The sequence below is a fragment of the Actinomadura meyerae genome (assembly GCF_900188445.1).
GTDB classification, from domain to species: domain Bacteria; phylum Actinomycetota; class Actinomycetes; order Streptosporangiales; family Streptosporangiaceae; genus Spirillospora; species Spirillospora meyerae.
Genome location: NZ_FZOR01000001.1, coordinates 508843 through 609824, shown reverse-complemented (window position 1 = coordinate 609824; position 100982 = coordinate 508843). Strand labels below are relative to the sequence as shown.

Below are 100982 nucleotides of genomic sequence, written 5' to 3'. Positions count from 1 at the left end.
TGCCTCAAAACCCACACCACCTACGACCAGACCACCGCATGGTCACACCACCACCACGACCTCGCCGCTTGACATTCAACCTCCAGGGATGTCTGACGCCAAGGGCAAAACAATCAATGCGCAGCGTCCTGCCAGGTGGGGCCGGTGCCCATGGAGATGCTGAGGGGGGCGCGGAGTTCGTAGGCTCCGGCCATCTCGGTGCTGACGAGGGTCTTGAGGGTGTCGAGCTCTCCGGGGGCGACTTCGAAGACGAGTTCGTCGTGGACCTGGAGGAGCATGCGGGAGGTCAGGCCGGCGTCGCGGAGGGCGCGGTCGACGTTGAGGCCGGCGACCTTGATGATGTCGGCTGCGGAGCCCTGGATGGGGGCGTTGAGGGCCATGCGCTCGGCCATCTCGCGGCGCTGGCGGTTGTCGGAGTTGAGGTCGGGCAGGTAGCGGCGGCGGCCGAGGATGGTCTCGGTGTAGCCGTCCTGGCGGGCCTTGGCGACGATGTCGCGGAGGTAGTCGCGGACGCCGCCGAACTGCTCGAAGTACTCCTCCATGAGGCCGCGGGCCTCGTCGGGGGAGATCCGCAGCTGCTGGGACAGGCCGTAGGCGGACAGGCCGTAGGCGAGGCCGTAGTTCATGGCCTTGATGCGGGCGCGCAGCTCGGAGTCGATCTGCTCGGGCGGGAGGCCGAAGACGCGGGACGCGGTGATGGTGTGGAAGTCGGCGCCGGAGCCGAACGCCTCCAGCAGGGCCTCGTCCTCGGAGAGGTGCGCCATGATCCGCAGTTCGATCTGGGAGTAGTCGGCGGTGAGGAGGGACTCGTAGCCCTCGCCGACGACGAACGCCTCGCGGATCTGGCGGCCTTCGGCGGTGCGGATCGGGATGTTCTGCAGGTTCGGGTCGGTGGACGACAGCCGGCCCGTCGCGGCGATCATCTGGTTGTAGGTGGTGTGGATGCGCCCGGCGTCGTCGAGCATCGGGATCAGCGAGTCGACGATGCTCTTGAGCTTGGCGACCTCGCGCCAGCGCAGGATGTGCTCCAGGACGGGGTGGCCGTCCTTCTCCAGGAGGGTCGTGAGGGCCTCGGAGTCGGTGGTGTAGCCGGTCTTGGTGCGCTTGGTCTTCGGCAGCTTCAGCTCGTCGAACAGCACCTGCTGGACCTGCTTGGGCGAGCCGAGGTTGAAGTCGCGGCCGACGGCGTCGTGGGCGAGCTGCTCCTGCTCCTTCACCTGCCCGCCGAGGGACGCCGACAGGTGCGCGAGGCGGTCGGCGTCGACGGCGATGCCCGCGCGCTCCATGTCGGCCAGGACGCGCACGAGGGGCAGCTCCACCTCGTGGAGGAGGCGGGTGGCGCCGCGCTTCTCCAGGTCCTTGTCGAGGATGTCGGCCAGCTCGGTGACGGCGCGCGCGCGGACCGCGAGGGCCTCGGCGGCCTCCTCCTCGCCGGAGCCGTCCAGGGTGAGCTGCCCCGAGTCCTCGGTCTCGCTGCGCAGCTCGCGGTGCAGGTAGCGCAGGACGAGGTCGGCGAGGTCGAACGTCCGCTGGCCGGGCAGCGCGAGGTAGGCGGCGAGCGCGGTGTCGCTGGTGACGCCGGCCAGCGACATGCCGCGCGCGGCGAGCGCCAGCATCGGGCCCTTGGCCTCGTGGACGGCCTTGGGCCGCGCCGGGTCGGCGAGGTAGGCGGCCAGGGCGCGCTCGTCGTCCTCGATCAGCTCGGCCGGGTCGAGGTGGACGGCCGGCCCCTTCTTGGACGCCAGCGCCAGCGCGGTGATCTCGCCGGTGCCGCGGCCCCAGGTGCCGGTGACGGCGACGCCGAGCCGCTCGCCGGCGTTGGCGTCCAGCCAGGCGCCGAGCGCGCCGGGCTCCAGCGCGTCCAGCTCGACCTCGAAGCCCTCGTCGGCCTCGGGCTCGGCGGCCGACAGCGACGCGTACAGGCGCTCGCGCAGGACGCGGAACTGCAGCGAGTCGAACAGGGTGTGGATCTCCTCGCGGTCCCACTGGCCCATGGACAGCTGCGGCGGCGTCAGCTCCAGGCCGACCTCGGTGTCGAGCTTGTTGATCTGCTGGTTGCGCAGCACCCCGGCGAGGTGCTCGCGCAGGTTGTCGCCCGCCTTGCCCTTGATCTCGTCGACGCGGGCGACGAGGGTGTCGAGGTCGCCGTACTTGGTCAGCCACTTCGCGGCGGTCTTCGGGCCGACGCCGGGGACGCCGGGCAGGTTGTCGCTGCTCTCCCCGACCAGCGCGGCCAGCTCCCGGTAGCGCTCGGGCGGCACGCCGTACTTGGCCTCGACGGCGGCCGGGTCCATCCGGGCGAGCTCGGACACGCCGCGGACCGGGTAGAGGATCGTGACGTGCTCGTCGACGAGCTGGAACGCGTCCCGGTCGCCGGTGACGATCAGGGTCTCCATGCCCGCCTCGGTCGCCTGGACCGACAGCGTGGCGATGATGTCGTCGGCCTCGTAGCCGGCGACCGACAGCCGCGGGATGCGCAGCGCGTCCAGCACCTCGAAGATCAGGCTGACCTGGCTGCGGAACTCGTCGGGGGTCTTCTGCCGCCCCGCCTTGTACTCCACGTACTGCTCGTGCCGGAACGTCGGCTCCGACCGGTCGAACGCCACCGCGATGTGGCTCGGCTGCTCGTCCCGCAGGACGTTGATGAGCATCGAGGTGAAGCCGTACACGGCGTTGGTCGGCTGCCCGTCGGTGGTGGAGAAGTTCTCCACGGGCAACGCGAAGAACGCCCGGTAGGCCAGGGAGTGCCCGTCGAGCAGGAGAAGCCGGTCACGCTTGTCAGGGGTCGCTGGTGTCGTCGCCACACCAGGACTCTAGTCTGCGCGTACGACAGTTTTGTGGAGGCGTAAGTGACTGACACCGGCGGGACGTCCCCGGAGCGGGCGGCCGCGGAGATCAACACCGGCGGGGGCTTCGACGGGTACGGCGACCTGGCCAAGGCCATGGGCGTCGAGTACCTGGAGGTCTCGGCGGAGCGCGTCGTGGGCCGGATGCCGGTCAAGGGCAACACCCAGCCGTACGGGCTGCTGCACGGCGGGGCCTCCTGCGTCCTCGCCGAGACGCTCGGCTCCGCCGGGTCGGCGCTGCACGCCGGACCCGGACGCGTCGCCGTCGGCATCGAGATCAACGCCACCCACCACCGGTCCGCGACCGAGGGGTACGTCACCGGCGTCGCGACCCGCGCGCACGGCGGCCGCACCCTCGCCACCTACGACATCGTGATCACCGACGACCGGGACCGGCGGGTCTGCACGGCGCGGCTCACCTGCATGCTGCGCGACGCGCCGCCGGGGGCCTGATCCGCCGCGCGATCCGCGCTTTCTTTGCGGGCCCCGCCCCGGGGTCGGTAGCGTGATCGGAACGGCCCGGGGTCACCGAGTAGACAACGTACGCGCCCGGGGAAGGTTCGTACGGCCCCAAAGGTGACCCCGGGTCAACGCATGTCCGGACCCGTCCCGGCGGTGCTCCGCGCGGCCGCCTCCCGGCGACACCGGCGTGGGTTCGTGACCGGTTGCGGTTGGGTTGCGAAACGGGATCACCGGTTCATTCCCGTCCCCGCCCCGCCGTACGTTCCGGACCATGCGCCACCACCGAACGCGCACCCGCCCGGCCGCCGCCCTCACCGGGGCGCTCGCGCTCACCGCCGCCCTCACCCTCGCCGGCTGCTCCGGCTCCGGGGACGGCGACGCCCTCCCCACCTACAGGATCCCCGCCGAGACCGCCCGGGAGGGCGAGTCCGCACCCGCCGGCAAGACCGCCCGCAGCGCCGACATGAGCTTCACCGTGATCGGCTACAGCACCGCCATGACCGACGTCATGGGCACCCACGCCGCCATGGACGCCAAGGGCGCCTTCACCCGCGTCCGCGTCCTCGCCGTCAACACCGGCCGCGACATCCAGGTCTTCGACACCTGGAAGCAGCGGCTCGTCACCGCCGACGGCACGGCCCACTCCCCCGACGTCAACGCCACCATGATCAAACGGCAGCCGGAGCGGCTGTCGGTCGGCGCGTCCATGCGCGTCGAGTTCGACCTGTGGTTCGACATCCCGCGCGGCGCCAAAGCCACGGCGATCCGCCTCTACGGCTCGCCCCCGGTCGGTGCCGTCAGCGACCCGCCCCCGGCCGAGATACCGCTCCCCTGAACGCGGCGGCGCCCGCCGGCCCCGGACGAACCGGGACCGGCGGGCGCGCGACGCGAGCGGACGCCCGCTAGCCGGACTCCTCACCGTTCTCGGCGGACGCGGCCTTCGCCGAACCCGGCCCTGCCGCATCCGACCCTGCCGCATCCGACGCGGCGGAACCCGACGCGGCAGGCCCCGACGCGGGCGCGTCCGGCGCGGACGCGTCCGACGCCGTGACCGACTCCCCGGCGCCCAGATAGGCGGCCCGGACCTGCGGATCGTCCAGCAGCTCGGCCGCCGGCGCCGACTTCACCACCCGGCCCGTCTCCAGGACGTACGCGCGGCTCGCGATCTGCAGCGCCTGCTGCGCGTTCTGCTCCACCAGCAGCACCGTCGTGCCGCGCCGGTTGATCTCCTCGATGATCGAGAAGATCTGCTGCACCAGCATCGGCGCCAGACCCATCGACGGCTCGTCCAGCAGCAGCACCTTCGGCTTGGCCATCAGCGCCCGCCCGATCGCGAGCATCTGCTGCTCGCCGCCGGACATCGTGCCGCCCGGCTGCGACTTGCGCTCGGCCAGCCGCGGGAACAGCTCGTACGCCTCGGCCAGCTCCTTGGCGGCGCTGTCCTTGCGGGCGTACGCCCCCATCAGGAGGTTCTCCTCCACGGTCATCCCGGGGAAGATCCCGCGCCCCTCCGGCGCCTGCCCGATCCCGGCCGACACCCGCTTGTGCCCGGCCAGCCGGCTGATGTCCTGACCGTCGAAGCGGATCGCCCCCGACGTCAGGCTCCGCAGCCCGGAGATCGTCTTCAGCGTGGTCGTCTTCCCGGCGCCGTTCGCGCCGATCAGCGTCACGATCTCGCCCTCGTCCACGGACACCGAGATGCCCTTGAGCGCGGCGATCTTTCCGTAGTGGACGTGGATGTCCTCGATCTCAAGAAGCATCGGCCGGAGCCCCCAGATACGCCTCGATCACCCGCGGGTCGTTCTGCACCTCGGCCGGCAGGCCGTCGGCGATCTTCTGCCCGAAGTCCAGCACCGCCACCCGGTCGCTGATCCCCATCACCAGGCTCATGTCGTGCTCGATGAGCATGACCGTCACCCCGGTGTCGCGGATCCGCCGGATCAGATCCTGCAGCGCGATCTTCTCCGCCGGGTTCATGCCCGCCGCCGGCTCGTCCAGCAGCAGCAGCTTCGGATTCGTGCCCAGCGCCCGCGCGATCTCCAGCCGGCGCTGGTCGCCGTACGGCAGGTTCTTCGCCGCCTCCTCGGCCCGGTGCGGGATCCCCACCAGCTCCAGGAGCTCGCGGGCGCGCTCGCGGCCCTGCCGCTCCTCCCGGTGGAACCACGGCAGCCCCAGCGCCGCGCCGGCGAGCCCCGTCCGGTGGTGGGCGTCCGTGCCCACCAGGACGTTCTCCAGCGCCGTCATGTTGTGGAACAGCCGCACGTTCTGGAACGTCCGCGCCACACCGAGCTTCGTCACGACATAGCGCTTCTTGCCGTCGATGCGCTTGCCGTCGAACACCACCGCGCCCTCGGTGGGCCGGTACACGCCGGTGGTCACGTTGAACACCGTCGTCTTCCCCGCCCCGTTCGGGCCGATCAGCGCGAAGATCTCGCCCTCGCGGATGGTGATCGCCACCTTGTTCAGCGCCACGACGCCGCCGAACCGCATCACGACATCGCGCAGCTCCAGAACCGGCCTGCGCTCGTCCGTCCCGCTCACTTGCCCACCTCCGCGGCCTCGGACTGACCCGGACCGGCGACCTCGGCGCCCATGCTGCCCATGCCGCCCGTCCCCTCCGCCAGCTCGGCCTTGCGCCGCCGCGACGGCCACAGACCCTCCGGACGGAAGATCATCATCAGCACCAGCGCGCCACCGAAGATCAGCATGCGGTACTCGTCCAGGAACCGGAACCGCTCGGGCAGCCACGCCACCACGAACGCCCCCAGGATCGCACCCGGGATGTTCCCCGAGCCGCCCAGCACCACCGCCGCCAGGATCAGCGCCGACACGATGAACTCGAAGTTCGCCGGCAGGATCGACGTCTGCTTCGCGGCGAACACCACGCCGCCGCTGCCGCCGATCGCCGCGCCGATCGCGAACGCCGCCAGCTTGAACTTGAACGTCGGCACGCCCATCAGCTCCGCCGCGTCCTCGTCCTCGCGGATCGACGCCCACGCCCGGCCGACGCGCGAGGCGTCCAGCCGCCGGACGAAGATGATCGCGATCACGATGAACGCCAGCAGCAGGTAGTAGTACGGCCGCGTGTCCAGCAGCCCGTACTTCAGCGGCTGCACCCCGAGGATCTCGAACTCCGACAGCGACGGCGGGTGTGGGATCCCCTGCACACCGCGCGGGCCGTTCACGAACGAGCTGTTGTTCGCCGTCCGCTTGACGATCTCACCGAAGCCGAGCGTCACGATCGCCAGGTAGTCGCCCCGCAGCCGCAGCGTCGGAGCCCCCAGGATCACCCCCGCCAGCGCCGAGAACAGGATCGCCAGGACCAGCGTCTCCCAGAAGCTCCAGTGGTACCGCACCGCGAAGATCGCGATGGTGTACCCGCCCACCGCGTAGAACGCGACGTAACCGAGGTCCAGGAGGCCCGCCATGCCGACCACGACGTTCAGGCCCAGCGCCAGCAGCACGTAGATCGCGATCTGGTCGCTCAGCATCGACGGCCAGCTCGCGCCGCTCGGCGCCATGAAGCTGCCGATCGCCTCGCTCGGCAGGAACACCGCACCGACGATCAGCAGGATGTAGACCGCCCAGCGCTGCCAGCCGGGGGCGCCCGCCCACCAGTCCCGCAGCGGATCGAGGGAGAGACCGGAACCGCGCCGGCCCGCCTTGCCGTTCTTCGTCTTCGAAAGGTTCATGCGCGCGCCTGCTGGAGAGACTCACCGAGGATGCCGGTGGGACGGAACATCAGGACCAGGATCAGCACGGTGAACGCGACCACGTCCCGCCACTGCGAACCGAACAGGCTCGACCCGTACATCTCGAGCAGCCCGAGGACGAACCCGCCCGCGAGCGCCCCGCGGATGTTGCCGATCCCGCCGAGCACCGCCGCCGTGAACGCCTTGATGCCGAGCAGGAACCCGACGAAGTAGTTCGTCTGCTCGAAACGCAGGAAGTACAGCGCCGCCGCGACACCCGCCATGACACCGCCGACCATGAACGTCACCGACACCACCCGGTCGATGTTGACGCCCATCAGCACCGCCGTCTCCGGGTCCTGCGCCGTCGAGCGGATGCCCCGGCCCAGCTTCGTCCGGTTCACGAACTGGTCGAGCGCGACCATCATCAGCACCGCGCCGAAAAAGATGATCAGCTTGTCGTTGCTGATCTGGATGGGGCCGAAGTCCACCACGTTCGACAGCTGCTTGAAGTGCTCGTCGACGGGTAGCCGGCCGCCCTCCTTCGAGGTCCCGAACACCCGGTGCACGACGACCGTCGCGAACAGCTGCTGGATGAAGATCGACGCCCCGATGGCCGAGATCAGCGCGGCCAGCCGGGACGCGCCCCTTTTTCGGAGCGGCCGGTACGCCGTCACCTCCAGCAGCATCGCGCTGCCGGCCGTGACCGCCCCGGCCACCACCGCGGTCAGCGCCACGACGCCGATGAGCGCGAAACCGCCCACCGTGCCGACACCGAGCGTGCGCACCGTCCACAGGGCGGCGAACGTGCCGACCATGAAGATGTCGGCATGCGCGAAGTTGATCAGCCTCAGCACGCCGTAGACCATCGTGTAGCCCAGCGCCAGCAGCGCGTAGATCGCGCCTAGCGACAGACCGTCGATGGTCGACGGCCAGAATTGATTGATGAAGTCGTCGAGCACCTTGGGGTCGCCTTAATCAGAGAAGGAGCGGGAGCGCTGTAGCGCTCCCGCTCCCGCGCCATCAGGGGATCTCGTCAGGGGCGCTGTGGCGCCTAGGAGACCTTCGCTTCGTTGCTCTTGCCGAGCAGCGGCAGCTGGTTGTCCTTCACCTCGTAGACGTAGATGTCCTCGGTCGCGAGCTCACCGTTCTCGGCGAACTTGATCTGCTTGCCGACGCCCTGGACGTCCACGGTCTTGAGGAACTCGTTGATCTCCTCCGGCTCGGTCTTGCCGGCCTTGACCGCCTCGATGAACGCCGTCGCGGCGTCGAAGCCCTCGGTCGAGTAGATCGCCACGTCCGAGCCGAACTTCGCCTTGTAGTCGTCGGCGAACTTCTTGGCCTTCGGGTTGGTCTTGCCCGTCGGGTCGATGAGGCAGCCGCAGCTGATCAGCGTGCCCTGGGCGTTCTTCTGCCCGGTGCCCTCGATCAGGCCGGTGGCGAGCGAGCCGTCGCCCGACATCATCTTGCCGGTGTAGCCGCCCTCGCGCAGCTGCTTGAACAGCCGGCCCGCGACCGCGTAGTAGCCGCCGAAGTACACGAAGTCGGGCTTGAACTCGTTGATCTTGTTGACCGTCGAGGAGTAGTCGGTGCCCTTGTCGTCGACCGCGTCGTTCTGGGTCTGGGCGCCCTTGGCCTTCACGGCCTTCTCGATCGCGTCCGCGAGGCCCTTGCCGTAGTCCTGGTTGTCCGACACCAGGAAGACCTTCTTGGCGCCGGAGTTCATCACGAAGTCGGCGACGCCGCTGCTCTGCGCCGCGTCGTCGGCCACCACGCGGTGCCAGTACTTCCAGCTCTTCTCCGCCAGCGTGATGTTCGTCGCCGACGGCGACACGCTCGGGATCTTGGCCTCTTCGAGGATCGGGCCGACGCTCTGCGACTCACCCGAGAACGCCGGGCCGACCAGGCCGGCGATCTTGTCGTTCTTGACCGCCGCCAGCGCCAGCGAGGTCGCCTGCTCCGGCTTGCCCTGGCTGTCGTAGGTCTTGAGCTTGATCTTGACCTTCGGGTTCGTGGCGTTGTACTGCTCGATCGCCAGCTGCGCGCCCTGCTTGGGCGGGATCACCAGGCCCGAGTTCTCACCGGTCAGGTCACCCATGAAGCCGATCGTGACCTCATCGCCACTGCCACCGGAGTCGCCGTCGTCACCACAGGCCACGGCGCTGAGCGCGAGCGCCGCGCTCACCGCCACCGCGCCGGTGATCCTCATCTTGTTGCGCCGCAAGGTGCCCAACCTTTCCATCCGGATCCGGGAGGGGATCGGGTACGAGTCATCGCCCCGACGCCGGACCTTGGAACCAGGAAAACGGTCAGTCGGGGACCAGCTATGTCGTACACCGTCGACCCACCCCGAAACAGGACCCCCGGATCGAAGGGTTACTCGTTCGTTACGCCCCTGTGCCCATCCGATACCGGCACTTGCCTGGGACGATTACGGGGAGTAGCGATACTGGGCCAGTCCAGAGCCCGCGGTTGGACCTTGACAACGCGCCGGGTCACCGGTCACTCCGGGTCACTCGGCGGCGGACTCGTCCTTCTGGCCGGACGCGCCCGCCACGACCGCCTCGGCGACCGCCCGCATCGTGAGGCGGCGGTCCATCGAGGTCTTCTGGATCCAGCGGAACGCCTCCGGCTCGGACCACCCGTGCGCCTGCTGCAGCAGGCCCTTCGCGCGGTCGACCACCTTGCGCGTCTCCAGCCGCTCCTGCAGCCCCGCGACCTCGGCCTCCAGCGCCCGCAGCTCGGTGTACCGGCTCACCGCCATCTCGATCGCCGGCGCGAGATCGGTCTTGGAGAACGGCTTGACGAGGTAGGCCATCGCCCCCGCCTCGGTCGCCCGCTGGACGAGCTCGCGCTGGGAGAACGCGGTGAGGATCACCACCGGCGCGATCCGGTCCGCGGAGATCCGCTCGGCCGCCGAGATCCCGTCCAGCACCGGCATCTTCACGTCCAGGATCACCAGGTCCGGCTTGAGCTCGCCGGCCAGCCGCACGGCGGCCTCGCCGTCCCCCGCCTCCCCGACGACCTCGTAGCCGTCCTCCTGAAGCATCTCCTTCAGGTCCAGCCGGATCAGGGCCTCATCTTCCGCGATCACAACTCGCCGAGCGCTCTCCACGCGCACGAGCCTACCGAAACCCGCTACCCTGGTCCCCGTCGCCCCTCAGAGGTGACGAACAAGCCAATAATGGACATGTCCCGGTAAATGCCCCGATAGCCCAATAGGTAGAGGCAATGTGCTCAAACCACATCAAGTGTGGGTTCGAATCCCACTCGGGGCACTTCCCACTAAACCATCGCTTCTCCGGCGACCGTTGACCACTCCGCCGGCCGAGCGACGGACACCCCCGGCGGCCCGCACCTTCTGAGCGATACGGCCCCACCCGGCGCACCGGCCTATCTCGTCGAATCATCTGCCAGTGCGCCCCCTCGGACAGCGCAGGATTGTCGGTGGCGTTCGCAACCCTGTGCGCATGTACGACGTCACCATGCGTGAACGAGCGCTGGCCCTCCTCGATGAGGGTCTGACCATCAGCGAGACGAGCCGCCGGACGGGCATCGCCCGCTCCTCGATTCGTGAATGGCGCTTACGGACGAGCCAGGGAAGGGATCTGTACGTCAGGCCGCGTGCCCGGTGCCCCCGCTGCACCGAGACTCCCACGCTGCCGGAGCCGATGGACTCTTATGCCTACCTTCTCGGCCTCTACCTCGGTGACGGCTACATCAGCCCGGTCGGCGACCGCGACAAGAAGGTGTGGGCCATCCGGATCGCCTGCGCCGACGCCTGGCCGGGGCTCATCCGGCAGTGCGCCGCGGCGGTCAGCGCCGTCCGGCCGGAGAATAAAGTTCGCATCATCCCGCGGGTCGGCTGTGTCGAGGTCAACAGTCATTCCAAGCACTGGCCCTGCCTCTTCCCGCAGCACGGCCCGGGCAAGAAGCACGAACGCAAGATCGAGTTGGCGGCATGGCAGCGGGAGATCGTGGAGGAGTTCGCCGAGGAACTCGTCCGCGGACTGCTCCACTCCGACGGCTGCAGATTCGTCAACCGGGTGCGGAGACCGCTGAAGGGCGGCGAGCGCTGGTACGAGTACCCCCGGTACAACTTCACCAGCGTGTCGCTGGACATCCAGAAGGTGTTCACCGACGTCCTCGACCGGCTCGGGATCGCCTGGAAGCAGATGAACGCGCACACCGTGTCGGTCGCGAGACGGGAGGCGGTGGCGCGGCTGGACGAGTTCGTCGGGCCGAAGTTCTGAGCGCCGCCCTCACCCGCGTGGCGGGCGTGCGGGCCGTCCGCGTGCACGGGCGGGCGGTTGGCCGGAGCGACGTGGAAATGAGATCGGGTGGTGATACGTGCCCAGTGGGCACGTTTTGCGGGCGCCGGGGAGGCCGGGCACCGCGCGGGGTGCGGGTCGCGCGGTGCCCGGCGGGGCGGATGGCTCGGTGCGGGCGGCCTCGGCTCAGTGCTGGACGGCTATGGCGTCGCCCAGGGTGTGGACGCGGAGGGCGTTGGTGGAGCCGGGGGTGCCGGGCGGCGAGCCGGCGACGACGACGACCTTGTCGCCCTTCTGGCAGCGGCCGAGTTCGAGGAGTGCCTGCTCGACCTGGCCGAACATGGCGTCGGTGTGGTCGACCTGGGGGACGATGAAGGTCTCGACGCCCCAGACGTGCGCGAGGCGGCCGCGGACGGCGGGGACCGAGGTGAAGGCCAGCAGCGGGATCGGGGAGCGGTAGCGGGACAGGCGGCGGGCGGTCTCGCCGGACATGGTGAACGCGGCGAGGGCCTCGGCGCCGACGATGGCGCCGACCTCGGCGGCGGCGCGGGCGATGGCGCCGCCGACGGTCTCGGGCATGCGCTCCAGGGTGTGGGTGGCGTGCAGGGCGGCCTGCTCGGCGGTCTGCACGATGCGGCTCATGGTGAGGACGGACTCGATGGGGTACTGGCCGACGCTGGTCTCGCCGGACAGCATGACGGCGTCGGCGCCCTCGAAGACGGCGTTGGCGACGTCGGAGGTCTCGGCGCGGGTGGGGCGGGGCGCGGAGATCATGGATTCGAGCATCTGGGTGGCGACGATGACCGGGCGGGCCTTCTCGCGGCAGAGTTCGATGGCGCGCTTCTGCACGATGGGGACCTGCTCGAGGGGGAGTTCGACGCCGAGGTCGCCGCGGGCGACCATGATGCCGTCGAAGGCGGCGACGATCTCGGGGAGGCGCTCGACGGCCTGCGGCTTCTCGATCTTGCCGATGAGGGGGACGCGGATGCCCTCCTCTTCCATGATCTGGTAGCAGATGTCGGCGTCGGCGGGGGTCCGGACGAAGGACAGGGCGACGAGGTCGACGCCGAGGCGCAGGGCCCAGCGGAGGTCGCGCTCGTCCTTCTCGGTGAGGGCGGGGACGCTGACGGGGACGCCGGGGAGGTTGAGGCCCTTGTTGTCGGAGACCATGCCGCCGACGGTGACGGTGGTGCTGACGCGGGCGCCGTCGACGCCGACGACCTTGAGGGCAACGCGGCCGTCGTCGATGAGGACGGTGTCGCCGGGGCTGACGTCGCCGGGGAGGCCCTGGTAGGTGGTGGAGACCTCGCGGCGGGTGCCGGGGACGTCGTCGGTGGTGATGGTGAACTCGTCGCCGAGGGTGAGGCGTACCGGCCCGTCGGGGAAGCGCCCGATGCGGATCTTGGGGCCCTGCAGGTCGGCGAGGATGCCGACGCCGCGGCCGGTGGCGTCGGCGGCCGCCCGGATCCGGTGGTAGACCTCCTCGTGGACGGCGTGGTCGCCGTGGCTCATGTTGAGGCGGGCGACGTCGATACCGGCCTCGACGAGGGCGTTGATCTGCTCGGTGCTGGAGCAGGCGGGACCGATGGTGCTGACAATCTTCGCTCGACGGGTCACGTGCACAACCGTACTTAGTTACTTGTCGGTACGGATATTCACGCAGGATATGGTCGCCCGCGGTTCGCCGATTGGTCTAGGTCAGAGGTCTAGACCACATGTGGCCGGTCAGCGCTTGAACGCCTCGACGGCGGCCTGGCAGAAGGCCTTGAGGTCGTCGGGCTTGCGGCTGCTGACGAGCACGTTGGGCCCGCTCTCGTCCACCTGCACCTCCTCGTCGACCCACGTGGCCCCGGCGTTGCGCAGGTCCGTCTGCAGGCTCGGCCAGGACGTCATGGTGCGGCCGCGGACGACGTCCGCCTCCACGAGGGTCCACGGCCCGTGGCAGATGACGGCGACGGGCTTGCCGGCGTCGAAGAAGGACTTGACGAAGGCGACGGCCTTGGGGTCGGTGCGCAGGAAGTCGGGGTTGGCGACGCCGCCCGGGAGGACCAGTCCGTCGAACTCGGTGTGGTCGGAGACGTCGACGGTGGTGTCGACGGGGAAGGTGTCGGCCTTGTCCAGGTGGTCGAACGCCTGGAGGCGGCCGGACTGGGTGGAGACGAGGCGGGGGGTGCCGCCGGCCTGCTCGACGGCGGCCCAGGGCTCGGTCAGCTCGACCTGCTCGGTGCCCTCGGGGGCGCAGAGGAAGGCGATGGTCTTGGCCTGGAGATCGTTCGGCATGAGTTCTCCTTGTTAGTCGCTTTGATTGGCCCTTGCCCGGATTGTCGGGTGGTATGCAGGAGGGATGAGCCCGACCGGCTATCGCGAGTACCAGGCGCCGGGGCTGGCCTGCGCGTGGACGGCGGCGCTGCCGAGCGGCGCCGAGCCGTTCGTGCAGCGCGTGGTGCCGGACGCCTGCGTCGACCTGATCTGGTCGGAGGCCGGGATCCTGGTGGCGGGGCCGGACACCGGCCCGGCTCCCGCGACGATGCGGCCGGGCGACGCGGTGGTGGCGGTGCGGTTCCGGCCGGGGACGGCGCCGCCGGTGCTGGGCGTGCCCGCGGACGCGCTGCGGGACGGGCGCGTCCCCTTGCGCGACCTGTGGGGCGCGGAGGCGGACCGGCTGGCCGACGGGGTCGCGGCGGCGGGCGACCGGCGCGCGGCGCTGGTCGCGGCGGTGCGGGCGCGGATGGGGCCGCCGGATCCGCTGGTGGGTGCGGTGGTGGCGGGGGTGTCCCGCGGGCCGGTGCGGGCCCTGCCGGACGAGCTGGGCCTGGGTGAGCGGCAGTTGCGCCGACGGTCGCTGGCGGCGTTCGGGTACGGGCCGAAGACGCTGCAGCGGGTGCTGCGGTTCCAGCGGGCGCTCTCGCTGGTGCGGGCGGGCGAGTCGCGGGCGGGGGCGGCGTACGCGGCGGGTTACGCCGACCAGGCCCATTTCGCGCACGAGGTGCGGGACCTGGCGGGCGAGCCCGTCGGGAACCTCCTGTGAGTCAGGGTTTGAGCCTGCCGTAGGCGCGGAGCGTCAGGAGGCGTTCGACGGTGGTGTGGCCGCGCCATTCGGGCCGCGTGAGCGGGGTCCAGCCGGCGAAGGCGACGTCCCAGCCGCCGTCGTCGGCCTGGGCGGCGATGAGGGCGTCGAGCCGCCCCTCGATGGCGTCGTGGTCGAAGAGGCGGTGCCCGTATCCGCCAGGGGCGGGGGCGAAGTCGAGGATTCCCTGGTGGTCGCTGTGCGCGGCGGCCGCGAGGGTGTCGCGGTGGCGGGAGAAGGCGGCCTCGGCGCGGTCGCGGTCGGGGACGTGGTCGAGGAAGGTCAGGACGGCGAGGACGTCGTAGGGGCCGAGGTTGAGGCCGGGGCGGTCCAGGTGGCGCCAGCAGAAGTCGGTGGCGGGGCCGAGCCAGGGGTGGGCGGAGCCGGCGCGGTGGAGCATTCCGGCGAGGGTGCCGGTGGGGTTGAGGGCGCCGGGCGGGTCGTCGGGGGTCTGCCACCAGGGGGCGTGCGGGGTGTCGCGGACGGTGGGGAGCACGAAGGGCACTCCCCCGTCGGCGCGGGTGATGCCGGCGAGGTAGCCGGCGACGCGGTCGACGGCGGGGTCGGTGTCCGCGCCCGCTTCGTGGAGGTACTGGAGGGCGTGCTGGGCGGGGACGGGCTGGCTGCCCGGTCCGCGCAGGTCGGGTTCGAGGGCGTGACCGTAGCCGCCGTCGGGGTTCTCGTAGGGCCGGAGCGCGGCGACGACGGGGGCTCCGGGTGCTCCGCGGAAGTGGAGCGCGAACCGGTGCCGGTCGATGAGGCGGGCGTTGAGCAGCATGAACTGTTCGGCGCGGGTCAGGGCGTCGGGGTGCGGGACGGTCATGGCGCCACCGTAGGGCGGCCGCTTCCGGCCCGTCTTGCAGGAAACGGTCATGGCCGCGGGACGCGGTGGGCGCGGTCCGCCGCGGGACGCGGTGGGCCCGGCCACCCCAGCGGTGGGTGGCCGGGCCCCTGATGTCCCGCGTTGCGGGGTGCGGGAGCGGGTGGTCCACGGCGGCGTGCCGGGGAGTGTGCCGTCCGGCGCCGGGCGTGAACCCTGGCGGGACCGTAGCCGACCGGTTCCAAGACCACAAGGGGGTGTCGAGGTCAAGGCCGCTTTCACCGGAGTGTCCGCTGTGGTCTGCTATGCGTCATGAGTGATCCCCTAGACGAACGTGACAGGGCCGGTGAGCCTCTCGCGGTGGTGGCGCGGGAGGCGGGGCCGTATCTGGACAGCCTGCGGGAGCGTCCGGTGCACGACGGGGCGATGGACGCGCTGCTCGACGAGCTGGACGGCCCGCTGCCGGCCGCGGGGGACGGCGCGGTGGCCGCGGTGGAGCGGCTGGTGCGGGTCGGGACGGCGGCGGCGACGCACTCGTCCGGGCCGCGGTTCTTCCACTTCGTGGTGGGCGGGTCGACGCCGGCGGCGATGGCGGGCGACTGGACGGCGTCGCTGCTGGACCAGGCGGCGGGGCTGTGGCTGACGTCGCCGCTGGCGGCGCGGGCGGAGACGGTGGTGCTGCGGTGGCTGAAGGAGCTGTTCGGGCTGCCTACGGCGTTCGGGGGCGTGCTGACGCCGAGCGCGACGCTCGCGCATGTGGCGGGCCTGGCGTGCGCGCGGTCGTGGTGGGCGGACGGGTACGGCGTGGACGTCACCTCGCGGGGCCTGGCGGGGCTGCCGGCGATGCCGGTGTTCAGCAGCGGGCTGGTGCACGTCAGCACGCGGAAGGCGCTGCAGATCCTCGGGTGCGGGCGGGACACGCTGCGCACGTTCGCCCGCGACGACGCGGGGCGGGTCGATCTCGCCGCGATGGACGAGGCACTGGCCCGGGTGGGCGGGCGCGCGGTGGTGGTGGCGAATCTCGGCGAGGTCAACACCGGTGACAGCGATCCGGTCGCCGACCTGGCGGACCTGGCGGAGCGGCACGGCGCGTGGCTGCATGTGGACGGGGCGTTCGGGCTGTTCGCCGCGCTGAGCCCGCGCACCGCGCATCTGGCGCGCGGGGTGGAGCGGGCGGACTCGGTGACGGCGGACGGCCACAAGTGGCTGAACGTCCCGTACGAGAGCGGGTTCTCGTTCGTGCGGGACGCGGGCTGGCTGAGCCGCGCGTTCGGGGCGTGGGGTGCGGCGTACCTGCCGGACGAGGGCGATGACCGGGTCAACTACAACATGCTGGGCCCGGAGTCGTCGCGGCGGGCGCGGGCGCTGCCGATCTGGGCGACGCTGCGCGCGTACGGACGGGACGGCTACCGGGAGATGGTGGAGCGGCACCTGGACGTGGCCGCCCATCTCGGCGCGCTCGTGGAGGCGGCTCCGGATCTGGAGTTGCTGGCGCCCGTCCAGCTGTGCATCGCGTGTTTCCGGTACCGGCCGGAGGGCGTCCCCGAGGAGCGGCTCGACGAGCTGAACGCGCGCCTGGGTGAGGCGCTCCTCAGGGACGGCCGGGTGTACGCGGGCACGAGCACCTACCGGGGGATGACGGTGTTCCGCCCGGCGCCGCTGAACTGGCGGACGACGAAGGCCGACGTGGAGCGCCTGGTGGACGTCCTCCGCGAACTCGGCCCCACCATCACGGTCTGAGCCGCGTCGCGGGGCGGCTCGGGCGGCCGCCCCGCGACGGCATCTCCAAAGGTCACCGCGCCGGTCCCCCGTCATCCCACACCGACAAATTTTTTTGTCTTGACAATTCAGTTTGTCCTAGCGCAGGATGTGAGGCGTCCCCCCGGGGCACCCGCCCCGCGAACCGAAGGAGCACGTGATGGCCACGACGACGATGCAGAGCACCGCTTCCGCCACGGCCGGCCGGAGCGTCCGGCGGGTGCGCGCGACGGCGGTCGGCGCCGCGGTCGCCGCCAACGTCGCCCTCTACCTGGCGGCCTCCGCGGCCGGCACCGACTTCCTCCTCACCGACCCCGGCAAGGACCAGTCGCACCACCTGATCGTCCCGGAGATCGCCGCGTTCACCCTGCTGTTCGCCCTGCTCGGCTGGGGGACGATGGCGCTGCTGGAGCGGTTCACCCGGCACGCGCGCACCGTGTGGAGCGTCCTCGCCGCCGCCGTGCTGGCCCTGTCGTTCGTGCCGCTCGGGCTGGAGCAGGCCTCGCCCGCCACCCGCGCCGCGCTGGCGGTGATCCACATCGTGGTCGCGGTGGCGCTGCTGCCCCTGGTCCGCCGCCCCGCCGGCCGATGACCCGCCGGCCGAAGACCCGGCCGCGAAACCGCGAAGGCCCTGGAGGGACGTCCCTCCAGGGCCTTCTCGATGACTCGGGCCGCCGCCCCTCAGGTCGCGCAGTCGTTCCAGGGGACGGTCTCGTCGAGTGCCTCGAAGGGCTGGGTGAGGCTGTACCAGCATCCGGAGTCGTCGCGGAAGACGGCTTCGATGCCGTACGGGCGCTTCTCCGGCTTGTGGACGAAGTCGACGCCGAGGGCGGACAGGCGCTCGTACTCGGCCTGGCAGTCGTCGGTGTTGAACGCGCCGGCGCCGAGGACGCCCTTGGCGATGAGCGCCCTCATCTGCGCGGCGGACTCGGGGTCCATGGTGGGCGGCCCGGGGACCATCAGGGCGAGGCTGAGGTCGGGCTGGTCCTTGGCGCCGACGGTCACCCAGCGCATCCCGCCCTCGCCGAGGGTCAGGTCGTCGCGGACCTCCAGGCCGAGCTTCCCGGTGAAGAACGCGATGGCGGAGTCCTGGTCGAGGACCCAGACGGTGGCCAGCCCCAGCTTAGTGATCATGGTGCCTCCCTGGTGGGCGGTGGTTCGGGGTGTTCACGCTAGGCGGCCGGGAGGCGGGCGGCCTTCTCGAAAGTTGCTCAGCGCCCGCGGAAGCCGCCCGCCCACAGCAGCACGTGGCAGCCGGGGATGGCGGCGGCCCCGCCGGCGCGGGCGCGGCGGCGGAACTCGGTCGGCGTCATGCCGGTCTGCCGCTTGAAGCGGGTGCAGAACGTGCCGAGGCTCGTGAAGCCGACCAGCATGCAGATCTCGGTGACGGTGAGGTTGGCGGTGCGCAGCAGGTCCTGGGCGCGTTCGATGCGGCGGCGGGCGAGGTAGGCGCCGGGGGTCTCGCCGTAGACCTCGCTGAACAGCCGGACGAAGTGGTAGCGGGAGTACCCGGCCCGGGCGGCGACGGCGGCGACGTCGAGGGGTTCGGCCCACTCGCGGTCCATGGCGTCGCGGGCGACCCGCATCCGCCGCAGCACGGCGGTGTCCGGCGCGGATGCCGTGTTCTGCATGGTCCCCATGCTCGCACGAAGGCCCCGGAGGGACGTCCCTCCGGGGCCTTCACGGCGTGCGGTCGAGAGGGTCAGGCGATCGGCCGCGCCGTCGGCGGGATCGGGTACGGCAGGTCGGTGCGGCCGGTGAGGTAGGCGTCGACGCCGTGCGCGGCGGCGCGTCCCTCGGCGATCGCCCAGACGATCAGCGACTGGCCGCGGCCCATGTCGCCGGCGGCGTACACGCCGTCCACCGACGTCCGGTAGTCGCCGTCGCGGACGACGTTGCCGCGCTGGTCGAGGTCGACGCCGAGCTGCTCCAGCAGGCCCTCGCGCTGCGGGCCGAGGAAGCCCATGGCGAGCGTGACCAGCTCGGCGGGGATCTCCCGCTCGGTGCCCTCGACCGGCGCGAACCGGGTCTCCGGGCCGCCGACCTCCACCAGCCGCAGCGCGCGGACGTTGCCGTCCCCGTCGCCGACGAACTCGGTGGTGGAGACGGCGTAGACGCGGTCGCCGCCCATGTCGGCGAGCTCCTCGTGGGCGCTCTCGACCTTGAACAGCATGGGGTACGTCGGCCACGGCTGGGCGTCCGGGCGGGTCTCCGGCGGCCGCGGCATGATCTCCAGCTGGGTGACGGACGCGGCGCCCTGCCGGATCGCGGTGCCGATGCAGTCGGCGCCGGTGTCGCCGCCGCCGATGACGACGACGTGCTTGCCCTTCGCGGAGATCGGCGACTCGTCGTAGTCGCCCTCCTGCGCCCGGTTGGACGGCGGCAGGTACTCCATCGCCTGGTAGACGCCCTTGAGCTCGCGCCCGGGGACGGGCAGGTCGCGCCAGGCGGTGGCGCCGCCCGCCAGGACGACGGCGTCGTAGCGCTCGCGCAGCTCGTCGGCGGTGACGTCGACGCCGACGTTCACCGAGGTCTTGAAGGCGGTGCCCTCGGCGCGCATCTGGGCGAGGCGCCGGTCGAGGTGCCGCTTCTCCATCTTGAACTCGGGGATGCCGTAGCGCAGCAGGCCGCCGATCCGGTCGGCGCGCTCGTACACCGTGACGTCGTGGCCGGCGCGGGTGAGCTGCTGCGCGGCGGCGAGGCCCGCGGGGCCCGAGCCGACGACCGCCACCGTCCGGCCGGTCTTCACCGCGGGCGGCTGCGGGCGCACCCAGCCCTCGGCGAACGCCCGGTCGATGATCTCGACCTCGACCCGCTTGATCGTCACCGGGTCCTGGTTGATGCCGAGGACGCAGGCGCTCTCGCACGGGGCGGGGCACAGCCGCCCGGTGAACTCGGGGAAGTTGTTGGTGGCGTGCAGCCGCTCGATCGCCTCCCGCCAGTCCTTGCGGTAGACGAGGTCGTTCCACTCGGGGATCAGGTTGCCGAGGGGGCAGCCCTGGTGGCAGAACGGGATGCCGCAGTCCATGCAGCGGCTCGCCTGCTTCTCGAGCCGGTCGGTGCCGAAGTCCTCGTAGACCTCCGACCAGCTCTTGATGCGCACGTCGACCGGGCGGCGCTTCGGGAGCTCCCGCCCGACGGTCAGGAAACCCTTCGGGTCGGCCATGTGGATTCCCCCCTCTCTCAGCTCTGCGCCGCGGCCATGACGGCCTCGTCGACGTCGCGGCCCTCGGCCTCCGCCTTGGCCATGGCGTCCAGGACGCGCCGGTAGTCGCGCGGCATGATCTTGGTGAAGCGGGCGGCGGCGGCGTCCCAGTCGTCCAGCAGCCGCCGGGCGACGGCGGAGCCGGTCTCGGCGAGGTGCCGCTCGACCAGCCCCCGGACGAACCCGGTGTCGCCGGCGTCCAGCGGTTCCAGGTCGACCATCTCGCCGTTGACCCGCTCGGGCACCAGGTCCAGGACGTAGGCGATGCCGCCGGACATGCCGGCCGCGAGGTTGCGGCCGGTCCGGCCGAGGATCACCGCGCGGCCGCCGGTCATGTACTCGCAGGCGTGGTCGCCGACGCCCTCGACGACGGCGGTGGCGCCGGAGTTGCGGACGCAGAACCGCTCCCCGACGACGCCGCGGGCGAACAGCTCGCCGGAGGTCGCGCCGTACAGGATGACGTTGCCGCCGATGATCTGCTCCTCGGCCGCGAACGCCGCGTCCGCCGGCGGCGCCAGCGTGAGCCGCCCGCCGGACAGGCCCTTGCCGACGTAGTCGTTGGCGTCGCCGACGAGCCGCAGCGTGATGCCGCGGGGCACGAACGCGCCGAACGAGTTGCCCGCCGACCCGGTGAAGGTCACGTCGATCGTGCCGTCGGGCAGGCCCGCGCCGCCCCACTTCTTCGTCAGCTCGTGGCCGAGCATGGTGCCGACCGTCCGGTTGACGTTGCGGATCGGCAGCTCCAGCTTCACCTGGTCGCCGTAGGCGAGCGCGCCCTCGGCGAGCTGGATCAGCGTGTTGTCGAGCGCCTTCTCCAGCCCGTGGTCCTGCTCGGCGGTGCGGCGCAGCGACGCGCCGTCCGCGACCTCGGGAGTGTGCAGGACGGGGGTCAGGTCCAGGCCGGACGCCTTCCAGTGCTCCACGGCCTGCCGGGCGTCGATCATCTCGACGTGCCCGATGGCCTCGTCCAGCGACCGGAACCCGAGGGCCGCCAGGTACTCGCGGACCTCCTCGGCGACGAACTCGAAGAAGTTCACCACGAACTCGGGCTTGCCGGAGAACCGCTGCCGCAGCACCGGGTTCTGGGTGGCGACGCCGACGGGGCAGGTGTCCAGGTGGCAGACCCGCATCATCACGCAGCCCGACACCACCAGCGGCGCGGTCGCGAAGCCGTACTCCTCGGCGCCGAGGAGCGCGGCGATGACGACGTCGCGGCCGGTCTTCATCTGCCCGTCGGTCTGCACGACGATGCGGTCGCGCAGGCCGTTCAGCAGCAGCGTCTGCTGCGTCTCGGCGAGGCCGAGCTCCCAGGGGGCGCCGGCGTGCTTCAGCGACGTCAGCGGGGACGCGCCGGTGCCGCCGTCGTGCCCGGAGATCAGCACCACGTCGGCGTGGGCCTTGGACACCCCGGCCGCGACCGTGCCGACCCCGACCTCGGCGACGAGCTTGACGTGCACGCGCGCCGCGGGGTTGGCGTTCTTCAGGTCGTGGATGAGCTGCGCGAGGTCCTCGATCGAGTAGATGTCGTGGTGCGGCGGCGGCGAGATGAGGCCGACGCCCGGGGTGGAGTGCCGCGTCTTGGCGATCCACGGGTAGACCTTGTGGCCGGGCAGCTGGCCGCCCTCGCCGGGCTTGGCGCCCTGCGCCATCTTGATCTGGATGTCGTCGGAGTTGGTGAGGTACTCCGAGGTCACGCCGAACCGGCCGGACGCGACCTGCTTGATGGCGCTGCGCCGCAGGTCGCCGTTCTCGTCCGGGGTGAACCGCGCCGGGTCCTCGCCGCCCTCGCCGGTGTTGGACTTGCCGCCGAGCCGGTTCATCGCGATCGCGAGGGTCTCGTGCGCCTCCGCGGAGATCGACCCGTAGGACATCGCGCCGGTGGAGAACCGCTTGACGATCTCCGAGACCGGCTCGACCTCCTCGATCGGCACCGGCTCCCGCTCGCCCTCCCGGAGCTTGAACAGCCCGCGCAGGGTCATGAGCTTCTCGGCCTGCGAGTCGACCTTGGCGGTGTACTCCTTGAAGATCTCGTAGCGGCGGGTGCGGGTGGCGTGCTGGAGCTTGAACACCGTGTCCGGGTTGAACAGGTGCGGCTCGCCCTCGCGGCGCCACTGGTACTCGCCGCCGACCTCCAGGGTGCGGTGCGGGAGGTCGTTGCCGCCCGGCGGGTAGGCGCGGGCGTGCCGCTCCGCGACCTCGCGGGCCAGCACGTCGAACCCGACGCCGCCGAGCCTGGAGGTGGTGCCGGTGAAGCAGCGCGACACCACGTCCTCGCCGAGGCCGATCGCCTCGAAGATCTGCGCGCCGGTGTAGGACGCGACCGTGGACACGCCCATCTTCGACATGACCTTCAGGACGCCCTTGCCGTACGCCTTCACGAGGTTCCGGACGGCCTTCGCCGGCTCCACGCCGTCGATCGTCCCGGCGCGGACGAGGTCCTCGACGGTCTCGATCGCCAGGTACGGGTTGATCGCGGACGCGCCGTACCCGATGAGCAGCGCCATGTGGTGGCACTCGCGGGCCTCGCCCGTCTCGATCACCAGGCCGGTCCGGGTGCGGGTCTTCTCCCGGATCAGGTGGTGGTGGACCGAGCCGGTGAGCAGCAGCGACGGGATCGCGGCGCGGGCGGAGTCGGCGCCGCGGTCCGACAGCACGATGATGCGGGCGCCGGCCGCGATGGCCCGGCTCACCTCGGAGTTGATCTCCTCCAGGCGGGCCTCCAGGGCCTCTCCCCCGCCGGCGACCTCGTACAGGCCCTGCACGACGTGGGCCTGCAGGTGCGGCAGGGACCCCTCGTCGTCGATATGGATGATCTTGGACAGTTCGTCGTTGTCCAGGATCGGGGTCGGCAGGACGAGCCGGCGGCACGAGTCCGGGCCGGGCTCCAGCAGGTTGCCCTCCGGGCCGAGCGTGGACTGCAGCGAGGTGACGAGCTCCTCGCGGATCGCGTCCAGCGGCGGGTTCGTGACCTGCGCGAACAGCTGCTTGAAGTAGTCGAACAGCAGCCGCGGCCGCTCCGAGAGCACCGCGATCGGGGTGTCGGTGCCCATCGACCCGATCGGCTCCGCGCCCGTCTTGGCCATCGGCGTCAGGATGATCCGCTGCTCTTCGAGGGTGTAGCCGAACGTCTGCTGGCGCCGGACGAGCGTCTCGTGCGTCGGGATCTCCCGCTCGCGCTGCGGCAGCTCCTCGAACCGGACGAGGCCCTCGTGCAGCCACTCGCCGTACGGGTGCTCGGCGGCCAGCTCGGCCTTGACCTCGTCGTCCTCGACGATCCGCCCGGCGGCGGTGTCCACGAGGAAGATCTTGCCGGGCTGGAGGCGGCCCTTGCGGACGACCTTGCTCGCCGGGATGTCGAGCACGCCGGCCTCGCTGGCCAGCACGACCAGGCCGTCGTCGGTGACCCAGTACCGGCCGGGGCGCAGCCCGTTGCGGTCCAGGACGGCGCCGACCACGGTCCCGTCGGTGAAGCTGACGCTGGCGGGGCCGTCCCACGCCTCCATCAGCGTGGAGTGGAACTCGTAGAAGGCCCGGCGCGCCGGGTCCATCTCGGTGTGGTTCTCCCACGCCTCCGGGATCATCATCAGGACCGCGTGCGGCAGCGACCGGCCGCCGAGGTGCAGCAGCTCCAGGCACTCGTCGAACGAGGCGGTGTCGGACGCCTCGATGTCGATCACCGGGAAGATCCGGGACAGGTCGCCGGGGAGCAGGTCGGACTTCAGCAGCGCCTCGCGGGCCCGCATCCAGTTCCGGTTGCCCTTCACCGTGTTGATCTCGCCGTTGTGGGCGATGAACCGGTACGGGTGGGCCAGCTCCCACGCGGGGAAGGTGTTGGTCGAGAACCGCGAGTGGACCAGGGCGATCGCGCTGCTGAAGCGGCGGTCCGACAGGTCGGGGAAGAACGGCTCCAGTTGCGGGGTCGTCAGCATCCCCTTGTAGACGATCGTGCGGCTGGACAGGCTCGGGAAGTACACCCGGACGTCCTGCTCGGCGCGCTCGCGCATGCAGAACACCACGCGGTCCAGCTCCAGGCCGGTCCGGTCCGCGTGCGGGCCGCCGGCGGCGGGGGCGATGAACAGCTGCGCGAAGTGCGGCATGACGCGCCGCGCCGCGGGGCCGGTGAAGTCGGGGTCGTGCGGGAGCTCGCGCCAGCCGAGGACGGTGAGGCCCTCCTCCACGCACAGCTTCTCGATGTGCGCGACCGCCGCCACGCGCTCGCCCGCCTCGACCGGCAGGAAGGCGATGCCGGCCGCGTACGCGCCGGCCTCGGGCAGCGGGAAGTCGCAGACCTCGCGGAAGAACGCGTCGGGGATCTGGACGAGGATGCCGACGCCGTCGCCGTCGTCCGGCTCCGCGCCCACCGCACCGCGGTGGTCGAGGTTCTTCAGTACGGTCAGGGCGTTCTGGACGATCTCGTGGCTCTTGCGGCCGTGCATGTCGGCGACCATGCCGACGCCGCAGGCGTCGTGCTCGTTGGCCGGGTCGTACAGCCCCTCGGCATCGGGGCGGCCCTGTGCGCGGGCAGCAGGTGTGAAGGCAGCTGCGGCCATCAACCCTCCCGTCGTCGTCTCGTGTCACTGCTTCGTTGTCAGTGCAGTCGTGGGACGACGTTGGCCCTGCTGCGGTGAGATGACATTACATCACTGTCGGGAACATGCCCGACTGCACCGGATCGCGAAACTTCCCCGCGACGATCCGGCGGCATGCCATCTCGGAGTGGTTTAGACCAAGGCTAGTGCCGGGCTTCGACCCGGCATGGCGCTGACCTGGGTGAGCATCATCACCGTATACGGGACGTTTAACCCGCAACACCGGTGATCTACCGAAAGATTCCCTCGCTGGACGCTCCGGACGGGCGCTCCCGGACGGGCGCTCCCCGGCCGGACGCTACTGGGACGTGCGGGCGGCGCGGCCGAGCACCGCCGGGGACTTGCCGCCCTCGATCAGCAGCGACAGCAGCGTCTCGTCGGTCTCGGAGCCCTTGCCGTCCAGCCGCTCCGCCCACGAGACCACGGCGAAGTGGCCCATGGCGAGGCCCCGCGCCATGCCGAAGCCGCGGCCGAAGTCGTCCAGCGGCGCGGGCGCCTCCAGCGGCCGGACGAAACCGGCGCCGATCGTCTGCTCCAGCCGGGCGACGAACCGGTCCGCGTCCGCCGAGCTGTTCAGGTTGAACACCGCGACGGCCAGCCCGTACCCGCGCCTGGTGTCGGAGTAGATGCCGCGCGCCGCCTGCGTGCAGCCGCCCTTGCCGAGCTCGGCGGCCACGCTGCCGCCCCACACGGCGGCGGCGCAGTCGGCGTCCAGCCGCTTGGCGCGCAGCTTCACCTTGACCTCGCCGTCCGGGACGGCGAGCGTCGTCTCGTCCGGCGGGAACGCCTCCGCGGCCGTCAGCGGCGCGGGATCGGACCCGCGCGCGGCGATCCCGCCGTACGCCGACGTCGACGGCGAACTGGAGTAGGAGGTCGGGGACGGCCCGTTGCCCGCCGGCCGCCCGATCTTCGCGTTCGCCGCGCCGTCCGCCGCGGGACCGTTCCCGTCGCGGAACGCGACGACGGCGGCGAGCCCGAGCAGCACGAACACCCCGAGCACGGCGGCCGCGCCGAAGTACAGCTTCGGGCCGAGCCCCGCGAGCCCGCCCGGGGCCGCCGGCTCGCCCGGCCGGGCCGGCTTCTTCGGCCGCTTCGGCGGTTTGCCCTGCTTGAACTGCTTGGGGCGGCCGGGCCGGTCCTGCCGTTTCGCCTTGCCGGGCCGCTTCGCCGGACGCCCGCCGGGGCGCGCGGGCGGGGCGGCCTCGTACGGCTCGTCGTACGGCTCGCCGTACCCCTCGCCGTACGGCTCCCCGTAGGGGGCCTCGGCGTAGGGGACCTCCCCGTGGGCGGGGTCCGCGTACGGGGACGCCTCGTACGGAGCCTCCCCGTAGGCCGGCATGCCGTCGTAGGGCGGCGGCGCGCCGTCGCGAGGCGGTGCGGGAGGCGGGGCGGGACGCTCCCGGCGCGGGGCCGGGCGGGACGACGGTCCGCCGCGGCGCGGGCCGCCCATCCGGGCGGGCGCCGTCCTGCGCGGGCCGGGACGGCCGCCGCGGCCCTGCTGCCGGCTCACCGGCGCTCGGCCGCGTCCGCCGCGGCGGGGGTCATCGGGGTCCACGAGCGCGCAGACTACTGCCCGCCGGCCGGTGACACGCCCGCGCGCGGGCCGGTCACTGCCCCGGCCTTCCGCCGGCGGCCAGGTCGAGGCGCCCGTAGAGGAAGTCGGCGGCGTTCTCGATGACCAGGCTCACATCGATCATCTCGTTGAGCGAGGCGGGCTGCGCGCCGCCGGCCCGCTGCACCCACGTGAGCACGGCGTAGTGGCCGTAGGTCTTGGCGTAGGCGGCGCTGAACCCGGACCCGAACGCGGGGACGCCCTCGGCCTTCAGCGGCGCCACCCAGCCCGCGCCCGTCGCCGGGTCGAGGTCGCGCAGGATCTGCTTGACGCCGTTCTCGTCCGCCATGTTCAGCACGATGAACTGGCCGACGTGCTTCTTGTCGGCGCTCACGTAGGCGGCGCGGACGAGCTGGCTGCAGCCGAACTTGGCGAGGTCGGCCTGCAGGCGGCCGCCCCAGGTGCCGTCCTTGCAGTCGCCGGACAGCTTGGACGAGGCCAGCGCGAACGAGTACGCGCCGCTCTTGAGCGACTTGGCGCCGAACGCCTCGCCCTCGGTGACCGCCCGCTTGTCGGCGTCGCGGGACGCGATCTGGCTGAAGCCCTCACCCGCGTAGTCCGGCGTGTAGGCGGTCGGCACCGCCGTCTTCGGCGCGGCGTCCCCGCCGCCTCCTCCGCCGGTCAGCAGGACCACCGCCACCACGGCGACGATCACCACGACGAGCGCCGCGGCGCCGCCGAAGAACAGCTTCGGACTGGGGAGCCTGCGGCCGGGCTTGTCCTCCGGCCAGAAGTCCCGCCCCCCGCCCTCCCGGGCGGCCGCGGCGGAACCCGTGTCACGAGCCTCGATCACGCCCCGGAGCTTAGCGGTCCGGGCGCCCCTCGCGGGGCCAAAAGGGCTTTTCGTCCAGATTCTCGCCGGCTACAGGCCGTTGGCTCCGATCAGCGCGCCGACGACGTAGGTGATGCCCGCGGCGGCGGAGCCGAACAGCAGCTGCCGCGTCCCGCCGAACCACCACGGCCGGGCGGTGATCCGCGACACCAGCGCCCCGGCCGTGAACAGGCCGAGGGCCGAGACGATCGCCGCGGGCCACAGCGAGGTGGCGCCCAGCAGGTACGGCAGCACCGGCAGGATCGCGCCGATCGCGAACGACAGGAACGACGAGCCCGCCGCCAGCACCGGCGACGGCAGGTCGCCGGGGGTCACCCCGAGCTCCTCCCGGGTGTGCACCTCCAGCGCCTCCTCGGGGTCCCTGGACAGCTGCCGGGCGACCTCCGCGGCGGTCTCGGGGTCGACGCCGCGCGCCTCGAACACCTCGGCCAGCTCGCGCTCCTCGGCGGCCGGATGCCGGGCGAGCTCCAGCCGCTCGACCTCGATCTCCGCCTCCGCCAGCTCCGACTGGGAGGCGACCGAGATGTACTCGCCCGCCGCCATGGAGAACGCGCCCGCCGCCAGCCCCGCGAGGCCGGCCAGCAGCACCACCGTCCGGTCGACCCGGCCGCCCGCGACGCCCGCGATCAGCGCGAAGTTCGACACCAGGCCGTCCATCGCACCGAACACCGCCGGCCGCAGCCAGCCTCCGGTCACGTCGCGGTGCTGGTGGTGCCGCTCGGGCATCACCCCGCCCCTGCCGCCGGCCGGGTCCCCCGCGTCCGCCATCGCCTCCTACTTCCCGTCCCGGACGGGCTCTCCCTTCTCCGCCCCGGCGGGGCCGGCGGCGCCGTCGCCCTCATTGTCCGTGATCTCCGCCGCGGGCGCGGCCCCGGGGTCGGGCTCCGGCCCGGCGCCGGCGGCGCCCTCGGGCTCCTCAGGGGCCTCCTCGGGGGCGCCGGCGGGGACGTCGCCCTCGGAGTGCGCCTCCGGTTGGTCCGTGGCCTCAGCGTCCTTCTCAGCACCCCCGCCCGCGCCGCCGGCGGCGTTCCCGGCCGGGTCGTCGCCGGCGTCCTCGCCGGAGTCCTTCGCGGGCGCCGCCTCGGGATCGGCCTTCGTCTCCGCGGCGGGCTCCGGACCGTCCGCGGGCTCCGGCTTGCCGGCGGGTTCCGGCTCGTCCGAGGGCGCGGCGGGCCCGCCCGCCGCGGGCTCCGGCTCGCCTCCGGCGGTGGCGGGGACCGCGCCGACGTTCTCCGGACCGGTCCGGCCGCGGTTCAGGTACAGGTAGGCGACCGCGCCGAGGAACAGGGCGATCGACGTCCAGTCGTTGAGCCGCAGGCCGAGGACGTGGTGGGCGTCGTCGATGCGCAGCGCCTCGATCCAGCCGCGGCCGACCGTGTAGGCGGCGACGTACAGGGCGAACGCGCGGCCGTGGGTGAGCTTGTAGCGGCGGTCGGCCCAGATGACCAGGACCGCGACGCCGACGCACCACAGCGACTCGTACAGGAACGTCGGGTGGTAGGTCGCGACGTCGGCGTACTTGGGATCGAGGGCGGGGCCCCCGTCCAGCATCGGCCGGTGGTTCTCGTCGATCTCCAGCGCCCAGAAGGCGTCCAGCGGGCGGCCGTACAGCTCCTGGTTCCAGTAGTTGCCCCAGCGGCCGATCGCCTGCGCGAGCGCGATGCCGGGCGCCACGGCGTCGGCGAGCGCCAGCACCGAGATCCCGCGCCGCCGGCAGCCGATGACCGCGCCGACCGCGCCGAGCGCGATGGCGCCCCAGATGCCGAGGCCGCCCTTCCAGATCTCCAGCGCCCGGACGGGGTCGCCGTCCTCCCCGAAGTACCGCTGGTAGTCGGTGATCACGTGGTAGAGCCGCCCGCCGACCAGGCCGAACGGCACCGCCCACACGGCGACGTCGATGATCACGCCGGAGGTGCCGCCCTTGGCGGCCCAGCGCCGCTCGCCCAGCCATACCGCGGCGATGATGCCGAGGATGATCATGAGGGCATAGGCGCGGAGCGGGACTGGCCCGAGCTCCCAGACGCCCTGCGACGGGCTCGGGATGGAGGCGAGCTGCTGCATGACCGTTGAACCTACCGCCTTCCGGGCGCGGTGCGCGCCCCCTCCGCCGACCGGGCCGCCGACCGGGCCGCCGGCCGGGCCCCCGGCCTGCCCTACGGCCGCCCCGCCGGCCGGGCCGTCACCGCCGTGCCGCCGCCGTCACGAGGCGGCCGTCCCGCGCGAGGGGGCGCTCGCCGGGGCGGGCCCGCCTGCGGCGCGCGCGATCGCCTTGCGCAGCTCGTCGGCCGAGCCGAGGACCTCGTCGCCGACCTTCCGGCCGTTCAGCGCCAGGTACGGGGTGGCGTCGACGCCGGCCTTCCCGGCGGCGGCGCTGGCCTGGTTCACGGTCCTCATCCGCTGCTCCCCGTCGACGCAGGCGGTGAAGGCCGCGTCGCGCACCCCGAGGTCGACCGCCCAGGCGATGAGCTCCTTCGGCAGGAACCCCTTCGTCCCCTCCTCGGGCTGCTCGGCGAAGAGCCGGTCGTGGTACTTCACCCAGTGGGAGGCGGGCATGCAGGCGGCGGCGTTCGCGGCCCGCCGGGAGTTGCCCATCAGCGGCTCCTGCTGGAACAGCTGGAACGGCCGGTACACCACCTTCAGCCGGCCCTCCGCGGCGAGCTGCTTCATCGTCGCGCCGAGCCGCGCCTCCATCGCCTTGCAGGCGGGGCACTGGAAGTCCTCCCAGACGTCGAGGACGGGCGCGGTCACGCCGGGCTTCGCCATCGCGACCGAGCCGTCCTGCTGCCGGGTCGCGGGGGCGAGCGCGCCCTTGTAGTCGTCGACCGAGGGCCCGCCCCCGTCCCGGGACGTCACCACGACCACCGCCACGACGGCGACCGCCGCCAGCGCGACGGCCCCGAGGACGACCACCAGCGCGCGCCGGCGCCGCCCCCGGGCCGCCTCCCGTGCCCGCTCCCGCGCGAGGCGCCGCCGCGCGGACCCCCCGCTGCCCTGCTCGCTCATCGATCCCCCGATCGCCACTCTGCGTGCTCCTGGCTGTGACGAGCGTAGCGGCGGGGGCGGCGATCGTCCTCAGGAAGCGCCGTGCGGGCCGGGAGAGGTCACTTCCCGGCGGCGCCGGCGGCGTCGACCATGGCGCGCAGCCCCGCGGGGTTCATGACCTGGGCGGTGTCGAGCTTCTGGCCGTTGAGGAAGACCGTCGGCGTGCCGTCGACGCCGCGGTCCTGCAGCGCGTACTTGGTCATCGCGTCGACCGTGCTCTTCTTCTGCTCGTCCCGGACGCACTTCTCGAAGTTCGGGTCGGTGACGCCGACGTCCTTGCCCCACTTCACGAGGTCGTCGGGCGAGAAGCCCTTGGAGCCCTCGGCGGGCTGGAACTTGAAGAGCGCGTCATGGTAGCTGACCCACTTGTCGGCCGGGACGCACAGCGCCGCCTCGGCCGAGCGCAGCGAGTTGATCCGGATGGGGTCCTTCTGCTGCCCGAACAGGTGGAACGGCCGGTAGACGACCTTGACCTTGCCCTCCAGCGCGAGCTGCTTGACGGTCTTGCCGGTCGCCTCCTCGAACTCCTTGCAGATCGGGCACTGGAAGTCCTCGAAGATCTCCAGCTCGGGCTTGGCGACCCCGGCCTTGGCCATCACGATGGAGCCGTCGTCCTGGCGGCTGACGGGCGCGAGGGGCCCGGTGTGGGCCTCGGCGCGGCCGTTCTTGCTCCGCTGGTCGAGGACCAGGACGGTGGCGACGACGACCAGCGCCACCGCCACCACCGATCCGAGGACGATGGCGAGCAGCCGCCGCTGCTTCTCCCGCGCCGCCTGCCGCTTGCGCTCGGCGGCCAGGCGCTCCCTCGCGGACCGCTCTCGTGCGGCCTTGCTCATTGGTTCTCCTATGCGTGCGGACCCGGCGCCGCGGACGGTGCGGCGCGGTAACGGCGAGATTAGTCGACTTGACCGATCCGTCGGAATTCGTCGGCCAGGACGAGGAGGAACAGCAGGACGGTGACGACGTGGACCCCGGTGCACCACAGGCAGATCTTGTGCAGGATCGCCAGCTCCACGGTCACCAGGTAGACGACCATGAGCACGCCCACGGAGACGCCGGCCACCCGGCCCCACCGCAGCGGCGCCCACGTCGAGCGCAGCGCCCAGGGCGTCAGCAGCGCGCCGAACCCGACGAAGAAGGCGAGGCCCAGCAGCGGCATCGGGATGCCGAGCAGCGTGGAGTAGTCGCTCGTGGTGACCGCGTGGCAGTCGATCGTCGAGGTCGCGGAGCAGACCAGCGCGCCCTCGTCGTAGTGGGTGATCGTCAGGTAGACGGAGATCCCGAGGCCCGCGAGCGTCAGCAGCCAGGCCGCAGCCTGGAACCACGCGGGGGGCAGCGGCGGCCGTGCCGCCTCGGCCCGGCCCTTCGCCGTCATCTCTTGCGTCATCGTGATCCTTCCGGGACCGCCTCTCCGGCGATCACACCCTACGGGAGCGCCGCGCCGCCACAAGCATGAACTCGGCGGCGGCCGCGCCGAGTTCCCGGTGACCGGCGGGGCCCGCGCGGATACGGCTTTTCCGCCGTCCGCACGGGCCCCGCCGGCATGTCCGGAACGCGGTCAGCGGGCGCCGCGGACCCCCGCCGCGAGCTCCTCGGTCAGCGACCGGACCGCGGACAGGCCGGAGGCGAGGTCGGGGGCGTCCAGGACGCGGCGGCTGAACGCCGACCCGACGATCACCCCGTCGGCGAACCCGGCGACCTCGGCGGCCTGCGCGCCGGTGCCGACGCCGAGCCCGAGCCCGACCGGCAGCCCGGTCCCGCTCTTGTCGATGGCCGCCCGGGTGCGCTCCACCAGCCGCGGGGCGCCGGTGTCGACGGCCGAGCGGGCGCCGGTGACGCCCATCAGCGACGCCGCGTACACGAAGCCGCGGGACACCCCGGTGACCGTCTCGATCCGCTCGTCGGTGGAGCTGAGCGCGACGAGGAACACCCGGTCGAGGTCGTGCGCGTCCGACGCCTCCAGCCACTCGCCGCCCTCCTCGGGCGTGAGGTCCGGGGTGATCAGCCCGGCCCCGCCGGCCGAGGCGAGGTCGCGCGCGAACCGGTCGACGCCGTAGCGGTCGACGGGGTTCCAGTACGTCATGACGAGGACGGGGACGCCGGTCGCGGCGACGGCCTCGACCGTCGCGAGCACGTCGGCGATGCGGACGCCGCCGACCAGGGCCCGGTGGACGGCGTCCTGGATGGTGGGGCCGTCCATCACCGGGTCGCTGTAGGGCAGCCCGATCTCGATGGCGTCGCAGCCCGCGTCGACCATGGTCTTCATGACCTCGATCGCGCCGTCGCGGGTGGGGAACCCGGCGGGCAGGTAGCCGACGAGCGCGGCGCGCTCCTCGGCCCGGGCCTTCTCGTAGGCGGTCCGGACGGTCACTGGCCCTCCTCCTCGGGCATCAGGCCGAAGAAGGAGGCGGCCGTGTGCATGTCCTTGTCGCCGCGGCCCGACAGGCAGACCACGATCACGGCGTCCGGGCCGAGCTCCCGGCCGACCTTGAGGGCGCCGGCGAGCGCGTGCGCCGACTCGATGGCCGGGATGATGCCCTCGGTGCGGCACAGCAGCGCGAACGCGTCCATCGCCTCCGCGTCGGTGATCTCGCGGTACTCGGCGCGTCCGGTGTCGCGCAGCCACGAGTGCTCGGGGCCGACGCCGGGGTAGTCGAGGCCGGCGGAGATCGAGTGGGTCTCCATGGTCTGGCCGTCCTCGTCCTGCAGCAGGTAGGTCCGCATGCCGTGGATGACGCCGAGGGACCCGCCGACGAGGGTCGCGGCGTGCTTGCCGGACGCGACGCCGTCGCCGCCCGCCTCGAACCCGAACAGCCGGACCGACTCGTCCGGGACGAAGGCGTGGAAGGTGCCGATCGCGTTGGAGCCGCCGCCGACGCAGGCGACGACCGCGTCCGGCAGGGCGCCGGTCAGGTCGATGCACTGCCGCCGCGCCTCGACGCCGATGACCCGCTGGAAGTCGCGGACCATCATCGGGAACGGGTGCGGGCCCATCACCGAGCCGATGCAGTAGTGGGTGTCCTCGACGGTGGCGACCCAGTCGCGGAACGCCTCGTTGCAGGCGTCCTTGAGGGTGCGGCTGCCGGTGCGCACCGGGACGACCTCGGCGCCGAGCATCCGCATCCGCGCGACGTTGAGGGCCTGCCGCTCGGTGTCGACCTCGCCCATGTAGACGGTGCAGCTCAGGCCGAGGAGCGCGGCGGCGGTGGCGGTCGCGACGCCGTGCTGCCCGGCGCCGGTCTCGGCGATCACCCGCGACTTGCCCATCCGGCGGGTGAGCAGCGCCTGGCCGAGCACATTGTTGATCTTGTGCGAGCCGGTGTGGTTGAGGTCCTCGCGCTTGAGCAGCACGCGGGCGCCGCCCGCCTCCGCCGAGAAGCGCTCGGCCTCGGTCAGCAGGCTGGGGCGGCCCGCGTAGTTCGCGAGGAGGTCGTCGAGCTCGGCGGTGAAGGCCGGGTCGCGCTTGGCGTTCTCGAACTCGCGGGTCAGCTCGTCCAGCGCCGCCATCAGCGCCTCGGGGGCGAACCGGCCGCCGAAGCGGCCGAAGTGGCCCGTGGCGTCGGGTACGGCTTCAGCACCGCGCGCGGCGGTGTCCATGGTCATGGGTAAACGGGTCCTGTCGTGGAGAAGTGGCCGATGGGGTCAGCGGTTGCTCGGCTGGCCCCGCCATCGCTCCCGGAGCGGTTCGACCTGCATGCCCTCACCCTATCCAGTCGGCCCGCCGGCGTGCGCCGCCGGCGGCTCGGCCACTCGGACTCCTGCCACCCGGACGCCCTGCCGCTCGGACGCCCGGCCACCTGGCCACTCGGCCGCTCAGCCGCTCTGCCGCAGCGCCGGGTGGGCGCCGGCGGCGACCAGGTCGGCGACGGCGGCGCGCGGGTCGCGGCCGATGACCAGGCTCTCCCCCACCAGCACGGCGTCGGCGCCGCTGGAGGCGTAGGCGAGCAGGTCGTGCGGGCCGCGCACCCCGGACTCGGCGATCTTCACCACGTCCTTGGGCAGGGTGGGCGCGACGCGGGCGAACACGCCGCGGTCGACCTTGAGGGTGCGCAGGTCGCGGGCGTTGACGCCGACGACCTTGGCGCCGGCCTCCACGGCGCGGGCGGCCTCCTCCTCGGTGTGCGCCTCGACGAGCGGGAGCAGCCCGATGGACTCGGCCCGCTCGATCAGCGAGACCAGGGCGTCCTGCGGCAGCGCGGCGACGATCAGCAGCGCCATGTCGGCGCCCGCGGCGCGCGCCTCCCACAGCTGGTAGGAGGTGACGATGAAGTCCTTGCGCAGGACGGCGACGTCGACGTTGGCGCGGACGTCGGCGAGGTCGGCGAGGCTGCCGCCGAACCGGCGCCGCTCGGTCAGCACGCTGATCACCTTGGCGCCGCCGGCCTCGTAGTCGCGGGCGAGCGCGGCGGGGTCGGCGATCGCGGCGAGCGCGCCCTTGGACGGGCTGCTGCGCTTGACCTCGGCGATGACCTGGACCCCCGGGCCGCGCAGCGCGGCGAGCGCGTCGCGCGGGGGCGGGGCGGCGGCCGCCTTCTCCTTGACGGCGTCGAGCGGGACCTCGCGCTGCCTGTCGGCGAGATCGGCCCGGACGCCTTCGATGATCTCGTCCAAAACGCTCAAGGTCGCAGGCCCCCTATTTCAGGTCGTTCCGTGCACCGATCGTAGCCGCCCCCACCGGGGCGGCCCCCACCCGGGCGGGCCGCGTCCGCCTCCGGCCGCCCTCCGGCGGACCGGGCGGCGCCCGCCCCGCGCAGGTCAGGGCGCCAGCGCCGCCGCGAACGGCAGGTTCCGGACCACCCAATAGGCGATCAGGAGCCCGACGAACGCGTACACCACAGGCGGCTTGAACAGGGCGGTCCGCATCGGCAGCCCCCGCGCCGTCCGGACCGTCCAGCGCGCGTAGAGGTAGCCGAAGACCGGCAGCAGCGCGAACAGCAGCGGGTTGAGGCCGAAGGCGGCGCCCACGTCCCCGTGGGTGAGGGCGTAGACGAGCCGTGTGGCCCCGCAGCCCGGGCAGTAGTACCCGGTCATCGCCAGGAACGGGCAGCCCGGGTAGTGCCCGGCCTCGTTGGGGTCGCCGCGCAGCGCCACGACCAGGGCTCCGGCGGTGACACCGGCGAGGACCGCCGCCTGCGGCAGGAGCGCCCTGAGCCGCCCCGGGCCCGGCGCGTGCGGTGCGGGCCCGTGCGGATGCGCGTGCTCCTGCGAAGGGACGGGTGCGCGAGTCACAGGGCCCACGATAGGCGACGCCCGGGGGGCGCCCGCGCGGCCACCGGGAGGACGGACGGCCCGCCGCCGTCCGCCGTCAGCCGCCGCCGTCAGCCGTCCAGGACGTAGCCGACGCCGCGGACGGTCCGGATGGGGCTGTCCTCGCCGAGCTTGGCGCGGAGCTGGGCGACGTGGACGTCCACGGTGCGGCTCCCGGCGCCGGCGCCGGGCCCCCACGCGGCGTCGAGGAGCTGCTCGCGGGTGAAGACGCGGCCGGGGTTGGCCATCAGGAACTCGAGGAGGTCGAACTCGGTGACGGTGAGGGCGACGCGGCGGCCGCCGGCGACGGCGGCCCGGCCGGGCCGGTCGAGGGCGACCGCGCCGGCCCGCAGCGGACCGGGCTCGCCGGCGGGGGCGGGGGCGCCCCGGCGCAGCGCCTCGGCGACGGCGCCGACGAGCACGCGGGGGCCGAACGGCCGGTCGACGCGGTGCTCGCCGAGCGAGCGGGCGATGGCGGGGTCGAGGGGGCCGGTGACGGCGACGACGGGGGCGGGGCATGCGGCGTCGGCGACGCGGCGGTACAGGTCGGCGGGCAGCGCGGCGGTGGACAGGTCGAGGACGACGACGTCGGGGCGGCTGCGCTCGGCGGCGGCGGCCGCCCGCCCGGGATCGGCCTCGATCTCGACGGCGAAGCCCTCCCGGGCGAGGTAGCGGCGCTGCAGCTCGGCGACGGCGGGATCGTGCTCGACGACGAGCACGAGCCCGCCCCCGTCGGCGGTCACGACCGGCCGTCGCGGCGGGCGGTCGGGTCCTCGCCGCGGTCGAGGGAGCGCCACATCGCGGAGGGGTCGCCGGCCGGAGCGGCGCCCCCGGCGGCGGGGCCGCGCGTCCCGGCGCGCTCGTACCGGGACGACAGCCCGGGCCAGCGCGCGCCGCGCACGGCCGTGACCAGGCCGGCGACGGCGAGCAGCACGCCCCCGGTGACCGAGGCCATCCACCACAGGTTCACGTCCAGGGCGGGGTCGGCGCCGAGCTTCAGCAGGGCGCTCTTGTCGCCCGCGGCGGACAGCACGTTCGACCGCTGGACGGCGGCGGCCGACGCGTAGGCGATCCCCGCGCCGAACAGGGCGATGAGGACGCCGACGCCCGCGCGCACACGGCCGCGGGTGGCGAACAGGGCGGCGAGCCCGGCCAGGCCGGCCCAGCCCAGCGCGCCCGCCGCGCCGCCCAGGTCGCCTCCGGTGAGCGTCTGGGTGAAGGGGGTGATGGCGTGCTCGGCCTTGACGGTGGCCCAGGTGCGCCCGGCGGCGAGCAGGGCGAGACCCGCGCCGGCGGCGCACAGCAGCGCCGTCAGCCCGCGTTCACGCCCGGGCGTCATGACGCCCCGTCAGGGCGCTCCCCGACGACCGCGGGAAGGACGTCGGCGTCCCAGCAGGTGCGGTCGCCGGTGTGGCAGGCGGCGCCGACCTGGTCGACCTTCACCAGGACGGCGTCGGCGTCGCAGTCCAGCGCGACCGACTTGACCCACTGCTGGTGCCCGGAGGTCTCGCCCTTCACCCAGTACTCCCCCCGGCTGCGCGACCAGTAGGTGCAGCGGCCGGTGGTGAGGGTGCGGTGCAGGGCCTCGTCGTCCATCCAGCCGAGCATGAGCACCTCGCCGGTGTCGTACTGCTGGGCGATGGCGGGCACGAGGCCGTTCGGGTCGCGCTTCAGTCGCGCGGCGATCTTCGGGTCCAGGTCGCTGGACGCTCGTGGGGACATGGCCGAGAGTTTATTGCAGCGCTACCGGCCGCCGACCTCGCCCGACGAGCCGGCCCGCCCGGAACGGGCCCGCCCGGAACGAGCCCGGTGAAGACGAAGGGGCCCGCTCCCCTGGCGGAGGGAGCGGGCCCCGACGTACGACTGCGGGTGTTACAGGGGGACGACCTGGTCGGCCTGCGGACCCCGGTTACCCTGCGTCACCTCGAACTGGACGCGCTGGTTCTCGTCCAGCGTGCGGTATCCGGAGGTCTGGATAGCCGAGTAGTGCACGAAGACGTCCGGCCCGCCGCCGTCGACGGCGATGAACCCGAAGCCCTTCTCGGCGTTGAACCACTTCACGGTGCCCTGCTGGGGCATGTCTTTCTCCTTGCGGCAAAACCTGGGCCCACACCTCGCGGGCCCGTGCGGTCGCTGCGGAACGCTCTCGCCCCCCGTACGGTCCCGGAAAAGCCAAAACGCCCGCTGCCATCAGTCCGCGGGCGTCTGCACGATCGAGAACCACGACTGCAACCGACCGCCCCACAGTATCACCGGTTCCGCGTAAAGCGGAGGAGCCGCAAGGGACGCGATTCTCCTCTCGGCGAACCCTGCCGTTACCTGCCCGTTAAAGACTCCAACCGGTCTCGGTCAGGCTCTTGACAGCCTCCGTGGCCCCGGTGAGGCGGACGTCCGCGACGTCCCGGCGGCCCAGTGCCCAGAGGACGAGTTCACCGACCGGGCCGTGCACGCGCACGGCTCCGCGGGCGTCACGGCCCCGGCCGGGCACCCGCAGGCTGCGCCCGTCGGGTTGCACCAGCGTTACCTCGACCTGAACTTTTCTTAGGACAAAGCGGGCAATTTTTATCCGTCGCCAGAGCACTTCCTCGAGTTCCGGCGAGATCTCCCGGGGCTCCCAGTCGGGGCGCGCACGCAGGACGTCCTCATGGTGAACAAAGAACTCGACACCGTTCGCGTTTTTGTCGACTCCCGGAAGCGCGTACGGGGAGAACTTCGCCGGTCCGTCCCGAAAGCGTTCGACCAGCCGGTCGAACGGGACGGCGCGCGCGGTGCGGCGCCGGACGCGCTCGGTGTAGAAGGCCAGCGGGGGCAGCAGGATCCCGGGCGCGGCGTCCGGCCGGTCCTCGCGGACGACCAGGTGCGCGGCCAGGTCGCGGGCGGTCCAGCCGCCGCACCTGGTGGGGGCGTCGGGCCCCGCGTCGGCCAGCGCGCCGGCCAGCAGCAGGCGCTCGCGCCGGACGGGCCCGGGGGCGTCCGCGCCGGGCTCGGCCGGGCCCGCGGCCGGGCGGCCCTCGGATGCGCTCATCCCTTGATCGTAGGCGGTGCGGGCCCGGCCGGGAATAAGCACCGCGGCCGGATGGTAGGCATGTGCAGGCCCGGAGATCCCCCGCGCCCCGGTCGCCGGGGCGGAGTCCCGGGCGCCCGCCGTGATCGAGGAGTCGCCGTGCCCCCTGCGTCCAGACGCGTCAGCCCACACGTGCTCAGGGAGGGCATGGGCGTGCTGTGGGTCGCGGTCAAGGCCGAGCCCCGGGTCTTCGCGGCGTCGGTGGCCGCGAGCGCCCTGTACGCGGCGATGACCGTGGCGACGGCGAAGGTGCTGGGCTGGGCGACCGAGCACGTCGTCCTGCCCGCCTTCGAGTCCGGGGACACGACCGCCGGGGCGCTGGCGGGCGCCGCCGCGCTGATCATGGGTGTGGCGCTGCTGAAGGCGCTCGGCGTCGCCGGCCGGCGCTTCTACGCGGGCCTCATGCAGTACCGGATGCAGGCGTCCTACCGCCGCGCGGTGACCCGGCAGTACCTGCGGCTGCCGCTGGCCTGGCACCACCGGCACCCGACCGGGCAGCTGCTGTCGAACGCCAACGCCGACGTCGAGGCGGTGTGGGCGCCGATCGCGCCGCTGCCGATGGCGGTGGGCGTGGTGTTCATGCTGCTGATCGCCGCGGTGTCGATCCTGGTGACGGACGTGGTGGTGGCGGCGGTCGGCTTCCTGGTCTTCCCCGCCGTCGCGCTGATCAACGTGGTGTACCAGCGGCGGCTGTCGCCGGTCGCGACCCGCGCGCAGCAGCTGCGCGCGGAGGTCAGCGAGGTGGCGCACGAGAGCTTCGAGGGCGGCCTGGTCGTCAAGACGCTCGGCCGGGAGGCGGCCGAGACGGCGCGGTTCCGGGAGCGGGCGGAGGAGCTGCGGGACGCCAACATCGCGGTGGGCCGCATCCGCGGGCTGTTCGACCCGGTGCTGGAGGCGCTGCCGAACCTCGGCGTCCTCGCCGTCCTGCTGATCGGGTCGCTGCGGCTGGAGGCCGGCGCGATGTCGCCGGGCGACCTGGTGAACGCGGCCTACCTGTTCACGCTGCTGTCGTGGCCGGTCCGGGCGCTCGGCTGGGTGCTCGGCGAGGTGCCGCGCAGCGTCGTCGGCTGGAAGCGGGTCCGCCACGTGCTGGACGCGACCGGCTCCCTGCCGTTCGGGGAGGACGCGCTGGACGGGAACGGCGGCAAGGCGACCGATCTGGAGGTCCGCGAGGTCCGCTTCGCCTACGAGGAGGACGGCGAGGAGGACGGCGCGGCGGACGGCGAGGAGGGCGGCGAGGAGGGCGGCGGGGGTTCCGGGCGGCACATCCTGCACGACGTGTCGTTCGCCGCGTCCCCGGGGCGGACGATCGCGGTGGTCGGCCCGACGGGCTCCGGCAAGTCCACGCTGACCTCGCTGCTGGTGCGGCTGGTCGACCCGGCCGACGGCTCGGTCCTGCTGGACGGCGTCGACCTGCGCGACGTGCGGCGCGGCGGGGTCGCGGAGACGGCGGCGCTCGTCCCGCAGCAGACGTTCCTGTTCGACGACACCGTGCGCGGCAACGTGACGCTCGGCCTCGACGTCCCCGACGAGCGGGTCTGGGAGGCGCTGCGCCTCGCCCAGGCCGAGGGGTTCGTCGCGGCCCTCGCCGACGGGCTCGACACGAAGGTGGGCGAGCGGGGGGCGACGCTGTCGGGCGGGCAGCGGCAGCGGCTCGCGCTGGCGCGCGCGCTGGTGCGGCGGCCCCGGCTGCTCGTCCTGGACGACGCGACCTCCAGCGTCGACCCGCAGGTGGAGGCGCGCATCCTGCAGAGCCTGCGGGAGGCGCAGTCGGGCGAGGCGGGCGGCGCGACCGTCGTGGTCGTCGCCTACCGCAAGGCGACGATCGCGCTGGCCGACGAGGTCGTCTACATGGAGCACGGCCGCGTCGTCGCGCGCGGCGCCCACGCCGAGCTGCTGGAGCGCTCGGCGGGCTACGCCGACCTCGTGAACGCCTACGAGCGGGCCGAGGCCGAACAGGAGGCCGAGCAGGCCGAGCAGGAGGCCGTCGAGGGCGGCGAGGAGGCACTGGCATGACGGTCCTTGACGGCGCGGCGACCACCGAGGGCGCGATCAGCACGCTGAGGCGGGGGCTGCGGCTGAGCCCGGAGTTCCGGGCGGGCCTGGCGGGCACGCTGCTGCTCGCGCTGGTGTCGACGGCGGGGCGGGTGGTGGTGCCCATCGCCGTGCAGCAGACGATCGACAAGGGCATCGGGCGCCCCGGCGGCCCCGACATCGCCTTCATCCGGACGGCCGTGCTGCTGTGCGCGGCGGCCGTCCTGGTGACCGCGGTGTGCGCGTACCTGATGAACGTGCGGCTCTACAAGACGTCCGAGGGCGGCCTGGCGGGGCTGCGGGTGAAGGCGTTCCGGCACGTCCACGACCTGTCGATGCTCACCCAGAGCGGGGAGCGGCGGGGCGCACTCGTGTCGCGGGTGACGAGCGACGTCGACCAGATCAGCCAGTTCATGCAGTCCGGCGGGCTGATGTTCATCGTCTCGATCGGGCAGCTGCTCGTGGCGAGCGTGCTGATGCTGGTCTACTCCTGGCAGCTGGCGCTGCTGGTGTGGGTGGCGTTCCTGCCGCTGGCGTTCGCCCTGCGGCGCTTCCAGAAGATCCTCTCGGCGGCCTACTTCCGGGTGCGGGAGCGGATGGGCGACCTGCTGGCCGCGGTCGGCGAGTCGGTCGTCGGCGCCCCGGTGATCCGCGCGTACGCGGCGGAGGAGCGCACCGGCCGCCGGGTGGACGAGACCGTCGAGTCCTACCGGTCGGCGCAGACCCGCGCGCAGGCGATGGTCGCGCTGACCTTCCCCGTCAGCGAGCTGGTCGCGGCGCTGGCGACCGCGGCCGTCGTCATCGCCGGGACGCTGCTCGGCGTCGCCGGGGAGGTGTCGGCGGGCGAGCTGGTCGCGTTCCTGTTCCTGGTGACGCTGTTCGTCAGCCCGATGCAGACGGCCACCGAGGTGCTGAACGAGGCGCAGAACGCGATCGCGGGCTGGCGGCGGGTCCTCGGCGTGCTGGACACCGAGCCGGACGTCGCCGACCCCGGCGAGGCGGGCGAGACGCTGCCGCGCGGGCCGATCGAGGTGCGGTTCGAGTCGGTCGGGTTCGCCTATCCGGGCGGCCCGCCCGTGCTGCACGGGGTGGACGCCGAGATCGCGCCGCGCAGCCGGATCGCGGTCGTCGGGCAGACCGGCTCCGGCAAGACCACGTTCGCCAAGCTCCTCACCCGGCTCATGGACCCGGTCTCGGGCCGGATCCTGGTGGACGGCGTGCCGCTGGACCGGGTCCGGTTCTCCTCGCTGCGCGAGCGGATCGTCATGGTGCCGCAGGACGGGTTCCTGTTCGACGCGTCCCTCGCCGACAACATCAGGTACGGGCGGCCGGACGCCTCCGACGAGGACCTCGCCCGCGCGCTCACCGAGCTGGGCCTCGCCGACTGGCTGGACGGCCTGCCGCGCGGGCTCGCCACCCCGGTGGGGCAGCGCGGCGAGTCGCTGTCGGCCGGGGAGCGGCAGCTCGTCGCGCTGGCCCGCGCCTACATCGCCGACCCGGACCTGCTCGTGCTGGACGAGGCGACCTCGGCGGTGGACCCGGCGACGGAGGTCCGCATCCAGCGGGCCCTGGACGGCGTCACCCGCGGCCGGACGGCGATCGCCATCGCGCACCGGCTGTCGACCGCCGAGGCGGCCGACGAGGTGATCGTCTTCGAGGCCGGGCGGATCGTCCAGCGCGGCCCGCACGCCGAGCTGGTGGCGCGTCCGGGGGTCTACGCCGACCTGCACGCGTCCTGGATCGCGCAGCGGTCGCTGTGAGAAGCGCCATGAGGACCGGACCGACCTGGGGTAAAGCACTTGCCCGATATCTGGTCCAGTGCGCATTCTGACGGGGTGAGCAACGAGGTCGTGTTGGAATCGGCGGGCACGCTGCGCGGTCAGCTGCAGCGGGGGCTCGGGAGGGCCGCGCGGCGCGCGGCGGACAGGCCCGGCGCGGGCGAGTACGTCTACGACTGCGTCCGGTCGGATCCGCGCTGGGACCGCCAGTGCGAGTCGCGGCGGCTGTACTACGCCCGGTTGATGGTGGATCTGGAGTTGCCGGCGGGGCCGGTGGCCGAGCATCTGTTCGACCCCGCGGACCATACCGACCCCGACGAATGGCGGGTGGACCTCGCGCTCGGCGTCCTCGCGGACCTGGTGCGGCTGAGCCGGCGCGAGGCGGCGGCGCCGCTGCGGCGGTACGCCGAGGAGGGCGCGCAGTGGTTCGACGCGGTGACGGAGCTGATCGACCTCGAGGACCCATCGCTGACGGACGGCCTGGACGAGCTGGTGGCGGCGCGCTGCGACGACGCCGACCTGGAGATGCTGGTGCCCGCCGGGCGCAACCCGGTGATCGAGGCGTGGGCGGCGCGGCAGCCGCGGGTGGCCGCGGCGCTGGAGCGGCAGCGGGCGGCGGGCCGGGCGGCGCGCCGCGCGATGGCCGCGGGCCCCGGCCGGGACGCGCAGAGCGACGCCGAGCTGCTGGCGCTCGCCCGGCGGCGCGGCGAGGGCGCCATCGCGGCGATCTTCGAGCTGGGGCGGCGGCGGACGCCGGCGCTGCTCGACCTCGCCGAGGAGCTGCTGCCGCAGCGGCCGAGCCGGTTCGGCGGCGCGGTGTGCCGGGCGCTGCGCGACTACGGCCCGGAGACGCTGCCGCGGGCGCGGGCGTGGGCGGCCGAGCGCGGCGGCTGCGCCGACATCGGGCTGCGCATCCTCGCCCGGTACGGCACCCGGCAGGACATCCCGCTGCTGATGGAGGAGCTGCAAGGGGCCGTCGCCCGGCGGGAGTGGGGCGGCGCCGCGGGTCCCATCGAGGGGCTGGGGCGGCTGCGCGCCGGTGAGGCCGTCCCCTTGCTGAAGACCGCTTGGACCGAGTCGACCTACGCCTATCTGAGACCCCGCATCCTGACCGCGTTGACGAGAACGGCCCCGCACACCGCCGAGTCCTACACCGTCGAGGGGCTGTGGGACTGCGAGGACGGCGTCCGCGCCGAGGCCGCCCGGTCCGCGCCGCTCACCCGCGATACGGGGCTGCGGCTGCGCCGGCTGCACCAGGACGGCGCCGAGGACCCCGGCGTCCGCGCCGCGGCGGGCGCCCGCCTGATGACCTGAACCCGAGGACCCGAGCCCGCCGGCCAGGGCCGGACGGCGCGGGCCGGACGCCGGACGGCCTCGGGGACTTCGCGGGGCCGCCGGTGAACCCCGCCGGGGCGCGATGCGTATTGCTCCGTCGAATCGCGCATCTCACCCGGAGAGGAATGGCGATGGGTCCCCGACACCACCCCCGCCCGATCACACCGCGCCGCAGGACGCCGCGGGGAAGGGCGGCGCTGCTGTGCGCCGCCGCGCTGGCGCTGCCGCTCGCGGCGGGCTGCTCGGCGAAATCGGACGCCTCCGGCGAGAAGACCGCCAAGCCCGCCAGCCTGCAGGAACTCGCGCAGCAGACGGACTGCCAGGTGACCGGGCAGCGCAAGGTCAAGGACCTGGAGCAGGGGAACTGCAAGACCTCGCTGGGACGCTTCGTCCTGGTCAGCTTCACCACCGACGCGGGCATGCACTCCTGGCTGGAGGAGGCCAAGCCGTGGGGCGGCTGGTACCTGGTCGGGGCGCGCTGGGTGGCGGTCAGCCAGAAGCCGACGCTGGAGTCGCTCCGCAAGGACCTCGGCGGCAAGATCGTCCAGGGCGACCACCACGGCTCCGGGCAGGAGGGCGGGCACGAGGGCGGGCACGGCTGACCGTTCGCCGCCGCCTCGGCCGGGCCCACGCCCGGCCGCTCACGGCCCGGCGGCGTCCTCGCCGCGGACCAGGAGGACGCTCCAGCGCTCCAGCGCGGGCCCGGTGCGGGCCAGGACGCGCCGCGCGGCCAGCCCGCGGCCGATCGTGCCGGGATGCCACAGGGGGTGGCGGGGGCCGTCCACGATGACGCGCAGCGCGGCGACCGGCAGCCCGCCGGCCCGCGCCGCGACGATGGCCGACTCCATGTCGACGGCGCGCGCGCCCTGCGCGGCGAGCACGGCCCGCTGCCGGCCGTGGACGACGCGGTCGGTCGTGACCAGCGGCCCGACCTGGGCGCTCAGCCCGTCCCGGATCAGCTCCCCGGCGAGCAGCCGGGGCGCGCTGCACCGCACCGCGGAGCCGCCGGGCCCGCGGATCTCGTCGGCGACGAGGACGTCGCCCGGCCGCAGCCGCTCGTCGAGCGCGCCGCCGAAGCCGACGGTGACCAGGGCGGCGCAGGCGCCGGGCAGGCGGGCGGCGCGGCGGGCCCGGTAGCCGACGACCACGACCGGGGTCCGGGTGAGGCCGCGCCGCACCGCGCGGGCCTCGATCCGCAGCGCGGCGCACACGACCGGGCCGACGACCGGGACATCCCCGGCCACGGCGCCGTCGGCCACGCCCCCGTCGGCCGCGGCGCCGGGGGCACCGGTGCCGGCGCGCGGGTCACTGTCCGTGCTCACGCGTCCAGCGAAGCACGGGGTGGCCGGGAAGATCCAGCCGCGTCACCGTGCGGTACCACATTCGGCCCTCGCGGATCCGCCTGCGGGAGGGCGGCGGCGGGCCGGGCCGCGCCTAGACTCCCCGGCATGACCTCCTTTCCCCTCCGGCGGAAGCTGGCCGTACTCCCGTTCGCGCTCCTGCCGCTCGGCGCCCTCGCCGCGTGCGGCGGCGAGAACAGCAAGACCTCCTGTGACGTCAACTCCTGCACGGTGACCTTCGACCGCGGCGTGGAGGCGAGCGCGTCCATCCTCGGCGTGAAGGCCGAACTCGTGAAGGTGCAGGGTGAGATGGTCACCCTGAAGGTGGCGGGCCAGACGGTCACCGTGCCGGTCGGCGACGGCGAGCAGGCCGAGGGCTTCAACGTCTCGGTCCAGTCGGTCACCGCGGACCAGGTGGTGGTGAAGATCTCCAACAGCGGCTGAACCCGGCTATCCTTCGTACATGCGTTCGATGACGACGGCGGAGCGGCGGGCCCGGCTCGCGCTCCGCCACCGGCTGGCCCCGGAGGCCCGCACCGACGACGTCCCCGGGATCGCGCGGTCCCTGGTGGTGCTGCACGCCACCGACCCGGCCACGGTGTACCTGTCGGTCGCGGCCCGCAGCGTCCAGGCCGCCCCCGGCGCGGTGGAGCGGGCCCTGTACGACGACCGCACGCTGCTGCGGATGCTCGCCATGCGCCGGACGATGTTCGTCGCCCCCACCGAGCTGGTGCCGGTGCTGCAGGCGTCCACGGCGAACGCGCTGGCGGCCAAGCAGCGCGCCACCTACACCCGGATCATCGAGCGCGGCAGCGACATCGAGGACGTCCCGTCCTTCTTCGCCGAGGCCGCCGAGGCCGCGCACAGGGCGCTGCTGGCGCGCGGCGAGGCCACCGGAGCCCAGCTCAGCGCCGAGGTCCCCGCGCTGCGCACGCAGGTCGACCCGGCGCCCGGCAAGTCCTACTCCCGGCCGACGGGCATCACCACGTGGGTCCTCGTCACGCTCGGCTGCGAGGGCCGCGTCGTGCGCGGGCGGCCGAACGGGTCGTGGATCAGCAGCCAGTACCGGTGGGCGCCCGTCGAGGAGTGGCTGCCCGGCGGCATCGCGGAGGTCCCCGCCGCGCAGGCCCGCGCGGAGCTCGTCCGCCGCTGGCTGCGCGCGTTCGGCCCGGCCCCGGCCGCCGACCTGAAGTGGTGGACGGGCTGGAACGCCGGCGACGTCAAGAAGGCCCTCGCGGCGCTGGACGTCACCGAGGTCGCGCTCGACGGAGGCGGCACCGGCCTCGTCCTGTCCGACGACCTGGAGCCGGCGCCGGAGCCCGAGCCGTGGGCGGCGCTGCTGCCCGCGCTCGACCCGACGCCGATGGGCTGGCGGGAGCGCGGCTGGTTCCTCGGCGCCCACGGCCCCGCGCTGTTCGACCGCAGCGGCAACATCGGCCCGTCCGTCTGGTGGGACGGCCGCGTCGTGGGCGGCTGGGCGCAGCGCCCGGACGGCGAGATCGCGGTCCGCGTCCTGGAGGACGCGGGCGCCGACGCGGAGGCGGCGATCGAGCGGGAGGCGGCGCGCCTCGCGGACTGGTACGGCGAGGTGCGCGCCGTCCCCCGCTTCCGCACCCCGCTGGAGCGCGAGCTCACGTCCTGAACGGCGGGCCGCGCCCGGTCACCGGCGGGCGGCGCTCCGCCGGAAGGCGATCACGACGAAGCCGAGGACGGCGAGCCCGCCCACCGCCAGCGCCGCGAACACCGCGAACCCGATGTAGGCGTCGGCGGTGTCGTCCGGCACCACCAGGACCAGGCCGTCGGTGCCCCGGCAGGTCAGCAGCGCGGCCCCGGTCACCGGCGCCTCGAAGGTGGCCGTGTACCGGTAGCCGGCGCGGTCGGAGGCGCTCCAGGAGTTCTTGCGGGTGAGCCTGATGGGCCCGGACCGCTCGCCGGCCCGCACGGCGCACGCGTAGGGCGTGGAGCTGCCCGTGCGGACGTAGAGGAAGTAGCCGTGCCCCTCGGAGAGCCGGACCGCCACTCCCCTGGCCGGGTCGCCGGCGGCCTTCGGGCCCCCGGCGACCTTGGAGTCGTCCCACAGGAGCGCGAGCACGGTGAAGAAGCCCACGACGGCCGCGAGGAGCAGGGCGACCGGCAGCGCGTACCAGCCCCCGCGAGGCCCCGCGCGGCGCTGCGGGGTCCACGGGGGCGGCACCTGTCCCCGCCCTGCGGGCGGCGGTCCCATCGGCAGGTTCGACCCCGGCCACATGTCGTGTGCTCCCCCTGGATACGGGCGTTGAGAACGCAACCATTGCAGACAACGCCCATCCGGTCGAGAAGGATCCCAGGTAAGGACCCGCTGACGCCCGTCGGGGGGCGCGCCGGTAACGTCGCCCCGAGACCGAGGAGGCGCAGTGGCCAGACCGTCCGACCTGGAGCCCGGAACGTTCCCGCCGCAGGCCGCCGCGTTGCGCCGGCAGGTGCGGGACTTTCTCGCGGAGACGCCGTTCACGGCCCGCTGCGACAGCTGGCTGACGGGCGCCGACCCCGCGTTCAGCAGGGCCCTCGGCGAGCGCGGCTGGCTCGGGATGACGCTGCCGGAGCGCTACGGCGGGCACGGCCGCTCCCCGCTGGAGCGGTTCGTGGTGATCGAGGAGCTGCTCGCCGCCGGGGCGCCGGTCGGCGCGCACTGGATCGCCGACCGGCAGACCGGGCCGAGCATCCTCGCGCACGGGACCGAGGAGCAGAAGAAGCGGTTCCTGCCGGCGATCGCGCGCGGCGAGTGCTTCTTCGCGATCGGGATGAGCGAGCCCGACTCCGGGTCGGACCTCGCGTCCGTCCGGACCCGCGCCGAGCGGGACGGGGACGGGTGGCGGCTGCACGGCACCAAGGTGTGGACGAGCGGCGCCCACCTCGCGCACGCGATCCTCGTCCTGGCCCGCAGCGCGCCGGGGGGCGACGACCGGCACGCCGGGCTGACCCAGTTCATCGTCCCGCTGCCGGACGAGCGGGTCGCGGTCCGGCCGATCCGGGGCCTGTCCGGCGCGCACCACTTCAACGAGGTGGTGCTCGACGGCGTGTTCGTCCCGGACGCGATGGTGCTCGGCCGCGTCGGGGACGGCTGGCGGCAGGTCACCGCCGAGCTGGCCTACGAGCGCAGCGGCCCGGAGCGGCTGCTCAGCACGTTCCTGCTGATCCGGCTCCTGCACGGCCGCGCGGACGGGCCGGCGGCGCGGCGCACCCTCGGCCGGCTGACCGCGCGGCTGTGGGCGCTGCGGCAGGCGTCCCTGGGCGTCGCGGGCGCGCTGGACGCCGGGCTGTCCCCGGACGTCCCCGCCGCCCTGGTCAAGGACCTCGGGACGCGGTTCGAGCGCGAGGTGATCGAGGCCGTGCGCGAGCACGCGGGCGTGGAGCCCGACCCCGCCTCCCCCGACCCGCTGGCGCGCGCGCTCGCGGAGTCGGTCGTCCAGGCGCCCGGGTTCACGCTGCGGGGCGGCACCAACGAGATCCTGCGCGGCATCGTCGCGCGCGGCCTGGGAGTGCGCTGATGGAGCTGCTGGAGGAGACCGCGAACGAGATCCTCGCCGGGGACCGGCCGTGGCCGGCGCTGGCGGCGTCCGGGCTGGCGCTGGTCGGGGTGCCGGAGGAGGCGGGCGGCAGCGGCGGGGACCTCGCCGGCGCCGCCGCCGTGCTCCGCGCGGCCGGGTACCACGCCGCCGCCGTCCCGCTCGCCGAGACGGGGTGGCTCGCCGGGCGGCTCCTCGCCGAGGCGGGCCTGCCGGTCCCCGCGGGGGTGCTGACGGCGGGGGTGCTGACGGCGGCCTCCGGCGCGGTCTCCACCGGGGGCGGCGGGACGCTGAGCGGGACGCTGCGGCGCGTCCCCTGGGCGCGCGGCGCCGACCGCCTCGTCGTCCTGGCCGGCGGGGCCGTCGCGGTCGTCGACCCCGCCCGCGCGGAGATCACCGAGGGCGCGAACGTCGCGGGCGAGCCCCGCGACGACGTCGTCCTGTCCGGGGTGCGGCCGGAGGCCGCGGCGCCGTGCCCGGTGGACGCGGCCGAGCTGCGGCGGCGCGGGGCGCTGGCGCGGGCGGTGCAGCTCACCGGGGCGATGGCGCGGGCGCTCGACCTGTCGGTCCGGTACGCGCGCGAGCGGGAGCAGTTCGGGCGGCCGCTCGGGCGGTTCCAGGCCGTCCAGCAGATGCTCGCCGAGCTCGCCGGGGAGGCCGCGGTCGCCGACGTCGCGGTGCGCGCCGCCGTCCGGGCCCCGGGCGACCCCGTCGCGGTGGCCTCCGCGAAGGCGGACGCCTCCCGCGCGGCGGGCGCGGTCGCGGCGATCGCGCACCAGGTCCACGGCGCGCTGGGCGTCACCGAGGAGCACGTGCTGCACAAGGTCACGCTGCGGCTCGGAGCGTGGCGGGACGAGTACGGCAACGAGACCGACTGGGCTGACGACCTGGGCGCCGCGGCCGCCGCCGCGCCCGACCCGTGGGCGTTCATCACCGGACCATGACGGTTGCGGGCGCCGTCCGCGGTTACCTTACTTGGGAGTAGCCGACCGCGGACGGAGTCAGCATGGCGCCCTGGGACCGACTGACCGCCCCTTCGATCAGGCTGCCCCACCCGCGGGGACTGCTGCGGTACACCGTGGAGCGGGACCTGCCGGTGACCATGCCGGACGGCGTGACGCTGCTCGCCGACCGGTACGTCCCCACGGGCGTGGAGCGCCCGCCCACGATCCTGGTGCGGACGCCCTACGGCCGGCGCGGGCCCGCGGCGCTCGCCAACGGGCTGCCGTTCGTCCCGTTCGGCTTCCAGCTCGTCGTGCAGAGCGCGCGGGGGACGTCCGGGTCCGGCGGCGAGTTCGACCCCCTCGGCAGCGAGCGCGACGACGGCCTCGCCACCGTCGAGTGGCTGAAGCGGCAGCCCTGGTTCCACGGCTCGTTCGCCACCTACGGCGCCAGCTACCTCGGCTACTCGGCCTGGGCGATCGCCGCCGAGGCGGGCCCGGCGCTGAAGGCGATGTCGCTGCAGATCACGGCGTCGTCGTTCCGGGACGCCGCCTATGTCGGCGGGTCGTTCGCGCTGGAGTCCACGCTCACCTGGACCGACCTCACCCACCGGCAGCAGCAGCGGCTCGGCATGCTCACCGCGCCGCTGACGGCCCGGCGCCGCGCCCTGCGCGCCGCCCGCTCCGGCCGCCCCCTCGCCGAGCTGGACGTCCTCGCGGGCGGCCGGCCCATGCGCTTCTACCAGGACCTCCTCGCCAACCACGGCGCCCCCGGCCGCTACTGGGACCGGCGCGACTTCAGCGGCACCGTCGGGCGGGTCGAGGCGCCCGTCACCCTGCTCGGCGGCTGGTACGACGTGTTCCTGCCCTGGCAGATCAAGGACTACCTCGCGCTGCGCGGCGCCGGGCACACCCCGTACCTGACCATCGGGCCCTGGTGGCACACCGACGCCCGGCACGGCCTGCCCGGCATCCGCGAGTCGCTCGCCTGGTTCCGCGCCCACCTGCAGGGCGACCCGTCCGGGCTGCGCGCCGACCCCGTCCGGCTCTACATCACCGGCGCCCGCGAATGGCGGCACTACCGCGACTGGCCCCCGCCCGGCACCCGGCAGGTCCGCTGGCACCTGCACGGCGGCCCGCCGGGCGCGCGCGGCCTCGGCGAGGACGGCCCCCAGGACCGCCCGCCGAGCACCTACACCTTCGACCCGTCCGACCCCACGCCCGCGCTCGGCGGGCCCACCCTGCTCGGCAGCTCCCGCCCCGTCGACAACCGCCCGCTGGAGCGGCGCCCCGACGTCCTGGCGTTCACCTCCCCCGCCCTCACCACCGACCTCGACGTGATCGGCCCGGTCGGCGCCGACCTGTTCGTCCGCTCCGACCGCGAGCACACCGACTTCGTCGTCCGGCTCTGCGACGTCGCGCCGGACGGGACGTCCCGCAACGTCTGCGAGGGCGGCCTGCGGCTCCCCGCGGCCGCGGAGAAACCCGTCGGCACCCGCGGCGTCCGCCGCATCGCCGTCGACCTGTGGCCCACCGGGCACCGCTTCCAGCGCGGCCACCGCGTCCGCGTGCACGTCACCAGCGGCGCCCACCCCAAGGTGGCCGCCAACCCCGGCACCGGCGCTCCCCTGGCGACCGCGACGACCCGCATGCTCGAGGCCCACCAGGAGCTCTTCCACGACCCCGACCACCCCTCCGCGATCATCCTGCCGATCGCGGAGCACTCCCCCGAAGCCGCCACCCCCGCCCCCGCAGAGGACGCGCGTTAGCCCGACGGGCCACTACAACCTGGCGGCGATCGCTTTCGCGAAGCGGTCGGCAGCGTTGGGGGCGAGTTGCAGGTAGAGGTTCGGTTCGGTCAGCTCGAGCTCGACGATGAGCGGCTCGCCGTCGGGGCCGGGGATGAGGTCGACTCGGGCGTACAGGAGGTCTTCACCGCCGGGGACGGCGGCCAGGGCTCGGCGGGCGACGTCCAGTTCCGCCCGCGTGGCGGTCGCGGCGGTGACCTGCCCGCGCGTGGTGTCACCGCGTACCGGGCCCTGGATGCCCGCTCCGGCGGTGAGGATCTGCGCCTTGCGTCCGGCGTGGCTGAACTCGCCGTCGCAGTAGACCAGTGCCGTCTCGCCGACGCCGTCGACGGCGGACAGGTACGGCTGGACCATCGCCGTCCGGCCCGCGTCGCGGAGCGAGCGCAGGTGGGCGCGGGCCTGCTCGCGCTCGCCGGGGCCCCAGCGGGCCGTGTCGCCGGACCCGATGGAGACCGCCGGCTTGACCACGTACTCCGGCCAGTCGGCGGGGACGTCGTCGGGGTCCCAGCGGGTCGGGACGACCGGCAGCCCGGCGGCGGCGAGGTCGCGCAGGTAGCGCTTGTCGGTGTTCCACCGGATGACCCCGGCCGGGTTGAGGACGCGGGGCAGGCCGTCCGCCCACGCCGTGAACGCGTCGCGGCGCTCGGGGTAGTCCCAGGTGGAGCGGATGACGACGAGGTCGTAGCGGGACCAGTCGACGCCGGCGTCCCAGATCACGGTTTCGGCCTCGACGCCCAGCGGGGCGAGCGCGCCGGTCAGGGCCCGCACGTCGTCGCTGCCGTCGGGCAGCAGGGAACAGGTCGCGAACGCGATGGTCATACGGGGGTCCTTGCTCGGGGGGTTCCTTGCTCGGGGGATCGCTTCAGCGGACGGGGTTGCCCGCCTCGCGCAGCGCCGACTTGACCTCGGAGATCGTGAGCTCGCCGAAGTGGAAGACGCTCGCGGCGAGGACGGCGTCCGCGCCCGCCGCCACGGCCGGCGCGAAGTGGCCGGCGGCGCCGGCGCCGCCGCTGGCGATCACCGGCACGGAGACCGCGGCGCGGACGCGGCGGAGCATCTCCAGGTCGAAGCCGGCCTTGGTGCCGTCGGCGTCCATGGAGTTGAGGAGGATCTCCCCGACCCCGAGCTCCTCGCCGCGGCGGGCCCACTCGATCGCGTCGATGCCGGTGCCCTTGCGGCCGCCGTGCGTGGTGACCTCGAAACCCGACCCGGTGCCCGCGGCGCGCCGGGCGTCCACCGACAGCACCACGCACTGGGACCCGAAGCGGTGCGCGGCCTCGCGCAGGAACTCCGGCCGCGCGATCGCGGCCGTGTTGATCGAGACCTTGTCGGCGCCCGCGCGCAGCAGCCGGTCGACGTCCTCGACCGTCCGGACGCCGCCGCCGACCGTCAGCGGGATGAACACCTGCTCGGCGGTGCGGCGCACCACCTCGTAGGTCGTGGACCGGTCGGCGCTGGAGGCGGTGATGTCGAGGAACGTCAGCTCGTCGGCGCCCTCGGCGTCGTAGCGGCGCGCCAGCTCCACCGGGTCGCCGGCGTCCCGCAGGTTCTGGAAGTTGACGCCCTTGACCACGCGCCCGGCGTCGACGTCCAGGCACGGGATCACCCGCACGGCCACGGTCACTTCACGGCCTCCAGGGCCTCTTCGAGCGTGAACGCCTGCGCGTACAGCGCCTTGCCGACGATCGCGCCCTCGACTCCGTCGGGGACGAGCCCGGCCAGCGCCCGCAGGTCGTCGAGCGACGACACGCCGCCGGAGGCGACGACGGGCTTGTCGGTCCGCGCGCACACCTCGCGGAGCAGCTCGGTGTTGGGGCCGCGGAGCGTCCCGTCCTTGGTGACGTCGGTGACGACGTAGCGGGGGCAGCCGTCGTCCTCCAGCCGGGCGAGGACCTCCCACAGGTCGCCGCCCTCCCGCGTCCAGCCGCGCGCGGCGAGCGTCGTGCCCCGCACGTCCAGCCCCACCGCGATCTTGTCGCCGTGCGAGGCGATGATCTTGCGGCACCACTCCGGGTCCTCCAGCGCGGCGGTGCCGATGTTGACGCGGGCGCAGCCGGTGGACAGGGCCGCCTCCAGCGACGCGTCGTCGCGGATGCCGCCGGACAGCTCCACCTTCACGTCCAGCCGCCCGGTCACCTCGGCGAGCAGCTCCCGGTTGGAGCCGCGCCCGAACGCCGCGTCCAGGTCGACCAGATGGATCCACTCCGCCCCGGCCCGCTGCCAGGCGAGCGCCGCCTCCAGCGGGGCGCCGTAGGAGGTCTCGGTGCCGGCCTCGCCCTGGACCAGGCGGACCGCCTGGCCGTCGGCGACGTCGACCGCGGGAAGGAGCGTCAAAGTCATGCGGAAACCCTATCGAGGCTGGTGGACGGGGTGATCGTGCGCTCAGCGCAGCGTGCCGAGCCAGTTGCGCAGCAGCTGGGCGCCGGCGTCGCCGGACTTCTCCGGATGGAACTGGGTCGCGCACAGCGGGCCGTTCTCCACCGCCGCGACGAAGCGGTCGCCGTGCTCGGCCCAGGTGACCAGCGGCGGCTCGATGCGGCCGGCGGGGTCGGGCTCCAGGTCCCAGCTGCGGGCGGCATAGGAGTGCACGAAGTAGAACCGCGCGTCCGCCAGCCCGTTGAACAGGACCGAGCCCTCCGGGGGCTCGACGGTGTTCCAGCCCATGTGCGGGACGACCGGCGCGTTCAGCCGGTCGACGGTGCCGGGCCACTCGCCGCAGCCCTCGGTGGTGACGCCGTGCTCGATGCCCTTGGTGAACAGGATCTGCATGCCGACGCAGATGCCGAGGACGGGGCGCCCGCCCGCGAGGCGGCGGCCGATGATCTGCTCGCCGCGGACCGCGCGCAGCCCCGCCATGCAGGCGGCGAACGCGCCGACGCCCGGCACCACCAGGCCGTCGGCGTCCAGCGCGGCGTCCCAGTCGGCGGTGACGGTCACCTCCGCCCCGGCGCGGGCGACGGCGCGCTCGGCCGAGCGCAGGTTGCCCGAGCCGTAGTCGAGGATCACGATCCGGGTCACAGCCACATCACCCCGCCCGCGAACGCCAGCCCGGCCAGCACCAGCAGGATCATGGCGCCGATCTTGATGCCCTGCTTGATGAAGCTGTACACCCCGGCCAGCAGGAACACCGCGACCGCGAAGATCGCCATGGTGCCGTAGGTGAAGTGCAGGTCGCCGATCTCCACGGCTACAGGGCCCCCTTGGTGGACGGGACGCCGTGCACCTTCGGGTCGAACGCCACGGCGTCGCGCAGCGCGCGGGCGAGGGCCTTGAACTGCGCCTCGACGATGTGGTGGGCGTTGCGCCCGTACGGCACGTGGACGTGCAGCGCGACCCGGGCGTTGGAGACGAACGACTCGAAGATGTGCCGGGTCATCGTGGTGTCGTACTCGGGGCCGATCATCGGGGCCATGCCGTCCGGCTCGACGTGCACCAGGTAGGGGCGGCCGGAGACGTCCACGGTGACCTGCGCGAGCGCCTCGTCGAGGGGAATCGACGCGTCGGCGAAGCGGCGGATGCCGGCCTTGTCGCCGAGCGCCTCCCGGAACGCCTGGCCGAGCGCGATCGCGGTGTCCTCGATCGTGTGGTGGCTGTCGATGTGCAGGTCGCCGGCGGTCTTGACGGTGAGGTCGAACGACCCGTGCTTGCCGAGCTGGGCCAGCATGTGGTCGAAGAACCCCACGCCGGTCGCGACGTCGACCCGCCCGGTGCCGTCGAGGTCGATCTCGACGAGGACCTCGGTCTCCTTGGTCCCGCGCTCGACCCGTCCCTTGCGCGTCACAGACTCTCCTCGTTGTCTCCGGCACTGTTCCCGGCCGTTCCGGCCCCGGGGGCCGCCGCTTCGCACGCCTCGCGGAGCGCGGTGCGGAACGCGGCCATCTCCTCGGGCGCCCCGACGCTGACCCGCAGCCACTCGGGCGGCCCGACCTCGCGGATCAGCACGCCGCGCTCCAGCAGCCCCTCCCAGACCCTACGCCGGTTCTCGAACGTTCCGAACAGGACGAAGTTGGCGTCGGAGTCGGCCACCCGGTACCCCTCGCCGCGCAACCAGGCCACGAGGTCGTCGCGCTCGCGGCGCAGCGCGGCGACGCCGCCGAGCAGCTCCTCGCCGTGCGCGAGTGCGGTCCGGGCGACGGCCTGGGTGACCGACGACAGGTGGTAGGGCATCCGGACGAGCAGCAGCGCCTCGATCACCGCGGGGTCGGCGGCCAGGTAGCCGAGCCGGGTCCCGGCCATCGCGAACGCCTTCGACATCGTCCGGGTGACGATCAGCCGCGGGTTGCCGGCCAGCAGCGTCAGCGCCGAGGGAGTGCCCTCCCGGCGGAACTCGGCGTACGCCTCGTCGACGACGACCATGCCCGGCGCGGCCTCCAGCACCGCCTCGATCGCGGCGAGCGGCAGCGCGGTGCCGGTCGGGTTGTTCGGCGAGGTGAGGAACACCACGTCGGGGCGGTACTCGGCGACGGCGGCGACCGCGCGCTCGGGTTCGAGGCCGAAGTCCTCGTCGCGGAACGCGTTCACCCAGCGGGTCCCGGACACGGCGGTGATGATCGGGTGCATCGAGTAGGACGGCTCGAAGCCGAGCGCGGTGCGGCCCGGCCCGCCGAACGCCTGCAGGATCTGCTGGATGATCTCGTTGGAGCCGTTGGCCGCCCACACCCGCTCCCAGGTGAGGCCGGCGCCGGGCGTGTCGGTGTCCAGGTACGCCGCGAGGTCGGTGCGCAGCGCGACCGCGTCGCGGTCGGGGTAACGGTTCAGCCCGGCGGCGACGTCCATGACCGCCTCGCCGAGGGCCTTCACCAGGTGCTCGGACGGCGGGTACGGGTTCTCGTTGGTGTTCAGCGCGTACGGGACGTCCAGCTGCGGCGCGCCGTAGGGCTCCCGGCCGCGCAGGTCGTCCCGCAGCGGCAGGTCGTTGAGCGAGGTCACGAGGGGATCTCCCAGTCGAAGCGGGCCTTCAGGGCGGCGCCGTGGGCGGGCAGGTCCTCGGCCTCGGCGAGCGCGACCACGCGCGCGGTGGCCTCGGCGAGGGCGTCCCGGTCGTACTCGACGACGTGGACGCCGCGCAGGAACGACTGGACCGACAGCCCGGAGGAGTGGCAGGCGCACCCGCCGGTCGGCAGGACGTGGTTGGACCCGGCGAGGTAGTCGCCGAGCGACACGGGGGCGTGCCGCCCCACGAACACCGCGCCGGCGTTGCGGACGCGGGCGGCGACCGCGGCGGCGTCGGCGGTCTGGATCTCCAGGTGCTCGGCGGCGTAGGCGTCCACGACCTTCAGGCCGTCCTCGACGCCGTCCACCAGCACGATGCCGGACTGCCGCCCGGCGAGCGCCTCGGTGATCCGCTCGGTGTGCCTGGTCCGGGCGACCTGCGCCTTCAGCTCGGTCTCGACCTCGTCGGCGAGCCGCACCGAGTCGGTGACCAGGACGGCGGCGGCGAGCGTGTCGTGCTCGGCCTGGCTGATCAGGTCGGCGGCGACGTCCACCGGGCTCGCGGTGCCGTCGGCGAGGATCGCGATCTCGGTCGGCCCGGCCTCGGCGTCGATGCCGATCACGCCCTTGAGCAGCCGCTTGGCGGCGGCGACGTAGACGTTGCCGGGGCCGGTGACGAGGTCGGCGCGGGGGCACTCGTCGGTGCCGTAGGCGAACATCGCGATGGCCTGCGCGCCGCCCGCCGCGTACACCTCGTCGACCCCGAGGAGCGCGCAGGCCGCCAGGATGGTCGGGTGCGGCAGGCCGCCGGAGTCCTTCTGCGCGGGCGAGGTCACCGCGAGGGAGCCGACGCCGGCCTCCTGTGCGGGGACGACGTTCATGACCACGCTGGACGGGTACACGGCCCGCCCGCCCGGCACGTACAGGCCGACCCGGCCCACCGGGATCCACCGCTCGGTGACCGTGCCGCCCGGGACGACCCGCGTCGTCACATCGGCGCGGCGCTGGTCGCGGTGCACGGCGCGGGCGCGGCGGATGCTCTCCTCCAGCGCGTCGCGGACGGCGGGGTCGAGGGCGGCGAGGGCCTGGTGGACGGCCGCGACCGGCACCCGCGTGCTCTCCAGCTCGACGCCGTCGAACTCCCTGGTGTACTCCCGCACCGCGTCCGAGCCGCGATGGCGCACGTCCTCGCAGATGGGCCGCACCTTGTCCAGGGCGGCCTCGACGTCGAGCTCGGCGCGGGGCAGCACGGAGCGCAGGTCGCCGGGAAGCGAGCCGCGCAGGTCGATACGGGAAATCACCCGTCCAGTCTACGGAGTGGGCCCCGTCCCCCGCGCATCGTCTCAGCTCCCGAGACGCGGCGCGCCGTCAGGCCCGGAGGGTACCGTCGAGCACCGTGACGGCCCGCCCCGACAGGGTCACGCGGTCGCCGCGCACCGCGACGCCGACGTACCCGCCGCGCGCCGACGCCTGGTAGCCCGTCAGCGTGTCGCGGCCGAACCGCGCGGCCCAGTACGGCGCGAGGGCGCAGTGGGCGGAGCCGGTGACCGGGTCCTCGGCGTCGCCGGGCAGGACGCGCGGCGCGAAGAACCGGGACACGAAGTCGTAGCCGCGGCCCGGGTCGGCGGCCGCGGTGACGATCACGCCGCGCGCGTCGATCGCGGCGAGCGCGGGGATGTCGGGTGCGGCCCCGCGCACGGCCGTCTCGTCGGCGACCTCGGCGAGGACGTCGTTCTGCCCGTTGCGGCCGGCGCGCAGCACCGGCAGCCCCAGCGCCTCGGCGAGCCCGTCCGGGACGCCGATCGGCTCGGCCGGCGCGGCGGGGAAGTCCATCGCCAGCTCGCCGCCGGCCTCGCGGGTGACGGCGAGGACGCCGCTGTGCAGCGTCCGGAAGCGGACCGGGCGGTCCGGCGCGACCGATCCGGTCTCGTAGAGGGCGTGCGCGGCGCCCATCGTGGCGTGCCCGCAGAGGGCGACCTCCGTGAGCGGCGTGAACCACCGGAGCTCGAAGTCGGCGCCGGGCTCGTCCAGCGGGCGGACGAACGCGGTCTCCGAGTGCCTCATCTCCGCGGCGACGCGCTGCATCCACTCCGGGTCGGCCGGGCCCTCCAGCAGGCACACCCCCGCGGGGTTCCCGGTGAACGGGCGGCCGGTCAGCGCATCGACGACGAGCATCCTCATGGCGCCGACGCTACCGGCCGCCCGGCGCGCGGCGGCAGGGCCAATCCGCGGCAGTGGCCCGGCCGTGATGACACCGGCTTCACACTGTGAAAAAAGACCCCTTACAAAGATCATCAATGGCCGCGTACCCTGGCGGCGAGGGCGTCTTCCCGGCGGCGCCAGGACGCGGGAGTGAGAGTGTGACCGAGCGGATCGCCCTGTTCCCCCTGGGCACCGTGCTGTTCCCGGGGCTGGTGCTGCCCCTGCACCTGTTCGAGGACCGGTACCGCCGGCTGGTCGCCGACCTGCTGGAGCGGCCCGAGCCGCGCGGGTTCGGCGTCGTCGGCATCCAGCTCGGGCACGAGGTCGGCGAGGGCGCCGCGCACCGGCTCGCCGACGTCGGCTGCGTCGCCGAGCTGCGCGAGGTGTCCCCGCACCCCGACGGCCGCTACGACATCGTGGCGGTCGGCGCGCGGCGGTTCCGGGTCAAGGAGCTGGTCAGGTCCCGCCCCTACCTGCAGGGCGAGGTCGAGTTCCTGCCCGAGGAGGCGGGCGCCGACCCCGGGCCGGTCGCGGCGCGGGTGCGGCGGCTGTTCCGGCTCTACCGGCACCGGCTCGGCGCGGCGGGCGCCGGCCCGCCCGAGGCGCCCGAGCCGCCGCGGGACCCGATCGAGCTGTCGTACGCGATCGCGGCGGCGCTCGTCCTGGACGGGCACGAGAAGCAGCGCCTGCTGGAGTGCGAGGACGCGGCGCTCCGGCTCGCCGCCGAGCGCGACCTGCTGTCCCGCGAGAACCGCATCCTCGACATCCTGCCGATGATCCCCGCCGGGCAGTTCCTGGACGGGGCGTTCACCCCGAACTGATCTTCCGCGCGGCCGGCCCCGCGGCCCCGGAGCGGCCGGGCTTTCCGGACCGGTTCCCGCCGAAGCGGCCGGGCACGGCAGACTCTCCCCCATGAGCACCAAGGCCAAGGGCGGCAAGGGGACCCCGGCGACCGTCGCCGCGACCAAGGCGAAGATCGAGTACACGCTGCACGCCTACGAGGTGGACCCCGCCGCCGACAACTACGGGGAGGCCGCCGCCGACGCCCTCGGCGTCCCGTACGGGCGGCTGTTCAAGACGCTGCTGGCGGAGGTGGACGGGCGGCTCACCGTCGGGATCGTGCCCGTGTCGTCCACCCTGGACCTGAAGGCCCTCGCGGCGGCGGCCGGGGGGAAGAAGGCCCGGATGGCCGACCCGAAGGACGCCGAGCGCGCCACCGGCTACGTCGTCGGCGGGATCAGCCCGCTCGGGCAGCGCCGCCGGCTCCCCGCGGTGGTCGACGCGTCGGTGTCAGCGCTCGCGACCGTCTACGTCTCCGCCGGCCGGCGCGGACTCCAGATCGAGCTCGCCCCCGCCGACCTGATCCGGCTCACCGGCGCCCGGGTCGGCGACATCGCCCGCGGGTAGCCGCCGGACGGCCAGCTCCAGCAGCCCGTAGGCGCCCACGGCCGCCACCGGCCAGAACACCAGCACACCCCTGGCGCGCAGGTCGGCGACGCCGGTGGCGGTCGTGCCGTCGCGCGCGTGCCGGACGGCGTCCTGGAAGTCGCCGAGGCCGATCAGGTGGCCGGTCCGCCAGGCCAGCACGGCCGCGGCGCACCCGCCGGCGGCCAGGCCGAGCAGCAGCGCGACGTCGTTGCCCCGGCCGCCCGCCGCGTACGCGGCGGCGCCGCACAGGACCCCGGCGACGAGGGCGATCAGGGCGAACCGCGCGTCGGTGCCGATCGGGCCCTGGCCTTCCGGATCGGCCAGCAGTGCCTCACCCTGGACGATCACGAATGTCACCTTCGGCGCGGCGGCGGCCCACAGCAGGCCCGCGAGCGGGCCCAGCAGCGCCATGATCGCGGTGGTGGCGGCCCAGGTCGCCCACGGCCTCGTCGCGAAGAGCCTCCCGGCGGGTCGCCGCACCTCGTACGCTCCTAGCTGTAAGTCCCGTGACAGCGAAAGCCTAGCCTGCCCGGTTCGGCCGATCGACTCTCGAAGGGTGTCCGATTCCCGCCCACGACAGCCCCGATTACTGGGATAATGTGCCCGACATGTCCGGATTCAGTCCTGCGTTCGAACGCCTCGGCGCCGCGCGCGCGGCCGTCGTCCTGCAGCAGCAGGAGACGCTCGCCGAGTTCCTGCCGCGCGAGGACTGGAGCGCCGACCTGACCGCCCGCACCTACGCCAGCGGCGGCGTCACGGTCCGCGTCTCGCTGCTCGGCAGCTACGCGGCCCGCGAGCGCACCTGGCTGTGGGGCTGGGCGAACCCGCAGTTCGGCGACGCCCACCCGGCGGTCGCCCCGACGCTGGCCATCCGGGCGATCGGCGAGCGCCTCGGCATCCCCGAGTTCACCACCCCCGAGGTCGACCTGTCCTGGTACGAGGGCCCGGCCGGGCACGGCGGCGAGCTGATCGCGATGGCCGCCGGCGGCGTCCTCGGCGGGGCCGGCTACATCGGCGCCGGCTACGACGGCGGCTCCGCCTACCTGCACGTCGACGACCCGCAGGTCCCGGCCGCCCGCTGGGACCCGGTCACGCTGCCCCGCCTGCTGGCGAACGCGGCGAGCCTGTTCCCGCACGAGCCGCGGCTGACGCTCGCCGGGCTGCTCTCCCACCACCGCGTCCCCTACCGGCAGACCGACACGCTGACCGAGGCCGCGCTGCCGGGCGGCGGCACCGCCCGCGCCTCCTTCGACGGCCTCGGCCGCTTCGTGAACTGGCAGGCGGAGCTCACCCCGGCCGTCCTCGGCGGCTGACCCCCGCGCCGCGGGAGGTGGAGCCCCGCGGTGCGGGCGGGGCGGGCGTCAGCCGAGGCAGGACGGGCCGAGGAGCTGCTTCAGGTCGCCCATCAGCGCCGGGGACGGGGCCACCCGGAGCCGGTCGTCCAGCCGGACCACCGTGGTGCGCGGGCCGTTCTGGATGTGCAGGTGGACCTCGGCGGTGCCGGGGTGGGTGACCAGCACCTCCTTCAGCCGCGACACCGTCGGCGGCGTGCACCGGCCGAGCGGCATCGTGACCGACAGCGGGCCCGTCGCGTCGGTGACCGTCAGGTCGGGCTGGGTCACCTCCATCGCGATGATCTTCGCGACGTCCTCGCGGCGGTCCAGCCGGCCCTTGACGATCAGGATCGCGTCCTCGGCGAGCAGCGTCGAGCACAGCTGGTACGACGACGGGAAGCACAGCACCTCGATCGAGCCGGCGAGGTCCTCCAGCTGGAACATCGCCCACGAGTTGCCCTGCTTGGTGACCTTGCGCTGCAGCCCGGACAGCAGGCCCGCGACGACCACGACCTGGCCGTCCGGCCGCTCGCCCTCGTTCAGCGCGGCGATCGTGCAGTCGGCCTCGCGCTCGAGGATGTGCTCGACGCCGAGCAGCGGGTGGTCGGAGACGTACAGGCCGAGCATCTCCCGCTCGAAGGCGAGCAGGGTCGTCTTGTCCCACTCCTCGCCCTCGGGGATCGCGACGGCGAACGCGTCCTCGCCGCCGTCGTCCTCCAGCGCGCCGAACAGGGAGTCCTGCCCGACGGCCTCCTTGCGCTTGATGTCGATGACCGAGTCGATGGCCTGCTCGTGCACCATCAGCAGCGCCTTGCGCTGGTGGCCCAGCTCGTCGAACGCCCCCGCCTTGATCAGCGACTCCACGACCCGCTTGTTGCAGACCTGCGGCGGGACCTTGTTCAGGAAGTCGTTGAAGTCGGTGTAGGCGCCCTTCTCCTTGCGTGCGGCGACGATGCCGTCCACCACGTTGTGGCCGACGTTGCGGACCGCCGACAGGCCGAACCGGATCTCGGTGTCGCCGAGCGGGGTGAAGTCGGCCTCGGAGGTGTTCACGTCCGGCGGCAGGACCTTCAGCCCCATCCGGCGGCACTCCGACAGGTACAGGGCGCTCTTGTCCTTGTCGTCGCCGACGGAGGTGAGCAGGCCCGCCATGTACTCGGCCGGGTAGTTCGCCTTGAGGTAGGCCGTCCAGTACGACACCAGGCCGTACGCGGCCGAGTGCGCCTTGTTGAACGCGTAGTCGGAGAACGGGACGAGGATGTCCCACAGCGTCTTCACGGCCTCCTTGGAGAAGCCGTTGTCGAGCATGCCCTGCTCGAAGCCGACGTACTGCGCGTCCAGCTCGGCCTTCTTCTTCTTGCCCATGACGCGGCGGAGCAGGTCCGCCTTGCCGAGCGTGTACCCCGCCACCTTCTGCGCGATCGCCATGACCTGCTCCTGGTAGACGATCAGGCCGTAGGTGGTGTCGAGGATCTCCTTGAGCGGCTCCTCCAGCTCCGGGTGGATCGGGGTGATCTCCTGCTGGCCGTTCTTGCGGAGCGCGTAGTTGGTGTGGGAGTTCGCGCCCATCGGGCCCGGCCGGTACAGGGCGCCGACGGCGGAGATGTCCTCGAAGTTGTCGGGCTTCATCAGCCGCAGCAGCGACCGCATCGGGCCGCCGTCGAACTGGAACACCCCGAGGGTGTCGCCGCGGGCGAGCAGGTCGTAGGTGGCCTGGTCGTCCAGCGGCAGCGCGAGCAGGTCGACGTCGACGCCCTTGTTCTTCTTGATGCCCTTGAGCGCGTCGTCGATGATCGTCAGGTTGCGCAGGCCGAGGAAGTCCATCTTCAGCAGGCCGAGCGTCTCGCAGGTCGGGTAGTCGAACTGCGTGATGATGGCGCCGTCGGAGTCCCGGCGCATGATCGGGACGTGGTCGGTGATCGTCTCGCCGGACATGATGATCCCGGCGGCGTGCACCCCGGTCTGGCGGATCAGGCCCTCCAGGCCCTGCGCCAGGTCCATGATCTGCTTGACGTCGGCCTCTTCCTCGTACAGCTTGCGCAGCTCGCCGGCCTCGCCGTGGCGCGGGTGCTTGTCGTCGAAGATGCCCGACAGCGGGATGTCCTTGCCCATCACGGCGGGCGGGAACGCCTTGGAGATCCGGTCGCCGAGCGCGTACGGGAAGCCGAGGACGCGGCCCGCGTCCTTGATGGCGGCCTTCGCCTTGATGGTGCCGAAGGTGGCGATGAAGGAGACCTTGTCGGCGCCCCACTTCTCCGTCGTGTACTTGATGACCTCGGCGCGCCGGTCTTCAGGGAAGTCGATGTCGATGTCGGGCATGGACGCGCGCTCGGGGTTCAGGAACCGCTCGAAGATCAGCCCGTGCGGGATCGGGTCGAGGTCGGTGATCCCCATCGCGTACGCGATCAGCGAGCCCGCGGCGGACCCGCGGCCGGGGCCGACCAGGATCCCGTTCTGCTTGGCCCACATGATGAAGTCGGCGACGACGAGGAAGTAGGACGGGTACCCCTTGCCGAGGATGACGTCCATCTCGTACTCGGCCTGCTCCTTGTAGCCCTCGGGCAGGCCGTCGGGGAAGCGGCGCTCCAGGCCCCGCCAGACCTCCTTGCGGAACCAGCTCTCCTCGGTCTCGCCCTCGGGGACGGGGAAGCGGGGGCTGAGGTCGCGGTACTCGAACATCCCCGCGGGGTCGACCTTCTCCGCGACGAGCAGCGTGTTGCGGCAGCCTTCGAGCCAGATGTCGGAGGAGTCGATGCCGCGCATCTCCTCGGCGGTCTTCAGGTAGTAGCCGCTGCCGTCGAACCGGAACCGGTCGGGGTCGGCGAGCTGCTTGCCCACCTGGACGCACAGGAGCGCGTCGTGCGCGGTGGCCTCGGACTCGTGGGTGTAGTGCGAGTCGTTGGTGACGACCGGCGGGATGTTCAGCTTCCTGCTGATCTCGATCAGGCCGTCGCGGACGCGGCGCTCGATCTCCAGCCCGTGGTCCATCAGCTCCAGGAAGTAGTTCTCCTTGCCGAGGATGTCCTGGAAGGTGGCGGCGGCCTTCAGCGCCTCGTCGAACTGGCCGAGCCGCAGCCGGGTCTGGATCTTGCCGGACGGGCAGCCGGTGGTGCCCATCACGCCGTCGGCGTGCTCGGCGAGCAGCTCCTCGTCCATCCGGGCGTACTTGAAGACGAAGCCCTCGGTGTAGGCGCGGCTCGACAGCTTGAACATGTTGTGCAGGCCGGTCTTGTCGCGCGCCCACAGCGTCATGTGGTTGATCAGGCCGCCGCCGGAGACGTCGTCGCGCTTCTGGCTCGGCTCGCCCCACTGGACCTTCTTCTTGTGGTAGCGGGACTCGGGCGCCATGTACGCCTCGATGCCGATGATCGGGGTGACCCCGGCGGCCGTCGCCTGCTTGTGGAAGTCGTAGGCGCCGTGCATGTTGCCGTGGTCGGTCATCGCGATCGCCGGCATCTTCTGCCGGCCGACCTCTTCGAACATCTGCTTCAGCCGGGCCGCTCCGTCGAGCATGGAGTACTCCGTATGAACGTGCAGGTGAACGAAAGAGTCGGCCATGCGTGCTGCGCCTCCTGCTCGTCGCATGCGACCGCCCGCGCGCGGACGGCGCGCGGTGGCGGTATCGGTCCCGGGGGAAGATCGCCGGCCCGGCGGAGCGGCCGGGACGACGCGGTCCTGAGAGCCTAACCCGCCCCCGGGGCCCCACGCGCCCCGACGCGCCCAATCCGGGCGGCCCCGCCGGGACGTCTCAGTGCATGGGACGCGCCGTCCGGGATTTGGCACGCGGAACGGCACCGCCTACCATCGGGGCCATGACGCGTCGTCCTCCCAGGTTTACGCGGCCGGCTCCGGGCGAGCCGGTCGCCGCGGCGACCTGAGCGACGACCCCGGAGCCGGCCGAGGCGGAGCCCCCGAGGGGCTTCGCCTTTCTTGATCCGCATCTGCCTTCGATCCGCATCGACCAGGCGCGGCCCGGCACCGGCTCTCCCCCCGTGCGGCCACGCCGCAGCATGAGAGGGAACCCATGCCCGACCAGGTGATCGACCCCGCCGAGCTGCGGGTCGCGCTGCCGTCCGCCGACGCCCTCGCCACCCTCGGCGAGGCCCGCGCCGCGATCGACGGCATCGACGCGGCCCTCGCGACCCTGCTGGAGCACCGCGCCGCGGTCGCCGCCGCCGTGCAGCGGCTCAAGCCGGTCGGCGGCTTCGCCGGGCGCGACCCGCGCCGCGAGCGGGAGATCGTCGAGGCGATGGCCGCGCGCGCCCCGTCCCTCGGCGCCGCCCGGCTCGCGCCCATCGTCAACGCGATCATCGAGGCCGGCCTGGACGCGGCCGAAGCCCGCCGATGAGCACTGGACCGATCAGCACGATGGACACCGCGCACGGCGCGGCACCGGACGGGGACGCACGGGCGAGCGCCGTCCGGAACGGGCTGAGCGTGGGCGTCGCCGTGGGCGTGTCCGGGCTCGCGTTCGGCGCGGCGGCCGTCACCGCCGGCCTCACCGTCGCGCAGGCGTGCGTGCTGAGCCTGCTGGCGTTCACGGGCGCGTCCCAGTTCGCGCTGGCGGGCGTGGTCGGCGGGGGCGGCGGCCTGGTGGCCGGCACGCTCGGCGCGGTGCTGCTCGGCGGGCGCAACGCCCTGTACGGGCTGCGGCTCGCCGGCACGCTCGGCGTGCGCGGGTGGCGGCGGCTGCTCACCGCGCACGTCGTCATCGACGAGACCGCCGCCGTCGCGACCGCGCAGCGCGACCGGGCCGCGGCCCGCGCCGGCTTCTACACCACCGCCGTCACGCTCTACCTGGCCTGGAACCTCACCACGCTGCTCGGCGCGGCGGGGGCGGCCCGGCTCGGCGACCCGGACGCCATCGGCCTGGACGTCCTCGGCCCGGCCGCGTTCCTGGCGCTGCTCTGGCCGCGCCTGACCGGCGGCGGCGGCGCGGTGCGGGTGGCCGTGGGCGCGGCGGTGATCGCGGTCGCGGCCACGCCGCTGCTGCCGCCGGGGGTGCCGGTCATGCTGGCGGCCGCCGCCGCGCTGCCCGCCCTGATCGGGCGGAGGGCGGCGCCGTGAGCGTGTGGATCGCCGTGGCCGCGACGGCGCTCGGCTGCTACGCGCTGAAGCTCGCGGGGCTCGTCGCGCCGCAGCGGGTGCTGGACGATCCGCGGGTGCGCCGGTTCACCGGCCTCGTGCCGGTGGCGCTGCTCACCGCGCTGATCGCCGTGCAGGCGCTCGCCGACGGCCGCTCGCTGGAGTTCGACCCCGCCCGCCTCGCGGGGCTGGGCGCGGCCGTGGCGGCGCTGCTGCTGCGGGCGCCGTTCCTGGTGGTGCTGGCCGCCGCGGCCGGGGTCGCCGCCGGCCTGCGCCTGCTCGGCCTGTAGCGGTCAGGACTCGGCTTCGACGATCTCCAGCGCGCGGGCCAGATCGTCCGGGTAGGGGCTCTCGAACTGCACCCACTCCCCCTTGGTCGGATGCTCGAAGCCCAGCCGGACGGCGTGCAGCCACTGCCGCTTGAGGCCGAGCCGCGCGGCGAGCGTCGGGTCGGCGCCGTAGGCCATGTCGCCCGCGCACGGGTGCCGGATCGCGGACATGTGCACCCGGATCTGGTGGGTGCGGCCGGTCTCCAGGTCGATGTCGAGCAGCGTCGCCGCCCGGAACGCCTCGACGGTGTCGTAGTGGGTGACCGACGGCTTGCCGCCCGCCACCACCGCGAACCGGCCGTCGCCGGACGGGTGCCGGTCGATCGGCGCGTCGACGGTGCCCCGGAACGGGTCGGGGTGGCCCTGCACCAGCGCCTGGTAGCGCTTGTCGATGCGGCGCTCCTTGAAGGCCCGCTTGAGCCGGGAGTACGCGATCTCGCTCTTCGCGACGACCATCGCGCCGGTGGTGTTGGCGTCGAGCCGGTGGACGATGCCCTGCCGCTCCGCCGCGCCGCTGGTCGCGATCGTGTGCCCGGCGCCGAGCAGCCCGCCGAGGACGGTCGGGCCCGTCCAGCCGGTGGTGGGGTGGGCCGCGACGCCGACGGGCTTGTCCACCACGACGATGTCGTCGTCCTCGAACAGGACGCCCATCCCGGGGACGGGCTCGGCGACCGGCGCGGGCGGCGCGGGCGGCGGCGGCAGCGTGACCTCCAGCCAGGCGCCCGCGTGCAGCCGCTCGGACTTGGTGGCCACCTCGGCGCCGTCCAGCAGGACGTCGCCCGCGGCGATGATTTCGGCCGCGCCGCTGCGCGACAGGCCGAACAGCCGCGCCAGGGCGGCGTCGATCCGCTCGCCCTCCAGGCCGTCCGGCACGTGGAGGCTGCGCACCTCCCCCATCAGGCCTTCTCCTCCGGGGCCCGCTCCTGCTCCGGCCCGGCGTCCGCCGCCTCGCCCCCGGACGGGGCCTCGGCTCCGGTCCCGGCGCCGGTCCCGGCGCCGGCCTCGGCCCCGGTCCCGCCATCGGTCTTGGGGGCGGGGGGTTCGTCGTCCTCCTCGGTGACGCGGGTGCCGTCGACCTGGAGCCCGCGCGCGGCGAGCAGCACCGCGAGGACGCCGCCGCACACGATCGCCGAGTCGGCCAGGTTGAACACCGGCCAGTGCGGCAGCTGGATCCAGTCGACGACGTGGCCCTTCAGCGGCGCCGGCTCGCGCAGCAGCCGGTCGGCGAGGTTGCCGATCGCGCCGCCGAGCAGCAGGCCGAGGCAGATCGCCCACGGCGCGCTCCGCAGGTTGCGGGCCGTCCGCAGGATGGCCACCACCACGCCGCAGGCGATCAGGGTGAACACGATCGTGTAGCCGGTGCCGATGGAGAACGCGGCGCCGCTGTTGCGGGTCTCGCGCAGCGTCAGCAGCCCGCCGAGCAGCCGGACCGGCTCGCGGTCCTGGAGCGTCGCCACCACGATGATCTTGGACACGGCGTCGGTGGCCAGCGCGGCCAGGGCCACGGCGACGAGCACGCCGACGCGGCGCGGCCGGGATGGTCCCGTGGACCCCCCGGCCTCGCCCTCTGGGTTCGTTGAGTCGCTCAGCGACGTTCCTCGCGTTGTTTGCATGTCACACATAGGGTCGCACGCGGGAAGACCTGAAGTCGCGCCTTGCCGATCGGCTTGGCGCAGGACTCGCAGGTCCCGTACGTGCCGGCGTCCATCCGCTGGACGGCCCGCTCGATCTGGGCGAGCAGGTCCTGTGAATTGTAGGCCAGCGCCAGCTCGTGCTCGCGCTCGTAGGTCTTGGCGCCCGCGTCGGCCTGGTCGTCGCCCGCCCCGTCGCTGCCGTCGCCCTCGGCGATCTGGCTCGCGGACGCGGCGATCTCGGCGCGCAGCCCCTCGATCTGCTCCTGCAGCCCGGCCCGCACCCGGGCGAGCTCCTCGGAGGTCCACCGGTCCTCGCCCTCGCGCACCGGCAGCTCGGCCGCCGCCGCGGGAGCGGCCCCGTCCTGCGGCGCCGCCGCCCTGCCTCCGCGCCCGGCCGAGCCCTTGCGCGCGGGGGACCTGCGCCCGCTCCCGGCGGCGCGCGCCTCGGCGGAGTCCGCCTCCGCGGGCTGCTTGTCGGCGGACCGCCCTGCAGCGGGCCGCCTTCCGGTGGGCGGGGCGCCCTTCGTCGCGCCGGCCATGTCGGCCTCCCTCGCGCTGATCGCCTCGACGGGCACTGCGGGCAGCATAGGTCCCCTTTCTCGGACGCGGTAAACAACCCTGGGCCGTGGTACCGACCGCTTATGCCCGGTCGCCGATCGGCTGGAAACCCCTGGTCGGCGCACGAGATCGCAAAGGAACGCCACCCCGCCCACCGGGCGGGGCCCGCACCGCCGTCCCGGGCCGGGGAAAGGGGAAGAGCGGAGCGCGCGCGTGCGTTAAAGTGCAGACGAACAGTCGTACGGCAGGCGCTGATGGGGACACCTGCCGCCGTAAGCGGCCATGAGCGATCCGGGGACGGTGCGAGCCCGGAGGCGCGCCCGGCGGTCTGATCACCCCGGAGCCGCCGGAAGAAACGCCCCGGCCGGTCGGCCGCGGGCGCGGTAGACCCGGCAGCCGAGACGGCGAACGAAGCGGGCCGCGCCGATCCGGCGCGGTCAAGGAGGGTGGTACCGCGGGGCCGCGCGCCTCGTCCCTCCGGTCACGTGTCCACGTCGATCCGGAGGTCCGCCACCGTGAGCCGAGCGTTTCGGCCGCTGCCCGCGCAGGTCGATCTGCCCGCCCTGGAGCGGGACATGCTGCGCCGCTGGCAGGAGAACAAGGTCTTCGAGCGGTCGCTGGAGCGCACCGCGTCCGGCGAGCCCTGGGTGTTCTACGAGGGGCCGCCGACCGCCAACGGCATGCCGGGCGTCCACCACGTCGAGGCCCGCGTGTTCAAGGACGTCTTCCCGCGCTTCAAGACCATGAAGGGCCACCACGTCCCCCGCAAGGCCGGCTGGGACTGCCACGGCCTGCCGGTCGAGGTGGCCGTGGAGAAGGAGCTCGGCCTCACCGGCAAGAAGGACATCGAGGAGTACGGCGTCGCGGAGTTCAACGCCCGCTGCCGCGAGTCGGTCCTGCGCCACGTGGACGCGTTCGAAGAGATGACCGAGCGCATGGGCTACTGGGTCAACACCGACCAGGCCTACCGGACGATGGACCCCGAGTACGTCGAGGCCGTCTGGTGGTCGCTGAAGCAGGTGTTCGACAAGGGCCTGCTGTTCCGCGACTTCCGCATCACCCCGTACTGCCCGCGCTGCGGGACGGGCCTGTCCGACCACGAGCTGGGCCAGCCCGGCGGGTACGAGACGGTGACGAGCCCGTCGGTGTACGTGCGCATGCCGGTGACCTCCGGGCCGCTCGCCGAGCTGGGCGCCTCCCTGCTCATCTGGACGACGACCCCGTGGACCCTGGTGTCCAACACCGCCGTGGCCGTCCACCCCGACGTCACCTACGTCGCCGCCCGCCCGGCGGGGTCGGGCGAGGTCCTCGTCGTGGCCGAGCCCCTGGTCGACCAGGTCCTCGGAGAGGGCGCCGAGCGGCTCGCCTCCTACCGTGGCACCGAGCTGGAGCGGACGACCTACGAGCGCCCCTTCGACCTGGTCGACATCCCGGACGCGCACTACGTCGTCCTAGGCGACTACGTCACCGTGGAGGACGGCACCGGGCTCGTCCACCAGGCGCCCGCGTTCGGCGGCGACGACATGACCGTCTGCAAGCGGTACGGCATGCCGATCGTCAACCCGGTCGGGCCGGACGGCCGCTTCCTGCGGGAGGTGCCCCTCGTCGGCAACAAGTTCTTCAAGGACGCCGACGAGCCGCTCACCGAAGACCTGCGCGCGCGCGGGCTGCTGTTCCGCGGCGGGCACTTCGAGCACAGCTACCCGCACTGCTGGCGCTGCCACACGCCGCTGCTCTACTACGCGCTCCCGGCCTGGTACATCCGCACCACGCAGATCAAGGACCGGCTGCTGGAGGAGAACGAGAAGACCAACTGGTACCCCGAGACGGTCAAGCACGGCCGGTACGGGGAGTGGCTGCGCAACAACGTCGACTGGTCGCTGTCGCGGAGCCGCTACTGGGGCACGCCGCTGCCCCTGTGGGTCTGCGGCGACGACGAGGACCACGTCACCTGCGTCGGGTCGCTCAAGGAACTCGGCGAGCTGGCCGGGCGCGACCTGTCCGCGCTCGACCCGCACCGGCCCTACGTCGACGACGTCGCGTTCCCCTGCCCGCGATGCGGTGCGGAGGCCCGCCGCGTCCCCGACGTCATCGACGCCTGGTACGACTCGGGGTCCATGCCGTTCGCGCAGTGGGGCGCCCCCTACCGCAACAACGACGTCTTCGAGAACGCCTACCCGGCCCAGTACATCTGCGAGGCCCAGGACCAGACCCGCGGCTGGTTCTACTCCCTCATGGCCGTCGGGACGCTGGTGTTCGACCGGTCGTCCTACGAGAACGTCGTGTGCCTCGGCCTGATCCTCGCCGAGGACGGCCGCAAGATGAGCAAGCACCTCGGCAACGTCCTGCGGCCCATCCCGCTGATGGACCAGCACGGCGCCGACGCGGTGCGCTGGTTCATGGCCGCGAGCGGGCTGCCCTGGGCGTCCCGCCGCGTCGGGCACGGCGCCCTGGAGGAGATCGTCCGCAAGGTGCTCCTCACCTACTGGAACACCGCGTCGTTCTTCGTCCTGTACGCCAACGCCGCGCAGGCGCAGGGCCGCGCCTGGACGCCGGACCGGATGTCGGAGGCCCCGGCCCCCGCCGACCGGCCGCTGCTGGACCGCTGGGCCCTCGCCGAGCTGCACCGCACCGTCCGCGAGGTCGACGCCGCGCTGGAGGAGTTCGACACCGCGCGCGCGGGCCGGCGCCTCTCGCAGTTCGTCGACGACCTGTCCAACTGGTACGTGCGGCGGTCCCGGCGGCGCTTCTGGGAGGGCCCGCAGACCCCGGAGGGGTCGGCGGCGTTCGCCACCCTCTACGAGTGCCTGGAGACCCTCACCCGGCTGATGGCGCCGATCGTCCCGTTCATCACCGACCACGTGTGGGACGTCATCCGGCCCGAGGACGGCCCCGAGTCGGTGCACCTGGCCGACTGGCCCGCCGTCGACGAGAGCCTCCTCGACGAGACCCTGACCGGGCAGATGGCGCTCGTCCGGCGGCTGGTGGAGCTCGGCCGCTCCGCGCGGGCCGCGAGCGGCGTCCGCACCCGCCAGCCCCTCGGCCGCGCCCTCGTCGGCGCCCCCGGCTGGTCCGCGCTGCCCGAGCAGCTGCGCGCGCAGATCTCCGAGGAGCTGAACGTCCTCGGCTTCGAGGAGCTGTCCTCCATCGGCGGCGACCTGGTCGAGTACGAGGTGAAGCCGAACTTCCGGGAGCTGGGCAAGCGCTACGCCAAGGACACCCCGAAGGTCGCCAAGGCGATCACCTCCGCCGACGCCGCGGACCTCGTGCGGGCGCTGCGCGACGGCACGGCGGAGGTCGAGGCCGCCGACCTCGGCACGGTGCCGCTGACCGCCGACGACGTGATCGTCACCGAGCGGCCGCGCAGCGGCTGGGCGGTGGAGAGCGCCGCCGGCGAGACCGTCGCGCTCGACCTCACCGTCACGCCCGAGCTGCGCCGCGCGGGCCTGGTGCGGGAGGCCGTCCGGCTCGTCCAGGAGGGCCGCAAGGCCGCCGGGCTGGAGGTCACCGACCGCATCGAGCTGTGGTGGGAGGCGACCGGCACCGACCTCGCCGAGGCGCTGCGCGCCCACTCCGCCGAGGTGGCCGCCGAGGTCCTCGCGACCTCGGTGTCCGAGGGCCGTCCCGCGGACGTCCCGGCGAACCGCGACGAGGAGCTGGGCCTCACCTACTACCTGCGCCGCGCGTGACCCGCGCCCGCGAATCATGATCGGCTCCGCCGCGCCCGGGGACGGGCGCGGCGGAGAACTTTCCCCGATGGGGTTCATCGCGACACATCGCGTTTGCGATGATGGTGCCGTGAATCTTCCCGAGCAGCCTTCCGGCTCCGAACCTCCGGCCGCCCCGTCCCCCGCGAGCATGCGCGCGTCGGACGCCGACCGCGATGAGGTGGCCGACCGCCTGCGCGAGGCCCTGGCGGAGGGGCGCATCACGCCGGAGGAGCACGCCGAGCGCATCGACGCCGTCTACAAGGCCAAGACCTACGCCGAGCTGGCGCCCGTCCTCAGCGACCTGCCGGACGAGCACCCCCCGCGCCCCCGGGTCGACCTGCGCAAGGAGCAGGCCCTCGCGCCGCCCCCGCCGCAGTCGCCCAACCTCGTGGCGATCTTCTCCGGGGTGGAGCGCAAGGGCCGCTGGCTCGTCGAGCCCACCACCAACGTCTCCTGCGTGTTCGGCGGCGCCGACCTCGACTTCCGCCAGGCGGTCCTCAGCCGGAGCGAGGTCACCGTCAACGTCACCTGCGTCTTCGGCGGCGTCACCATGATCGTCCCGCCGGGGGTGCGGGTGATCGCGTCCAACACCTCCGTCTTCGGCGGCACCGACGTGCCCGACGACGACACCGTGGAGCCGGACGCGCCCATCATCCGCATCACCGGGATGCTGCTGTTCGGCGGCGTGTCCGTCAGCCGCCGCGCGGTGGGCGAGAAGAACGGCCGCCGCGACCGGCATCGCGAAGTGCACCGCAGGCACCACGAGGAACTGCGGGAACTGCACCGCGAGCACCGCGACGCCCGCCGCGAGCGGCTGCGCGAGCTGCGCGCGGAACGCCGCCGCCACCGCTGACCCACCCGGCCGCGGGGCCTCCCCGCCCCATGGGCCCGGCGGTCGCGCGCATGGGCCGTCACCGGCTCGGAGGCAGGCCGCCGGGGAGGTGGGGCCGGTCGCGGCGCGGGCCGCTCCCGGACATGACCGGTCCCGGACGCGAGCCGGTCACGGGCACGGATTTGCGGGCGGTCACGGGCACGGACCGGTCGCGGACCTGTCAGTCGCCGGCGCGGACCGGCCCCGGACGGGGGCCGGTCCGCGGGCGAGGTCAGTCGCGGGCGGGGTCAGTCGCGGGCGTGGGCGCGGTCGGGCTGGCAGACCAGGCAGGGCGTGCAGCCGCGGGACTTGGCCTCCGCGCGGGACAGCGACTCCAGGTCGTCGGCGTCGTCGCCGACGTCCTCGATGAGGGCGCAGTCGACGCGGTGGTAGCGCTTGGTGCCGCTCAGGATCCGGACCTGCGGGCCCTCGTCGTCCGGCTCGCCGGACGGCTCGTCCGCGCCGGACGGCTCGGGCTCGGACGCCGCGAAGGCGTCGTCGGCGGAGGATTCGGCGCCGGACTCGGCGCCGGGCTCGTCATCGGTGCGGCCCGGCTTCGCCGCCGCCTCGCCGCCCGCGAGAGGCGCCGAGCCGAGGTCGACCGTGGCGCCCGGGTCCGCGGACGCGGGCTCAGCGGGCCGCTCCCAGCCGGAGCGCGCCTCCGGCTCCTTCGGGGCGGACTCGGCCTTCTCCGGCGTCTCCGGGGCGCTGGGCGCCTCCGCGGCGGCCGCGCCGAACAGGCTCGCGGCGGGCACGTCGGTCAGGGTCGGCCCGGCCGGGCTCGCCGGGGGCTCCGCGGCGGACTCGTCCGCGCGCGGGATCTCGGCGGTGCGGTCGAACGCGCCGGGCTTGTCGAACGCGCCGGGCTCATCGGAGGAGGCCGGCTTGCCGGGATCGGCGAAGGAGACGGGCGTGTCGAACGACGTGGGCGCGGCGGAGGACGCCGGCTTGGCGAGGCCCGCCAGGCCGCCCTCGGAGCGTTCCGCGCCGGGCTCGCGGCCGGCCGTCCCGCCGCTCTTGCCGGCGGGGGCGGGCACCGACGCCGCCGCGCGCGCCGCCAGGGCGGTGTCGGGCATGCAGGCGGTGCAGGGGCTGAACCCCTCCTCCTTGGCCTCGGCGTAGGTCAGTTCCTCGACGTCGCGCCCGGCGAGCTGCCGGCACGTGTCGAGGTGGTAGCGCTTGCGCCCGCGGACGACGAACACCAGCGCGCCCTCGGGGACGTCGGCGGGCGGGGCGGGGACCTCGGGCCCGTCGTCGGCCGCGTCCCCCTGCGCCGCCGCCGCGGATGCCGCGGCCGGAGCGCCCGCGGCGCTCTTGGCGGGCGCCGGTGCCGGAGGCGCGGGCCTCTTGCGCCGGTCCTTCCTGGACTTCTTGCTCTGCTTGCTCTGCCGGGCGGGTGCCGCCGAGGCCGCTGCGCCCCAGAGCTCCTTGCGCCGCAGGAACACCCCGATGGCCAGGCACAGCGCGGAGATGATGCTGACGGCGATCGAAATGTAGATCACCACCAGCGCGTCCAGGCCGAAGACCTGGGCGCTGTCTCCGTTGCCGGCGACGATTCCCGCTACCAGGAGGGCGATCGCCACCACCACGAGAACGCCACTCAGGATGATCACAGGGTCTCTCCCACTCGTTCGGACCGCTCGGCTCCGGGCCGTGCGAGAGACCCGGTCGCCGCCCACGACCGCCCGTCAGCGCCGAACGGCGCCCGCCGGGATGGCGCCGCTGCCACCCGGCGCGGGCATCGGGACGACACTATCGCCTGCGGCGGCCGCGTCAGCGCCGATCGTGCGGCGGGTTGTCGCCGCCCGCGTGGAACGCGCCGGTCGCCGAGTGCTGCACCTGCTGGCCGTGTTCGGCCGGCTGCGGGAACGTGCCGGGCGCGGGCGCGGGACCGCCGGCGGCGCCGTTGCGGTTCTCCGGGTGCGGAAGGCCGGGCTGCGGGCCCGTCTGCGGACCCTGCGGGGCGTTCTGCGGCGACTGGACCGGGGCCGCGCCCGGGACGGCGGCGAACGCGCCGGTCTCGGTGCTGCCCGCCTCCAGGTCGCGGAGCTGGCCCTCCAGGTAGACCTTCAGGCGGCTGCGGTACTCGCGCTCGAACGCGCGCAGGTTGTCGACCTCGCGCTCGAGCTCCTCGCGCTGCTGCACGAGCGAGCCCATGACCTGCCGGTGCCGCTCCTGCGCGTCGCGATCGAGCGCCTCGGCGCGGGACCGGGCCTCGCTGACGATCTGGTCGGCCTGCCGGCGGGCCTTGCCGAGGATCTCCTCGGCCTCGCGGCGGGCGCGGCCGAGCGTCTCGTCGGCCTCCCGGCGCGCGTCGGCGATCGCCTGGTCGGCGGTCTGCTGCGCGAGCGCGAGGACGCGGGCCGCGGTGTCCATGTTGTCCTCGCCGGTCGGGGCGGGGGACATGCCGAGGCCGCCGAGCGCGGGCTCCGGCTCGGGCTGCGGCTGCGGCTCGGGGCGCGGCGGCTCGGGGATCTTCTGGACGTCCGGCTTCGGCTCCACGATGGGCGCGGCCATGGCGGGGACCTTGCCGCGCAGGCACTCGGCCAGCTTCGCCCGCAGCTCCTCGTTCTCCTGGATGAGGCGGTCGAGCTCGGCCTCGACCTCGTCGAGGAAGGCGTCCACCTCCTCCTCGTCGTACCCCGGCCTCAGCCTGGTGGTACTGAACTGCTTGTTCCGCACGTCGGCGGGTGTCAGCGGCATGTTCTCGTCTCCTTGGCGCGCTTGGAGTCTGTCCCTGAAGGACGGTATCCGATCGATCTAGGGACCGCCGAATACGGAGCCAATGACCATGATCAGGATCCAGACCACAAGGATGAGCACGGTGAAGCTGAGGTCCAGTGCAACGTTACCCAGACGCACGGGCGGTATGAAACGCCTCAGCAGCTTCAAGGGCGGATCGGTGATGGTGTAGGTCGCCTCGGCGATCACCAGCACCACCCCGGAGGGCTTCCATTGGCGGGCGAACGACTGAAGGACCTCCAGCACCAGCCTCCCGATCAGGAAGAGGAGGAAGAGGTACAGGAGGTACGTCAGCACCTGTCCAGCGATGTTCACGGATACTCTCGCATGTGGGTCTCAGCTCTGGTTGAAGAACCCTCGTTCTGCCATCCGGGCCTTGTCCTCCGCCGTCACCTCCACGTTGGCGGGCGACAGGAGGAACACCTTGTTCGTAACACGCTCGATGCTCCCGTGCAGGCCGAACACGAGACCCGCCGCGAAGTCGACCAGACGCTTGGCGTCGCTGTCGACCATCTCGGTCAGATTCATGATCACCGGTGTGCCCTCTCTGAAGTGCTCCCCGATGGTCCTCGCCTCGTTGTAGGTCCTTGGATGCAGAGTAGTGATACGAGCGAGGTCGGTGGTACCGGACTCGTAGAGCGCCACGGAGCGTCGCTCCAGCGTCGACGCGGAGTGATGGTCGCGATCCCGGTCCGCGGTCTCCTCGGCTCGGGTAAGCTGACCGCCGGATTCGTCCTCACGGCGACGGGTCTGACCCGGGTCGGTCTCGTCGTCGTAGACCTCGTACTCGTCGTAGTCGCCGTACTTGTCGTCGTAACGGTCGTCCTCCACAAGGCCGAGGTAGACCGCCATCTTGCGCATCGCGCTGGCCATACGCCCCTCCGTGTCCTGTGGCCGCGGCGCCGGGCGCGTCCGGTGCCGCCGTTGGACTGATCCGTCGTGGCGACCCGCGTACCGCCAGGTACCACTGGGGGGACATTACCTGACGATTGCCCGTCGGCCGCCGAGCAACGCCGTACCGATCCGCAGGTGTGTCGCGCCGCACGCGATCGCCTGCTCCAGATCGCCGCTCATACCCGCACTGACGATCCGGGCGTCCGGATGGTTCCGCCGCAAACGCTCCGCGACCTCGGCGAGCCGGGCGAAGGCGGGCATCGGGTCGGCGCCGAGCGGCGCGACGGCCATCACCCCGCCCAGCCGGAGGCCCGGCGCCCCGGCGATGGCGTCGGCCAGTTCCGGCACGTCCCCCGGCGCCGCGCCGCCCCGCTCGCCGCGCACCTCCTCCGCGTCCAGCGACACCTGGACCAGGCAGCGCAGCGTCCGCCCGGCGCGGACGGCGGCGCCCGACAGCGCGGCGGCCAGCCGGGGCCGGTCGACCGAGTGGACGACGTCGGCGTAGCCGGCGACCGCGCGGGCCTTGTTGGTCTGCACCCGGCCGACGAAATGCCAGGTGAGCGGGAGGTCGGCGCATTCGGCCGCCTTGGGGCGGGCCTCCTGGTCGCGGTTCTCGCCGACCTCGGTGAGGCCGAGTCCGGCCAGCAGCCGCACGTCGGAGGCGGGGAAGGTCTTGGTCACCGCGATGAGGGTGATCTCGCTCTCGTCCCGGCCGGCGGCGGCGCAGGCCGCGGCGATGCGGGCGCGGACCGCGGCGAGCGACTCGGCGAGTTCGGCGCGGCGTCGCCCGGCGGCGGGATCGGTCTCGCCGGTCACGCGCCGTCCTCGAGCCAGACGAACCCGGCGAAGCGGCCGGTGCGGCCGTCGCGGCGGTAGGAGTACAGGCCCGCGTCCTCGATGGTGCAGCGCGGGTCGGCGGCGACCTCGGCGACCCCGGCGGAGGCGAGCTGCGCGGCGATGCCGGCCCGGATGTCGAGCCCGGGCGTCCCCTTGGCCGTCACGCAGTGCGCTTCGGGCACGACGGCGGCGACCTCGTCCCGCATGGCGGCGGGCACCTCGTAGCAGCGGCCGCACGCGGCGGGCCCGATCGCGGCCGCCATCCGGGCCGGGTCCGCGCCGCGCTCGCACATCGCCTTCACCAGCGCGGGGACGACCCCGGCGGCCGTGCCGGGGCGGCCGGAGTGCGCGGCGCCGACGACGCCGGCGACCGGGTCGGCCAGCAGGACGGGCGCGCAGTCGGCGACGAGGACGGCGAGGGCGAGGCCCGGGACGGTCGTGACGACGGCATCGACGGGGCCGGGGGTCTCGGGGGAGGTGACGAACGCGACGTCGGCGCCGTGCACCTGCCGCATGTAGACGGTGCGGCCGGGGTCGACGCCGAGCGCCTCGGCGGCGCGCCGCCGGTTGCCGCGCACGGCCGCGGGGTCGTCGCCGACCGCGCCGCCCAGGTTCAGGGAGTCGTAGGGGGGCGTGCTCACGCCGCCGGCGCGGCCGGTGAAGCCGGCGCCGACGCCGTCGCCCAGGGCGACGGGCGTGATCACTTCAGGAAGTCGGGGACGTCGAGGTCGTCGTCCTCGTCGAACACGACGGGACGGCGGCGCTGCCCGGAGGAGGCGGGGCCGCCGTCGTTCTCTCCCGCGTGCACCCGGGAGGAGGCCGGCTCGGCGGGCTGGCGCGGCGCGGGGGCGCGCGACCCGGCGGACTCCCCGGAGCCGCCGGCGTCCCGGTCGCCCGGCGGCCCGGACGAGGCGCCCTCGGACCGGGCGGGCTCGTCGCGGTCGCCGCGGCCGGCGGACCGGTCGTCGTGGGCCGGCGCGGGCGGCTGCGCGCGGTCGCTCTCGGGGCGCGGCGGCGGGGTCTGAGCCGGCGGGGCCGGGGCGGGCGGGTGCGGCGCGGCGGCGGCCTGCGCCACCGACGGCTGCGCGGGCTGCCCTCCGGCCTGCTGGCCGCCCACCGGCTCCGAGCGTCCGACCCGGCTGGGGATCGGGTTGGCCGGGGCGGCGGGCTGCGCGGGCGGCGGCACGGGACGGGGCGGGGGCGGGGGCAGCCGCTTGCCCTCCGGCTCGGGAGCCGGCTTGGCAGGGCGCCCCTCGTCAAAACCCGCCGCGATCACCGTGACCCGGACCTCGTCGCCGAGCGCGTCGTCGATGACCGCGCCGAAGATGATGTTGGCGTCCGGGGCGGCGGCGTTCGACACCAGCTGCGCGGCCTCGTTGATCTCGAACAGGCCGAGGTCGGAGCCGCCGGAGATGGACAGCAGCACGCCGTGCGCACCGTCGATGCTGGCCTCCAGCAGCGGGCTGGAGATCGCCATCTCGGCGGCGGCGACGCTGCGGTCGTCGCCGCGGGCGGAGCCGATGCCCATCAGCGCCGAGCCCGCCCCGGACATCACCGACTTGACGTCGGCGAAGTCGAGGTTGATCAGGCCCGGGGTGGTGATGAGGTCGGTGATGCCCTGGACACCGGACAGCAGCACCTGGTCGGCGGCCTTGAAGGCGTCCAGCACGCTGACCTGCCGATCGGAGATCGACAGCAGCCGGTCGTTGGGGATGACGATGAGGGTGTCGACCTCGTCGCGCAGCGTCTCGATGCCGGCCTCGGCCTGCATGGCGCGCCGCTTGCCCTCGAAGCTGAACGGGCGGGTCACCACCCCGATGGTGAGCGCGCCGAGCGAGCGGGCGATGTTGGCGACCACGGGCGCGCCGCCGGTACCGGTGCCGCCGCCCTCCCCGGCGGTGACGAAGACCATGTCGGCCCCCTTGAGGACCTCCTCGATCTCCTCCCGGTGGTCCTCGGCCGCCTTGCGGCCGACGTCGGGGTTGGCCCCGGCGCCGAGGCCGCGGGTGAGCTCGCGGCCCACGTCCAGTTTCACGTCGGCGTCACTCATCAGCAGCGCCTGGGCGTCCGTGTTGATCGCGATGAACTCGACGCCCTTGAGACCCTCTTCGATCATCCGGTTGACGGCGTTGACGCCGCCGCCGCCGATGCCGACGACCTTGATGACCGCGAGGTAGTTCTGCGGTGCTGCCACGACGAGGGGCCTTTCCGCTCTCTCCGACCGCCCAGACCGGCCTGCCGACCGTGCCGCCGCGGTGTTCCGACCTGTGCACCGAGGGAGGGGCCGAAACCCTCACCCTCAACTTGAGGCTTACACTTATGTCAACCTGAAGACTGATACGGACAGTAGGGCGGCCTTACCGCCAGGGTCAACTAACCTCCCCCGAACTCCACCGGCGTGTCGCGGCTGGCATGGGTTTGCCCAGCTTGTCGTCGGGCACCCGCCCGTTCCACCGCCCGCGCGCATCGGCGTCCCCCCTCCACGTCCGCATCGGTCCGGCATGACCGTTCCAGCGTGCCCGATCGGGCGGCGGGAATCGCCGCGACACACGCGCCCGGCCCACTTCGGGGCCTCACTTCGTCTTCAGCACCTCGGGAGAGCTGATGTCGACGGTGCGGATCGCCCGGCCGGACGCGGTGCGCCGCACGGCGTCCAGCAGCCTGACCTTCTCCTCCGCCCGCTCGGCGGCCCCCCACACGACCGTCTGCCCGTCCGCCATGTGCAGCGTGACGGCCTCCGGCCCGGTGGCCTCCACCTCCGCGACCGCGCGGCCCAGCCGCTCCGGCAGGCCGGTCAGCACGGCGAGCGCCGCCCGCGTCGCCCGGTCGGACGCCGCCGGCGTCGCCACCGTCAGCGCGGGCAGCCCGGACGGGCGCGCCTCCCGGTCGGCCACGGTGACGCCGTGCCGGTCGAGCAGGTGGTAGCGCCCGTCGCGGCTGAAGACCGCCACCGGCGCCCGCTCCCGCACCACGATCCGCACCGTGCCCGGCCAGTGCCTCTCGATCCGGGCGGACTCGACCTCGCGGAGCCGCTCCACGCGCTCGGCGATCGCGCCGGTGCGCAGCCGCGCCATCGGCGTGCCGAGGTCGATCGCGGCGGCGGCGACGATCCGGTCGCGGGGCGCCAGCCCGGCGCCCGCGACCTCCACGTGCCGCACCACCAGCAGCCGGGAACCGAGCAGTACCCAGGTCACCAGGCCGAGCGCGCCGACCACCAGCAGCGTGACGAAGATCGCCTTCCAGCGGTTCGGCCGGGCGCGGCCCTCCCCGTCCGCGTCCGCGCCGCCGGCCTCCCGCCCCGCGGCGGCGTGGCCGGTCCGTACCTCGGTCATGACCCAAGCTTGGCAGTTCTCCCCCCGCCCGCCGCCGACCGCGCGGCCGGCGGCGTGTCACCCGCCGAGGCGGTCCAGGACGAGCGGCCCGAGCTGCGTCACGTCCCCCGCGCCGAGCGTGATGACGACGTCGCCGGGCCGGGCCAGCGACGCGGCGATGCCGGGCACCTCGTCGCGGGCGGGCGCGTACACGGTCTCGGTGCCGGCCGGGACGGCGTCCGCGACGAGCGCACCGGTCACCCCGGGCTCGGGGTCCTCGCGGGCGCCGTACACGTCCAGCACCACCGCGACGTCGGCGAGGCCGAGCGCCGCGCCGAACTCGGCGGCGAAGAAGCGGGTGCGGCTGTACAGGTGGGGCTGGAACACCGCGACGATGCGGCCGCCCTCGCCCTTTTCCCCCAGGTAGTCGCGGGTGGCCTCCAGGTCGGCGGTCAGCTCGGTCGGGTGGTGGGCGTAGCTGTCGAACACCTCGACGCCGCCCGCCTCGCCCTTGCGCTCCAGCCGCCGCATCGCGCCGCCGAACGCGGTGAGGCCCGCCCGCACCGCCGCCTCGTCCAGGCCGAGGGCCCGCGCGACCGCGACGACGGCGGTGGCGTTGAGCGCGTTGTGCCGGCCCGGCACGCCCAGCACGACCTCGCCCGAGCCCTCGATCTCGAACCGGGAGCCGAGGCCGCGCGGGGTGAAACCGGTCACCCGCAGGTCGGCGCCCGCGGCCTCGCCGTAGGTGCGGACGGTCAGCCCGCGCGCCCGCGCGAGATCGGCGAGCTCCCTCGCGACCGGGTCGTCGGCGCCCGCGACGAGCGTCCCGCCGGGCTCGACCCGGTCGACGAACCGGGCGAAGTTCTCCTTCACCTTCTCGAAGCCGCCGTAGTTGTCGAGGTGGTCGGCCTCGACGTTGGTGACGACCGCGATGTGCGGCGTGTACATCAGGAACGAGCCGTCGCTCTCGTCGGCCTCGGCGACGAACACGTCGCCGGTGCCCTCGTCGGCGCCGAGGCCGGTGGTGACGAGCTGCCCGCCGATGCAGTAGGACGGGTCGGCGCCCGCGTGCTGGAGCGCGACCGTCAGCATCGAGGTCGTGGTGGTCTTGCCGTGCGTCCCGGCGACCGCGACGGCGCGCCGCCCGGCCATGAGGGACGCGAGCGCCGCGGACCGGTGCAGGACGCGCAGCCCCCGCGCGCGGGCGGCGACCAGCTCGGGGTTGGACTCCCGGATCGCCGTGGAGACCACCACCGTGTCGGCGTCGCCCACGTGCGCGGCGTCGTGCCCGACGAAGACCTTCGCGCCGAGGTCGCCGAGCTGGCCGAGCAGCTCGGAGTCGCGGGCGTCGCTGCCCGACACCGCCATCCCCCGCCGCAGCATGATGCGGGCGATGCCGGACATCCCGGCGCCCCCGATGGCGATGAAGTGGACCCGGCCGAGCTCGCCGGCCGGCACCACCGCGCTCGGGTCGATCAGGCTCATCGCGCGGCGCCCGCCGCGCGGACCACGTCGTACACCATGCGGGCCAGCGCGACGTCGGCGTCCCGGCGGCCCATCCGGCCGGCGGCCTCGGACATGTGCGCGACCCGGGCCGGGTCGGCCAGCACCGGCAGCAGGTTCGCGGCGATCCAGTCGGGCGACAGCTCGGCGTTGTCGACCAGCATGCCGCCGCCCGCCGCGACGATCGGCTCGGCGTTCAGCCGCTGCTCGCCGTTGCCGATCGGCAGCGGGACGTACACCGCGGGCAGCGCGACGGCGGCCAGCTCGGCGCAGGTCATCGCGCCCGCCCGGCACATCGCCATGTCGGCGGCGGCGTAGGCGAGGTCCATCCGGTCGCAGTAGGGGATCGTGACGTACTGCGGGCCGCCGGACGCGGGCTCGGGCTCCTCGGTGTTCTTCGGCCCGACGATGTGCAGCACCTGGATGCCGGCCTGCCGGAAGTACGGCGCGGCGGCCACCGCGGCCTGGTTGAGCGAGCGGGCGCCCTGCGAGCCGCCGAAGATGAGCAGCGTGGGCAGGTCGGGCATCAGCCCGAAGTAGGAGCGGGCCTTGTCGCCCATCGCGAGCCGGTCGAGGGTGGCGATCTCGCGGCGCAGCGGGATGCCGACGAACGTCGGGTTCGGCAGCGGCGAGTCGGCGTGCGAGACGGCGACGTGCTCGGTGAAGCGGGCGCCGAGCTTGTTGGCGAGGCCGGGCTTGGGGTTGGCCTCGTGCACGATGATCGGCACCTTGCGCTTGCGGGCGGCGAGGTAGCCGGGCGTGGCGACGTAGCCGCCGAAGCCGACCAGGATGTCGGCCTGGGCCTGGTCCAGGACGGCCGCCGCCGCGTTGATCGCGCCGCGCAGCCGGCCGGGCACCGACAGCAGCTGCGGGGTCAGCGTGCGCGGCAGCGGCACCGGCGGGATCAGCGCGAGCTCGTACCCCCGCTGCGGGACGAGGCGGGTCTCCAGCCCCCGCTCGGTCCCGAGGCAGACGATCCCGGTGTTCGGGTCGTTGCGGCGCAGCGCGTCGGCGAGGGCCAAAGCGGGCTCGATGTGTCCGGCGGTGCCCCCGCCGGCCAGGACAACCCTCATGCTCGTTGACAACTCCTCAGCGTGTTCGAAAGGGGGGATTTCAACGCCGTGCCAGACCCAGCCAGCTTAGAGCCCTCACGACGGGTCCGGGGCCACGTGCGGAGAGTGCCTGCCGCGCGCCCGGCTCGCGTTTGGCGAAGGCGAGCAGCATCCCGAGCGCGAACAGGCTCGGGATGAGCGCCGAACCGCCGTAGGACACCAGCGGGAGCGGGATCCCCGTGATGGGTAGGACGGCGATGACGGCGCCGATGTTCACGATGGCCTGGATGACGAGCCAGGCGGTCACGCCGGCGGCGGCGAGCCGGGTGAAGGGGTCCTTCACCCGCCGCGCGATGCGGAGCCCGGCGTAGGCGAGCGTCCCGAACAGGCCGACGACCACGAGGGTGCCGATGAGGCCGAACTCCTCCCCCACGATCGCGAAGATGAAGTCGGTCTCGGCGTGCGGGAGGTAGTCCCACTTGGCGCGGCCCTCGCCGAGGCCGGTGCCGAACAGCCCGCCGGACGCGAGCGCGTACAGCCCCTGGGTGCCCTGGTAGTTGATGGTCAGCTTGTTGCCCGACGAGTCGAGGAACCCGGTGAGGCGCTGCATCCGGTACGGCTCGACGATGATGAGGATCGACACCAGCAGGCACACCAGCCCGGCGATGCCGACGAACAGCCGTCCGGGCGCGCCGACGACCCACAGCAGCGAGAGGAAGATGGTGAGCAGCACCAGCGTGGTGCCGAGGTCGCTGCCCAGCATGACGAGCAGGACGAGGATGCCGGCGCCCGGCATCAGCGGCACCAGCAGCGGCCGCCACTCGGTGAGCTGGCCGAGCCGCTCCTTGCGGGCCAGCAGGTCGGCGCCCCACAGCACGAGGCCGAGCTTGGCGAGCTCGGACGGCTGGATCTGCACCGGGCCGAGGTCGACCCAGCGGGTGGCGCCGCCCGCGCTGCGGCCGAGCCCCGGCACGAGCACCAGCGCCAGCGCGACGACCGACAGCAGGACCAGCGGGTAGGCGAGCGCGCGGAACGTCCGCACCGGCAGCCGGGACGCCAGCCACATGGCGGGCAGCCCGATCGCCATCCACATCGCCTGCTTCTGGAACAGCGTGTACGCCGATCCGGTCGCCTGGAGCTGCTTCACGCTGGAGGCCGACAGCACCATCGTCAGCCCGAGCGCCAGCAGCATGATCGAGCAGCCCAGCACCAGGTAGTAGGAGGTGAGGGGCCGGTCGAGCAGCCCGACGGCGGCGGCCACGCGCTCGCGCGGCCCCGGACGCCCGCCGCCCTCCTCCTCGGCAGCGGCGGTCACGGCTACCCGGCCGCCCCGGCGCCGGACGCGGCGGCGAGCCGTTCGACGGCCGCGATGAACGCGTCGCCGCGGGCCGGGTAGTTGGCGAACATGTCGAAGGACGCCCCGACGGGCGCGAGGAGCACGGTGTCCCCGGGGCGGGCGAGGGCGGAGGCTTCGTTGACGACGCGTTCCATGGCCCCAGTGTCGGTGTCGGAGACGTCCACGACGGGGACATCCGGGGCGTGTCGCGCGAGTGCCTCCGCGATCCGGTGCCGGTCGCGGCCCATCAGCACCACGCCGCGCAGCCGCGCGGCGCACGAGCGCACGAGGTCGTCGACGTCCAGGCCCTTGAGCAGGCCCCCGGCGATCCACACGACGGGGTCGTAGGCGGCGAGGGACGCGGCGGCGGCGTGCGGCTGGGTGGCCTTGGAGTCGTTGACGTAGGCGACGCCGGCGACGTCGGCGACGTGCTGGATGCGGTGCGGGTCGGGGACGAACGCCCGCAGGCCCGCGCGGACCGCCTCCGGCGGCACCCCGAACGAGCGCGCCAGCGCGGCCGCGGCCAGCGCGTTCGCGACGTTGTGCGGCGCGTACGGGCGGACGTCGGCGAGCGCGGCCAGCTCGGCGGCGTGGTGCGCGGGGTCGTCGGTGAAGGCCCGGTCGACGAGGAGGTCCTCGACGACGCCGAGCTCGCCCGGGCGCGGCACCCGCAGGGTGAACCCGACCCGGCTCCGCACGCCCTCGGCGCGCTCGGCGAGGGCGGCGGACGTGTCGTCGTCGGCGTTGTAGACCGCGACGGCGCCCGGCGTGTAGATCTTGCCCTTGGCGCCGACGTAGGCGTCCATGGAGCCGTGCCAGTCGAGGTGGTCGGGGGCGACGTTCAGCACGGCGGCCGCCTGCGGCGCGAGCGAGCTGGACCAGTGCAGCTGGTAGCTGGACAGCTCCACCGCGAGGACGTCGTACGGCTCGGCGTGCTCCCCCTGGGGAGGCGCCCCCCCGGCTGCCCCGGAACCGCCCACGGCCTCGACGATCGGCGTGCCGACGTTGCCGACGGCGAGCGCCTTGTGCCCGGCCGCGGTGAGCATGCAGGCCAGCATGCGGACGACGGTGGTCTTGCCGTCCGTGCCGGTGATGGCCAGCCACGGCGCGGCGTCCGGGCCGCGCAGCCGCCACGCCAGCTCCACCTCGCCGATGACCTCGATGCCCGCCGCGGCGGCCGCGGCGAGCAGCGGCACGTCCGGCCGCCAGCCGGGCGAGGTCACGACCAGCCCGGTGCCCTCGGGAAGGCTCTCACCGTCGCCGAGCCGCACGGCGACCCCGCGGGCCGCCAGCTCGGCGGCGTGCCCGCGCTGCTCGTCGCCGTCGCGGGCGTCCACGACCGTGACGCGGGCGCCGCGGGCGGCGAGGACGCGGGCGGCGGCGCGGCCGGACACGCCGAGCCCCGCCACGCACACCGGCAGGCCGTCCCAGGGCTGGTTCACTTCTTCGGCATCCATTCCAGGTAGAACAGGCCGAGCCCGGCCGCGGTGAACAGCGCGGACATCAGCCAGAAGCGCACGACGATCGTGGTCTCGGCCCAGCCGGACAGCTCGAAGTGGTGCTGCAGCGGGGCCATCTTGAACACCCGTTTCCCGGTCATCTTGAACCCGCCGACCTGGATGATCACCGACAGCGTGATCATCACGATGAGGCCGCAGAGGATCGCGAGCAGGAACTGGGTGCGGGTGAGGATCGCGAGGCCGACCAGCACGCCGCCGAGCGCCAGCGAGCCGGTGTCGCCCATGAAGATCTTCGCGGGCGGGGCGTTCCACCACAGGAAGCCGAACACGCCGCCGAGCACGGCCGCGGCGACCACCGCGAGGTCGAGGGGGTCGCGGACGCTGTAGCAGTTGGGGGCGAGGGCGGCGGCGCAGCTGTTGCGCAGCTGCCAGTTCCCGATGATCACGTAGGCGGCCAGCACCATGCCGGCCGGGCCCGCGGCGAGGCCGTCCAGCCCGTCGGTGAGGTTCACGCCGTTGGACATGGCCGCGATGAGCAGCAGCGCCCACAGCACGAACAGGTACGGGCCGATCGAGGGGCCGAAGTCGCGCAGGAAGGACAGGTGGGGGTCGGCGGGGGTGACGTCGTAGCCGTTGGGGAAGTTCAGCGACCCGACGGCGAACACGACGCCGACGAGGATGATCCCGACCATCTTGGCGCCGCTGCGCAGGCCGAGGCTGCGCTGCTTGAACACCTTGATGTAGTCGTCGACGAACCCGACGAGGCCGAGGCCCGTCATGAGGAACAGCACCAGCACGCCGGAGATCGTCGGCTCCTCGCCGGTGACCAGGTGCGCCGCGGCGTAGCCGACGAGCGCGCCGACGATGAAGACCGCGCCGCCCATCGTGGGGGTGCCGCGCTTCTTGAGGTGCGCCTCCGGGCCCTCGTCGCGGATCATCTGGCCGTAGCCGAGCCGGTTGACGATCCGGATCCACACCGGCGTGCCGACCACCACGAAGACCAGCGCGATCCCCGCGGCGATGATGATGTTGGTCATCGGGCGGCCCCCGCCAGCAGCGCCTCGGCCACCCGTTCCAGCCCGGCCACGCGCGAGCCCTTCACCAGCACGACGTCCCGCGGCGCGAGCCGCTCGCTGAGCGCGGCCACCGCCGCGCCGACGTCATCCACCTGTACGCACTCTCCCGTCCATGACGCCACCTGCCCGGCCCCTTCGGCCATCGCCGCCGCGTTCGCACCGACCACGACGAGCCCGGCGATCCCGCTGCGCGCGACATGCTGCCCGATCTTGGCATGTTCCGCCACGGAGGCGGCGCCCAGTTCGGCCATCTCCCCCAGCACCGCGAAGGCGCGCCGGCCCTTGGCCATGTGGACCAGCACCTCGAGCGCGGCCAGCGTCGAGTCGGGGTTGGCGTTGTAGGCGTCGTTCACCACGGTCACCCCGTCGGGCCGCTCGGTGACCTCCATCCGCCACCGGCTGGCCGGCACCGCCTCCGACAGCGCCTCGGCGACCGCGTCCGGCGCCAGCCCGGCGGCGCGCGCGGCGGCGGCCGCGGCGAGGGCGTTCGCGACGGCGTGCGACCCGTGCAGGCGCAGCGCGACCGGCGCCGACCCCTCCGGGGTGACGAGGGTGAACCGGGCCCGGCCCTGCTCGTCGAGCGTCTCGCCGGCCGCGCGGACGACCGCGTCCGGGCCGCGGCCGAACGTGACGACCTCGCCGCGGGTGCGCGCCGCCATCGCGGCGACCAGCGGGTCGTCGGCGTTGAGCACGGCCGTGCCGCCCGGCGGCACCGCCTCGACGATCTCGCCCTTGGCGCGGGCGATGTTCTCCCGGCCGCCGAACTCGCCCACGTGCGCGGTGCCGACGTTGAGCACCACGCCGACGTCCGGCCGGGCGATCCCGGTCAGGTAGGCGATGTGGCCGATGCCGCGCGCGCCCATCTCCAGGACGAGGTGGCGGGTGCCCTCGTCGGCGCGCAGCACGGTGAGCGGCAGCCCGATCTCGTTGTTGAACGAGCCCGGCGGGTGCACCGTCGGCCCGGCGCGGCCCACCACCTGCGCGATGAGGTCCTTGGTGGAGGTCTTGCCCGCCGAGCCGGTCACCGCGATGACGGTGAGGCCGGGGAGCCGCTCCAGCACGCCCCTGGCCAGCCGCCCGAGCGCCTCCTGGACGTCCGCCGCGACCACGCACGGCCCCTCGACCGGGCGCTGCGCCAGCACCGCCGCGGCCCCGGCGGCGAGCGCCCCGGCCGCGAAGTCGTGCCCGTCCGCGCGCTCGCCCTTGAACGCCGCGAACAGCGCCCCGGGCTCCACCGCGCGGGAGTCGATGACCACGGGGCCGGTCACCACCGCGTCCGGCGGCCCGTGGAGGGTGCCTCCCGTGATCTCCGCGATCGTCGCCAGCGGAAGTGGGATCACGCCTGCGTCCCGTCCCCTCTAGTCCCTTGTCCGCGCCTTCGTAGGGCGGCGCGGACGACCTCGCGGTCGTCGAACGGATGGGTCTCGCCCGCCACGCTCTGCCCCTGCTCGTGGCCCTTGCCCGCGACGACGACGACGTCGCCGCGGCGGGCCCGGCCGACGGCCAGCCCGATCGCGGCGGCGCGGTCGGGCTCGACGACGATGTGCGCGCGCTCGGGCTGCGGCACCTTGAGCCCGCCCTCGACCATAGCGGCGAGGATGGCCAGTGGATCTTCCGACCGCGGGTTGTCGTTGGTGAAATACGCCATGTCGGCCAGCCGGGCGGCGGCCTCACCCATGAGCGGCCGCTTGCCGCGGTCGCGGTCGCCGCCGCAGCCGAGCACGACGGTGAGCTCGCCCTCGGTGACGGGCCGCAGCGCGGTCAGCACGGCCTCGACCGCGCCCGGCTTGTGCGAGTAGTCGACGAGGGTGACGAACTCCTGGCCCTCGTCGACCCGCTCCAGCCGGCCGGGGACCCCGGGCAGCGAGCCGACGCCGTGGACGGCCGCCTGCAGCGTGATGCCGGCCTCGACCAGGGCCACGATCGCGGCGAGCGCGTTGGCGACGTTGAACGGCCCGGCGAGGCGGACCTCGGCGTCCGCCTCGATGCCGCCCGGCCCGACCACGCGGAACACGCTGCCGTCGGCGCCGACGCGCACGTCCTCGGCGCGCCAGTCGGCGGCCGGGTCCCCGGACGGGGAGAACGTCGTGGTCGGCACCGTGGCGATCTCCAGCAGCTCCCGGCCGTAGTGGTCGTCGAGGTTGACCACGCCGACGCGGGAGTACTCGGGCGTGAACAGCCGCGACTTCGCCAGGAAGTAGTCCTGCATGGTCGGGTGGTAGTCCAGGTGGTCCTGGGAGAGGTTCGTGAAGACCGCGACCTCGTAGCGGGCGCCGCCGACGCGGCCCTGCACGAGCGCGTGGCTGGACACCTCCATCGCGGCGGCGCCGACGCCGCGCTCGCGCATCATCGCCAGCAGCGCGTGCAGGTCGGTCGACTCCGGCGTCGTCAGCGCGCTCGGCACCGCCTCGCCGCCCACCCGGATCTCGACGCCGCCGACCAGGCCCGTCTCGATCCCGGCGGCGCGCAGGCCCGCGTCCACCAGGAACACGGTGGTGGTCTTGCCGCTGGTGCCGGTGACGCCGATGAGGGTGATGTCGCGCCCGGGGTCGCCGTAGACCCAGGACGCGGCCTCGCCGAGCCGCGCGCGGACGTCGGGGACCACCAGGACCGGCAGCCCCGCCGAGGCGGCCCGGTCGTACCCGTCCGGGTCGGTGAGGACCGCCGCCGCGCCCGCGTCGGCGGCCTGGCCCGCGAACTGGGCGCCGTGCGCGCGGGCGCCGGGCAGCGCCGCGTAGAGGTCGCCGGGGCGCACCGCCCGCGAGTCGTGCGTGATGCCCGTGACCGATGTGGCGTCCCGCCCGTCCCAGTCGATCCCGAGGAGTTCGGCGAGCCCGCTCAGCGGGCGGGCCGGATTGGTGGTCGGACGCATGGCTGTTCTTTCGGTGCTCGCGGAACGGGACTGGTGGGACGCGGGTGGTGGACTCACAGGCGAGGAGGGTACTCGCTGCGCTCAGTCTCGGGCGTGGATCTGGATGATCGGCGGTCGGCTCCCCGTCGGCGGGATCTTCTCGGACTGCAGCGCGAAGCTCATCACGTCCTTGAAGACCGGAGCGGCCGCATCGCCACCATAGTGGCTGCCGCGCTTCGGGTTCCGCAGGACGACCTGCACGACGAGCCGCGGGTCGTCCGCCGGGGCGAACCCCGCGAACGACGCGGTGTAGCCGCCCCCCTTGTAGCAGCCGCAGCGCGGGTTGACGTTCTCGGCGGTGCCGGTCTTGCCGGCGACGCGGTAGCCCGGGATCTGGGCCTTCGGGGCGGTCCCCTCGCCGGTGGTGACGCCCTCCAGCATGTCGCTGATCTCCCGCGCCGTCTTGGCGCTGATGACCTGCCGGCGGGCGGGCGGCGGCGCCGGCGTGAACGCGTCGTTCTCGCCGACCGTGCCCTCGATCAGGGTGGGCGCGACGCGGACGCCGCCGTTGGCGATGGTCGCGTACACGCTCGCCATCTGCACCGCGGTCACCGACGCGGTCTGCCCGAACGCGATCGAGTACCGGTCGGTGCCCGACCACTTGGACGGCGGCGGCAGCAGGCCGGAGGTCTCGCCGGGGAGCGGCAGGCCGGTCGGCTGCCCGAACCCGAAGTCGCGCAGCGTCCCGTAGAGCCGCTGGGCGCTGATGCTCTCGCTGGCCATGATGGTGCCGACGTTGCTGGACTTCGCCAGCACCCCCGCGAAGGTCAGCCGCTCGGGGGCGTGCGGGTGCGAGTCGTGGAACTCGACGTCGTACTTCCGGATCTTGTCGGGCACGGTGTACGGCGTGGTCTTGGTGACGCCGCCGTGCTCCATGACGGCGGCGGCCGTGACGACCTTGCCGGTGCTGCCGGGCTCGTAGGCGTCCTGGACGAGCGGGCTCCCCCACCGGGACCGGTCGGACTCGCCGTAGCGGTTCGGGTCGAAGCCGGGCGCCGAGGCCATGGCGAGCATCTTCCCGGTGCGCGGGTCCATGACGATGACGCTGCCGCTCTCGGCCCTGGACGCCTTGACCTGCTTCTCGATCGCCTCCTGCGCCTTGAACTGCAGGTCGCGCTGGAGGGTGAGGCGCAGGCCGCGGCCGGGCACCGACGGGCGCTTCTGGTCCTCGCCCATGGGGATGTGCTGGCCCTCCAGGCTGATCTCCACCCGCTGCCAGCCCGCGCGGCCGGCGAGCACGTCGTTCATCGAGCTCTCCAGGCCGGCGGCGCCCTTGCCCGTGTCGTTCACGAACCCTATGACGCTCGCGGCCAGCGAGTCGTTGGGGTATTCGCGCCGGTATTCCGGAAGGGTTCCGATGCCGGGGAGGTCCCAGGAGGTGATGAGCCGGGCCTGGTCGGGGCGGACCCCGTGCGCCAGGTACACGAACCGGGTGTCGGGCTTGCTGACCTGCTTCATCAGCGTCGCCGGGTTCAGGCCGAGCGTGGGGGCGAGCGCGTTCACCACCGCCTGCCGCCGGCCGGCCTCGATCAGCGACGGGTCGGCGTAGATGGCGCGCGCCTCCACCGTCATGGCGAGGGGGTGGCCCTGGGCGTCGGTGATGTCGCCGCGGACGGCGGGCAGCTCGATCTCCTGCATCCGCTGCCGCATCGCCTCCGCGGTGTACTTGCCGGACTCGATCGTCTGGAGCTGGACCAGGCGCCCGGCGAACAGCGACAGCAGGAACGCCACGGCGAGCAGGCCGATGTTCAGCCGCTTCATCGGGTCGCGGCGGTTGAACGGCACGCGGGCGCGCGGCCCCCGGCCCGGCGGGCGCGGCCCGGAGCCGCCGGGGCGCGGCCCGCGCGGGCCTCCGCCTCCGGTGCGCGCGGCGCCCTTGCCGGGCACCGTGCCCGCGGGCGCCTTCTTGCGGGCCGGGCGGCCGGCGGGCGCCGCCTTCGGCGGCTCCGCGCGCGTGGCCGTCCTGCGCTCGGCGGCCTTGCGGCCGGAGGTCTTCCGGTCGCGCGCCCTGCCTCCGGAGGTCTTGCCGCCGGACGTCTTGCCGCCCGACGTCTTGCCGCCGGGCGCCTTGCGGTCGCCCGTCCTGCCCTCCCCGGACTTGCGCGGCGCCTCGCGGCGGGGGGCGGAGCCCGTGCCGCCGCGCGCGGGACGGCGGGGCGCGCTGCCCTTGCCGCCCGGCCGTCCCGCGCCGTCGGCCCGCCCGCCGGAGGCGCGCGGAGCACCGCCCGCCGGAGGCCCGGACGCGCGCGCCGCGCCCGGGCCGCTCTTGTCGTCCCGCCCGGCCGAGCCCCGGGAGGCCCTGCCGTCCGGCCCGCGCCGCCGGCCGGGCGGAGGGCCGGCGGTCCCGGGCCCCGGCCGCTTCGTCATCGCTTCCCCCGCTCCCCGCCTGCTCCGCGACCCGTCACGGCGTCCCGTTCCCGGCGCGCGCGCCCGGCGTCCCGTTGCCAGAGCGCGTCCCGTTCCCGGCGCGCGCGGGCGTGCCGTTCCCGGCGCGCGGGTTCGCACCCGGGCGCGCGCCGGTGGCGGCCGCCGGGGGCCGCACGCCGTCGCCGGGCACCACGGTGCCGGGGACGCCGAGCACGCCCGCGGCGCCCGCGGACGCGGCGGCCGCCTGCGGGACCGGCCGGATCTTCCCGGCGCCGGGCCGTCCGGTCTCGGTGTCGAAGAACGCCGGGTCCTCGGCCTCCTTCATGCCGAGCGCCCTGGCCTTGCGCGCGAGCCCCGCCGGGGACCCCTCGCGGGCGATCTCCTCCTCGTACGCCTGGCGCTGCTGCTCGAGCTGCTTGTTGCTCTGCTGGAGGCGCGTCAGGGTGAACGCGTCCTTGGCGAGGACGGTGTTGAGCAGCAGCAGGCTCACCAGCGCGCCGCCGAGCAGGCCGACGATGAGCAGCACGAACGGCGTGCGCGGCGCGGGCCGCCCGGCCGCGGCCGGGCGGGACCGGACCGCCGCCTTCGCCTTCCTGCCGCCCGCCGCCTTCGCGGCGGGCGCCTTGACCCGCGTCTCGGCGGCCTTGGGCACGGCGGTCTTGGGCGTCGTCTTGGGCGCGGTCTTGGCCGCCGCCGCCTTCGGCGCGGTCTTGGCGGGAGTCTTCGGCGGGGCCGCGGGCGCGGGCTTCGCTGGCGCGGCCGCGCCGCGCGCCGCGGTCCTCTTCTTCTTCGGCGCCTTCGCCGGCGGGCGCCTGCTCGTCGTCGTCATGTCGCCTCCCGGACCCGCTCCGCGGCGCGCAGCCGCACCGATCCGGCCCGTGGGTTGGTCGTGGTCTCCGCCTCGGACGGCAGCTCGGCCCCGCGCGTCAGGAGCCGGAACCTCGGCTCGTGCTCGGGCAGCGGGACGGGCAAATCGGGCGGGGTGGTGTCGGCCGCCTGGGCGGCGAGGACCTGCTTGGTGATGCGGTCCTCGAGGGAGTGGTAGGACAGGACGGCGACCCGGCCCCCGACCGGAAGCGCGTCCAGTGCGGCGGGCAGGGCCCGGCGCCAGATGTCGAGCTCGCCGTTCACCTCGATGCGCAGCGCCTGGAAGGTGCGCTTGGCCGGGTTGCCGCCGGTGCGGCGGGTCGCGGCCGGGATGGAGGTGCGGACGAGGTCGGCGAGCCGGCGGGTGGAGTCGAGCGGGGCGCGCTCGCGCTCGCGGACGATGGCCGAGGCGATCCGCTGGGCGAACCGCTCCTCGCCGTACTCGCGCAGGATGCGGGCGAGCTCGGCGGGCGGGTAGCCGTTGACGACCTCGGCGGCGGTGAGGCGCTGGGTGCGGTCCATCCGCATGTCGAGCGGGGCGTCGTAGGAGTAGGCGAAGCCGCGGTCGGCCTCGTCGAGCTGCGGGGAGGAGACCCCGAGGTCGAACAGGACGGCGTCGACCGCGCGCACGCCGGTGCGGCGCAGCACCGCGGGGATCTCGTCGTAGACGGCGTGCTCCAGGACGACCCGGTCGCCGAAGGGCGCGAGCCGGCGCGCGGAGCGCTCCAGCGCGAGGGTGTCGCGGTCGAGGCCGATCAGCCGCAGCCGCGGGACGGCGCGCAGCATCGCCTCGGCGTGGCCGCCCATGCCGAGGGTGGCGTCCAGGTAGACGGGGTCGCGGCCCGTCACCGCCTCGGCGGCGGGGACGAGGAGTTCGAGGACGCGGCCGAGCATGACCGGCACGTGGCCGCCGTCCGGCCCCCGGTCGCCGGCGGGCACGCCGGCACCCTCGGACGCGTGGTCGCCCACGTCCATGGTTCACCCCCCTGTACTGCCACTTCGCTCGCGGACTGCGTGGCATCGCCGGACCGGACCGTTCCGCGCCCCCGGCGGCGGCCTCGCCCGGCCAGGTCCCCATCCGCTGCCCTAGAGGAAGATCACCGCGTTTCCGCGGGGGGTCGCCGTCTGGCACCGGGGAAGCTGCGCCAGCTGGCTCGGAGAGCGGCTGGAGACCTGGCCGAACGTGGGCCATGGCCGGTCAACGGACCGACGAGTCATTCGCTCAGAGGATCCCTGGCAACACCTCCTCCGAGACGTCGGAGAACGTCTGCTCCTCCTGCTCCAGGTAGGTCTCCCATGCCTGGGCGTCCCAGATCTCCAGGCGCGTGTTGGCCCCGATGACCGCGCAGTCGCGGGTGAGCCCCGCGTACTTGCGCAGGGGAGGAGGAATCGTGACGCGGCCCTGCTTGTCCGGTACCTCGTCGGAGGCGCTGGCGAAGAAGACCCGGCTGTAGCTCCGGACCGCCTTCTCCGTGACCGGCGCGGCACGCAGAGCCTCGGTAATCCGCTGGAACTCCGCCATGGGGAAGACGTACAGGCAGCGTTCCTGGCCCTTCGTGATCACCAATCCCCCCGACAGCTCCTCGCGGTACTTCGCCGGCAGGAACAGCCGTCCCTTGTCGTCGAGGCGCGGTGAATGGGTGCCGAGGAACACCGGCCCCACCTCCCGCGCCGCATGGGGTGCTACCGCCCCCACGGCGCCCCACTCTACTCCACTCTTCCCCACCGTCAACAAGAAAAACACCTCCACCGGACGAATTCGGCGGACGAAAGCGCAGGTCAGAGCGGGTGGTGCGCGGTGGGGCCCAGCGGCGCCCCCACCGCGCGCCGGACCGGACGGAGCCGCCCGGCGGCGCGATTTCCCGTGCCGCCGCGCGCGGTGGATGATCGTGGTGGAGCGGAGTGGAGCCCGGCGCCCGGCGTACGCCGTCCGCCCCGTGCAGCACAATGGGCTCGCGTTCCCCATGAACATCGCGGCGGGCGTTCCGACGACGTACTGTCGGGTGGGACGGCTGAGGAGGGTTTGGTGGCAGTAGGCACGCACGGAGAGTCGTTCATGGAGACCGACCCCCCGGCTTCCCATCCGTCCCGGCGGCGCGCCTCGGGAGGCGAGGAGCCGGGCCGCGGGCTCGACGGGCTCGCCCATGTGGCGAACAAGATCCGGGACGCGGTGGAGTCGGTCATCGAGGGCAAGCCCTCGGTGGTGCGGCTCGCGCTCACGGTGCTGCTGGCGGAGGGGCACCTGCTGATCGAGGACGTCCCCGGGGTCGGCAAGACGATGCTGGCCAAGGCGCTCGCGCGCTCGGTCGACTGCTCGGTGCGGCGCGTCCAGTTCACCCCGGACCTGCTGCCGAGCGACATCACCGGGGTGAGCGCCTACAACCAGGAGCTGCGCGAGTTCGAGTTCAAGCCGGGCCCGGTGTTCGCCAACATCGTGGTCGGCGACGAGATCAACCGCGCGTCCCCGAAGACGCAGTCGGCGCTGCTGGAGTGCATGGAGGAGCGGCAGGTCACGGTCGACGGCACCACCTACGCGCTGGAGCCGCCGTTCATGGTGATCTCCACGCAGAACCCGGTGGAGATGGAGGGCACCTACCCGCTGCCGGAGGCGCAGCGCGACCGGTTCACCGCCCGCATCTCGATGGGGTACCCCGACCCGGCCGCCGAGCTGGAGATGCTCGACACGCACGGCCAGGCGTCGCCGCTCGACCGGCTCGCCCCGGTCGCGCACGCCGCCGACGTCCGCGACCTCATCGAGGTGGTGCGGCGCCAGCACGTCGCGCAGCCGGTCCGGCAGTACGCGATCGATCTCGTCGCCGCCACCCGCAAGCACCCCGAGCTGCGGCTCGGCGCGTCCCCCCGGGCGACGCTGCACCTGGTGCGGGCGGCGCGCGCGTACGCGGCGCTCGACGACCGCGACTACGTCGTCCCCGACGACGTCCAGGAACTGGCCGTCCCCGTCCTCGCGCACCGGCTGCTGCCGACGCCCGAGGCGCAGGTGGAGCGGCGCCGCCCCGAGCAGGTCGTCGCCGAACTGGTGAAGCGGCTGCCGGTGCCCTCCCCCGGCAGGTGACCGTGCGACGCGCGCTGGCCGGGCTCACCACGCGCGGGCGGTCCTTCGTGGCCGCCGGCGCGACCGCGATCGTGTGCGCGGTCGTCCTCGGCGAGCGCGACCTGCTGCGGGCCGGGGTGCTGGTGCTGGTGCTGCCGCTGCTGTGCATGATCGCGGTGTCGCGGACCCGGTACCGGCTGGCGTGCGCGCGGCGGCTGGAGCCGGCGCGGCTGCCGGTCGGCCGGGAGTCGCGCGTCGACCTGCGGCTGGAGAACGTGTCGCGGCTGCCGAGCGGGCTGCTGATGGTGGAGGACCGGGTCCCCTACGCGCTCGGCGGCCGGGCCCGGTTCGTGGTGGAGCGGATCGAGCCGCACGGCACCCGCCAGCTCGGCTACCGGATCCGCTCGGACGTGCGGGGCCGCTACCGCGTCGGGCCGCTGACGGTCCGGCTCGCCGACCCGTTCGGGATGGTGGAGCTGATCCGCTCGTTCAGCCTGTCCGACACCCTCACCGTGACGCCCGCGATCGTGCCGCTGCCGCACAGCCGGCTGTCGGGCGCCTGGACGGGCGGCGGCGACAGCGTCGCGCGCGCGGTGTCCGCGGCCGGGGAGGACGACGCCGCCCCGCGCGAGTACCGGCACGGCGACGACCTGCGCCGCGTGCACTGGCGGTCCACCGCCCGGCACGGCCAGCTGATGGTCCGGCGCGAGGAGCAGCACTTCCAGAGCAGCGGGACGCTGTTCCTCGACACCCGCCGCGCCGCGCACTGGGGCGACGGGCTCGGCGGCACGTTCGAGCAGGCCGTGTCGGCGACCGCGTCGATCGGCGTGCACCTCGTCCGCACCGGGATGAACCTGCGGTACGTCACCGACGCCGGCGAGGCGCTGCCCGCCGCGGCGTCCGAGGGCGCGTTCGAGGGGCTGCTGCTCGACGCGCTCGCCGTGGCGCGCAGGTCGAAGGAGGCGTCGCTGACGGCGGGGCTGACCGCGCTGCGCGGCGGCCCCGGCGGCGGCCGGGAGGGCGAGGGCCTGGTGGTCGCGGTGTTCGGCGCGCTGACCGCGGAGGAGGCCCGCACGGTCGCCGAGCTGCCCGGCGGCACCGGAACGCGGGTCGCGGTGCTGGTTCGCGGCGGGCCGGCGGGCGGCGGCCCGGACGCGGCCGTGGGACTGCTGCGCGCGGCGGGCTGGCGGGTGCTGCCCGTCCGGACCGCCGCCGAGCTCGCGCAGGCGTGGGCGACCGCCGGCAAGGCCGGCGAGGACTTCGTCAGGGACGGTGCATGAGGATCCGGATGACGGCCATGGCCGGGGCGGCGACGCTCGCCGGCTCCTTCGGCCTCTACCCGCTGTTCGAGGAGGCCGGCTGGTTCTGGGCCGGGTTCGGCGCGGTGCTCGCGGTCGCCGGCGGCGGGCTGCTGTCGCGGCGGCTGCGGCTGCCCGCGCCGATGAACCTCGTGTTCGGGCTGGCCGCGCTGCTCCTTTACCTCAACTTCGTGTACGCCGGCGACGAGGCGTGGCTGCGGTTCGTGCCGTCGCCGGAGTCGCTGCGGCACCTCGGCGAGCTCGCCGGGGACGGGTGGCGGGCCGCGAACCGGTACGCGGCGCCGGTCCCGATGCTGCCGGGCATCGCGATGCTGACCGCCGCCGGGATCGGGCTCGTCGCGGCGCTGGTCGACCTGCTCGCCGTCCGGCTGCACCGCACGGCGCCCGCCGGGCTGCCGCTGCTGGCCATGTACAGCGTGCCGGCCGCGGTCCGCGAGGACGGCGTCGGCTGGCTGGCGTTCGGTGCGGGCGCGCTCGGCTTCCTCAGCCTGCTGATGGCCGACGCCCGCGAGAAGGTCGGCGGGTGGGGCCGGACGGTCACCACCCACCGCCGGCCCCGCGAGGTCCCGCTGGCCGGCGCGGACCCGGGTCCGCCCGAGGGGGCGGCCGGCCCCGACGCGACGCCGCTGGCGGTGAGCGGCCGCCGGATCGCGGTCGGCGCGGTCGCCGTCGCGGTGCTGCTCCCGGCCGCGGTGCCGGGCCTGGAGCCGCGCGGCATGTTCGGCCTCGGCGAGGGCGGCAGCGGCGGCACCCGCACCGTGACCACCCCCGATCCCCTCGTCAGCCTGAAGCGGGAGCTGACCCGGCTGGACGACTCGGTCGTCCTCACCTACCGGACCGACGACCCCGACGGCCCCGACTACCTGCGCCTGTACGCCCTGGACCGGTTCGACGGCGACCGGTGGACCTACAGCCCGCTGAAGAGCAGCGGCAAGGACAAGGTCGAGTTCGGGCGGTCGTTCCCGTCCCCGCCGGGGCTGACGATGGGGCGGGTGCACAAGGTGACGACGCGGGTCCGGGTGCGGCCCGAGGTCCGGAACATGACGTTCCTGCCGGTGCCGTACGCGCCGACGAGCGTGTCGATCAAGGGCGACTGGCGGGTGCACGCCTCGTCGCTGATGGTGTACTCGCTGCGCGACTCGGCGGGCGGCCGCACCTACACCGTGGAGAGCCTGCGCGCCGACCCGACCAGCGGCCAGCTCGCCGCCGCGGCCGGCTACCCGGACGACGTCGTCGCGCACTACACGGCCGTCCCGAAGAACATCCCGCAGGAGGTCCGGCGGCTGGCCGAGCAGGTGACCGCCGGGTCGTCGACCGCGCTCGCGCAGGCCGTGCGGCTGCAGCAGTGGTTCACCGTCGACGGCGGGTACACCTACGACCTGTCCGCGCCGGCGCCGCAGCACAGCAACGACCTCGTCGAGTTCCTGCTGCGCGGCAAGCGCGGCTACTGCGAGCAGTACGCCGCGTCGATGGCGCTGCTCGCCCGGATCCTCGGCATCCCGTCCCGCGTCGCGATGGGGTACACGCCGGGCAGCGAGGTCCGGCCGGGCGAATGGGTCGTCCGGTCGCGGGACGCGCACGCCTGGCCGGAGCTGTACTTCCAGGGCACCGGCTGGGTGCGGTTCGAGCCGACGCCGGCCGGCGCGGCCGGGCAGGGCACCGCCGTCGCCCCGTCCTACAGCCAGCCCGCCGTCAGCACCGGCGGCGAGAGCGACGGCCAGGGCACGCAGGCGCCGGACAGCTCCGCCGCGGGCGCCGAGGCCACCGCGACGCCCGGCGCGGCCGCCCGCCACCGCAACGACGAGGGCCCCGGCAGCGCCACGGCCGCGCAGAACGAGGAGGAGGACGGGTTCGGCGCCGTCCCCTGGCTCGCGAGCGTGCCGCTGGTGCTGGTGCTGATGGCCGTCCCCATGGTGCTGCGGGTGATCACCCGGCGGCGCCGCTGGGCCGCGGTGGCGGCACCGCCCGCACCGCCGCCGCCCGGCGCCGCGCCCCGTCCCCGGGCTCCCGCGTCCGGCCCCGCGGGGGCGGCGCGCCGTCCCCGGGCCACGGCGCCCGACCCCGCGGGCGTGGCGCACGCCGCGTGGCGGGAGATGCGCGCGGACGCCCTCGACCACGGGCTCGAATGGCGGGCGAGCGACTCCCCGCGCGCGACCGCGCGCCGCCTCGGCGAGCTGCTGGAGCTGGACGGGGAGGACGCGCGGGCCCTCACCCGCATCGCCCGCGCCGAGGAACTGGCCCGCTACTCCCGGACCCGCTCGCCCGAGCCGGCGGAGCGGCTCCGCGCCGACGTCCGCACCGTCCGGGAGGCGTTCGCCGCGTCCGTGGGCCGCCGCGCCCGGTGGCGCGCCCGGCTGCTGCCCCCGTCGACGATGGCGCAGGCCCGCACGGCGCTCCGCACCGCCGGAGACCGCGTCCTGGACGTCACCGCCCGGGTGAACGACCTGCCCGCCCGCCTCCGCCGCAGGTAACGCCGGACACGCGAGCGCCCCGGGCCCCGCACGGGACCGAGGCGCTCGAAACCTCACCTGCGGCCGGCGCCGGTCATGCCTGAGGGCGGCGCGGCCCCCGCGTCCGCGGGACCTGTCCGCCGCCCCCGACTCCGCCGGCGGGCGCCCTCCGCCCCGGTCAGTCGCCCTCGGTGCGGCGGCGCCAGCGCTCCTCCATGCGTTCCATGAAGCCCGCCTTGGCGGGGCGGGCGGCACGTCCCCCACCGGGGCGGGCCGGCTCGCTGCCGATGCCCGCCATGCGCTTCCAGCTCGTCAATGCCCAGACGCAGCAGACCACCATCAGCAGGAAACCCGTCACGCTGATCGCGATGGTGACCGTGCCCTCGTTGATCACGAGGCCGGCCATCAGCGCGCAGACGCCCACGACGAAGCCG

Annotated in this window: 92 protein-coding genes and 1 tRNA gene (1 of these 93 running past the window's edge); 27 read left to right on the top strand and 66 right to left on the bottom strand. The window is 74.0% G+C overall.

Features of this window, described 5'->3' with window-relative positions:
- Positions 1 to 113: 113 nt before the first annotated feature.
- Positions 114 to 2804 (bottom strand): DNA polymerase I, encoded by a 2691-nt coding sequence (gene polA / locus CHF16_RS02750; protein WP_089324248.1) that lies wholly within the window; start codon positions 2802 to 2804, stop codon positions 114 to 116.
- A 90-nt stretch (positions 2805 to 2894) separates the two neighbouring features.
- Here polA and CHF16_RS02745 point away from each other — a divergent pair, with 90 nt between their 5' ends.
- Together CHF16_RS02745 and CHF16_RS02740 are read left to right on the top strand one after the other, a co-directional pair.
- Positions 2895 to 3299 (top strand): PaaI family thioesterase, encoded by a 405-nt coding sequence (locus CHF16_RS02745; protein WP_425427466.1) that lies wholly within the window; start codon positions 2895 to 2897, stop codon positions 3297 to 3299.
- A 280-nt stretch (positions 3300 to 3579) separates the two neighbouring features.
- Entirely contained in the window at positions 3580 to 4143 is a 564-nt protein-coding gene (locus CHF16_RS02740) for a DUF4352 domain-containing protein (RefSeq protein ID WP_089324247.1), read from the top strand.
- Positions 4144 to 4210: 67 nt separating this feature from the next.
- On the opposite strand, the gene CHF16_RS02735 is transcribed toward CHF16_RS02740, so the two are convergent.
- From CHF16_RS02735 to CHF16_RS02710, 6 genes are all read right to left on the bottom strand, one after another.
- Positions 4211 to 5068: an ABC transporter ATP-binding protein gene (locus CHF16_RS02735; protein WP_089324246.1), complete on the bottom strand. Its 858-nt coding sequence runs from the start codon at positions 5066 to 5068 to the stop codon at positions 4211 to 4213.
- Positions 5058 to 5849 (bottom strand): ABC transporter ATP-binding protein, encoded by a 792-nt coding sequence (locus CHF16_RS02730; protein WP_425427465.1) that lies wholly within the window; start codon positions 5847 to 5849, stop codon positions 5058 to 5060. The genes CHF16_RS02735 and CHF16_RS02730 overlap by 11 nt, the downstream gene beginning before the upstream one ends.
- The gene (locus CHF16_RS02725) at positions 5846 to 7000 is read right to left on the bottom strand and encodes a branched-chain amino acid ABC transporter permease (RefSeq protein WP_089324245.1); all 1155 of its coding nucleotides are present in this window, start codon (positions 6998 to 7000) and stop codon (positions 5846 to 5848) included. Before CHF16_RS02725 ends, CHF16_RS02730 begins: the two co-directional genes overlap by 4 nt.
- A complete protein-coding gene (locus CHF16_RS02720) occupies positions 6997 to 7962 on the bottom strand; it encodes a branched-chain amino acid ABC transporter permease (RefSeq protein ID WP_089324244.1) in 966 nt (321 codons plus the stop codon). Before CHF16_RS02720 ends, CHF16_RS02725 begins: the two co-directional genes overlap by 4 nt.
- Before the next feature lie 92 nt (positions 7963 to 8054).
- A complete protein-coding gene (locus tag CHF16_RS02715) occupies positions 8055 to 9224 on the bottom strand; it encodes a branched-chain amino acid ABC transporter substrate-binding protein (RefSeq protein ID WP_218826501.1) in 1170 nt (389 codons plus the stop codon).
- Between the two features lie 288 nt (positions 9225 to 9512).
- The gene (locus CHF16_RS02710) at positions 9513 to 10121 is read right to left on the bottom strand and encodes an ANTAR domain-containing response regulator (protein WP_281259315.1); all 609 of its coding nucleotides are present in this window, start codon (positions 10119 to 10121) and stop codon (positions 9513 to 9515) included.
- Positions 10122 to 10204: 83 nt separating this feature from the next.
- On the opposite strand from CHF16_RS02710, the gene CHF16_RS02705 reads away from it, so the two are divergent.
- Positions 10205 to 10278: transfer RNA gene (locus tag CHF16_RS02705), tRNA-Leu, on the top strand.
- Between the two features lie 393 nt (positions 10279 to 10671).
- Positions 10672 to 11253, top strand: a complete 582-nt coding sequence (locus tag CHF16_RS02700) for a hypothetical protein (protein WP_342750066.1) — start codon at positions 10672 to 10674, stop codon at positions 11251 to 11253.
- Positions 11254 to 11457: 204 nt separating this feature from the next.
- Here the strand turns inward: CHF16_RS02700 and pyk are convergent, their stop codons facing one another.
- Complete coding sequence (pyk, locus tag CHF16_RS02695; protein ID WP_089324302.1) at positions 11458 to 12888, bottom strand: pyruvate kinase; 1431 nt, start codon at positions 12886 to 12888, stop codon at positions 11458 to 11460.
- 108 nt (positions 12889 to 12996) lie between these two features.
- The gene (locus CHF16_RS02690) at positions 12997 to 13551 is read right to left on the bottom strand and encodes a type 1 glutamine amidotransferase domain-containing protein (protein ID WP_089324241.1); all 555 of its coding nucleotides are present in this window, start codon (positions 13549 to 13551) and stop codon (positions 12997 to 12999) included.
- Between the two features lie 64 nt (positions 13552 to 13615).
- On the opposite strand from CHF16_RS02690, the gene CHF16_RS02685 reads away from it, so the two are divergent.
- Positions 13616 to 14299 (top strand): DUF6597 domain-containing transcriptional factor, encoded by a 684-nt coding sequence (locus tag CHF16_RS02685; RefSeq protein WP_089324240.1) that lies wholly within the window; start codon positions 13616 to 13618, stop codon positions 14297 to 14299.
- 1 nt (position 14300) lies between these two features.
- Here the strand turns inward: CHF16_RS02685 and CHF16_RS02680 are convergent, their stop codons facing one another.
- Entirely contained in the window at positions 14301 to 15161 is an 861-nt protein-coding gene (locus CHF16_RS02680; RefSeq protein ID WP_089324239.1) for a hypothetical protein, read from the bottom strand.
- A 309-nt stretch (positions 15162 to 15470) separates the two neighbouring features.
- On the opposite strand from CHF16_RS02680, the gene CHF16_RS02675 reads away from it, so the two are divergent.
- Complete coding sequence (locus CHF16_RS02675; protein ID WP_089324238.1) at positions 15471 to 16898, top strand: pyridoxal phosphate-dependent decarboxylase family protein; 1428 nt, start codon at positions 15471 to 15473, stop codon at positions 16896 to 16898.
- 178 nt (positions 16899 to 17076) lie between these two features.
- Positions 17077 to 17508, top strand: coding sequence for a DUF6069 family protein (locus CHF16_RS02670; RefSeq protein WP_089324237.1), 432 nt, complete (start codon positions 17077 to 17079; stop codon positions 17506 to 17508).
- An 89-nt stretch (positions 17509 to 17597) separates the two neighbouring features.
- Here CHF16_RS02670 and CHF16_RS02665 read toward each other — a convergent pair whose 3' ends face one another.
- The 20 genes from CHF16_RS02665 to CHF16_RS02570 form a co-directional block, all read right to left on the bottom strand.
- Positions 17598 to 18050, bottom strand: coding sequence for a VOC family protein (locus CHF16_RS02665; protein ID WP_089324236.1), 453 nt, complete (start codon positions 18048 to 18050; stop codon positions 17598 to 17600).
- 77 nt (positions 18051 to 18127) lie between these two features.
- Entirely contained in the window at positions 18128 to 18547 is a 420-nt protein-coding gene (locus tag CHF16_RS02660) for a helix-turn-helix transcriptional regulator (protein ID WP_245868165.1), read from the bottom strand.
- Between the two features lie 71 nt (positions 18548 to 18618).
- Complete coding sequence (locus CHF16_RS02655; protein WP_089324235.1) at positions 18619 to 20082, bottom strand: glutamate synthase subunit beta; 1464 nt, start codon at positions 20080 to 20082, stop codon at positions 18619 to 18621.
- A gap of 17 nt (positions 20083 to 20099) precedes the next feature.
- Positions 20100 to 24671: a glutamate synthase large subunit gene (gltB, locus tag CHF16_RS02650; RefSeq protein WP_089324234.1), complete on the bottom strand. Its 4572-nt coding sequence runs from the start codon at positions 24669 to 24671 to the stop codon at positions 20100 to 20102.
- Between the two features lie 337 nt (positions 24672 to 25008).
- Positions 25009 to 26265, bottom strand: coding sequence for a hypothetical protein (locus CHF16_RS02645; protein ID WP_143227850.1), 1257 nt, complete (start codon positions 26263 to 26265; stop codon positions 25009 to 25011).
- Positions 26266 to 26317: 52 nt separating this feature from the next.
- Positions 26318 to 27115 carry a hypothetical protein gene (locus CHF16_RS02640; protein ID WP_089324232.1) on the bottom strand — a complete coding sequence of 266 codons (798 nt, stop codon included), beginning with the start codon at positions 27113 to 27115 and terminating at the stop codon, positions 26318 to 26320.
- A 69-nt stretch (positions 27116 to 27184) separates the two neighbouring features.
- Positions 27185 to 27922, bottom strand: coding sequence for a VIT1/CCC1 transporter family protein (locus tag CHF16_RS02635; RefSeq protein WP_089324231.1), 738 nt, complete (start codon positions 27920 to 27922; stop codon positions 27185 to 27187).
- A 6-nt stretch (positions 27923 to 27928) separates the two neighbouring features.
- Positions 27929 to 29215 (bottom strand): prolipoprotein diacylglyceryl transferase, encoded by a 1287-nt coding sequence (gene lgt, locus CHF16_RS02630; RefSeq protein ID WP_218826499.1) that lies wholly within the window; start codon positions 29213 to 29215, stop codon positions 27929 to 27931.
- A 138-nt stretch (positions 29216 to 29353) separates the two neighbouring features.
- On the bottom strand, positions 29354 to 30175 hold the full coding sequence (locus tag CHF16_RS02625) for a DsbA family protein (RefSeq protein ID WP_245868164.1): 822 nt from the start codon (positions 30173 to 30175) through the stop codon (positions 29354 to 29356).
- An 80-nt stretch (positions 30176 to 30255) separates the two neighbouring features.
- Positions 30256 to 31032: a DsbA family protein gene (locus CHF16_RS02620; RefSeq protein ID WP_089324229.1), complete on the bottom strand. Its 777-nt coding sequence runs from the start codon at positions 31030 to 31032 to the stop codon at positions 30256 to 30258.
- Positions 31033 to 31091: 59 nt separating this feature from the next.
- A complete protein-coding gene (locus CHF16_RS02615; protein WP_089324228.1) occupies positions 31092 to 31583 on the bottom strand; it encodes a vitamin K epoxide reductase family protein in 492 nt (163 codons plus the stop codon).
- A 171-nt stretch (positions 31584 to 31754) separates the two neighbouring features.
- On the bottom strand, positions 31755 to 32567 hold the full coding sequence (trpA, locus tag CHF16_RS02610) for a tryptophan synthase subunit alpha (protein WP_089324227.1): 813 nt from the start codon (positions 32565 to 32567) through the stop codon (positions 31755 to 31757).
- Positions 32564 to 33799: a tryptophan synthase subunit beta gene (gene trpB / locus CHF16_RS02605; protein ID WP_089324226.1), complete on the bottom strand. Its 1236-nt coding sequence runs from the start codon at positions 33797 to 33799 to the stop codon at positions 32564 to 32566. Before trpB ends, trpA begins: the two co-directional genes overlap by 4 nt.
- Positions 33800 to 34009: 210 nt before the next feature.
- The gene (gene trpC, locus CHF16_RS02600) at positions 34010 to 34816 is read right to left on the bottom strand and encodes an indole-3-glycerol phosphate synthase TrpC (protein WP_089324225.1); all 807 of its coding nucleotides are present in this window, start codon (positions 34814 to 34816) and stop codon (positions 34010 to 34012) included.
- A 135-nt stretch (positions 34817 to 34951) separates the two neighbouring features.
- The gene (locus CHF16_RS02595; protein ID WP_089324224.1) at positions 34952 to 35425 is read right to left on the bottom strand and encodes a DUF2752 domain-containing protein; all 474 of its coding nucleotides are present in this window, start codon (positions 35423 to 35425) and stop codon (positions 34952 to 34954) included.
- Between the two features lie 89 nt (positions 35426 to 35514).
- Positions 35515 to 36186: a response regulator transcription factor gene (locus CHF16_RS02590; RefSeq protein ID WP_089324223.1), complete on the bottom strand. Its 672-nt coding sequence runs from the start codon at positions 36184 to 36186 to the stop codon at positions 35515 to 35517.
- Positions 36183 to 36782: a Trp biosynthesis-associated membrane protein gene (locus CHF16_RS02585; RefSeq protein WP_089324222.1), complete on the bottom strand. Its 600-nt coding sequence runs from the start codon at positions 36780 to 36782 to the stop codon at positions 36183 to 36185. The genes CHF16_RS02590 and CHF16_RS02585 overlap by 4 nt, the downstream gene beginning before the upstream one ends.
- Complete coding sequence (gene hisI / locus CHF16_RS02580; protein WP_089324221.1) at positions 36779 to 37165, bottom strand: phosphoribosyl-AMP cyclohydrolase; 387 nt, start codon at positions 37163 to 37165, stop codon at positions 36779 to 36781. Before hisI ends, CHF16_RS02585 begins: the two co-directional genes overlap by 4 nt.
- Positions 37166 to 37315: 150 nt before the next feature.
- Positions 37316 to 37522 carry a cold-shock protein gene (locus CHF16_RS02575; protein WP_026405868.1) on the bottom strand — a complete coding sequence of 69 codons (207 nt, stop codon included), beginning with the start codon at positions 37520 to 37522 and terminating at the stop codon, positions 37316 to 37318.
- A gap of 247 nt (positions 37523 to 37769) precedes the next feature.
- Positions 37770 to 38468 carry a TIGR03085 family metal-binding protein gene (locus CHF16_RS02570; RefSeq protein ID WP_089324220.1) on the bottom strand — a complete coding sequence of 233 codons (699 nt, stop codon included), beginning with the start codon at positions 38466 to 38468 and terminating at the stop codon, positions 37770 to 37772.
- Positions 38469 to 38654: 186 nt separating this feature from the next.
- Between CHF16_RS02570 and CHF16_RS02565 the strand changes: the two genes are divergently transcribed.
- The 4 genes from CHF16_RS02565 to CHF16_RS02550 all read left to right on the top strand — a co-directional run bounded on the left by CHF16_RS02565 (position 38655) and on the right by CHF16_RS02550 (position 44256).
- Positions 38655 to 40523 (top strand): ABC transporter ATP-binding protein, encoded by a 1869-nt coding sequence (locus tag CHF16_RS02565; protein WP_245868163.1) that lies wholly within the window; start codon positions 38655 to 38657, stop codon positions 40521 to 40523.
- Complete coding sequence (locus CHF16_RS02560; protein ID WP_089324218.1) at positions 40520 to 42301, top strand: ABC transporter ATP-binding protein; 1782 nt, start codon at positions 40520 to 40522, stop codon at positions 42299 to 42301. The genes CHF16_RS02565 and CHF16_RS02560 overlap by 4 nt, the downstream gene beginning before the upstream one ends.
- A gap of 75 nt (positions 42302 to 42376) precedes the next feature.
- Positions 42377 to 43633: a hypothetical protein gene (locus tag CHF16_RS02555; protein ID WP_245868162.1), complete on the top strand. Its 1257-nt coding sequence runs from the start codon at positions 42377 to 42379 to the stop codon at positions 43631 to 43633.
- Positions 43634 to 43785: 152 nt separating this feature from the next.
- Complete coding sequence (locus CHF16_RS02550; RefSeq protein ID WP_245868161.1) at positions 43786 to 44256, top strand: hypothetical protein; 471 nt, start codon at positions 43786 to 43788, stop codon at positions 44254 to 44256.
- A 39-nt stretch (positions 44257 to 44295) separates the two neighbouring features.
- On the opposite strand, the gene CHF16_RS02545 is transcribed toward CHF16_RS02550, so the two are convergent.
- Entirely contained in the window at positions 44296 to 44976 is a 681-nt protein-coding gene (locus tag CHF16_RS02545; protein WP_089324217.1) for a phosphorylase family protein, read from the bottom strand.
- 126 nt (positions 44977 to 45102) lie between these two features.
- Between CHF16_RS02545 and CHF16_RS02540 the strand changes: the two genes are divergently transcribed.
- Entirely contained in the window at positions 45103 to 45438 is a 336-nt protein-coding gene (locus tag CHF16_RS02540) for a hypothetical protein (protein ID WP_089324216.1), read from the top strand.
- A gap of 19 nt (positions 45439 to 45457) precedes the next feature.
- Complete coding sequence (locus CHF16_RS02535) at positions 45458 to 46636, top strand: winged helix DNA-binding domain-containing protein (protein WP_179271347.1); 1179 nt, start codon at positions 45458 to 45460, stop codon at positions 46634 to 46636.
- A gap of 18 nt (positions 46637 to 46654) precedes the next feature.
- On the opposite strand, the gene CHF16_RS02530 is transcribed toward CHF16_RS02535, so the two are convergent.
- Positions 46655 to 47188 carry a hypothetical protein gene (locus tag CHF16_RS02530; protein WP_089324215.1) on the bottom strand — a complete coding sequence of 178 codons (534 nt, stop codon included), beginning with the start codon at positions 47186 to 47188 and terminating at the stop codon, positions 46655 to 46657.
- A gap of 199 nt (positions 47189 to 47387) precedes the next feature.
- Here CHF16_RS02530 and CHF16_RS02525 point away from each other — a divergent pair, with 199 nt between their 5' ends.
- The 3 genes from CHF16_RS02525 (at position 47388) to CHF16_RS02515 (ending at position 51249) form a co-directional block, all read left to right on the top strand.
- On the top strand, positions 47388 to 48521 hold the full coding sequence (locus CHF16_RS02525) for an acyl-CoA dehydrogenase family protein (protein WP_089324214.1): 1134 nt from the start codon (positions 47388 to 47390) through the stop codon (positions 48519 to 48521).
- Positions 48521 to 49483, top strand: a complete 963-nt coding sequence (locus tag CHF16_RS02520; RefSeq protein WP_089324213.1) for an acyl-CoA dehydrogenase family protein — start codon at positions 48521 to 48523, stop codon at positions 49481 to 49483. The genes CHF16_RS02525 and CHF16_RS02520 overlap by 1 nt, the downstream gene beginning before the upstream one ends.
- Positions 49484 to 49545: 62 nt before the next feature.
- Positions 49546 to 51249: a CocE/NonD family hydrolase gene (locus CHF16_RS02515; protein WP_089324212.1), complete on the top strand. Its 1704-nt coding sequence runs from the start codon at positions 49546 to 49548 to the stop codon at positions 51247 to 51249.
- A gap of 12 nt (positions 51250 to 51261) precedes the next feature.
- On the opposite strand, the gene CHF16_RS02510 is transcribed toward CHF16_RS02515, so the two are convergent.
- The 9 genes from CHF16_RS02510 to CHF16_RS02475 all read right to left on the bottom strand — a co-directional run bounded on the left by CHF16_RS02510 (position 51262) and on the right by CHF16_RS02475 (position 58401).
- A complete protein-coding gene (locus CHF16_RS02510) occupies positions 51262 to 52107 on the bottom strand; it encodes an ATP-grasp domain-containing protein (RefSeq protein WP_089324211.1) in 846 nt (281 codons plus the stop codon).
- Between the two features lie 43 nt (positions 52108 to 52150).
- Positions 52151 to 52912, bottom strand: a complete 762-nt coding sequence (gene hisF, locus CHF16_RS02505; RefSeq protein ID WP_089324210.1) for an imidazole glycerol phosphate synthase subunit HisF — start codon at positions 52910 to 52912, stop codon at positions 52151 to 52153.
- Entirely contained in the window at positions 52909 to 53628 is a 720-nt protein-coding gene (gene priA, locus CHF16_RS02500; RefSeq protein ID WP_089324209.1) for a bifunctional 1-(5-phosphoribosyl)-5-((5-phosphoribosylamino)methylideneamino)imidazole-4-carboxamide isomerase/phosphoribosylanthranilate isomerase PriA, read from the bottom strand. The genes hisF and priA overlap by 4 nt, the downstream gene beginning before the upstream one ends.
- Before the next feature lie 42 nt (positions 53629 to 53670).
- Positions 53671 to 54306: an imidazole glycerol phosphate synthase subunit HisH gene (gene hisH, locus CHF16_RS02495; protein ID WP_089324208.1), complete on the bottom strand. Its 636-nt coding sequence runs from the start codon at positions 54304 to 54306 to the stop codon at positions 53671 to 53673.
- A complete protein-coding gene (locus tag CHF16_RS40055) occupies positions 54303 to 54473 on the bottom strand; it encodes a hypothetical protein (RefSeq protein WP_179271346.1) in 171 nt (56 codons plus the stop codon). Before CHF16_RS40055 ends, hisH begins: the two co-directional genes overlap by 4 nt.
- A 2-nt stretch (positions 54474 to 54475) precedes the next feature.
- A complete protein-coding gene (gene hisB, locus CHF16_RS02490; protein ID WP_089324207.1) occupies positions 54476 to 55069 on the bottom strand; it encodes an imidazoleglycerol-phosphate dehydratase HisB in 594 nt (197 codons plus the stop codon).
- Positions 55066 to 56217: a histidinol-phosphate transaminase gene (locus tag CHF16_RS02485; protein WP_089324206.1), complete on the bottom strand. Its 1152-nt coding sequence runs from the start codon at positions 56215 to 56217 to the stop codon at positions 55066 to 55068. Before CHF16_RS02485 ends, hisB begins: the two co-directional genes overlap by 4 nt.
- Positions 56214 to 57521, bottom strand: a complete 1308-nt coding sequence (hisD, locus tag CHF16_RS02480) for a histidinol dehydrogenase (RefSeq protein ID WP_089324205.1) — start codon at positions 57519 to 57521, stop codon at positions 56214 to 56216. The genes CHF16_RS02485 and hisD overlap by 4 nt, the downstream gene beginning before the upstream one ends.
- Before the next feature lie 67 nt (positions 57522 to 57588).
- The gene (locus CHF16_RS02475; RefSeq protein ID WP_089324204.1) at positions 57589 to 58401 is read right to left on the bottom strand and encodes a PhzF family phenazine biosynthesis protein; all 813 of its coding nucleotides are present in this window, start codon (positions 58399 to 58401) and stop codon (positions 57589 to 57591) included.
- A gap of 179 nt (positions 58402 to 58580) precedes the next feature.
- Here CHF16_RS02475 and CHF16_RS02470 point away from each other — a divergent pair, with 179 nt between their 5' ends.
- Entirely contained in the window at positions 58581 to 59243 is a 663-nt protein-coding gene (locus tag CHF16_RS02470; protein ID WP_089324203.1) for an LON peptidase substrate-binding domain-containing protein, read from the top strand.
- A 91-nt stretch (positions 59244 to 59334) separates the two neighbouring features.
- Entirely contained in the window at positions 59335 to 59829 is a 495-nt protein-coding gene (gene ybaK / locus CHF16_RS02465) for a Cys-tRNA(Pro) deacylase (RefSeq protein ID WP_089324202.1), read from the top strand.
- Here ybaK and CHF16_RS39220 read toward each other — a convergent pair.
- A complete protein-coding gene (locus CHF16_RS39220; protein ID WP_245868160.1) occupies positions 59713 to 60330 on the bottom strand; it encodes a hypothetical protein in 618 nt (205 codons plus the stop codon). The two genes, ybaK and CHF16_RS39220, sit on opposite strands and share 117 nt — an antisense overlap.
- A 128-nt stretch (positions 60331 to 60458) precedes the next feature.
- Here CHF16_RS39220 and CHF16_RS02460 point away from each other — a divergent pair, with 128 nt between their 5' ends.
- Positions 60459 to 61163: a DUF6882 domain-containing protein gene (locus CHF16_RS02460; RefSeq protein WP_089324297.1), complete on the top strand. Its 705-nt coding sequence runs from the start codon at positions 60459 to 60461 to the stop codon at positions 61161 to 61163.
- 48 nt (positions 61164 to 61211) lie between these two features.
- Here the strand turns inward: CHF16_RS02460 and dnaE are convergent, their stop codons facing one another.
- The gene (gene dnaE / locus CHF16_RS02455; RefSeq protein ID WP_089324201.1) at positions 61212 to 64742 is read right to left on the bottom strand and encodes a DNA polymerase III subunit alpha; all 3531 of its coding nucleotides are present in this window, start codon (positions 64740 to 64742) and stop codon (positions 61212 to 61214) included.
- A gap of 466 nt (positions 64743 to 65208) precedes the next feature.
- Here dnaE and CHF16_RS02450 point away from each other — a divergent pair, with 466 nt between their 5' ends.
- Genes CHF16_RS02450 through CHF16_RS02440 form a run of 3 tightly spaced genes read left to right on the top strand, consistent with a single transcriptional unit; the run spans position 65209 to position 66559 of the window.
- Complete coding sequence (locus tag CHF16_RS02450) at positions 65209 to 65532, top strand: chorismate mutase (RefSeq protein WP_089324200.1); 324 nt, start codon at positions 65209 to 65211, stop codon at positions 65530 to 65532.
- Positions 65529 to 66251, top strand: a complete 723-nt coding sequence (locus CHF16_RS02445) for an AzlC family ABC transporter permease (protein ID WP_425427463.1) — start codon at positions 65529 to 65531, stop codon at positions 66249 to 66251. The genes CHF16_RS02450 and CHF16_RS02445 overlap by 4 nt, the downstream gene beginning before the upstream one ends.
- Entirely contained in the window at positions 66248 to 66559 is a 312-nt protein-coding gene (locus CHF16_RS02440; RefSeq protein WP_089324198.1) for an AzlD domain-containing protein, read from the top strand. The genes CHF16_RS02445 and CHF16_RS02440 overlap by 4 nt, the downstream gene beginning before the upstream one ends.
- A 3-nt stretch (positions 66560 to 66562) precedes the next feature.
- On the opposite strand, the gene CHF16_RS02435 is transcribed toward CHF16_RS02440, so the two are convergent.
- The 3 genes from CHF16_RS02435 to CHF16_RS41170 all read right to left on the bottom strand — a co-directional run bounded on the left by CHF16_RS02435 (position 66563) and on the right by CHF16_RS41170 (position 68564).
- On the bottom strand, positions 66563 to 67495 hold the full coding sequence (locus CHF16_RS02435; protein ID WP_089324197.1) for an RluA family pseudouridine synthase: 933 nt from the start codon (positions 67493 to 67495) through the stop codon (positions 66563 to 66565).
- The gene (locus CHF16_RS02430; protein ID WP_245868159.1) at positions 67495 to 68115 is read right to left on the bottom strand and encodes a signal peptidase II; all 621 of its coding nucleotides are present in this window, start codon (positions 68113 to 68115) and stop codon (positions 67495 to 67497) included. Before CHF16_RS02430 ends, CHF16_RS02435 begins: the two co-directional genes overlap by 1 nt.
- Positions 68116 to 68183: 68 nt before the next feature.
- Positions 68184 to 68564, bottom strand: a complete 381-nt coding sequence (locus tag CHF16_RS41170) for a TraR/DksA family transcriptional regulator (RefSeq protein WP_245868175.1) — start codon at positions 68562 to 68564, stop codon at positions 68184 to 68186.
- Between the two features lie 741 nt (positions 68565 to 69305).
- Between CHF16_RS41170 and ileS the strand changes: the two genes are divergently transcribed.
- Positions 69306 to 72479, top strand: a complete 3174-nt coding sequence (gene ileS / locus CHF16_RS02420; protein WP_089324296.1) for an isoleucine--tRNA ligase — start codon at positions 69306 to 69308, stop codon at positions 72477 to 72479.
- Between the two features lie 109 nt (positions 72480 to 72588).
- Positions 72589 to 73353 carry a DUF1707 SHOCT-like domain-containing protein gene (locus CHF16_RS02415; RefSeq protein ID WP_342750064.1) on the top strand — a complete coding sequence of 255 codons (765 nt, stop codon included), beginning with the start codon at positions 72589 to 72591 and terminating at the stop codon, positions 73351 to 73353.
- A gap of 266 nt (positions 73354 to 73619) precedes the next feature.
- Here CHF16_RS02415 and CHF16_RS02410 read toward each other — a convergent pair whose 3' ends face one another.
- The 19 genes from CHF16_RS02410 to mraZ all read right to left on the bottom strand — a co-directional run bounded on the left by CHF16_RS02410 (position 73620) and on the right by mraZ (position 95381).
- A complete protein-coding gene (locus CHF16_RS02410) occupies positions 73620 to 74984 on the bottom strand; it encodes a hypothetical protein (protein WP_089324194.1) in 1365 nt (454 codons plus the stop codon).
- 160 nt (positions 74985 to 75144) lie between these two features.
- Positions 75145 to 76074, bottom strand: a complete 930-nt coding sequence (locus tag CHF16_RS02405; RefSeq protein ID WP_089324193.1) for a DivIVA domain-containing protein — start codon at positions 76072 to 76074, stop codon at positions 75145 to 75147.
- 57 nt (positions 76075 to 76131) lie between these two features.
- Complete coding sequence (locus tag CHF16_RS02400; RefSeq protein ID WP_089324192.1) at positions 76132 to 76428, bottom strand: YggT family protein; 297 nt, start codon at positions 76426 to 76428, stop codon at positions 76132 to 76134.
- Between the two features lie 21 nt (positions 76429 to 76449).
- Positions 76450 to 76986, bottom strand: coding sequence for a cell division protein SepF (locus CHF16_RS02395; RefSeq protein ID WP_089324191.1), 537 nt, complete (start codon positions 76984 to 76986; stop codon positions 76450 to 76452).
- A gap of 105 nt (positions 76987 to 77091) precedes the next feature.
- Positions 77092 to 77823, bottom strand: coding sequence for a YggS family pyridoxal phosphate-dependent enzyme (locus CHF16_RS02390; RefSeq protein WP_089324190.1), 732 nt, complete (start codon positions 77821 to 77823; stop codon positions 77092 to 77094).
- Positions 77820 to 78548, bottom strand: a complete 729-nt coding sequence (gene pgeF, locus CHF16_RS02385) for a peptidoglycan editing factor PgeF (RefSeq protein ID WP_089324189.1) — start codon at positions 78546 to 78548, stop codon at positions 77820 to 77822. The genes CHF16_RS02390 and pgeF overlap by 4 nt, the downstream gene beginning before the upstream one ends.
- Positions 78545 to 80038: a cell division protein FtsZ gene (gene ftsZ, locus CHF16_RS02380; protein WP_089324188.1), complete on the bottom strand. Its 1494-nt coding sequence runs from the start codon at positions 80036 to 80038 to the stop codon at positions 78545 to 78547. Before ftsZ ends, pgeF begins: the two co-directional genes overlap by 4 nt.
- Positions 80039 to 80417: 379 nt before the next feature.
- Positions 80418 to 81176: a cell division protein FtsQ/DivIB gene (locus CHF16_RS02375; protein ID WP_089324187.1), complete on the bottom strand. Its 759-nt coding sequence runs from the start codon at positions 81174 to 81176 to the stop codon at positions 80418 to 80420.
- A 57-nt stretch (positions 81177 to 81233) separates the two neighbouring features.
- Positions 81234 to 82640 (bottom strand): UDP-N-acetylmuramate--L-alanine ligase, encoded by a 1407-nt coding sequence (gene murC / locus CHF16_RS02370; protein WP_089324186.1) that lies wholly within the window; start codon positions 82638 to 82640, stop codon positions 81234 to 81236.
- A complete protein-coding gene (murG, locus tag CHF16_RS02365; protein WP_089324185.1) occupies positions 82637 to 83731 on the bottom strand; it encodes an undecaprenyldiphospho-muramoylpentapeptide beta-N-acetylglucosaminyltransferase in 1095 nt (364 codons plus the stop codon). The genes murC and murG overlap by 4 nt, the downstream gene beginning before the upstream one ends.
- A gap of 40 nt (positions 83732 to 83771) precedes the next feature.
- The gene (ftsW, locus tag CHF16_RS02360; protein ID WP_089324184.1) at positions 83772 to 85025 is read right to left on the bottom strand and encodes a putative lipid II flippase FtsW; all 1254 of its coding nucleotides are present in this window, start codon (positions 85023 to 85025) and stop codon (positions 83772 to 83774) included.
- A gap of 2 nt (positions 85026 to 85027) precedes the next feature.
- The gene (murD, locus tag CHF16_RS02355; protein ID WP_089324183.1) at positions 85028 to 86503 is read right to left on the bottom strand and encodes a UDP-N-acetylmuramoyl-L-alanine--D-glutamate ligase; all 1476 of its coding nucleotides are present in this window, start codon (positions 86501 to 86503) and stop codon (positions 85028 to 85030) included.
- Positions 86485 to 87543 carry a phospho-N-acetylmuramoyl-pentapeptide-transferase gene (gene mraY, locus CHF16_RS02350; protein ID WP_089324182.1) on the bottom strand — a complete coding sequence of 353 codons (1059 nt, stop codon included), beginning with the start codon at positions 87541 to 87543 and terminating at the stop codon, positions 86485 to 86487. Before mraY ends, murD begins: the two co-directional genes overlap by 19 nt.
- Entirely contained in the window at positions 87540 to 88922 is a 1383-nt protein-coding gene (locus CHF16_RS02345; protein WP_089324181.1) for a UDP-N-acetylmuramoyl-tripeptide--D-alanyl-D-alanine ligase, read from the bottom strand. Before CHF16_RS02345 ends, mraY begins: the two co-directional genes overlap by 4 nt.
- Positions 88919 to 90454: a UDP-N-acetylmuramoyl-L-alanyl-D-glutamate--2,6-diaminopimelate ligase gene (locus tag CHF16_RS02340; RefSeq protein WP_089324180.1), complete on the bottom strand. Its 1536-nt coding sequence runs from the start codon at positions 90452 to 90454 to the stop codon at positions 88919 to 88921. The genes CHF16_RS02345 and CHF16_RS02340 overlap by 4 nt, the downstream gene beginning before the upstream one ends.
- An 81-nt stretch (positions 90455 to 90535) precedes the next feature.
- The gene (locus tag CHF16_RS02335) at positions 90536 to 92254 is read right to left on the bottom strand and encodes a peptidoglycan D,D-transpeptidase FtsI family protein (protein ID WP_483860508.1); all 1719 of its coding nucleotides are present in this window, start codon (positions 92252 to 92254) and stop codon (positions 90536 to 90538) included.
- 640 nt (positions 92255 to 92894) lie between these two features.
- Positions 92895 to 93689, bottom strand: coding sequence for a cell division protein FtsL (gene ftsL / locus CHF16_RS40050; RefSeq protein ID WP_089324178.1), 795 nt, complete (start codon positions 93687 to 93689; stop codon positions 92895 to 92897).
- Positions 93686 to 94702, bottom strand: coding sequence for a 16S rRNA (cytosine(1402)-N(4))-methyltransferase RsmH (gene rsmH, locus CHF16_RS02325; protein ID WP_089324177.1), 1017 nt, complete (start codon positions 94700 to 94702; stop codon positions 93686 to 93688). The genes ftsL and rsmH overlap by 4 nt, the downstream gene beginning before the upstream one ends.
- Before the next feature lie 247 nt (positions 94703 to 94949).
- Positions 94950 to 95381, bottom strand: coding sequence for a division/cell wall cluster transcriptional repressor MraZ (gene mraZ / locus CHF16_RS02320; RefSeq protein WP_089324294.1), 432 nt, complete (start codon positions 95379 to 95381; stop codon positions 94950 to 94952).
- A 372-nt stretch (positions 95382 to 95753) separates the two neighbouring features.
- On the opposite strand from mraZ, the gene CHF16_RS02315 reads away from it, so the two are divergent.
- Genes CHF16_RS02315 through CHF16_RS02305 form a run of 3 tightly spaced genes read left to right on the top strand, consistent with a single transcriptional unit; the run spans position 95754 to position 100569 of the window.
- Positions 95754 to 96800 (top strand): AAA family ATPase, encoded by a 1047-nt coding sequence (locus CHF16_RS02315; RefSeq protein ID WP_245868157.1) that lies wholly within the window; start codon positions 95754 to 95756, stop codon positions 96798 to 96800.
- Positions 96797 to 98059, top strand: a complete 1263-nt coding sequence (locus CHF16_RS02310; RefSeq protein ID WP_342750063.1) for a DUF58 domain-containing protein — start codon at positions 96797 to 96799, stop codon at positions 98057 to 98059. The genes CHF16_RS02315 and CHF16_RS02310 overlap by 4 nt, the downstream gene beginning before the upstream one ends.
- The gene (locus tag CHF16_RS02305; RefSeq protein ID WP_245868156.1) at positions 98056 to 100569 is read left to right on the top strand and encodes a transglutaminase TgpA family protein; all 2514 of its coding nucleotides are present in this window, start codon (positions 98056 to 98058) and stop codon (positions 100567 to 100569) included. Before CHF16_RS02310 ends, CHF16_RS02305 begins: the two co-directional genes overlap by 4 nt.
- Positions 100570 to 100726: 157 nt before the next feature.
- On the opposite strand, the gene CHF16_RS02300 is transcribed toward CHF16_RS02305, so the two are convergent.
- A protein-coding gene (locus CHF16_RS02300; protein ID WP_089324175.1) for a DUF3040 domain-containing protein crosses the window boundary here: on the bottom strand, positions 100727 to 100982 show its 3' portion. It continues 140 nt past the right edge of the window; only the last 256 of its 396 coding nucleotides appear in the window; its start codon lies off the right edge, out of view — the gene reads right to left on this strand; its stop codon occupies positions 100727 to 100729.

Coding starts and splice junctions, on each gene's coding strand:
- CHF16_RS02740 (WP_089324247.1), top strand. CDS start 3,580: ATGCGCCACCACCGAACGCGCACCCGCCCGGCCGCCGCCCTCACCGGG.
- CHF16_RS02735 (WP_089324246.1), bottom strand. CDS start 5,068: ATGCTTCTTGAGATCGAGGACATCCACGTCCACTACGGAAAGATCGCC.
- CHF16_RS02725 (WP_089324245.1), bottom strand. CDS start 7,000: ATGAACCTTTCGAAGACGAAGAACGGCAAGGCGGGCCGGCGCGGTTCC.
- CHF16_RS02700 (WP_342750066.1), top strand. CDS start 10,672: ATGGACTCTTATGCCTACCTTCTCGGCCTCTACCTCGGTGACGGCTAC.
- CHF16_RS02690 (WP_089324241.1), bottom strand. CDS start 13,551: ATGCCGAACGATCTCCAGGCCAAGACCATCGCCTTCCTCTGCGCCCCC.
- CHF16_RS02685 (WP_089324240.1), top strand. CDS start 13,616: ATGAGCCCGACCGGCTATCGCGAGTACCAGGCGCCGGGGCTGGCCTGC.
- CHF16_RS02680 (WP_089324239.1), bottom strand. CDS start 15,161: ATGACCGTCCCGCACCCCGACGCCCTGACCCGCGCCGAACAGTTCATG.
- CHF16_RS02675 (WP_089324238.1), top strand. CDS start 15,471: ATGAGTGATCCCCTAGACGAACGTGACAGGGCCGGTGAGCCTCTCGCG.
- CHF16_RS02670 (WP_089324237.1), top strand. CDS start 17,077: ATGGCCACGACGACGATGCAGAGCACCGCTTCCGCCACGGCCGGCCGG.
- CHF16_RS02665 (WP_089324236.1), bottom strand. CDS start 18,050: ATGATCACTAAGCTGGGGCTGGCCACCGTCTGGGTCCTCGACCAGGAC.
- CHF16_RS02660 (WP_245868165.1), bottom strand. CDS start 18,547: ATGCAGAACACGGCATCCGCGCCGGACACCGCCGTGCTGCGGCGGATG.
- CHF16_RS02655 (WP_089324235.1), bottom strand. CDS start 20,082: ATGGCCGACCCGAAGGGTTTCCTGACCGTCGGGCGGGAGCTCCCGAAG.
- gltB (WP_089324234.1), bottom strand. CDS start 24,671: ATGGCCGCAGCTGCCTTCACACCTGCTGCCCGCGCACAGGGCCGCCCC.
- CHF16_RS02635 (WP_089324231.1), bottom strand. CDS start 27,922: ATGGCGGACGCGGGGGACCCGGCCGGCGGCAGGGGCGGGGTGATGCCC.
- lgt (WP_218826499.1), bottom strand. CDS start 29,215: ATGCAGCAGCTCGCCTCCATCCCGAGCCCGTCGCAGGGCGTCTGGGAG.
- CHF16_RS02620 (WP_089324229.1), bottom strand. CDS start 31,032: ATGAGCAAGGCCGCACGAGAGCGGTCCGCGAGGGAGCGCCTGGCCGCC.
- CHF16_RS02615 (WP_089324228.1), bottom strand. CDS start 31,583: ATGACGCAAGAGATGACGGCGAAGGGCCGGGCCGAGGCGGCACGGCCG.
- trpB (WP_089324226.1), bottom strand. CDS start 33,799: ATGACCATGGACACCGCCGCGCGCGGTGCTGAAGCCGTACCCGACGCC.
- CHF16_RS02585 (WP_089324222.1), bottom strand. CDS start 36,782: ATGACGCCCGGGCGTGAACGCGGGCTGACGGCGCTGCTGTGCGCCGCC.
- hisI (WP_089324221.1), bottom strand. CDS start 37,165: ATGTCCCCACGAGCGTCCAGCGACCTGGACCCGAAGATCGCCGCGCGA.
- CHF16_RS02575 (WP_026405868.1), bottom strand. CDS start 37,522: ATGCCCCAGCAGGGCACCGTGAAGTGGTTCAACGCCGAGAAGGGCTTC.
- CHF16_RS02570 (WP_089324220.1), bottom strand. CDS start 38,468: ATGAGCGCATCCGAGGGCCGCCCGGCCGCGGGCCCGGCCGAGCCCGGC.
- CHF16_RS02565 (WP_245868163.1), top strand. CDS start 38,655: ATGGGCGTGCTGTGGGTCGCGGTCAAGGCCGAGCCCCGGGTCTTCGCG.
- CHF16_RS02560 (WP_089324218.1), top strand. CDS start 40,520: ATGACGGTCCTTGACGGCGCGGCGACCACCGAGGGCGCGATCAGCACG.
- CHF16_RS02550 (WP_245868161.1), top strand. CDS start 43,786: ATGGGTCCCCGACACCACCCCCGCCCGATCACACCGCGCCGCAGGACG.
- CHF16_RS02540 (WP_089324216.1), top strand. CDS start 45,103: ATGACCTCCTTTCCCCTCCGGCGGAAGCTGGCCGTACTCCCGTTCGCG.
- CHF16_RS02535 (WP_179271347.1), top strand. CDS start 45,458: ATGCGTTCGATGACGACGGCGGAGCGGCGGGCCCGGCTCGCGCTCCGC.
- CHF16_RS02520 (WP_089324213.1), top strand. CDS start 48,521: ATGGAGCTGCTGGAGGAGACCGCGAACGAGATCCTCGCCGGGGACCGG.
- CHF16_RS02515 (WP_089324212.1), top strand. CDS start 49,546: ATGGCGCCCTGGGACCGACTGACCGCCCCTTCGATCAGGCTGCCCCAC.
- CHF16_RS02510 (WP_089324211.1), bottom strand. CDS start 52,107: ATGACCATCGCGTTCGCGACCTGTTCCCTGCTGCCCGACGGCAGCGAC.
- priA (WP_089324209.1), bottom strand. CDS start 53,628: ATGACTTTGACGCTCCTTCCCGCGGTCGACGTCGCCGACGGCCAGGCG.
- CHF16_RS02475 (WP_089324204.1), bottom strand. CDS start 58,401: ATGAGGATGCTCGTCGTCGATGCGCTGACCGGCCGCCCGTTCACCGGG.
- ybaK (WP_089324202.1), top strand. CDS start 59,335: ATGAGCACCAAGGCCAAGGGCGGCAAGGGGACCCCGGCGACCGTCGCC.
- CHF16_RS02460 (WP_089324297.1), top strand. CDS start 60,459: ATGTCCGGATTCAGTCCTGCGTTCGAACGCCTCGGCGCCGCGCGCGCG.
- dnaE (WP_089324201.1), bottom strand. CDS start 64,742: ATGGCCGACTCTTTCGTTCACCTGCACGTTCATACGGAGTACTCCATG.
- CHF16_RS02450 (WP_089324200.1), top strand. CDS start 65,209: ATGCCCGACCAGGTGATCGACCCCGCCGAGCTGCGGGTCGCGCTGCCG.
- CHF16_RS02445 (WP_425427463.1), top strand. CDS start 65,529: ATGAGCACTGGACCGATCAGCACGATGGACACCGCGCACGGCGCGGCA.
- CHF16_RS02435 (WP_089324197.1), bottom strand. CDS start 67,495: ATGGGGGAGGTGCGCAGCCTCCACGTGCCGGACGGCCTGGAGGGCGAG.
- CHF16_RS02405 (WP_089324193.1), bottom strand. CDS start 76,074: ATGCCGCTGACACCCGCCGACGTGCGGAACAAGCAGTTCAGTACCACC.
- CHF16_RS02395 (WP_089324191.1), bottom strand. CDS start 76,986: ATGGCCAGCGCGATGCGCAAGATGGCGGTCTACCTCGGCCTTGTGGAG.
- CHF16_RS02375 (WP_089324187.1), bottom strand. CDS start 81,176: ATGACCGAGGTACGGACCGGCCACGCCGCCGCGGGGCGGGAGGCCGGC.
- murC (WP_089324186.1), bottom strand. CDS start 82,640: ATGAGCCTGATCGACCCGAGCGCGGTGGTGCCGGCCGGCGAGCTCGGC.
- murG (WP_089324185.1), bottom strand. CDS start 83,731: ATGAGGGTTGTCCTGGCCGGCGGGGGCACCGCCGGACACATCGAGCCC.
- murD (WP_089324183.1), bottom strand. CDS start 86,503: ATGGATGCCGAAGAAGTGAACCAGCCCTGGGACGGCCTGCCGGTGTGC.
- mraY (WP_089324182.1), bottom strand. CDS start 87,543: ATGACCAACATCATCATCGCCGCGGGGATCGCGCTGGTCTTCGTGGTG.
- CHF16_RS02340 (WP_089324180.1), bottom strand. CDS start 90,454: ATGCGTCCGACCACCAATCCGGCCCGCCCGCTGAGCGGGCTCGCCGAA.
- CHF16_RS02335 (WP_483860508.1), bottom strand. CDS start 92,254: ATGAAGCGGCTGAACATCGGCCTGCTCGCCGTGGCGTTCCTGCTGTCG.
- ftsL (WP_089324178.1), bottom strand. CDS start 93,689: ATGACGACGACGAGCAGGCGCCCGCCGGCGAAGGCGCCGAAGAAGAAG.
- rsmH (WP_089324177.1), bottom strand. CDS start 94,702: ATGGACGTGGGCGACCACGCGTCCGAGGGTGCCGGCGTGCCCGCCGGC.
- CHF16_RS02305 (WP_245868156.1), top strand. CDS start 98,056: ATGAGGATCCGGATGACGGCCATGGCCGGGGCGGCGACGCTCGCCGGC.